This is a genomic window from Stenotrophomonas sp. YJH_SMC_14-1 (genome assembly GCF_059372275.1).
Window position 1 is genome coordinate 1 of the sequence record NZ_JCAFVK010000006.1, and the last position, 114098, is coordinate 114098.

Annotated in this window: 96 protein-coding genes (1 of these 96 running past the window's edge); 56 read left to right on the top strand and 40 right to left on the bottom strand. The window is 66.6% G+C overall.

Annotated elements, in window-relative coordinates; genetic code table 11:
* The first annotated feature begins 514 nt into the window (after window positions 1-514).
* Window positions 515-1702, top strand: a complete 1188-nt coding sequence (locus tag AC5P9P_RS14300; RefSeq protein WP_184013950.1) for a benzoate/H(+) symporter BenE family transporter — start codon at window positions 515-517, stop codon at window positions 1700-1702.
* 6 nt (window positions 1703-1708) lie between these two features.
* Here AC5P9P_RS14300 and AC5P9P_RS14305 read toward each other — a convergent pair whose 3' ends face one another.
* From AC5P9P_RS14305 to egtB, 5 genes are all read right to left on the bottom strand, one after another.
* Window positions 1709-2482, bottom strand: coding sequence for a DUF2628 domain-containing protein (locus tag AC5P9P_RS14305; protein WP_005411683.1), 774 nt, complete (start codon window positions 2480-2482; stop codon window positions 1709-1711).
* 50 nt (window positions 2483-2532) lie between these two features.
* Window positions 2533-3399, bottom strand: a complete 867-nt coding sequence (locus tag AC5P9P_RS14310; RefSeq protein WP_049403457.1) for a D-hexose-6-phosphate mutarotase — start codon at window positions 3397-3399, stop codon at window positions 2533-2535.
* A 40-nt stretch (window positions 3400-3439) separates the two neighbouring features.
* Entirely contained in the window at window positions 3440-4708 is a 1269-nt protein-coding gene (locus tag AC5P9P_RS14315) for a lytic murein transglycosylase (protein WP_111188347.1), read from the bottom strand.
* A gap of 84 nt (window positions 4709-4792) precedes the next feature.
* Complete coding sequence (egtD, locus tag AC5P9P_RS14320) at window positions 4793-5767, bottom strand: L-histidine N(alpha)-methyltransferase (RefSeq protein WP_111188348.1); 975 nt, start codon at window positions 5765-5767, stop codon at window positions 4793-4795.
* Window positions 5764-7035 carry an ergothioneine biosynthesis protein EgtB gene (gene egtB / locus AC5P9P_RS14325; protein WP_049403455.1) on the bottom strand — a complete coding sequence of 424 codons (1272 nt, stop codon included), beginning with the start codon at window positions 7033-7035 and terminating at the stop codon, window positions 5764-5766. Before egtB ends, egtD begins: the two co-directional genes overlap by 4 nt.
* A 150-nt stretch (window positions 7036-7185) precedes the next feature.
* Between egtB and AC5P9P_RS14330 the strand changes: the two genes are divergently transcribed.
* On the top strand, window positions 7186-8466 hold the full coding sequence (locus AC5P9P_RS14330) for a GGDEF domain-containing protein (protein ID WP_049403454.1): 1281 nt from the start codon (window positions 7186-7188) through the stop codon (window positions 8464-8466).
* 3 nt (window positions 8467-8469) lie between these two features.
* Here AC5P9P_RS14330 and AC5P9P_RS14335 read toward each other — a convergent pair whose 3' ends face one another.
* On the bottom strand, window positions 8470-8862 hold the full coding sequence (locus AC5P9P_RS14335) for a YchJ family protein (protein WP_049403453.1): 393 nt from the start codon (window positions 8860-8862) through the stop codon (window positions 8470-8472).
* Between the two features lie 102 nt (window positions 8863-8964).
* Here AC5P9P_RS14335 and AC5P9P_RS14340 point away from each other — a divergent pair, with 102 nt between their 5' ends.
* Window positions 8965-9744, top strand: a complete 780-nt coding sequence (locus tag AC5P9P_RS14340) for a sulfite exporter TauE/SafE family protein (RefSeq protein ID WP_005411690.1) — start codon at window positions 8965-8967, stop codon at window positions 9742-9744.
* Window positions 9745-9896: 152 nt separating this feature from the next.
* Here the strand turns inward: AC5P9P_RS14340 and AC5P9P_RS14345 are convergent, their stop codons facing one another.
* The 4 genes from AC5P9P_RS14345 to folE form a co-directional block, all read right to left on the bottom strand.
* Window positions 9897-13277 carry an ATP-binding protein gene (locus tag AC5P9P_RS14345; protein ID WP_049403452.1) on the bottom strand — a complete coding sequence of 1127 codons (3381 nt, stop codon included), beginning with the start codon at window positions 13275-13277 and terminating at the stop codon, window positions 9897-9899.
* Window positions 13278-13293: 16 nt separating this feature from the next.
* The gene (locus AC5P9P_RS14350; RefSeq protein WP_005411692.1) at window positions 13294-13995 is read right to left on the bottom strand and encodes a DUF4194 domain-containing protein; all 702 of its coding nucleotides are present in this window, start codon (window positions 13993-13995) and stop codon (window positions 13294-13296) included.
* Window positions 13982-15451, bottom strand: coding sequence for a DUF3375 domain-containing protein (locus tag AC5P9P_RS14355; protein WP_005411693.1), 1470 nt, complete (start codon window positions 15449-15451; stop codon window positions 13982-13984). The genes AC5P9P_RS14350 and AC5P9P_RS14355 overlap by 14 nt, the downstream gene beginning before the upstream one ends.
* 112 nt (window positions 15452-15563) lie before the next feature.
* Window positions 15564-16175 (bottom strand): GTP cyclohydrolase I FolE, encoded by a 612-nt coding sequence (gene folE, locus AC5P9P_RS14360; protein ID WP_004141296.1) that lies wholly within the window; start codon window positions 16173-16175, stop codon window positions 15564-15566.
* A gap of 686 nt (window positions 16176-16861) precedes the next feature.
* Between folE and AC5P9P_RS14365 the strand changes: the two genes are divergently transcribed.
* The 6 genes from AC5P9P_RS14365 to AC5P9P_RS14390 all read left to right on the top strand — a co-directional run bounded on the left by AC5P9P_RS14365 (window position 16862) and on the right by AC5P9P_RS14390 (window position 22552).
* Window positions 16862-17317 (top strand): MarR family winged helix-turn-helix transcriptional regulator, encoded by a 456-nt coding sequence (locus AC5P9P_RS14365; protein ID WP_012481667.1) that lies wholly within the window; start codon window positions 16862-16864, stop codon window positions 17315-17317.
* Window positions 17318-17426: 109 nt separating this feature from the next.
* Window positions 17427-17636, top strand: coding sequence for a DUF1656 domain-containing protein (locus AC5P9P_RS14370; protein ID WP_010487502.1), 210 nt, complete (start codon window positions 17427-17429; stop codon window positions 17634-17636).
* Window positions 17633-18550 carry an efflux RND transporter periplasmic adaptor subunit gene (locus tag AC5P9P_RS14375; RefSeq protein WP_005411697.1) on the top strand — a complete coding sequence of 306 codons (918 nt, stop codon included), beginning with the start codon at window positions 17633-17635 and terminating at the stop codon, window positions 18548-18550. Before AC5P9P_RS14370 ends, AC5P9P_RS14375 begins: the two co-directional genes overlap by 4 nt.
* Window positions 18547-20016 carry an efflux transporter outer membrane subunit gene (locus tag AC5P9P_RS14380; RefSeq protein WP_049433286.1) on the top strand — a complete coding sequence of 490 codons (1470 nt, stop codon included), beginning with the start codon at window positions 18547-18549 and terminating at the stop codon, window positions 20014-20016. Before AC5P9P_RS14375 ends, AC5P9P_RS14380 begins: the two co-directional genes overlap by 4 nt.
* A 3-nt stretch (window positions 20017-20019) precedes the next feature.
* Window positions 20020-22059, top strand: a complete 2040-nt coding sequence (locus AC5P9P_RS14385; RefSeq protein ID WP_164208909.1) for an FUSC family protein — start codon at window positions 20020-20022, stop codon at window positions 22057-22059.
* A gap of 94 nt (window positions 22060-22153) precedes the next feature.
* Complete coding sequence (locus AC5P9P_RS14390; protein WP_049433284.1) at window positions 22154-22552, top strand: hypothetical protein; 399 nt, start codon at window positions 22154-22156, stop codon at window positions 22550-22552.
* A 463-nt stretch (window positions 22553-23015) separates the two neighbouring features.
* Here the strand turns inward: AC5P9P_RS14390 and recD are convergent, their stop codons facing one another.
* The 3 genes from recD to recC are packed head-to-tail and all read right to left on the bottom strand — an operon-like array spanning window position 23016 to window position 31917.
* The gene (gene recD, locus AC5P9P_RS14395; RefSeq protein ID WP_495232880.1) at window positions 23016-24896 is read right to left on the bottom strand and encodes an exodeoxyribonuclease V subunit alpha; all 1881 of its coding nucleotides are present in this window, start codon (window positions 24894-24896) and stop codon (window positions 23016-23018) included.
* Window positions 24893-28573: an exodeoxyribonuclease V subunit beta gene (gene recB / locus AC5P9P_RS14400; RefSeq protein WP_495232881.1), complete on the bottom strand. Its 3681-nt coding sequence runs from the start codon at window positions 28571-28573 to the stop codon at window positions 24893-24895. The genes recD and recB overlap by 4 nt, the downstream gene beginning before the upstream one ends.
* Entirely contained in the window at window positions 28570-31917 is a 3348-nt protein-coding gene (gene recC / locus AC5P9P_RS14405; protein ID WP_495232882.1) for an exodeoxyribonuclease V subunit gamma, read from the bottom strand. The genes recB and recC overlap by 4 nt, the downstream gene beginning before the upstream one ends.
* A gap of 189 nt (window positions 31918-32106) precedes the next feature.
* Here recC and AC5P9P_RS14410 point away from each other — a divergent pair, with 189 nt between their 5' ends.
* The 6 genes from AC5P9P_RS14410 to AC5P9P_RS14435 are packed head-to-tail and all read left to right on the top strand — an operon-like array spanning window position 32107 to window position 36206.
* Window positions 32107-32895, top strand: coding sequence for an ABC transporter ATP-binding protein (locus AC5P9P_RS14410; RefSeq protein ID WP_049432486.1), 789 nt, complete (start codon window positions 32107-32109; stop codon window positions 32893-32895).
* On the top strand, window positions 32895-33644 hold the full coding sequence (locus AC5P9P_RS14415; RefSeq protein ID WP_005414955.1) for an MlaE family lipid ABC transporter permease subunit: 750 nt from the start codon (window positions 32895-32897) through the stop codon (window positions 33642-33644). The genes AC5P9P_RS14410 and AC5P9P_RS14415 overlap by 1 nt, the downstream gene beginning before the upstream one ends.
* A 59-nt stretch (window positions 33645-33703) precedes the next feature.
* Window positions 33704-34228 (top strand): outer membrane lipid asymmetry maintenance protein MlaD, encoded by a 525-nt coding sequence (gene mlaD / locus AC5P9P_RS14420; RefSeq protein WP_005411706.1) that lies wholly within the window; start codon window positions 33704-33706, stop codon window positions 34226-34228.
* A complete protein-coding gene (locus AC5P9P_RS14425) occupies window positions 34225-34887 on the top strand; it encodes an MlaC/ttg2D family ABC transporter substrate-binding protein (protein ID WP_049417748.1) in 663 nt (220 codons plus the stop codon). Before mlaD ends, AC5P9P_RS14425 begins: the two co-directional genes overlap by 4 nt.
* Window positions 34877-35188 (top strand): STAS domain-containing protein, encoded by a 312-nt coding sequence (locus AC5P9P_RS14430; protein ID WP_005414956.1) that lies wholly within the window; start codon window positions 34877-34879, stop codon window positions 35186-35188. The genes AC5P9P_RS14425 and AC5P9P_RS14430 overlap by 11 nt, the downstream gene beginning before the upstream one ends.
* 1 nt (window position 35189) lies before the next feature.
* Complete coding sequence (locus AC5P9P_RS14435; protein ID WP_005414957.1) at window positions 35190-36206, top strand: MlaA family lipoprotein; 1017 nt, start codon at window positions 35190-35192, stop codon at window positions 36204-36206.
* Between the two features lie 106 nt (window positions 36207-36312).
* On the opposite strand, the gene AC5P9P_RS14440 is transcribed toward AC5P9P_RS14435, so the two are convergent.
* From AC5P9P_RS14440 to AC5P9P_RS14450, 3 genes are all read right to left on the bottom strand, one after another.
* Entirely contained in the window at window positions 36313-36858 is a 546-nt protein-coding gene (locus AC5P9P_RS14440; RefSeq protein WP_005411710.1) for a glutathione peroxidase, read from the bottom strand.
* A gap of 138 nt (window positions 36859-36996) precedes the next feature.
* Window positions 36997-37395 carry a hypothetical protein gene (locus AC5P9P_RS14445; RefSeq protein WP_495232883.1) on the bottom strand — a complete coding sequence of 133 codons (399 nt, stop codon included), beginning with the start codon at window positions 37393-37395 and terminating at the stop codon, window positions 36997-36999.
* Between the two features lie 71 nt (window positions 37396-37466).
* A complete protein-coding gene (locus AC5P9P_RS14450) occupies window positions 37467-39017 on the bottom strand; it encodes a DNA recombination protein RmuC (RefSeq protein WP_049432474.1) in 1551 nt (516 codons plus the stop codon).
* Window positions 39018-39062: 45 nt separating this feature from the next.
* Between AC5P9P_RS14450 and AC5P9P_RS14455 the strand changes: the two genes are divergently transcribed.
* The gene (locus AC5P9P_RS14455) at window positions 39063-39668 is read left to right on the top strand and encodes a glutathione S-transferase family protein (protein WP_049432471.1); all 606 of its coding nucleotides are present in this window, start codon (window positions 39063-39065) and stop codon (window positions 39666-39668) included.
* Between the two features lie 80 nt (window positions 39669-39748).
* On the opposite strand, the gene AC5P9P_RS14460 is transcribed toward AC5P9P_RS14455, so the two are convergent.
* Entirely contained in the window at window positions 39749-40756 is a 1008-nt protein-coding gene (locus AC5P9P_RS14460; protein ID WP_049426874.1) for a zinc-binding alcohol dehydrogenase family protein, read from the bottom strand.
* Window positions 40757-40847: 91 nt separating this feature from the next.
* On the opposite strand from AC5P9P_RS14460, the gene AC5P9P_RS14465 reads away from it, so the two are divergent.
* From AC5P9P_RS14465 to AC5P9P_RS14475, 3 genes are read left to right on the top strand one after another with little or no spacing between them, the layout of a single operon-like run.
* Complete coding sequence (locus tag AC5P9P_RS14465; protein ID WP_049402899.1) at window positions 40848-41819, top strand: LysR family transcriptional regulator; 972 nt, start codon at window positions 40848-40850, stop codon at window positions 41817-41819.
* A 14-nt stretch (window positions 41820-41833) separates the two neighbouring features.
* Window positions 41834-42463: a leucine efflux protein LeuE gene (gene leuE, locus AC5P9P_RS14470; RefSeq protein ID WP_495232884.1), complete on the top strand. Its 630-nt coding sequence runs from the start codon at window positions 41834-41836 to the stop codon at window positions 42461-42463.
* Window positions 42460-42894, top strand: a complete 435-nt coding sequence (locus AC5P9P_RS14475; RefSeq protein ID WP_495232885.1) for a hypothetical protein — start codon at window positions 42460-42462, stop codon at window positions 42892-42894. Before leuE ends, AC5P9P_RS14475 begins: the two co-directional genes overlap by 4 nt.
* Window positions 42895-42917: 23 nt before the next feature.
* Here AC5P9P_RS14475 and AC5P9P_RS14480 read toward each other — a convergent pair whose 3' ends face one another.
* Window positions 42918-43820 carry a LysR family transcriptional regulator gene (locus AC5P9P_RS14480; RefSeq protein ID WP_495232886.1) on the bottom strand — a complete coding sequence of 301 codons (903 nt, stop codon included), beginning with the start codon at window positions 43818-43820 and terminating at the stop codon, window positions 42918-42920.
* A gap of 123 nt (window positions 43821-43943) precedes the next feature.
* On the opposite strand from AC5P9P_RS14480, the gene AC5P9P_RS14485 reads away from it, so the two are divergent.
* The gene (locus AC5P9P_RS14485) at window positions 43944-44939 is read left to right on the top strand and encodes an aldo/keto reductase (protein WP_049402903.1); all 996 of its coding nucleotides are present in this window, start codon (window positions 43944-43946) and stop codon (window positions 44937-44939) included.
* Window positions 44940-45114: 175 nt separating this feature from the next.
* A complete protein-coding gene (locus tag AC5P9P_RS14490; protein ID WP_005411719.1) occupies window positions 45115-46542 on the top strand; it encodes an amino acid permease in 1428 nt (475 codons plus the stop codon).
* A gap of 48 nt (window positions 46543-46590) precedes the next feature.
* On the opposite strand, the gene AC5P9P_RS14495 is transcribed toward AC5P9P_RS14490, so the two are convergent.
* Window positions 46591-47832 (bottom strand): dipeptidase, encoded by a 1242-nt coding sequence (locus AC5P9P_RS14495; RefSeq protein ID WP_033833558.1) that lies wholly within the window; start codon window positions 47830-47832, stop codon window positions 46591-46593.
* Between the two features lie 210 nt (window positions 47833-48042).
* Window positions 48043-49212, bottom strand: a complete 1170-nt coding sequence (locus tag AC5P9P_RS14500) for a class I SAM-dependent rRNA methyltransferase (RefSeq protein ID WP_495232887.1) — start codon at window positions 49210-49212, stop codon at window positions 48043-48045.
* A gap of 350 nt (window positions 49213-49562) precedes the next feature.
* Between AC5P9P_RS14500 and AC5P9P_RS14505 the strand changes: the two genes are divergently transcribed.
* Both AC5P9P_RS14505 and AC5P9P_RS14510 read left to right on the top strand, forming a co-directional pair.
* Window positions 49563-50525 (top strand): TerC family protein, encoded by a 963-nt coding sequence (locus AC5P9P_RS14505; RefSeq protein WP_010487446.1) that lies wholly within the window; start codon window positions 49563-49565, stop codon window positions 50523-50525.
* A gap of 114 nt (window positions 50526-50639) precedes the next feature.
* Window positions 50640-51410 carry a rhomboid family intramembrane serine protease gene (locus AC5P9P_RS14510; RefSeq protein ID WP_184013939.1) on the top strand — a complete coding sequence of 257 codons (771 nt, stop codon included), beginning with the start codon at window positions 50640-50642 and terminating at the stop codon, window positions 51408-51410.
* 158 nt (window positions 51411-51568) lie between these two features.
* Here AC5P9P_RS14510 and AC5P9P_RS14515 read toward each other — a convergent pair whose 3' ends face one another.
* Complete coding sequence (locus AC5P9P_RS14515) at window positions 51569-52675, bottom strand: glycerophosphodiester phosphodiesterase (RefSeq protein WP_049453517.1); 1107 nt, start codon at window positions 52673-52675, stop codon at window positions 51569-51571.
* 194 nt (window positions 52676-52869) lie between these two features.
* On the opposite strand from AC5P9P_RS14515, the gene AC5P9P_RS14520 reads away from it, so the two are divergent.
* Window positions 52870-53964, top strand: coding sequence for a beta family protein (locus tag AC5P9P_RS14520; protein WP_239501115.1), 1095 nt, complete (start codon window positions 52870-52872; stop codon window positions 53962-53964).
* Here AC5P9P_RS14520 and AC5P9P_RS14525 read toward each other — a convergent pair.
* The 6 genes from AC5P9P_RS14525 to rpmH all read right to left on the bottom strand — a co-directional run bounded on the left by AC5P9P_RS14525 (window position 53912) and on the right by rpmH (window position 61147).
* Window positions 53912-54499 carry a sce7726 family protein gene (locus AC5P9P_RS14525; RefSeq protein WP_080264262.1) on the bottom strand — a complete coding sequence of 196 codons (588 nt, stop codon included), beginning with the start codon at window positions 54497-54499 and terminating at the stop codon, window positions 53912-53914. The two genes, AC5P9P_RS14520 and AC5P9P_RS14525, sit on opposite strands and share 53 nt — an antisense overlap.
* Window positions 54500-54605: 106 nt before the next feature.
* Complete coding sequence (gene mnmE / locus AC5P9P_RS14530) at window positions 54606-55955, bottom strand: tRNA uridine-5-carboxymethylaminomethyl(34) synthesis GTPase MnmE (protein WP_024958544.1); 1350 nt, start codon at window positions 55953-55955, stop codon at window positions 54606-54608.
* A gap of 3 nt (window positions 55956-55958) precedes the next feature.
* Window positions 55959-58625 carry a polysaccharide deacetylase family protein gene (locus AC5P9P_RS14535; RefSeq protein ID WP_495232888.1) on the bottom strand — a complete coding sequence of 889 codons (2667 nt, stop codon included), beginning with the start codon at window positions 58623-58625 and terminating at the stop codon, window positions 55959-55961.
* 163 nt (window positions 58626-58788) lie between these two features.
* Window positions 58789-60507, bottom strand: a complete 1719-nt coding sequence (gene yidC, locus AC5P9P_RS14540) for a membrane protein insertase YidC (RefSeq protein WP_111173401.1) — start codon at window positions 60505-60507, stop codon at window positions 58789-58791.
* Window positions 60507-61001 carry a ribonuclease P protein component gene (gene rnpA / locus AC5P9P_RS14545; RefSeq protein WP_005411728.1) on the bottom strand — a complete coding sequence of 165 codons (495 nt, stop codon included), beginning with the start codon at window positions 60999-61001 and terminating at the stop codon, window positions 60507-60509. The genes yidC and rnpA overlap by 1 nt, the downstream gene beginning before the upstream one ends.
* A gap of 5 nt (window positions 61002-61006) precedes the next feature.
* The gene (gene rpmH / locus AC5P9P_RS14550) at window positions 61007-61147 is read right to left on the bottom strand and encodes a 50S ribosomal protein L34 (protein WP_005411729.1); all 141 of its coding nucleotides are present in this window, start codon (window positions 61145-61147) and stop codon (window positions 61007-61009) included.
* A 255-nt stretch (window positions 61148-61402) separates the two neighbouring features.
* On the opposite strand from rpmH, the gene dnaA reads away from it, so the two are divergent.
* The 19 genes from dnaA (at window position 61403) to AC5P9P_RS14645 (ending at window position 85769) form a co-directional block, all read left to right on the top strand.
* A complete protein-coding gene (gene dnaA, locus AC5P9P_RS14555) occupies window positions 61403-62734 on the top strand; it encodes a chromosomal replication initiator protein DnaA (protein ID WP_495232889.1) in 1332 nt (443 codons plus the stop codon).
* 275 nt (window positions 62735-63009) lie between these two features.
* Window positions 63010-64110, top strand: a complete 1101-nt coding sequence (gene dnaN / locus AC5P9P_RS14560; RefSeq protein ID WP_005411731.1) for a DNA polymerase III subunit beta — start codon at window positions 63010-63012, stop codon at window positions 64108-64110.
* Window positions 64111-65105: 995 nt separating this feature from the next.
* A complete protein-coding gene (gene recF, locus AC5P9P_RS14565) occupies window positions 65106-66200 on the top strand; it encodes a DNA replication/repair protein RecF (RefSeq protein ID WP_012478628.1) in 1095 nt (364 codons plus the stop codon).
* 112 nt (window positions 66201-66312) lie between these two features.
* Window positions 66313-68772: a DNA topoisomerase (ATP-hydrolyzing) subunit B gene (gene gyrB / locus AC5P9P_RS14570; protein WP_005411733.1), complete on the top strand. Its 2460-nt coding sequence runs from the start codon at window positions 66313-66315 to the stop codon at window positions 68770-68772.
* A 67-nt stretch (window positions 68773-68839) separates the two neighbouring features.
* Complete coding sequence (locus tag AC5P9P_RS14575) at window positions 68840-69685, top strand: CPBP family intramembrane glutamic endopeptidase (protein ID WP_005411734.1); 846 nt, start codon at window positions 68840-68842, stop codon at window positions 69683-69685.
* Window positions 69686-69756: 71 nt separating this feature from the next.
* Window positions 69757-70563 carry a M48 family metallopeptidase gene (locus tag AC5P9P_RS14580; protein ID WP_005411735.1) on the top strand — a complete coding sequence of 269 codons (807 nt, stop codon included), beginning with the start codon at window positions 69757-69759 and terminating at the stop codon, window positions 70561-70563.
* 132 nt (window positions 70564-70695) lie between these two features.
* Window positions 70696-71883 (top strand): tetratricopeptide repeat protein, encoded by a 1188-nt coding sequence (locus AC5P9P_RS14585; RefSeq protein WP_005411736.1) that lies wholly within the window; start codon window positions 70696-70698, stop codon window positions 71881-71883.
* 143 nt (window positions 71884-72026) lie between these two features.
* Window positions 72027-72695 (top strand): energy transducer TonB, encoded by a 669-nt coding sequence (locus AC5P9P_RS14590; protein ID WP_495232890.1) that lies wholly within the window; start codon window positions 72027-72029, stop codon window positions 72693-72695.
* A 94-nt stretch (window positions 72696-72789) separates the two neighbouring features.
* The gene (gene exbB, locus AC5P9P_RS14595; protein ID WP_005411738.1) at window positions 72790-73551 is read left to right on the top strand and encodes a TonB-system energizer ExbB; all 762 of its coding nucleotides are present in this window, start codon (window positions 72790-72792) and stop codon (window positions 73549-73551) included.
* A gap of 62 nt (window positions 73552-73613) precedes the next feature.
* A complete protein-coding gene (locus AC5P9P_RS14600; RefSeq protein WP_005411739.1) occupies window positions 73614-74039 on the top strand; it encodes an ExbD/TolR family protein in 426 nt (141 codons plus the stop codon).
* 3 nt (window positions 74040-74042) lie between these two features.
* Entirely contained in the window at window positions 74043-74456 is a 414-nt protein-coding gene (locus AC5P9P_RS14605; protein ID WP_005411740.1) for an ExbD/TolR family protein, read from the top strand.
* 102 nt (window positions 74457-74558) lie between these two features.
* Entirely contained in the window at window positions 74559-76019 is a 1461-nt protein-coding gene (gene cls, locus AC5P9P_RS14610) for a cardiolipin synthase (protein WP_495232891.1), read from the top strand.
* A gap of 40 nt (window positions 76020-76059) precedes the next feature.
* Window positions 76060-76329, top strand: a complete 270-nt coding sequence (locus tag AC5P9P_RS14615; protein ID WP_049402918.1) for a hypothetical protein — start codon at window positions 76060-76062, stop codon at window positions 76327-76329.
* A gap of 9 nt (window positions 76330-76338) precedes the next feature.
* The gene (locus AC5P9P_RS14620; protein ID WP_005411743.1) at window positions 76339-77082 is read left to right on the top strand and encodes a pyridoxine 5'-phosphate synthase; all 744 of its coding nucleotides are present in this window, start codon (window positions 76339-76341) and stop codon (window positions 77080-77082) included.
* 144 nt (window positions 77083-77226) lie between these two features.
* The gene (locus AC5P9P_RS14625) at window positions 77227-78318 is read left to right on the top strand and encodes a PA0069 family radical SAM protein (protein WP_111188695.1); all 1092 of its coding nucleotides are present in this window, start codon (window positions 77227-77229) and stop codon (window positions 78316-78318) included.
* 192 nt (window positions 78319-78510) lie between these two features.
* On the top strand, window positions 78511-81726 hold the full coding sequence (locus AC5P9P_RS14630) for a DUF6531 domain-containing protein (RefSeq protein ID WP_495232892.1): 3216 nt from the start codon (window positions 78511-78513) through the stop codon (window positions 81724-81726).
* 15 nt (window positions 81727-81741) lie between these two features.
* Window positions 81742-83973: an RHS repeat-associated core domain-containing protein gene (locus tag AC5P9P_RS14635; RefSeq protein WP_049432440.1), complete on the top strand. Its 2232-nt coding sequence runs from the start codon at window positions 81742-81744 to the stop codon at window positions 83971-83973.
* A 1038-nt stretch (window positions 83974-85011) separates the two neighbouring features.
* Window positions 85012-85302: a hypothetical protein gene (locus AC5P9P_RS14640; RefSeq protein ID WP_049432437.1), complete on the top strand. Its 291-nt coding sequence runs from the start codon at window positions 85012-85014 to the stop codon at window positions 85300-85302.
* Window positions 85299-85769: a hypothetical protein gene (locus AC5P9P_RS14645; protein ID WP_239501114.1), complete on the top strand. Its 471-nt coding sequence runs from the start codon at window positions 85299-85301 to the stop codon at window positions 85767-85769. Before AC5P9P_RS14640 ends, AC5P9P_RS14645 begins: the two co-directional genes overlap by 4 nt.
* 62 nt (window positions 85770-85831) lie before the next feature.
* Here the strand turns inward: AC5P9P_RS14645 and AC5P9P_RS14650 are convergent, their stop codons facing one another.
* The 3 genes from AC5P9P_RS14650 to AC5P9P_RS14660 form a co-directional block, all read right to left on the bottom strand.
* Window positions 85832-86542 (bottom strand): 2OG-Fe(II) oxygenase, encoded by a 711-nt coding sequence (locus AC5P9P_RS14650; protein WP_049432435.1) that lies wholly within the window; start codon window positions 86540-86542, stop codon window positions 85832-85834.
* A gap of 108 nt (window positions 86543-86650) precedes the next feature.
* A complete protein-coding gene (locus AC5P9P_RS14655) occupies window positions 86651-87667 on the bottom strand; it encodes a class 1 fructose-bisphosphatase (RefSeq protein WP_495232893.1) in 1017 nt (338 codons plus the stop codon).
* Window positions 87668-88009: 342 nt separating this feature from the next.
* The gene (locus AC5P9P_RS14660; protein WP_033833522.1) at window positions 88010-89212 is read right to left on the bottom strand and encodes an amino acid aminotransferase; all 1203 of its coding nucleotides are present in this window, start codon (window positions 89210-89212) and stop codon (window positions 88010-88012) included.
* A gap of 171 nt (window positions 89213-89383) precedes the next feature.
* On the opposite strand from AC5P9P_RS14660, the gene AC5P9P_RS14665 reads away from it, so the two are divergent.
* Window positions 89384-91477, top strand: a complete 2094-nt coding sequence (locus AC5P9P_RS14665) for a TonB-dependent receptor family protein (RefSeq protein WP_033833523.1) — start codon at window positions 89384-89386, stop codon at window positions 91475-91477.
* Window positions 91478-91557: 80 nt separating this feature from the next.
* Here the strand turns inward: AC5P9P_RS14665 and AC5P9P_RS14670 are convergent, their stop codons facing one another.
* Window positions 91558-91902, bottom strand: a complete 345-nt coding sequence (locus tag AC5P9P_RS14670) for a hypothetical protein (protein WP_033833524.1) — start codon at window positions 91900-91902, stop codon at window positions 91558-91560.
* A 148-nt stretch (window positions 91903-92050) separates the two neighbouring features.
* On the opposite strand from AC5P9P_RS14670, the gene AC5P9P_RS14675 reads away from it, so the two are divergent.
* The 3 genes from AC5P9P_RS14675 to ligD all read left to right on the top strand — a co-directional run bounded on the left by AC5P9P_RS14675 (window position 92051) and on the right by ligD (window position 96024).
* Window positions 92051-92449, top strand: coding sequence for a hypothetical protein (locus AC5P9P_RS14675; RefSeq protein ID WP_014035432.1), 399 nt, complete (start codon window positions 92051-92053; stop codon window positions 92447-92449).
* A 164-nt stretch (window positions 92450-92613) separates the two neighbouring features.
* The gene (gene ku, locus AC5P9P_RS14680; RefSeq protein ID WP_005411774.1) at window positions 92614-93534 is read left to right on the top strand and encodes a non-homologous end joining protein Ku; all 921 of its coding nucleotides are present in this window, start codon (window positions 92614-92616) and stop codon (window positions 93532-93534) included.
* A gap of 3 nt (window positions 93535-93537) precedes the next feature.
* Window positions 93538-96024, top strand: coding sequence for a DNA ligase D (gene ligD / locus AC5P9P_RS14685; RefSeq protein WP_111109091.1), 2487 nt, complete (start codon window positions 93538-93540; stop codon window positions 96022-96024).
* Window positions 96025-96095: 71 nt separating this feature from the next.
* On the opposite strand, the gene AC5P9P_RS14690 is transcribed toward ligD, so the two are convergent.
* The 4 genes from AC5P9P_RS14690 to AC5P9P_RS14705 form a co-directional block, all read right to left on the bottom strand.
* Window positions 96096-96488, bottom strand: coding sequence for a hypothetical protein (locus AC5P9P_RS14690; RefSeq protein ID WP_049402959.1), 393 nt, complete (start codon window positions 96486-96488; stop codon window positions 96096-96098).
* Window positions 96489-96615: 127 nt separating this feature from the next.
* On the bottom strand, window positions 96616-97644 hold the full coding sequence (adhP, locus tag AC5P9P_RS14695; RefSeq protein WP_049402961.1) for an alcohol dehydrogenase AdhP: 1029 nt from the start codon (window positions 97642-97644) through the stop codon (window positions 96616-96618).
* A 96-nt stretch (window positions 97645-97740) separates the two neighbouring features.
* Entirely contained in the window at window positions 97741-98379 is a 639-nt protein-coding gene (eda, locus tag AC5P9P_RS14700; RefSeq protein WP_049402962.1) for a bifunctional 4-hydroxy-2-oxoglutarate aldolase/2-dehydro-3-deoxy-phosphogluconate aldolase, read from the bottom strand.
* 113 nt (window positions 98380-98492) lie between these two features.
* The gene (locus AC5P9P_RS14705) at window positions 98493-99083 is read right to left on the bottom strand and encodes a cysteine dioxygenase family protein (RefSeq protein WP_005411799.1); all 591 of its coding nucleotides are present in this window, start codon (window positions 99081-99083) and stop codon (window positions 98493-98495) included.
* Between the two features lie 238 nt (window positions 99084-99321).
* Between AC5P9P_RS14705 and AC5P9P_RS14710 the strand changes: the two genes are divergently transcribed.
* Complete coding sequence (locus AC5P9P_RS14710; RefSeq protein ID WP_049402964.1) at window positions 99322-100377, top strand: LacI family DNA-binding transcriptional regulator; 1056 nt, start codon at window positions 99322-99324, stop codon at window positions 100375-100377.
* Window positions 100378-100487: 110 nt separating this feature from the next.
* Here the strand turns inward: AC5P9P_RS14710 and phhA are convergent, their stop codons facing one another.
* Complete coding sequence (phhA, locus tag AC5P9P_RS14715) at window positions 100488-101381, bottom strand: phenylalanine 4-monooxygenase (protein WP_049402965.1); 894 nt, start codon at window positions 101379-101381, stop codon at window positions 100488-100490.
* 125 nt (window positions 101382-101506) lie between these two features.
* Between phhA and AC5P9P_RS14720 the strand changes: the two genes are divergently transcribed.
* Both AC5P9P_RS14720 and AC5P9P_RS14725 read left to right on the top strand, forming a co-directional pair.
* Window positions 101507-101992, top strand: a complete 486-nt coding sequence (locus AC5P9P_RS14720) for an Lrp/AsnC family transcriptional regulator (protein ID WP_005411782.1) — start codon at window positions 101507-101509, stop codon at window positions 101990-101992.
* A gap of 147 nt (window positions 101993-102139) precedes the next feature.
* The gene (locus AC5P9P_RS14725; protein ID WP_005411783.1) at window positions 102140-102883 is read left to right on the top strand and encodes a hypothetical protein; all 744 of its coding nucleotides are present in this window, start codon (window positions 102140-102142) and stop codon (window positions 102881-102883) included.
* 46 nt (window positions 102884-102929) lie between these two features.
* Here AC5P9P_RS14725 and AC5P9P_RS14730 read toward each other — a convergent pair whose 3' ends face one another.
* Window positions 102930-103922, bottom strand: a complete 993-nt coding sequence (locus tag AC5P9P_RS14730) for a patatin-like phospholipase family protein (protein WP_005411784.1) — start codon at window positions 103920-103922, stop codon at window positions 102930-102932.
* A gap of 184 nt (window positions 103923-104106) precedes the next feature.
* Entirely contained in the window at window positions 104107-105123 is a 1017-nt protein-coding gene (locus AC5P9P_RS14735; RefSeq protein ID WP_005407480.1) for a TIGR00266 family protein, read from the bottom strand.
* Between the two features lie 158 nt (window positions 105124-105281).
* Here AC5P9P_RS14735 and AC5P9P_RS14740 point away from each other — a divergent pair, with 158 nt between their 5' ends.
* Window positions 105282-107552: a TonB-dependent receptor gene (locus AC5P9P_RS14740; protein ID WP_049402969.1), complete on the top strand. Its 2271-nt coding sequence runs from the start codon at window positions 105282-105284 to the stop codon at window positions 107550-107552.
* 112 nt (window positions 107553-107664) lie between these two features.
* Here AC5P9P_RS14740 and AC5P9P_RS14745 read toward each other — a convergent pair whose 3' ends face one another.
* Window positions 107665-108504 (bottom strand): acid phosphatase, encoded by an 840-nt coding sequence (locus tag AC5P9P_RS14745; RefSeq protein WP_033833533.1) that lies wholly within the window; start codon window positions 108502-108504, stop codon window positions 107665-107667.
* 262 nt (window positions 108505-108766) lie between these two features.
* Between AC5P9P_RS14745 and AC5P9P_RS14750 the strand changes: the two genes are divergently transcribed.
* Together AC5P9P_RS14750 and AC5P9P_RS14755 are read left to right on the top strand one after the other, a co-directional pair.
* Window positions 108767-109645 carry a lipase family protein gene (locus AC5P9P_RS14750; protein WP_033833534.1) on the top strand — a complete coding sequence of 293 codons (879 nt, stop codon included), beginning with the start codon at window positions 108767-108769 and terminating at the stop codon, window positions 109643-109645.
* 11 nt (window positions 109646-109656) lie between these two features.
* On the top strand, window positions 109657-110859 hold the full coding sequence (locus AC5P9P_RS14755; protein ID WP_033833535.1) for a DUF4785 domain-containing protein: 1203 nt from the start codon (window positions 109657-109659) through the stop codon (window positions 110857-110859).
* A 232-nt stretch (window positions 110860-111091) separates the two neighbouring features.
* On the opposite strand, the gene AC5P9P_RS14760 is transcribed toward AC5P9P_RS14755, so the two are convergent.
* The gene (locus AC5P9P_RS14760; RefSeq protein ID WP_033833536.1) at window positions 111092-111913 is read right to left on the bottom strand and encodes an ABC transporter ATP-binding protein; all 822 of its coding nucleotides are present in this window, start codon (window positions 111911-111913) and stop codon (window positions 111092-111094) included.
* A 151-nt stretch (window positions 111914-112064) separates the two neighbouring features.
* On the opposite strand from AC5P9P_RS14760, the gene AC5P9P_RS14765 reads away from it, so the two are divergent.
* The 3 genes in view from AC5P9P_RS14765 to mutM are tightly spaced (at most 19 nt apart) and all read left to right on the top strand, a layout consistent with a single transcriptional unit that may run on beyond the window.
* Complete coding sequence (locus AC5P9P_RS14765) at window positions 112065-113267, top strand: DesA family fatty acid desaturase (RefSeq protein ID WP_495232894.1); 1203 nt, start codon at window positions 112065-112067, stop codon at window positions 113265-113267.
* On the top strand, window positions 113264-113596 hold the full coding sequence (locus tag AC5P9P_RS14770) for an EF-hand domain-containing protein (RefSeq protein WP_033833538.1): 333 nt from the start codon (window positions 113264-113266) through the stop codon (window positions 113594-113596). Before AC5P9P_RS14765 ends, AC5P9P_RS14770 begins: the two co-directional genes overlap by 4 nt.
* A gap of 19 nt (window positions 113597-113615) precedes the next feature.
* Window positions 113616-114098, top strand: partial view of a bifunctional DNA-formamidopyrimidine glycosylase/DNA-(apurinic or apyrimidinic site) lyase gene (mutM, locus tag AC5P9P_RS14775; protein WP_005407488.1) — the 5' portion only. 330 nt of this gene lie beyond the right edge of the window; only the first 483 of its 813 coding nucleotides appear in the window; its start codon is at window positions 113616-113618; the stop codon falls past the right edge of the window.

Consider the following 114098-nt stretch of genomic DNA (forward strand, 5'->3'; position numbering starts at 1 on the left):
CAGGCGCCTTCACAAGATACCTGCGCATACTTTCAAAGATCGAGGGAAGTGGCCTCAGCGCCGTTCCCGTGTGCTGCGAAGTTTCCTTCGTAGCGAGCCGCCCATTATAGCCGGCTTTTCCGCTTCGTCAACACCTTTTTTTCAAGGCCGTCTCACCGGGGTGGACGTTGTTGCCGATGCTGCTTCGGCGTTGGACCCGAAGGCCTTTCGTCGTTGCGAGCCGCCTATTATGCCGGACTTTTCGAGTCCGTCAACACCTTCGTTCGATCATCTCGTTCGTCGGTGGTGGCATTGCTGTCTGCGTGCCGTTTCCGAAGAGGCGGTGCGCTGCAGCAAGGGAGCGAATTCTAGAGATCCTGCAGATTTCGTCAAGCATTTTTTTGCAGGGTGATGACAGAACCAAGGCAACGTCACGCATGGCATACGCTCGAAGATCACTGTGGCGTTGACCGCGCGTTGCGCGGTCAACGCCACAAGGGCTATCAATGCACGGATGCACAGTGGAGAGACGGCAATGAACATGCAGGTGCGGCAAGCGTGGTGGCGCGAGCTTTCAGTACCGGCCCTCGTTGCCGGCTTCATTACTGTGCTGGTCGGCTTCGCCAGTTCGGCCGTCATCGTGTTCCAGGCTGCACAAGCTGTCGGTGCCAACCAGGCGCAGATCGCTTCATGGATGTGGGCACTGGGACTGGGCATGGGTGTCACCTGCATCGGGCTGTCACTGCGCTATCGGGTACCGGTGGTGACCGCATGGTCGACACCGGGCGCGGCGATGCTGGTGGTCGGTGCCGGCGGCGCATCTCTTTCCGAGGCCACCGGCGCATTCCTGCTCGCTGCGGTTCTGGGCATGCTGGCTGGCTTCTCCGGCATCTTCGCCCGGTTGATGCAACGGGTGCCGATGGCGCTGGCCGCCGGCATGCTGGCCGGGGTGCTGCTGCGCTTCGGTCTGGACGTGTTCGTGGCCATGAACACCCAACTGGTACTGGCGCTGGCCATGTTCGCCACGTGGCTGACCGGACGCCGCCTGTTCCCGCGCTATGCGGTCATCGCCACCCTGCTGGTCGGCATCGCGGTTGCGGCCAGCCGTGGCCTGCTGCACGCACAGCAGGTGCAGCTGCAACTGGCGGTACCGCAATGGGTGACCCCATCCCTGTCCTGGACCGCGGTGGCCGGCATCGCCCTGCCCCTGTTCGTGGTCACCATGGCCTCGCAGAACATTCCGGGCGTGGCGGTGATGCGGGCATCCGGCTACGACGCCCCGGTGTCGCCGCTGATCGGCTGGATCGGTGTGGTCAATACACTACTGGCGCCGTTCGGTGCGTACGCGCTGAACCTGGCGGCAATCACCGCCGCGATCTGCATGGGCCGCGATGCCCATGAGGACCCGGCACGACGCTATACCGCCGCCATGGCGGCAGGTGCCTTCTACATCGTCATCGGACTGTTCGGTGCCACCGTGGCCGCACTGTTCGCTGCCTTCCCCAAGGAGCTGGTGGCCTGCGTGGCCGGTATCGCGCTGTTCGGCACCATCGCCAACAGCCTGGCCAGTGCGCTGGCGGTAGAGCGGGACCGCGAGGCGGCACTGGTCACCTTCCTGGTCACCGCCTCGGGCGTCTCACTGGCCGGCATCGGCTCGGCGTTCTGGGGCCTGGTGGCCGGTGCGCTGTGCCTGCTGGTGCTGCGGCCCCGTCAGGACCGCTGACCCACCCTACCCGGCCAATGCTGCGCCGACGATGCTCAGCGCCACCGCGATGACGATGGCGATCAGTGTGGCGACCACGCTGGTGCCGCCACGCGCGGTCAGCTCGCTGCGCAGCCGTGCATCATCGTCGCCGGTGACGGCACGGGCCTGGGCGATCAGGCGCTGGCAGTGCGCCAGGTACCAGCTGTTGCCAAAGATGCCGGTGGTGATGCTCAGCGCGAAGGTGATGACCAGCGACAGGCCATCCGGCACATCCAGCCAGGTCTCCACCACGCTGATCAGCAGCAGCAGGCCAGCCCACATCGCCGCCAGGCGGTACATCCTGCGGTACATCATCCAGATCAGGCCGAGCAGGAAGGCCGGCCAATGCCAGGTGCCACTGCCCGTCGCAACGCCCTGATCCAGCCGCCAGCGCTGGCGATAGATCGGGAAGTTGCCGCCGACCACGCTGGCGTACAAGGCCATCTCGCCCTCCAGCCCGGCAGCCGCAGCCCTGTCCGGTGCAGCGGCCGGCGCACGATAGGGATCGGACGGATCGCCGACATCCGGCGCGATGCCCTCAACCGCAGGGGCTGCGTCGATATCCAGGGCCGGAGCCACCTCGACGGGGGTGGAAGCCTGCTCCAGTTCCGCCAACGGCCGCCATGAGGGCATGCCTTCGCACCAGAGCAGGGTGCGCGCCGTAACCGTCCCTTCCTGCTGCAGCTGGCGAAGACCGGCCAGATCCACCGGCCCACTGCTCTGCCTGCCATTGGCGTACCACCATTGTGCTTCCTGCATGTTTTCCGTCCTTGCTACCTGCATCGACAAACTGAAATCGTTGTCCGCGCCTACAGCGCGGTACTGCCCAGGGTCTGCACCAGCTGATGGCGCGCACCCGGCGCAAGCGTAATCTGCTCCGGGCCTGCGTTGGCCACTTCCAGGCATACGTAATCGCGCCAGCCCTCGCCGACATCGGCCATCCTGGCTGCCGCCTCGGCGCCCGGATTCCAGACCACCAGCGTCTGGCTGCCTTCGCTGCGGATCTCGATCCGCCGCTGCAGTACGGGATCATGCAGCACGTAGTGGCCCCCGGCACTGGTATAGATGCGATCGCTGCGACCGGGATCACGCGGATCGCGCAATGACCACGGTCCCTGTTGCAGGCGCAGCTGCGCATAGTCCTCGTACTTGTCCAGGTACTGCAGGCCGTCAAGGCCCTCGACCTCGACCCGCTTGGCATCGCCCACCCGGAAATAGCTGTGCAGGGCCTGGGTGAAGGTCACCGGCGAGGTTCCGGTGTTCTCGGTGACCAGCTGCTGGCGCAGCTGGCGGCCAATGCGCAACTGCATCTGCAGGCGCAGGCCGCGATCGGCGCTGGGCGCAGGCGCCAACTGCAGCTCGACCTCGCCATCATCGCGCTGGCTGGCCTGCAGAAGCTCCCAGCGCGCGGTACGTACCAGGCCATGCGCCGGTACATCGGCGCTCTGGCCCTGGCGACCGAACCACGGCCAGCACACCGGGACGCCACCGCGGATGGGCGTGGGCAGCTCGGCGCGCGTGGGCGAAAGCCACAGCAGATCGGGCTGCCCATCAGGAACGAACGACAGCAGCTGGCCGCCGAACACGCTGACGACCGCCGTGGCGTTGGCGGTTCGCACCTGCCAGGCCTCCAGGCCGTGATACAGGCCGGTGCTGATGTCCGGATTCGACTGCATGCGATGACGCTCCTTGAAGACCGCGGCGATGATGTCGCGGTCAACGTGCCGCCGGCAAGGCTTTCTGCCCAGCGGGTGCGATGGCGGCCGCCTCTTCCTGCAGCGTGCGCAGGATGCGCTGGCCTGCGCGGCCGTCCACCTCGCTCCAGCCCAGGCGCTGCTGCTCGGCCTGGATCGCGCGGCGCGTGGCGGTACCGATCATGCCGTCGGCGGCACCGATATCGTGGCCGCGGGCCAGCAGCAGGGTCTGCAGCTGGCGGCGCTCATCGCGGCCCAGGCCCGGGTCATCGGTCGGCCAGGCGGTGGCCAACCCGTTGCCGCCACGCAATTGGTCAGCCAGCGTCGCGATCGCCAGCGCATAGCTTTCGGCGGCGTTGTAGCTGTAGATCGCGTCGTAGTTGCGGAACACCAGCAATGCCGGGCCCTTGTTGCCGGCCGGCAGCAGCAGCGCCGCGCGCGCATCCGCCGGCAGATTGGCCGGAGCCAACACGCTGCCATCCAGCGCAGTCACGCCCTGCGCACGCCAGTCGGCCAGGGCGCGACGCTGGGTGCGGCCGGCCTGGCTGGCGTGGAAGCCCGCAGGAACGCGGACTTCCACGCCCCACGGCTCGCCGCTGCGCCAGCCGGCGCGCTTGAGGTAGTTGGCGGTGGACGCCAGCGCATCGGGAATGCTGCCGACCAGATCGCGGCGGCCATCGCCATCACCGTCCACGGCGATGCGCGCATAGGTGCTGGGCATGAACTGCGTATGCCCGAAGGCACCGGCCCAGGAGCCGGTGAGCCCCTGGGCCTGCAGGTCGCCGCGGTCGATCAGCTTGAGCAGCGCCAGCAGTTCACCGCGGAAGAAGGGTTGGCGACGGCCGGCGCAGGACAGCGTGGCCAATGACTGCAGCAGCGGGCGCTTGCCGAACACGCGGCCGTAGTCGCTCTCCACGCCCCAGACCGCGACGATGGTGGCCGGATCGACGCCGTACTGCGCCGACACGCGATCGAGCAGGTCGCGGTGCTGCTGCAGCAGGGCGCGGCCATCAGCCACGCGCGGGCGATCGACCAGCGCGGCCAGGTAGTCCCAGATCGGCGTGGTGAATTCGGGCTGTGCATCGAGCAGGTCGAGCACGCTGGGGTCCGGGGTGAGGCCGGCGGTGATCGCGTTGAAACGGTCGGGACTGATGCCTTGTGTCGCAGCGGTGGCCTGCAGGCCCGACAGGCAGCGGCTGAACGCCGGATCGATGTCGCCGGCAGGCGCGGCGGGCGCTGTCGGCGCCGAGGCAAGAGCGGCCGCCAGGCCGAGCGTGGTCAGAATGGGCATGGCGTCCTCCGTGTTGCCGTTGCACGGCCATCTTAGGGGTAGCGGTGCTGCTGAACCTGAAGCGGTACCGGCTGGCCGTCCGCCCTAGATGGCACGCAACAGGCGCAGGCCATAGGCCGGGCCTTCAGCATCCCAGCGCTGCATGACCTGCAGGCCAGCCGGCTGCAGCAACGCTTCGAAGCTCTCGTCGGTGTACTTGTGGCTGTATTCGACGCGGATCGGTTCGTCGGCCTCGAGATGGAAGGTCCGGCCATCCAGATGGACGTCCTGTGCCCGCTGGCTGACCAGATCGGTCTCGATGCGCAGCCGCGCGACGCTGTAGCGGGCACGATGACGGAAGCCCTGCAGATCGAAGTCGCTGCCGACCTCGCGGTTGAGGCGGGCCAGCAGGTTCAGGGTGAATGCGGCGGTGACGCCCTGCGCATCGTTGTAGGCCGCCTCGATCAGCGCCGGGTCCTTGTGCAGGTCGATGCCGACCAGGGCCAGGCCATCACGCCCCATGGTCTGGCGCATCGCGCGCAGCAGCGCGACCGCGTCCTCGCCTTCAAAGTTGCCCAGCGTGGAACCGGGGAAGAACAGCAGCCGTCGCGCGGGTTCGCGTTCGGGCATGGGTACGGCGACGGGACGGGTAAAGTCGGCACAGACCGGCAGCATCTCCACCTCGGGCAGCGCCGGGGCCAGGTGGTCGATGCTGGACAGCAGCGCGGCACGCGAGATTTCAATGGGCGTGTAGGCCACCGGGTCGTGCAGGGCGGCCAGCAGCAACGCGGTCTTGCGGCCACTGCCGCTGCCCAGTTCCACCACGTGCAGGTGCGGCCCGACGCTTCGGGCGATGTCCGGCAGTACCCGTGAAAGCAGGGCCAGCTCGGTGCGCGTGGGGTAGTACTCGGGGGTCTGCGTGATCTGCTCGAACAGGCGCGAGCCGCGCGCATCGTAGAAGTACTTGGACGGCAGCTGGCGCGGCGTGCGCGACAACCCGGCCACCACGTCGGTGAGGATCTGCTGGCGGCCGGGGGTGAGATCGGTCAGCGCCTGCAGTGCGTCGTGCACCGTACTCATGCGAGGTCCCTGGCCAGGCGCAGCCCGGAGAACTGCCAACGCGCCGGGGGCATGAAGAAGTTGCGGTAGCTGGCACGCACGTGGCCACGCGGCGTGGCGCAGCTGCCACCGCGCAACACCCATTGCCCGCACATGAACTTGCCGTTGTATTCACCGAGGTTGCCGGCGAAAGGGCGGAAGCCCGGGTAGGCGCCATACGCGCTGTGGGTCCATTCCCATACATCGCCGAACAGCTGACGCAGTCCACTGCCCCCTGCAGCCTGCGGGTGCAGCCGATCGTCATCGGCAAAATGACCGCGAGGCGGCAGCGTTGCGGCGGCAGCCTCCCACTCGAACTCGCTGGGCAGGCGCGCACCGGCCCAGCGGGCGCAGGCATCGGCCTCGTAGTAGCTGAGGTGGCAGACCGGCGCATGCGGATCCAGTTCGCGCCAACCGCCCAGGGTGTACTCGCGCTGCAGGGCGTCATCCCAGTACAGCGGGTGCTGCCAGCTCTCGGCTTCGCGCAGCGCCCAGCCTTCGCTGAGCCACCAGCGCGGTTCGCGGTAGCCGCCGGCGTCGATGAAGGCGCGGTACTCGGCATTGCTGACGGGACGCTCGGCCAGTGCGTGCGCGGGGAGCAGCACGCGATGCGCCGGCGATTCGTTGTCGTAGGCGAAGGCGGTGTGCTGCGGCCAGGCTGCGGCGCCGATGGTGACGATGCGCTCGGGCGACTCGATCCAGCCCTGCGCACTGGCAGCGCTGGTTGCAGGCTGCAGGTCCTCGCGGTAGGCCGGCTGCAACGGATTGCACCAGAACGCGTGCTTGATGTCGGTGAGCAGCAGTTCCTGGTGCTGCTGCTCGTGCTGCAGGCCCAACTGCAGGTGCTGCAGTGCCTGCTCATCAAGGTCGCCTGCCGCCAGCCGCGATTGCACCTGTGCATCGACCTGCTGGCGGTAGTCGCGCACCTGCTGCAGCGATGGCCGCGACAGCAGCCCACGCTGCGGCCGGGCGTGCGCCGGGCCGAGGCTCTTGTAGTAGCTGTTGAACAGGTAGTCCCAGGCAGGGTCATGCGCCGGTGCAGGTGGGAAGCCGGCCAGCACGAAGCGTTCGAAGAACCAGGTGGTGTGGGCCAGGTGCCATTTGCTCGGGCTGGCATCGGCCATGCTCTGCAGCATGGCATCTTCGGCGCTGAGGGGGGCTGCCAGGTGCATGCTGCGGTTCCGCACACATGCGTACTGGCGGGCGAGATCGCGCTGCGGGGCAGCGACGGCGGTGGCTACGCTGTCCATCCGGGCAGCATCTGCGCAACAGGGTGAGTGCGATGTCATCGTTCGACGTCAACGCGTTCACATGCGTGACCATCCCGCATTCAAGAAGCCGGTGCGAACGCCGCTAACGGCAATGCTGCGGCCGCGTCGTCACCGCGCTGGAATTCCTGCTTGCCCCTGCATCCGCTCCGCCAGCCTGCGCATTACCTGTTCGTGCTGCCCGCCGTGCTGGTTGCCGTGGTGCTGTGGGCAGCACTGGGCAACGAAGACGTTGCCAGCCCGGCCCAACGCATCCTGCCCTGGCTGCTGGCCTGCCTCGGCGCCGGCCTTGCCCTGCTCTACCACCAGGTGCGTACGCTCTGCCTGCTGCTGGTGGTGGCGGTCATGTTCGCGCTGCTGCACCAGGACGTGGGCGGCTACCTGCACAGCGGCCATGTCACGGCGCTGACACCGCTGCGCTTCCATGCCATTTCGGCCTGGTTGCCCTTGCTGTTCGCGGGCCTGGCATTGTGGCCCGAGCGCGGCCGCCGCCGTCGCGACCTGCTGCTGCGAGGTGTTGCCAGTGGCGCCGCGCTGGTGATCTTCCTGCTGCTGGCCACGCAGCAACCCCGGGGCATGCACGATCTGCTGTCCAACCGCCACTGGAGCTGGATTCCGGCCGACTGGAACGCGCTGGCACAGCTGCCAGCGCTGCTGTTCCTTCTGGCAACCGCCGCGCTGGGCTGGCAGGCCTGGCGGCATCCGCGCCCGTTGCACACGGCGATGCTGCTGGCCCTGCTGTGCCTGTGGTGGATGCTGCCACGGGTGTTCCTGCAGCCGGTGCTGCTGCCGGCACTGGCCAGTGCGGCCCTGCTGCTGATGCTGGGCGCGATGATGCAGGAGTCCTTCCATATGGCCTTCCGCGATGAGCTGACCGGCCTGCCGGGGCGCCGCGCCTTCAATGAGACCCTGCAGCGGGCGCGCGGCACCTACAGCATCGCGATGGTGGACGTGGACCACTTCAAGTCGTTCAACGACACCCACGGCCACGACACCGGCGACGATGTGCTGCGCCTGGTGGCCTCGCGCCTGGGCCGGGTGGGCGATGGTGGCCGGGCGTTCCGCTATGGCGGCGAGGAGTTCGCGGTGGTGTTCCTGGATCGTCCCGCAGCGGCCTGCGTGGATGCAGTCGAGGCGCTGCGGCAGACCATCGAGGACACCCGCATGCAGCTGCGCGACCGGAGCACACGCAGCCGCGACGATGAAACGGGGCGCCGGCAGCGCGGACGCGGCGGAAGCGGGCAGACGGTGCAGGTGACGGTGAGCATCGGGCTGGCAGACAGCCGCGTGGATGAGCGGCCAGCGGCAGTGATCAAGGCCGCCGACCAAGCGCTGTACGCAGCCAAGGACGGTGGCCGCAACCAGGTCCGCGCGCATGCCGGCCAGCGCGTGCTGGCGGCACGCGGCGGCTGAGGTTCACACTGCGTCGAGGTAGTACCAGCGGCCGTCGACGCGCAGGAAGCGGCTGTGCTCGGCCATCTTCACCGCGCTGCCGCCGCCCACGCGGTAGCGGGCGGTGAAGCGCACTTCGGCGCTGTCGGCGCCGGTGACGATGTGCTCGTGCACGGTCAGGCCCAGCCAATGCGTACGCTGGCCGGGCGCATCATCCAGCGACAACTCGGCCGGGCGGGTATCCGGATGCCAGCTCTGGCGCAGATAGTCCGCCAGCGCCCGCACATAGGCGCTGTAACGCGATCGCATCAGGCGCTCGGCATCGGGGGCGGCCTCACCGGCATGGAAACGGCCACAGCAGGCGGCGTACTCGGCGGGAAGGCCGCAGGGGCAGGGATCGGTGGGTTTTCGGCTCATGCGGACATTGTCGCCGGGTTGTGCGGATGGATCCACGCGGGGCACCGGTCGACCAGTGCATGACAGGCGTATGCTGTCGCGCCCCCATATCGATTGATCGCCGTGCTGGAACTGGTTCCCCCTGAGTTGTGGTGGCTGGTGGTCATCGCCTTCATCGCCGGGCTGGTCGATGCCGCCGTCGGTGGTGGTGGGCTGGTGCAGCTGCCTGGCCTGTTCACGGTGCTGCCGCAGCAGACGCCGGCGATGCTGTTTGGCACCAACAAGTTCAGTTCGATGTTCGGTACCGGTGCGGCCGCCTGGCGCTATGCGCGCAACGTGCGCTTCCCGTGGAAGCCGGTGTTGTTCGCGGCCGGCACGGCCTTCATCTTCTCCTTCGCCGGCGCCACCGCGGTAAGCCTGCTGCCCAAAGACGCGGTGCGCCCACTGGTGCTGGTGCTGCTGGTCGCGATGCTGGCCTACACGCTGTGGAAGAAGGACTTCGGCGCGTTGCACCGGCCACAGGAGATCGGCCGCCGTGAACTGGTGATCGCGCTGGCGATCGGTGCGGCGATCGGCTTCTACGATGGCTTCTTCGGGCCGGGCACCGGCAGCTTCCTGATCTTCCTGTTCGTGCGCTTCTTCGGGCTGGATTTCCTGCGCGCCTCGGCGGCGTCGAAGGTGGTGAACCTGGCGACGAATGTGGCGGCGATCTCGTTCTTCGTGCCGACCGGCAACATCCTGTGGCTGTTCGCGCTGCCGATGGCGGCGGCCAACATCATCGGTTCGGTGGTGGGCACGCGCCTGGCGCTGAAGGGCGGCACGCCGTTCATCCGCAAGCTGTTCGTGGGGCTGGTGGTGGTGCTGATCGCGCGGATGGCGTGGGATACGTTCCGCGCTGCGTGAACGCGGTTGCCGGCCAGCGGCCGGCACTACCGGGTCATGAACCCCGCCCATGGGTAGTGCCGGCCGCTGGCCGGCATCCCCATCCGATCGGGTCATGAACCCCGCCCATGTGGTGCCGGCCGCTGACCGGCATTCCCCTTCAATCGGCCAGGTCAGGCCTCGGCTTCTTCCGGTTCGTTGGCCTGCTGGCGGCTGCGCTCGGGCAGCTTCAGGCGCTTGCCTTCCTCGTCATACTCGATCAGCAGCACGCCGGAATCGTGGCGACCGCTGATTTCGACGAAGCAGGCGCCGCCGATGAACGGTTCCAGCGTCATCACCGACTTCAGCGGGGTGGCAACCACCATCTGGAAGCCGAAGTTGTCGAAGATGTTCATTGCCAGTGCGGTGAACTCGTTGTCGGCCTTGTCGAAGGCTTCGTCGAGCACCACTGCGGCGTAGCTGGGCAGCTGGCTGTCAGCACCGCCGAGCTGGTAGCGCAGTGCCGCGGCCAGGCAGGTGGTGGCCAGTTTCTGGCGCTGGCCACCGGACTTGCCGGCGCCGCTGCGGTAGATCTCGACCTGCTGGCGCGTTTCCGCATCCAGCTCGACGCCGATGAACTCCACGTGCATGCGCACGTCCAGCACCAGCTCCCGCCAACGCTTGTCCTCGCCCTCCTGCGAGCCCAGGCGGTTGACCAGCTGGCGCAGCACGGTGAACTGCGATTCGGCCAGCTCGCGCTGCTCGGTCTGCTGCTGCGACAGCACTTCGCGCAGCTGCAGGTGGAACTCGCCGACTTCCGGCAGGCGGCGGTCGCTCAGCTCGATGGTCAGCAGCGTACCGCGGTTGAACGGCACCTGTTCCAGGCTGGCGTTCACTTCATCCAGGCGCTGGCCGATCGACTTGCGGGCTTCGGCGCTGTGGCGCTGCAGGGCCAGCAGGTTGTTCTTGCTCTGGTTCTGCAGCAGATCGAAGAAGCGCTCTTCGTGCTGCGGCAGGCCATCGCGCTCCAGTCGTTCGAGGCGTGCGAGGAAGTCCTCGGCCGAGGCCACGGACACGGTGAAGTCGCCCGATTCCTCCGGCCATTGCTGGATGAAGCGACGGAAGCAGCCGATCAGCTGGTTCTCGATGCGGTTGAGGTCCTGTTGCGAGGACGACAGCTGCTCGTTCAGCGCGTTGCTGACCTGGCGCATGTGCGCTTCCAGCGTTTCCAGGCTGAGCGGACCCTGCTCCTGCAGGCGCTCGGCAAGGCCGGCTTCCTGCTCCTGGGCCAGGCTCGGCAGCACCAGCGCACGGCTCTGCTGGCGCGCGCGGTCCAGGCGATCGCGTTCCTTGACCAGCTGCCCGCGCTCGACGCGGACGTCTTCATAGGTGCGGCGGGCCTGCTCGATGTCGGCGCGCACGGCGTCGATCTGCCTGGCCAGCTTGGCGAGGTCGGCATTGCCTTCGCGCAGGTCGCGCAGCGTGGCCTCGATGTCGCTCAGGCGCTGCTGCGGGGCGGCGATGTCGATCTCGTTCCAGCTGATGCTGACCAGCTCGTGGCAGGCCAGGCGGCGTTCGTTGTCGCGGTCACGCTGTCCACGCAGGCGCGCGATGTCGGTCTCGCAGCTGGCGATGCGCTTGGCCAGTTCCTGAGCTTCGCGCTCGAAGGCGCCCACCTTGTCGTGGTTGTTGAAACCAAGGATCCAGCGACGGCGGTCGCCCACCGCACTGCGGTCATCCTTCTCGAAACGGTCGCCCGGATGCTTGACCTGGCCTTCGCGGGTGATGCCGCGGTCGACGTTGCGCAGCTGCTTGGCGTCCACGCACTCGTAGTCGAATCGCTTGCCGAGCTCGCGGCGCAGCCAGCTTTCGAACACGTGTTCGCGCAGTTCCAGCTTGTGCAGCAGCGACTTCGCCGACGGCTCACGGGCGAACGCATCATCGTTGCGGCGCACGCGGTAGTAGGTGAAGCGCATGCCCAGGTGGGTACGGTTCACCCACTCGGCGACGTCGTTGTAATGCTTGTCGTCGACCAGCAGCGACAGCGCGAAGCCACCCAGCACGCGCTCGATGGCACCCTGCCAGCCCTGCTCTTCCGAGCGGACCTGGATCAGTTCACCGACGAACGGCAGCGCCGCTTCAGCGATGCCGGTTTCCTCGGCCAGGCGCGCGCGCAGCTTCTGCATCGGCGCCGGGATGTTGGAGGGCGTGCGCTGCATCGCTTCGAGTTCCGCACGGACTTCGCCGAAGCGGCGCTCGTCATCGCGCTTGCCACCCAGGCGATCGCTGATCGCATCGTCCAGCGCCGAAGAGGCGCGCTGGCGGTCCTGCAGCTCGTTCTGTGCGCGCTCGACCAGTTCGGCGAAGCCGTGTGCGTCGTCCGGCAGTTCGGCCCCCAGCTGCTGCGCGGCCAGGCTTGCCTGCTCGCGCTTGGCCTGGCGGCGGTCGCGCTCGGCTTCGGCGCGGCCCTGCTCGCGTTCCAGTTCTTCGATGCGCTCACCGCCCTGCTGGCGGCGCTGCAGTTCCAGTTCGGCCAGGCGCTCGGTGTGATTGTCCAGTGCGGCACGGCGCTGGGCTTCTTCGCCGAGCAGGCCACGGTCACGCACGTCCATCTCGCGCAGGCGCGCTTCGATCAGCGCCTGGCGGCGGCTTTCACGGAAGCTGTCGACGCCGAGCTTGAGGGCTTCGTCGTCGCCGCGCCGGCGGTGCATTTCCTTCAGGTCGTTGTAGTAGGCGCGTGCCGGCAGCAGGGTCTCCACCTGGCGGCGGGCGGTGACCACCGCCTGGTGCGCGCCATCGAGCTCGGCGAAGTCGCTGACCAGGCGCTCGGCGGCGTCGAAGGTCTTCGGCGTGTCGAGCATGAAGTCGCGCAGGAAGACGTTGAGGTCGCCCAGGTTCTTCGCCGACTGCGTCTTGTGCAGCAGGCGCAGCGCCATCTCGTTGTCGATGCCGAGCAGGTCGCGGAAGCGCTCGGCGTAGCCGGAGAAGGTGTCGAAGTGGTGCAGGTCGGACAGCTTCTGCTTGAGCTTGCGCAGGTCCAGGTCGAACCCACCAAGATCCTTGGCGATGTCGAACGGGCGCTCGGCAATCATGTAGTGCTTGCGCACGTCACCGGCCGAGGTGCCGTTGCCGGAGATCCACAGCAGGCGCACCAGGCTGACCACGCGGCCATCGCCGGCGCGGTATTCCAGCACCAGTGCGGTCCAGGTGGCGCCCTTGCGCAGGTACTGGGTGGCGATTTCGCCGGTGCCGCTGTCCTGCTGGTCAGCCCACGCGCCACGCACGTAGGACACCAGGTTGCGGTCGCGGCCACTGCGCTCGGCTTCACGCGCAGCAGCGTTGAAGTCGACGATGGCCGGCGGCGTCAGCAGCGCGGACATGGCATCGAGCAGTGTCGACTTGCCCGAGCCGGAACGTCCGACGAACAGGAAGCCGCGCTCGGCGATCGGTACTTCGGTCAGGCCGTTGAAGGTGCCCCAGTTGTGCACCTGCAGGCGGCGCATGCGGAACTGCTGCAGGCGCGGGTCCGGCAGGCCTTCGTTGAACAGGGCGGGAGTGTGCTTGGAGATAGCCATGCGATGGTCGGGTCTCTCAGGCCTCGGCGGCCGGGGTTTCGCGCAGCTGGCGGTAGACCGCCGAGAGCTGGGACACGTCTTCGGCGGAGAACAGCAGCTTCAGCGCCGGCGAGACTTCGTGGCGGTCTTCCTGGCCGCTGAGGCGGGTCAGGATGTGGTTGTCCTTCATCTTCTGCACCGCCGAGGCGACGCGGCGGTTGAAGCCGGCGCGGTCGGTGGACAGGTTCTTTTCGTAGATGGCCAGTGCTTCGGCCATTTCGGCATCGGCGACCACCGCGCGGTTGCCGCGCGCATCGGCTTCGGCCAGCTGCTGGCGCAGGTACAGCAACAGCACCGAGTCGATGAAGGTCAGCGGCGAGGTGCGCAGCAGCACCGGCGCGTCGACGTCTTCGGTATCGGCCTGGCGGGTGAACGCCACGCCGCTGTCACGGTCGAGCACCAGTTCCAGGAACAGGTCCGCCAGCGACGAGCGGATGGCCGCTTCGCTGCGGATCAGTGCCGGCCACAGCTTGGCGTGGCGCAGCTGGTCGATGCTGGGGCCGATCAGCAGCTGGCACAGCGCGCGGCGCGCATCCAGCGGCAGGCGCCCGGTGTCGCCGAGGTAATAGACGTCGTTGCCACGGCGGGGCTGCGCCACGGCCGCCACCGGTTCGGCCTCGTAGGCGTCTTCCGCCACGTCGGCCTGCGCTGCGTCGATGGGATCTTCATGCCAGCTCATGGCGTCTCTCCTGGGTGAACCAAACCAGCGGGATGCGGGCGCGACGGACCTGGCCGTCGCCACCACGCCATTGCGCAAGCTCCTGCTCGCCGGCGACCACGTTGCCGAAGCGCGTGCCCAGCGACAGATAGCCGATGACGCTGCCAAGACCCTGCGGCGCCTCGCGCTGCGACAGGGCCTGGGCGATGCTGAGCCGCGGCTGTGCGTCGAGCAGGTCGTGCAGGTCGCGGCGCAGGGTGCGGAAGTCGATTTCGGACGAAGCGACCAGGTCGCCGACGCTCTCCAGGCTGATCGCGGCCGCGTCGTTGTACTCGACATTGCCGTCGACCTGGGCGCTGCGCGGATCATGCAGCTTCCACTGCGACCACGAGCGCAGGCGGCTGGTGGTCAGCTGCAGGTCGCGGCCGATGCCGCGTTGTGCGGGGAATTCGTCGCGCAGGGCCAGCGCTTCGGACTGCGCCTGCTTCAACAACTGGTTGAGGCGGCGCTGTTCCAGGTAGCCACGGCTCTGCACGAAGCCGCGCAGGCTGCGCGCGAAGTTCTGCAGGACGTCGTGTACCTGGCCACCGCGCTCGAGCATGGTGCTGGTGAAGCTGCGCAGGAAGTTGCGTTCGTTGCGGTCCAGGCGGCGGGCGAAGCCGCGCGCCAGCACCGCTTCCAGCGCGGCATCGAGCTGGGCACTCTGTTCGGCGTCGTTGAGCAGGCGCCAGAAGGCCTGGAAACTGCGCCCGGCGTCACTTTCGCCAATGACATCCACACCTTCGAACAGCTGCGACAGCACATCGCCGCGCTCGCCCTCGTCGTCGATGATGCGTTCGCGGAAATCGCGGTTGAGCTGCTCGAAGTCATCGCGCACGCGGCGGAAGTCCTCGGTCAGCTCGTCGGCCAGGCCGATGATCTGGCGGGTGCGTTCCAGCGCGCGCTTGCCGTCCAGCGCAACCACGCGGCCGGTACCGACCCGGGCGATTTCGGCATCGATGCGGTCGCGCTCGTCGTGCAGCGCGGACAGGCGCGCATCGGGATCGGCTTCGGTCTGCGCAGCCAGCGCCGAGAGCTGTTCAATGACCAGCGCCAGGCGGCTTTCGGTGGCGGCCACGCGGGCCTGCTCGAGGCCGTCGGCGAAGCGGATCGCCTGCAGTGCCGCGGTCGCCAGCTCGTACTGCTCCTGGTCGGCGCCTTCGGGCAGACGGCGTTCCAGCCAGCCCTGGGCCAGCCAGTGCGCGATGTAGGCCTGCGCGGTGCGCGGCAGCTCGCGCGAGAGTTCATCGCCGGCCAGCTGGTCCAGCGCGCGCTGCAGTCGCTCGTTCAGTACCGAGGACGGCAACGTGCGCTCGCCGTCCATCAGCAGGCCCTGCAGCAGGCCGATGATTTCCGGAGCGTGGTCGGCGGCAAGCAGCTTCCACTGGGGCTGTTCGCGCAGGTGGCGATAACGGGCAATGCGTTCGCGATGCTTCATGCAGCGAAAGAAGTCTGTAGGGCTGACAGGGACAAACCGCCATGCACAGCTGCCGCGTGGACAGCCGTGGGCATGCCGGCCTGCAGGAGCCGGCGTGGTGCGGGCAAGCGGCTCAGCGCTTGCCGCCCACTTCGATGAAGCGCAGGAACTCGGCGCGGGTGCGCGCGTCGTCGCGGAAGCTGCCCAGCATCTTGGAGGTGACCATGCTGACGCCGCGCTTGTGGATGCCGCGGGTGGTCATGCACTCGTGGGCGCCTTCGACGACCACGCCGACGCCGATCGGCTGCAGCACATCCTGGATACACTGGGCGATCTGCGCGGTCATCTTCTCCTGCACCTGGAAACGGCGGGCGTAGGCTTCGACGACACGGGCCAGCTTGCTGATGCCCACCACCTTGCCGGCCGGCAGGTAGCCGACGTGCACGCGGCCGATGATCGGGGCCATGTGGTGCTCGCAGTGGCTTTCGTACTCGATGTCGCGCAGGACGATCAGCTCGTCGTAGCCGGCCACTTCCTCGAAGGTCCGCTCCATGTAGGCGCGCGGGTCGTCGCGGTAACCGCTGAACCAGTCGCCATAGGCTTCGGCGACACGGCGGGGGGTATCCAGCAGGCCTTCACGGGACGGGTCCTCACCGGCCCAGCGCAGCAGGGTGCGCACGGCATCCTCGGCCTGGTCCTGGGTCACGTCGCCCTGCGGGGCGGCCTTTTCGTTGTTCTTGCTCATTGCGTACAGCGTCCCGAACGGGGGGCGAGCATCGTACCCGACCGGGGGGTGGGTCGTCCTGTTGGTCGGGTTCATCGGGGGTCTGGCGGCGCCTGCCTGTTACGGGTCTGGATGGGGAAGGGCGGCAGGGCAGGACACGCCGTAAACCCATCCATGGGGGCTCGGTCGGCGCATCCATGCGCCTCACGGTCCTGCCCTGCCGCCCTTCCCCATCCCTGACAGTTTCCCGCGGGCGCGGCCGGACCGCCCGAAAGCGGGGGCAAAAGCGGGGGTTCATGGCTTCGGAAGCGGCGCGCCGCTGCTGTGGTGTTTTGTGCTTTGGTGGGTGCGGACCGTTGGTCCGCACTGCTTCTGCGCTTGCTTCTAAGAGCCAACCCACCGCGCTCGCGGGGGGATGGGAAGGCAGCGGGGGCCGGGCGGGGCAGGACCGTCCGCGGCATGGATGCCGCGGCCGAGCCCCCAAGGGTGAGGGCGCTTGCTTGCGAGGCATGCCTCGCAAGCGCCCGAACGCCCAGCCGCCAGCGGCTGGGCCGGACCCCGGAGGGGGGTTCACGGCGTGTCCTGCACCGTCCGGCGCCCGCTGCCCCACCCGACACCAGGCAGGCGCAACGCTTTCCTCACTACACCCACCCATTCAGAAAAACCTATTGATAGGAATGAAATTAGTAGTATCCTATCTATCTCTTATGGACCGCCCCCTCGACGAGCGCACCGTGCTGCAGATGCAGCTCAGCTCCGGCCTGCTGTACGCAGGGCGGCAGTGGCAGCGCCTGGCCGACAGCCGGCTCGGCAGCTACGGCATCTCCACCGCCTGCACCATGCCGCTGCTGATGATCGGCCGCTCCGGCGGTGGCATCCGTCAGGTGGCGCTGGCGCAGCAGCTGGGCATGGAAGGACCCTCCCTGGTGCGCCTGCTGGACAAGTTGTGCGCCAGCGACCTGGTCCGCCGCGAAAGCGACGCCAGCGACCGCCGCGCCAACCTGCTGTGGCTGACCGATGCGGGCCATGCGCTGGTCAGCGAGCTGGAAGACCAGTTGATCGGCCTGCGCCAGGACGTGTTCGGCGAGCTTTCCATGGATGAACTGCACGCCGTGCTGAAGGCATGGCGCCTGCTGGCCGAGGCCGCCGACCGCATCACGTAAGACCGCTGCCCCCGAACACCGCCGCTGCCGTGCACACGCCAGCGGCTTTTGCCCGTTGCCGTTTTTTCGTTGTTCCTCCCCTCCCCCCACCTCGCCCCCGCCCCTACCGATGCCCGGTGAATTCAGTCTCCACGGAGTATTCGTCCCGACCCTGCTCGGGTTGATGTTGTTGGCCTACCTGGTCAACAGCGGCCTGCACGCGCTGCTGCAGCGTGCCGGCGCCTATCGCCACGTATGGCACCCGGCGCTGTTCAACCTGGCCCTGTACGGGATCGTGCTTGGCCTGCTGTTCCACCTCCTGCGTTGGATGCAATCGTGAACAAGATCGTGAAGAAGACCCTGCCGGTGCTGCTCACCAGCGCAGCCGTGATCATCGCCCTGCTGGTGCTGCGCCAGCTGTGGGTCTATTACATGGATGAGCCATGGACCCGCGATGCCCATGTCGGTGCCGACGTGGTGCAGGTGGCGCCGGACGTGTCCGGGCTGGTGGAAACGGTGCAGGTGGCCGACAACCAGGCGGTGAAGAAGGGTGACCTGCTGTTCGTGGTCGATCGCGCCCGCTACCGCATCGCGCTGGAGCAGGCCCGCGCCAACCTGGCCGAGCGCCAGGCATCGGTGGCGCAGCTGCGCCGCGAGATCGGCCGTGACCGCAGCCTGCAGGACCTGGTCGCCGCCGAGGACGCCGAAGTGCGCCGCGCCAAGTTGCAGGCCGCACAGGCGGCGCTGGCCACCGCACAGGCGGCGGTCGACCTGGCCGAGCTCAACCTGGGCCGCACCGAGGTGCGCGCGCCGGCCGATGGCCGGGTCAACGACCGCACCCTGCGCGTAGGCGACTACGTGGTGGCCGGCAAGCCGGTGCTGGCGCTGCTGGATACCGGCTCGTTCCGCATCGATGGCTACTTCGAGGAAACCCGCCTGCGCGGCGTGGCCCCGGGGCAGAGCGTGGACATCCGCCTGATGGGCGAGTCGGCCCCGCTGCGTGGCCACGTGGAAAGCATCGCCGCCGGCATCGAGGACCGCTACCGCAGCAACGGCAGCACCCTGCTGCCGAACGTGACCCCGGCCTTCGACTGGGTGCGGCTGGCACAGCGCATTCCGGTGCGCATCGCCATCGACGAAGTACCCAAGGGCGTGGAACTGATCGCCGGCCGTACCGCCACGGTGACCGTGGACACCGGCCGCCATCCGCACAACGACAAGGCCGGCACTGCGCCGACACAGGCGGGCCTGTGAACGCCGCCCTGCCCCGTCTCGGTCTGATCGTTGCGCTGGCCAGCCTGGCCGCCTGCAGGACCGTCGGCCCGGATTACGCCCTGCCGGAAGGCTCGGCGTTCAAGCGCCCGGAGGCCAATGCGGCCTTCATCGATACGCAGAACCCGCAGATTGCCGCCAACCAGGCGCTGCCCGACCGCTGGTGGTCGCTGTACAACGACCCGGTGCTGGACGGCCTGATCACCCAGGCGCTGCGTGACAACGTGGAACTGAAAGCCGCCGATGCACACCTGCGTCGTGCCGCGGCGGTGTACGAACAGGCGCTGGACGCCGGTGGCTTCGAGTACGAGGCCGAGGCCGGCGTCAGCCGCGCGCAGCTGTCGGCCGAATCGTTCCTGCAGGAGCACGAGCTGCCAGTGATCAACCTGGCCGATGGCAAGTTCGCGGTCAGCTACCAGTTCGACCTGTTCGGCAAGCTCAAGCGCGGCGCCGAGGCAGCGCGTGCCGACGAGCAGTCGGTTGCTGCGGCGCGCGACCTGGCCCAGGTCAGCGTGGTCGCGCAGGTCGCCGACAGCTACCTGGAAATCTGCCACGCCAACCACGAACTGCACGTGGCCGAGCATTCGCTGCAGCTGCAGCAGCGCAGCCGCACGGTCACCGAGCGCCTGATCGCGGCCGGCCGCGGCACGCCGCCGGAACTGGCCCGCGCCAATGCGCAGGTGGCACTGCTGGAGGCGGCACTGCCGCCGCTACGCGCGCAGCGTTCGGCGGCCGCCTATTCGCTGGCCGCGCTGCTTGGGAAAACCCCGGGCCAGCTGCCAGCCGGCGTGATCGACTGTGCGCACGCCCCCGGCCTGGCGCAGCCGCTGCCGGTCGGTGATGGCCGGGCGCTGCTGCAGCGCCGCCCGGACGTGCGCCAGGCCGAGCGCAAGCTGGCCTCGGCCACGGCGCGGATTGGGGTCGCCACCGCCGAGCTGTACCCGGACATCCGCCTGGGTGCCTCGGTGGGTGCCGCCGGCCTGCTGGAAGACTTCGGCACGCCGATGACCCAGCAGTGGTCGATCGGCCCGCTGATCTCGTGGACGCTGCCGTCGTCCGGCACGCACGCACGCATCCACGCCGCCGAGGCGGGTGCCGATGCCGCGCTGGCCGAGTTCGACCACACCGTGCTGCAGGCGCTGCGCGAGACCCAGACCGCGCTGGACCGCTATGCGCAGGACCTGCGCCGGCTGCAGTCGCTGCGCATCGCGCAGGAGCAGGCCGCACTGGCCGCCGGGCAGAACCGCCGGCTGTACCAGGGTGGCCGTACGCCGTACCTGTCCAGCCTGGATGCCGACCGCAGCCTGGCCACCAGCGACGCCACCCTGGCCGCCGCCGAAGCGCAGGTCTCGCGCGACCAGATCCATCTGTTCCTGGTGCTGGGTGGCGGCTGGCAGGCATCGGTTGCCCCGCCCGCGCCGTCCACCGCACAGGCCTCGGCGAAGTAAGCCATGAACGCGCTGACCGATCGCCAGGCCTGGCTGTTCTCGATCAAGACCTACCTGGCCGCGGTGGCCGCGCTGTACATCGCCATGGCCGGCAACCTGTCGCGCCCGTACTGGGCGATGGGCACGGTGTACATCGTCAGCCAGCCGCTGCTGGGCCCAACCCGCGCCAAGGGCGTGTACCGCATCGTTGGCACCCTGGTGGCCGGCCTGGCTACCCTGCTGGTGCTGCCGGCGCTGGTGGAAACGCCGCTGGTGCTGAGCGCGGCGATGTCGATCTGGCTGGCCGGGTGCCTGTTCATGGCCCTGCTCAATCGAGGGCCGCGCGGCTACGCGTTCCTGCTGGCCGGTTACACGACGGCCTTCATCGGCTTCCCGGCCGTGACCTCGCCGGAAACCATCTTCGACACCGTGGTGGCCCGCAGCGAGGAGATCATCCTCGGCACGGTAGTGGCGGTGCTGTTTGCTTCGCTGCTGTTCCCGGCCTCGGTACGCCCGATGCTGCGCGCCCGCATCGGCAACTGGATGGAGGATGCGGCGCAGTGGTGCCGGCAGATCCTCGAACGCGGCCGCGCACACGCGCCGCGCAACCGGCTCGCCGCCGACCTGGTGCAGTTCGAGGCGCTGATCGAGTTCCTGCGCCGCGACGACCCGCGCCATGCCGGTTCGGCAGTGTCGATGGAGCGGCTGCGCGAGCGCATGCTGCTGCTGTTGCCGGTGCTGTCCTCGATTGCCGACCGCCTGAGTGCGCTGCGCAGCGACGGCCAGGCCCTGCCGGAAGGCCTGCCGGCGCTGGTCGACGACATCCATGACTGGCTGGACGGGCCCACCAACGCCAGCGAGTACGCGCGCCTGCGCGCGCGCATCAGTGCATTGAAGCCGCAGGTGGACCGCGACCTGCAGCACCTGCAGCTGGCCAGCCTGCTGCTGCGCCTGGAGGAACTGGTGGACCTGTGGCAGGACTGCCGCACCCTGCAGCACGCGATCGACCAGGGCACTGCGCCGCTGGACCGTGCGCACTACCGCATCCGCACCGAACGCGTGGCCGCCGACAAGCACGTCGACTATGGCATGGCGCTGTTCTCCGCGCTCAGTGCCGGCGCGGCGCTGATGAGCTACTGCGTGCTGTGGATCGCGCTGGGGTGGGAAGGCGGCGGCAACGGCGCGATGATGGCCGCGGTGACCGCCGCATTTTTCGCCGCGCAGGACGATCCGGCACCGAGCATGGTGTCGTTCCTGGTGTGGGCGATGGTCGCCTCGGTGGTGGCCGGCGTGTACCTGTTCGGCGTGTTCCCGGCCGTGCACGACTTCGGCCTGCTGGCGCTGGTGCTGGCGGTGGCGTTCCTGCCGCTGGGGCTGATGCTGCACCACCCCAAGAGCGCGCTGTTCGCGCTGCCGCTGACGGTCAACCTGGCCGCGCTGCTGAGCCTGCAGAACACCTACAGCGCCAACATCCAGACCTTCCTCAACTCGTCCATCGCGATGTTCATCGGCATTGGCTTTGCGGTGGTGATGACCCGCCTGTTCCGTTCGGTGGGCGCCGAGTGGACCGCGCGCCGGCTGGTGCGGCAGGGCTGGACCACGCTGGCCGAAGCCGCCGAAGGGCGCGGCCAGCAGGACCGCCAGCGCTTCGCCGCGCGCATGCTTGACCTGCTCGGCCTGCTCGCGCCGCGTCTGGCGGCGACGCCGGAAGGCAGCGACATCGCCTCGGTGGACATGCTCAATGAAGCACGCATCGGCCTGAACATCCTGCAGCTGCGCCGCGCCCGGCTGGAACTGCCCGAGCGCAGCCGCGAGGCGGTCGAGCACATTCTGGAAGAGGTCGCCGTGCACTACCGACGGCAGATCGCCGCGCACAAGCCGATTGTGGCGGCCGACGCGTTGCGCGAGCGGCTGGATACTTCGCTGGCCCGGGTCGGTAGCGTGGCCGCCTGCAAGGCCCGCGATGAAGCCCTGATGGGCCTGATCGGCCTGCGCTTCGCGCTGTTCCCGGAGGCGAAGGCGCTGGCGCCGGGCCTGGCCATGAGTGCAGCCGAACAGCTCTAGCGCGATACCCTGTGCAGCCACAGACCCCGTTGCCGGGGTCGGATCCTTCGCCCCGGGCGAAGGCTCTGACCCCTGCTCTGCACAGGAAGCTCCAATGAGTTACGACATGATGGTGTTCGAGACCAGCGCCGCGCCACGTGAGGCGGCGGCCTTCATCGCCTGGTTCGAGAAGCAGACGCAGTGGAACGAGCGCCACGAGTACGACGACCCGGCCGTCAGCAGCCCGGCGCTGCAGGCGTGGTTCGCGGAGATGGCGCGGGAATTCCCGCCGTTGAACGGCCCGCTGAGCAACGACGATGACGACCGTGCCGAGGTGACCGAGTACAGCATCGGCCGCGAGGTGATCTACGGCGCGTTTGCCTATTCGGTGGCCGAGCGCGCGCACGGCCGCGTGCAGGACCTGGCCGAGAAGCACGGCGTGGGCTTCTTCGATGTGAGTGCCAATGAAGCGGCGATCGTGTTCCCGGATGGGCTGGTGTTGATCGCGGAATGACGGGGGCGGCAGGGCTGCGCCCTGCACCTGCCGAGGCAACGTCAACGTCAAAAGCGGGTATTCCTTGGGATGGCGGGGTAGATCCGGTTGAGGGGGACGCCGTCAACCCATCCATGGGGGCTTGGTCGCGGCTTGCTCGTGTGCGCTGTCCTGCGCACACGGCAAGACCGGGGTTGGGCGTCCTGCCCAACCCGCCCGAGGCATGCCTCGGGCCCATGCCGCTCACACCCCCTCAACCGGACCCACCCCGCCTTCGACAGTTTCCTGCGATCTGCCGGCACGGCGTTCTGCTCTGGTGGGTGTCGACCTTGGTCGACACGGTAGATCCACGGCATGCGTGGATGAACGTCGGAATGATCGAAGTACGCTGTTGTAAAGTCGAGCCATGCTCGACTGCTTCTGCCTGGCGATCAGGTGAAGGGGTCAGAGCCCGTTCCCGATGGGAACGGGATCCGACCCCGATTCAGAACAACTGGCCCTGCACCGTGGGCTGTTCGACGCGCGGCGGTGTTTCGGCCACCTCCTCCGCACCCAGCCGCCAGGCCAGGCCACCCAACCGGCTGGCGTGGCGTTTCAATGCAGCCTGCAGCACATCAGCGCTGCCCGCCACATGCAGTACCTGGCGGGCGCGGGTCAGGCCGGTGTAGACCAGCTCGCGCGACAGCACGCGGCTGTCCTGGCGTGGCAGCTGCAACCACACTTCATCGAACTCCGAGCCCTGTGCCTTGTGCACGGTCATCGCAAAGGCGCTTTCGTGCGCGGGCAGTGCGGCCGGGTGGAAGGCGCGCGGCTGGTCGACGCTGTCGCCGGGGAACCAGGCCACCATCGCGCCACTGCCATCGCGCAGGCAGATGCCGATATCGCCGTTGAACAGGCGGTGCCGGTAGCTGTTCTCGGTCACCAGCAGCAGGCGGCCCTGGAAGTAGCCCGGGGTGTTGCCGGCCAGCAGCTGTTCGATGCGGCTGTTGAGCCCGCGCGCACCCTGCGGGCCTTCGCGCAGCGCGGTCAGCACGCGCAGGCGCCCGGCCTGCTGCAGGGCAAGCGCCGGATCGGCCGCGTCGGCCAGTGCACGCCAGCGGCCCAGCAGGTGCTCGCGCTGGCCGCGCAATGGATCGGCCTCGCCTTCGTGGAAATGCACGCCTGCCAGCGACCCACCGCGCAGCAGCTGCAATGCGGTGCTGCTGTCGCCTTCGCGCACGGCATGCGCCAGTGGTGCCAGGTCCAGCGCATCGCTTTGCCGGTAACCACGTTGCAGCTGCACGCGGCGGCCGGCGAAGGCGCGCGGCGTGGCCTGCGGCTGCAACGTGGCCGGTGCCAACAGACCCTGCAGTGCCTGCGCATCATCGGCGCGGGTGCCGATGCCATCACCGCTGGCGCGCAGGATCGCGCTGAGCACATCACCGGCTTCGACCGAGGGCAACTGATCGGGGTCGCCAAGCAGGATCAGCCGCGTGCCGCTGGCGATCGCATCGACCAGCTTGGCCATCATCGGCAGATCGATCATCGAGGCTTCGTCGACCACCACCACGTCCACCGGCAGCGGGTTGTCGGCGTGGTGGCGGAAGCGCGGCGAATCCGGGATCACGCCGAGCAGGCGATGCAGGGTGGTGCCGGTACTGGGCAGTGCCGCGCATAGCGCCGGGTCCACGCCGTTCTCCTGCAGGCGCTGCACGGCCAGACGCAGGCTCTCGGCCATGCGCTCGGCGGCGCGTCCGGTAGGCGCGGCCAGCGCCACTTCGGGCAGCGGCTGGCCGGCGTGCAGGGCCTGCGCCGCCAGCAGCAGCAACAGGCGCGCGATGGTGGTGGTCTTGCCGGTGCCGGGGCCGCCAGTCACCAGCGCCAGCGGATGGCGCAGGGTCACGCCGGCGGCACGGGCCTGGTGATCTTCGCTGCCCGATGCCTGCGGGAACAGCTGCGCGAACAACGGTGCCAGCGCCGCCATGTCCGGTGCCGGCAGCGGATGCCGGCCGATGCGCTGCAGCCCGGCGGCCAACTGCCGTTCGTACTCGCGGTAGCGGCGCAGGTAGAGCAGGCCGTTCTCCAGCACCAGCGGCGCATCCTCGGCGATGGCGTCGGCCTGCTCGGGTATAGCCACCCAAGGCGATGCGCGCAGTTGTGCCAGCCAGTCCTGCGAGGCGGGCCACTCGGGCACCCCTTCCAGCAGGCGCTGCGGCTGCGCCGGATCGAAGCCGGCGTGGCCCTGCGCCACCGCCAGCGAGGCCAGCGCCGCCGCCAGCGCCACGCTCTCCGGCGTGTCGCCGCGCAGCCGCATCAGGCTGGTCGCCAACGCGTGGTCGAGGGTGCGCAGCAGGCCCTTCTGGTGCAGTTCCTTCAGCAGGCTCATGCGCCGGCCCCACGGGCACGTGCGGCCAGTTCGGCCTGGGCCTGTTCGCCACCGGCGAACAACGCATCCAGTGCATCCACCAGCGCCAGCGGGAAACGGTCCACATGCACGCCGTTGTCGGTGCCATCGAGGCCGCGGCAGAACAGGTAGCGGATGCCGCCCATGTCACGCTCGTAGTCGTAGGCCGCGCCCAGGCGGAAGCGCAGCCAGCGATGCAGGGCCACGGTATAGATCAGCGCCTGCAGGTCGTACTCGCTGTGGCGCATGGCGATGGCCAGCAGGTCCTGGCTGTAGCCGGGCAGACGATTGGATTTGTAGTCGAGCACGTACCAGCGTCCGTCGCGCACGTAGGTCAGGTCGATCATGCCGGTCATCAGCCCTTCCAGGCGGCGGCGCTGGCCGAAGCCTCGACGACCACTGGAAACACCGTGGGCATGCAGCACCTGCAGCAGCGCCGGCACCGTGGTCGGCTCGATGGCGAAATGGAAGTCGATTTCCGCGCGCCGCTCGCCTTCGCCCAGGCTGTAAAGGGCGCCGCCTTCGGGCAGCGGCACGGTGAGCGTGTGGCCGACCAGCGGCACCAGCACGGCCACGCCATCGTCCAGGTCGACGTCGGCATAGCCTTCGTCATGCAGCGCCTTGCGTAGCACCTCGGCCTGTCCCTCGGGCGCTTCCCGGCCCGGCTGCCAGTCACCCCAGGCAGCGAAGTCGACGTTCTCCATCGCCTCGTGCAGCACGTTGCCGAAGCGGCTGCCCATGAAGCGCGGGTCGATCGGCGCGCTGTCTTCGACGACGGCGGTGGGTTCGGGCAGCGCCGGTTCCAGCGGCAGTTCCGGGCCGGCCGGTTCATCGGCGGCCGGTGCCGGCAGCTCGGTGGCGGCGGCTTCAATATCACTGCCAGCGCCCGCATCGGCATGCGCCAGCTGGGTGAAGCTGTAGACCCACCAGTCATGCGGCACGCGCCGGGTCAGTGCACGTACCGCCGGCAGGTCACCTTCCACTTCGGCCGCCAGCTGCGGCAGCGCGGCCGGTGCCTCGCTGTCATCAATATGCACATCGGCATGCGCGCGCAGCGCCTGCAGGTCACCCAGCAGTGGCGCCAGACGCGTCCTGCCGAGCCCGGCCAGATCACCCACGGCGATCCACAGCGCATGCTCGGCGCGGGTCAGTCCTACATAGAGCAGGCGCGCATCCTCGGCACGCTGCTCGCGCTCACGCTGCGCGTTGGCCGCTTCCCAGGCCTCGTCCTTGTCCAGCTTCCAGTGCAGCTGGCGCTGGCCCCCAAAGTGCACGGTGCAGTGCGAGGCGGTGTTCGGCGCGCCGCCGTCGATGCCGACGAAGGGCAGGAACACCAGCGGATACTCCAGGCCCTTGCTCTTGTGCAGGGTGATGATCTGCACGCGGCGCGCATCCGACTCCAGGCGCAGGAGCTGCTGCTCGTCATCCTGGTCGGCACTGGCCATCTGCCCCTGCAGCCAGTCCAGCAGGCCATGCATGCCCAGCGCCTGCGCCGAGGCCTCCTGCAGCAGTTCACCCAGCTGCAGGTAATTGGTCAGGCGGCGCTCGCCATCGATCAGCGCCAGCAGGCGTTCACCCTGTGCGGCACAGACATCGGCAATCACTGCGAACGGTCCCCCGCGCTGCCAGCGCTCGCGCCAATGCAGCAGCTGTGCCTGGAACCCGCGTTGCAGGTCACCTTCGCGTTCCATTGCCGCGATCGCGCTGGCCCGCTGGCCAAGCAGCACGGTGGCCAGCGCTGCACGCAGGCGGCCTTCGTCGGCCGGTTGCAGCAGTGCCAGCAGCAGCGCACGAAGGTCGCGGGCTTCAGCAGTGGCGAACAGGCTCTGCTTGCCGGCCGCCACCGCGGGAATGCCGACCGCGGCCAGCGCACGCTGTACCAGGGTGGCCTCGCGATGCGAGCGCACCAGCACCGCGATATCACCGGGCTGCACCGGTCGCCCACGCAACACGGCATTGCCCGCGCGCGCATCGACCAGGATCTGGTGAATCGCGGCGACGCAGGCCTGGGTCGCCGCATCGCGCGAGGCATCGGCGCCCATCGCCTTGTCACCGCCACTGCGCAGCACGCGCAGGGTGAGTGCCTTGGCGGCCTGGCCGGCGCGCAGGTAGTCCGCATCGCTGCGCACGCCACCGGGCCGCACCGGCTCGAACCGGATGTCGCGTTCGAGGAAGGCGTCTTCGCCACCGTTGTCGTACAGCGCCTGCAACGCGCGCAACACAGACGGTCGCGAGCGGAAGTTCTGGTCCAGCACCGGCGCCTGCTGCGCCACCTGCTTGGCCTTCAGGTAGGTGTGGATGTCGCCACCGCGGAAACCGTAGATCGCCTGCTTGGGGTCGCCGATCAGGAACAGCGCCGGCGTCAGGCCGAGTTCGCGCACCTCCGGCGAATCGCCGAACACGGTGTGGAAGATGCCCCACTGGCGATCGTCGGTGTCCTGGAACTCATCGACCAGCGCGATGCGGTACTGCGCACGCAGTTGCCTGACCAGCGTCAGCCGCTGCGGGCCTTCCAGGGCGAGCGCTACGCCATCAATCAGATCGTCGTAGGTCTGTACCCGGCGCGTACGCTTCAGCGCCTGCAGGCGCTGCGTGGCTTCGGCGCGAAGCGTGTGCAGGAAATCCAGCGCGGTGCCACGCAGCCAGGCATCGCGTTCGGCCAGCAGCGCAACATAGCGCGCCAACGGCGCCTGCAATGGCGACGACGGCGTGCGATCAGGGAATTTCTTGTTGGTCTTGTCGGACAGCACCTCCGGCAGCAGTGCCGGCAGGCGATCGCTGGCCAGCAGCTCGCGCGGGTCGGCGCGCTCGGCCCAGGCCAGCAGCTGCCGGCCCAGCGGGTGCAGCCAGCCCATCTTGTATGACACGCCGTTGAGCCACTTGTTGTCGACGGCATCGCAGAGGTCGATGAAGAACTGCTCGCCATGCTCGCGCACGCTTGCGGACAGGGCTTCCGCCGCGCTCTGCAATGCCGGGCGTGGATCGGCCAGCGCCGCCGGCCGCGGCAGCGGATGCAGCGGCGGCGTGCCCAGCAGCGCGCGCAGATCGGCGGCCAGCGCGTCGGGGCTCGACCACAGCCAGGTCAGCGGCTCCAGCGTGGCCGGGTCGTTGGCATGCACGCGCCACAGATCGGCCGCGAGCTCCTCCAGCAGTTCACGGTCGCTGGCCAGCAGTTCCGGCGGATCAAAGGTGTGGCCGCTTTCCAGCGCATGCTCGCGCAGCACGCGGGTACAGAAACCATGAATGGTGAAGATGGACGCCAGGTCGATCTCGTCTGCGGCCACCTGCAGGCGGCGTTTCAGTGCGGCGGCGCTCTCGGTGCCGCCCCGCAGATGGCGCTGCAGCACGTCACGCGTCAATCGTACCTCCGGTGCTTCACCGTCGGCCGCTTCCAGGTCGACCAGGCGCGCGGCCAGCGCCAGCCGCTCGCGGATGCGCTTGCGCAGTTCCTGGGTGGCGGCATCGGTGAAGGTCACCGCCAGGATCTGGCCGATGCGCAGGCCCTGCTCCACCACCAGGCGGGTGAACAACGTGGCCAGGGTGAAGGTCTTGCCGGTGCCGGCGCTGGCTTCGATCAGCCGGATGCCCTCCAGCGGCAGCGCCAGATAGGGATCGCGGCTGGGGGATTCGAGGCCGTCTTCGGCGATGGCGGTGTTCATGCGTTGCCCTCCTGGCGTGCTTCGGTGCCGAGAGCGCGGCCTTCGCGCACCGCGCTGAAGACCAGCTGGCTGTTGCGCAGCAGGTCAGCGTAGCCGGCATCGGTAGCGAACGGGTCGGCACCCCGCAGCAGCAGCTGCCAGGCGTCGCTGCTGGATTCACCCCAGCTGCGGTCGCTGCCGTGCCACTGCTTCCAGCCTTCGCTGCGCTGCTTTTCTGCTGGCGCGTTGTACAGCACCCAGCCGGTGTACGGGGCAAAGCGCAGCGGCTCGCGCAGGCCACGCTGGCGCAGCTGCAGCAGCGCACGCAGCGCCGCACGTGCAGCGGGAACGCTCAGTGTCGGCAGTACATGCGGGCCGGGACCGGCGTCGCCGCCGTCATGGAACTGCACAAGCGGCAGCGCGTCGCCCGCCGCGTTCGCCAGCAGCCAGTCCAGGCCGTGGCGGATCACTGCATTGCCATTGAGCGTGCCGGCACGCAGGCGCACCAGCCCTTCGGGATGCCGATCGGCCACGCGGCCATGCAGGCGCACGCCATCGATGTCCACTTCGTAGCGACGGCTTTCCAGTGGTTCGCCCTGCATCCAGCCCAGCAGCGCACTGGCATATGGGCGTGTTTTCAACTGCTCCACCTCGAACTGACGCTCGCCCAATGGACCCGACGGCAGCAGGCCACGCGCGCGCAGGCGTGGGTACAACGGCTCGGTATCGCCGCTGAGCGTGGCGCGCACTACCGCCGCCTGCACGCTGCGCTTTTCCGGCCCGCGCGAGGACAGCACCAGCGGTTCCAGGTCATCCACCTCCTCGACCTCGTCGGCCAGGCGCAGGCCCAGCGACTGAGCGAGGAATTGTCCGGCCGGGTCGCACAGGAAGCGGCGCAGAGTATCGAGCGCGACCTCCCCCTCCACCGCGTCGTCGAGCGGCGGCGGCAACGGTGCATCGAACCACGGCTGCAGGCCGCCGCGCTGGCCGGTGAGGCGACCGGCGGCCGGATGCCACTGGCGGCGATAGCTGAAGCGACGCGGATCGCCATCACCGAACGCCGCCGGTGAGAACGGCTGCAGGGCGTGGCGCACGGTGAAGTCGCGGACCGCCGCAGGCGGATCGAGGTGATACGCGGCGGCGGCATCGATCAGTTCACTGACCAGCACCGACGGCTCGCGCACGCTGCCATCGCGCGGATCGGCGCCGAGATAGCTGAGATAGAACACCTCCTGCGCGGCGGCGAACAGCTGCAGGAACAGGAAGCGGTCATCCTCGCGGGTGGAGCGGTCGCCCGGACGGCGGCGCGGCGTATCCAGCTCGGCGGTGAGCTGGTTGAGACCGGCAGCGGGGTCACGGCGCGGGAAATCGCCATCATTGAGGCCGAGCACGCAGATCACCCGGAACGGCAGCAGGCGCATCGGCACCATGCGGCCGAAACTGATGCCACCGGTCAGCAGCGGTGCGCGCGTATCGGCCTCGCCCAGCGCGCCGGCGAAGTGCGCGCGCACCACCTCCGGCGGCACGCCTTCCTCGAAGCCGGCCTTGGCGGCATCTTCGGCGAACTGGTTGAGCAGCTTGCGCAGGCGCTCCAGCGCGCGCTGGCTGTTGGGGGAACTGGGCGCGGTGGGCAGCAGTGCATCCAGCAGCGACAGCAGGCGTTGCCGCCACTGCGCCGGGGTCAGCAGCTCGCCCAGTCGGCGCTGGTAGATGGCCAGCACGCGCAGCAGGCGCAGCAGCCGGTCCAGCGCGTCCAGCGCGCCGCCTTCCAGTTCGATCCACGGCGCCACGCCGGCCAGGTCGGCCTCGCTGCCGGTGGCGTGGCCGAGTACCAGGCGATCCAGCGCGAACTGCCAGGTGTAGGCGTCGTCGGCCGGTGCCTGGTGCTGGTTGCGGTGTTTCGCATCCAGGCCCCAGCGTGCACCGGCCTGTTGCAGCCAGCCATGCAGGCGGTCGAAGTCCACCGCTTCCAGCCCGGCCGCCTCGGCCAGCGGCGCGCTGGCCAGCAGGTCCAGCACTTCGTTCAAGCCAAAGCGCGAGACCGGCAGGCCCAGCAGGTGCACGAACACATCGGCCAACGGCTCGCCGGCCAGCGGACTGCTGTCGGCCAGCGCATACGGAATGTGTTCCTCCTCGCCGCCGCGACCGCCGAACACCGCTTCCAGGTACGGCACATAGGGATCGATGTCCGGCGCCAGCACCGCGATCTCGCGCGCCTGCAGCGGCGGGTCGAAGCGCGGGTCCTGCAGCAGGCTGCGCAGCTGGTCGTGCAGCACCTGCAGCTCGCGCAGGCGGGTATGGCAGGCATGCACCTGCAGGCTGGGGTCGTCGCTGCGCAGGCCGTCGCGCAGCTCGCCCGAGGGCAGCGCGCGGCGGTGGAACAGGTCACGCTGCAGGCGATGCAGCAGGCTGTCGGACAGGCCACCTTCGTCCAGGGTCGGGCGGGTGTCCTCCTCCGGATCGGAATAGGCAGCGATTTCGCCGGCCGGATGCACCACCTCGTAACTGCCCAGCACCGCCATGAAGTCGCGCCCGGCCGCACCCCAGGCTTCCAGCAGGCGGTTCTCGCCGGCCGCTTCGCCGAAGGGGTCCGGTGCGCCGCTGCGCAGGCGCTCGGCCAGCGTCTGCAGGTCGCCCCAGTACGACTGCACCGGGGTAGGCATATAGAAATGCAGCTCGCCCACCCGCGCCTGGGTGGCCATCACCCGCAGCACGTCGGGCGAGATGTTGAGCGTTGCGAACGCAGACATGCGCGGTGGCAAGCCCTTCGGCAGCGGTTGGCCGGCACCTTCGAAACGGTCCAGGTATTCCTGGATGCGGCGCGCGCGGTAGTCGTGGCCCTGGGTGATGGTGCGCCACAGGATCGCCTGCGGGTCGGCAGGATCGGCACCGGCTGCCCAGCGCAGCAGCCAGTCACGGCGCCACGCCTGGTACTTTTCAAATACCGAGGCCAGCTCGCCGGCCAGCGCCCAGGGTTTCAATGCGTCACCGCCGGCAAGATAGGACTGCAGCGCACGCATCGGTGGCTGCGCCAGCAATGTCGGGTCGCGCAGGGCCTGGTACAGCTTCCAGTGCAGACCGGCCGCGTCCAGATCGTCCTGCTCGCCGCTGACGTTGGCCTTCAGCGCGCGGGCCACGAACTCGCCCGGGGTGAGGAATTCGAGGTTGGCGGCGACACCGAATTCGGCGGCCAGTGTCGCTTGCAGCCAGCGGCGCATCGCCACCTGCGGGATCAACACCACTTCCGGCGCCAGCAACGGCTGGCCTGGCACCGGCGCACGCACGTTGCGCGCCAGCAGCGCGGCCAGCACGTCCAGCGAGTTGGAATGGTAGAGGCGGAAATCGCTGCCTGGGTCACTCATCATGCACAGTGTGCAGGACGGCAGGCAGTATTCAATGGTCGGCCCATCGACGGTACGGATTGTTCCGGGCTGCCGGCCGATTGTCCCGGCCTGCGCCACGCCCTGCCGTGCAACAATACTGGACCGTCCAGTCTGCTTATGTTCAGCCGGCTGGCCCGATCCTTCGATGTCTAAAAAACGTTAATGGTGCCCATGTCGGCTTCCACCTCCAGTCTGGTGCAGTTGTCCAACGTCCGCATCGACCGGAGCGGACGCACGATCCTGCGTGACGTGTCGCTGCAGGTGCCGCAGGGCAGCATCACCGCCGTGCTCGGCCCCTCCGGCAGCGGCAAGTCGACCCTGCTGGCGGCGCTGACCGGCGAACTGCGACCGGTGGCCGGCGACGTTACCCTGTTCGGCAAGCCGATCCCGCATGACAGCAGCGCGCTGCTGGAGATGCGCAGGAGCGTGGGCGTGCTGCTGCAGGGCAATGGTCTGCTGACCGACCTCACCGTGGCCGAGAACGTCGCCCTGCCGCTGCGTACGCATACCCGCCTGCCGGCCGCCGTGCTGCGCCGGCTGGTGGAGATGAAGCTGCATGCGGTGGGCCTGCTGGCCGCCGCCGACGCCTGGCCGCGCGAGCTGTCTGGCGGTATGGCGCGCCGTGTGGCGCTGGCCCGTGCGCTGGCGCTGGACCCGCCGCTGATGATCTACGACGAGCCGCTGACCGGGCTGGACCCGATCGCCTCCGGGGTGATCATGAGCCTGATCCAGCGCCTCAACCACAGCCTGGGCCTGACCAGCATCATCGTCAGCCACCACGTGCACGAGACTCTGCCGATCTGCGACCAGGTGATCGCCATCGCCAATGGCGGCGTCGTGTTCCAGGGGACGCCCGAGGCACTGCAGTCCAGCCAGGATCCGCTGCTGCGGCAGTTCCTGCATGGCCAGCCGGATGGCCCGATTCCGTTCGATGCCGCGCCACGCGCGAGGGTTGCCTGATGCCGTTCGTCCAAGCCACCCGCTCGCTGGGCCGCGCCGGGCTGTTCTCGCTGACCGTGCTGCGCGGTTCCCTGCCGACCCGTGATTTCCTGGCCGAGCTGACCCGCGAGATCTACAAGATCGGCGCGCGCTCGCTGCCGATCATCGCCGTCGGTGGCGCCTTCGTCGGCCTGGTGCTGACCCTGCAGGGCTACCGCACGCTGACCACCTTCGGCGCGGCCGACGCGTTGTCGACCCTGCTTGGCCTGTCGCTGTACCGCGAGCTGGCGCCGGTGCTGACCGCGCTGCTGTTCATCGGCCGCGCCGGCAGTTCGATCGCCGCCGAGCTGGGCCTGATGCGCGCCACCGACCAGATCAAGGCGCTGGAGCTGATGGCGATCGACCCGGTGGCCAAGGCCGTGGCGCCACGCTTCTGGGCGGCGGTGCTGACCGTGCCGCTGCTGACCGGCATCTTCTGCTCGCTGGCGATCAGTGCCAGCTACTTCGAGGCCGTGCACGTGCTGGGCCTGGACAATGGCGTGTTCTGGTCGGCGCTGCGCAACAGCGTCGATTTCTGGGATGACTTCGGCGTGGCGATGCTGAAGTCGGCGATCTTCGGCGGCACCGCCGCGCTGGTCGCCGCCTATGTTGGTTTCCATGCCGAGCCGACCATCGAAGGCACGTCGGTGGCGACCACCCGTGCAGTGGTCAACGCTTCGCTGCTGGTGCTGATGTTCAACTTCGTTCTGTCGGCAATGTTGTTCACCTAACCCCTCCACCGGCGGTGCGCAGGCGCGCGCGGCCACCACGACTCGATCAGGTAATCCACATGGCCATCCGCGGTCCCAGACTCGAATTCTCCGTCGGCGCTTTCCTGCTGCTGGCCCTGGCCTCGCTGATGGTGCTGGCGGTGGCCTCGACCAACCAGCGCTGGAGCTGGGGCAGCCAGGGCTACGAGCTGAAGGCGCGCTTCTCCCAGGTCGGCCAGCTGCGCAAGCAGGCGCCGGTGAAGATCGGCGGCGTCACCGTCGGCCAGGTCGCCTCCATCGACCTGGACCCGGTGAAGTTCGAATCGATCGTGACCCTGCGCATGGACAGCAAGGTCAAGGACCTGCCGGCGGACACCTCGGCCGGCATCTTCACCAGTGGTTTGCTCGGCGAGAGCTATATCGGTCTGCAGCCGGGCGGTGATCCGGACGTGCTGAAGGCCGGCGACGAAATTGTCTTCACCCAGCCGGCGGTTGACCTGATCCAGCTGGTCGGCAAGTACATGTTCAGTGGCGGCGCCGGTGGCGGCGCTGCTCAGAAGCCCAACGATGGCGCGCAGGCGCCTGCAACGGAACCGCAACCATGAAGATGAAACTGATCCCGGCCCTGCTCGCCTCGGCGCTGCTGGTAGCTACTCCGTTCCTCGCCCAGGCCCAGGCCGCCGCCCCCGCCGCTGCCGCGGCGCAGGGCCAGGCCGGCAAGGTGGTGATCGATGCCAGCACGCGCATCCTCACCACCCTGCAGCAGCGAAGGAGCGAATTCGGCAGCAACCCGGCCAGCCTGCGCAACTACATCGACAGCGAACTGAACCGCACCTTCGACCGCGACTATGCCGCGCGCCTGGTGCTGGGCCCGCACGCCCGTGGTGCCTCGGATGCCGACATCAAGCTGTTCGCCGATGCCATGGCCGACAGCCTCATGCAGCGCTACGGTTCGACCCTGCTCAACATCCAGGGCAAGCCGAGCTTCCGCCTGAAGGGTGAAAGCCCGCTGCCGGGCAACCGCGGCGTGCGCGTGAGCACCGAGCTGGTGCGTGCCGGCAGCGAGCCGACCCCGGTCGAGTACTGGATGCGCAACGTGAACGGCCAGTGGAAGATCTTCGACGTCAACATCGAAGGCATCTCCTACGTGCAGACGTTCCGCAACCAGTTCGACACCCCGCTGCGCCAGAAGGGCATCAAGCAGGTGGCCAGCGAGCTGCACAGCGGCAGCATGCAGGCCGGGCCCGCGGGCAATGGCAAGTAACGCACTGGCGCTGCTGGAAGGCGACACCCTGCGCCTGCGCGGGGTGCTCGACCGCGCTGCGGTGATCGCGCTATGGCCGCAGCTGCAGGCCCTGCCGGCAAAGCTGGCACGGCTGGATCTGGCTGAGGTCGAACGCGTGGACAGCGCCGGCCTGGCCCTGCTGGCCGAGCTGGCGGCACGTGCGCGCAAGGCCGGCCATCCGCTGGTGATCACCGGCGCGCCGGCTGGCTACAACGAACTGAGCGCGGCCTACCGGCTGTCGCCCAACCTGGATTTCAACGCTACTTCTGCTGCGAGCTGACATGAACGTCGTGCGCACTCTCCCCCTGATCGTCCTGGCCACCGCCCTCACGGCCTGTGCCGGCAAGCCCGCGCGCAGCGATGCACCGGCAGCCAGCACCGTGGTCCCGGCCAGTTCTTCCACCTCGCCCGCCGTCGCGGCCACCGATGCCGGCACGGCTGACGCTGCTCCGGTCGCGCCGGTGGCCAATCCGCCGGCTGCTGCCGCATCGTCGCCGGCTGCGCCCACCGACAGCGGCGACGGCAGCGCGGCGAAGACCTCAGCCGCCACCGCGCCCGGTGGCGATGACGACTTCGATGCCCTCTATGGCGGTGCCGGCAACACCACCAACGCAGCGGCCTACGATCCGTGGGAACCATTCAACCGCAAGGTGCACAAGTTCAACAACGCGGTCGACCGCGGCGTCGCGCGTCCGCTGGCAACCGCCTATACCCACGTGGTGCCGCGCTTCGCCCGCACCGGCGTCAGCAACTTCTTCAGCAACCTGCGCGCGCCGGTGACCATCACCAACCAGCTGCTGCAGGGCCGCGGTGCCGATGCATGGGACAGCCTCGGCCGCTTCCTGATGAACAGCACGCTGGGCATCGGTGGCCTGTTCGATCCGGCCAGCAAGGCGATGGTACCGCGCCGCAATGAGGACTTCGGCCAGACCCTGGGTGCCTGGGGCTGGCGTCGTTCGCGCTACGTGGAACTGCCGTTCTTCGGCCCGCGTACCGTGCGCGACGTGTTCGGCCTGGCCGGCGACATTCCGCTGTCGCCGATCCGCCGTATCGAAGAGGACAAGGTCCGCATCGGCCTGCAGGGCCTGCAGCTGGTCGATACCCGCGCGCAGCTGCTGGCGATCGACGACCTGCGTGACACTGCCGTGGACGAGTACTCGCTGGTGCGCGATGCATGGATGCAGCGTCGCAACTACCAGATCGAGAACGATCTGCGCAGCAAGCGCGAGCGTGGCCACGACGACGCCAATTCGCCGATCCCGGTCGATGCGATGCCGATGCCGCAGTGGACGCACTGAGTCCTTTCAGCGACGCATGAAAAACCCCGCCTCGGCGGGGTTTTTCTTTGGCGCCGTGGGTGGGGTCGGAGCCCTTTCCCGTGGAAAGGGATCCGACCCCGGCCGATCAGGCAGCCAGCGCGGCTTCGATGGCTTCGCGCAGGCGCGCGTCGTCAGCCGCCACGTCCGGGGCGAAGCGGGCGATGACCTTGCCGTCGCGGCCGACCAGGAACTTCTCGAAGTTCCACAGCACCGCCGGCGCTGCGTGGATCGGAATCTCCTTGCTGGCCAGGCGCTCGCGCAGCGGGCCTTCGCCGATCGACTGCGGCTGCGCAGCGGTCAGCTGCTGGTACAGCGGGTGGGTGTCGTCACCGGCCACGCTGATCTTGGAGAACATCGGGAAACTGACATCGTAGGTGAGCTGGCAGAACTGCTGGATCTCCGCTTCGCTGCCCGGCTCCTGGCCGAGGAAGTTGTTGGCCGGGAAGCCCAGCACTTCCAGGCCCTGTGCGTGCTTTTCCGCATACAGCGCCTGCAGGCCTTCGTACTGCGGGGTCAAGCCGCACTTGGAGGCGACGTTGACCAGCAGCAGTACCTTGCCCTGGTAGTCGGCAAGCGAGGACGGCTGGCCGTCGATGGTGGTGAGGGAAATGTCCTGGATCGAAGTGCTCACGCGGGGGCTCCGGCAACAGCGGGGGAATGGCCCACCAGCATAGCGCCGCGCGATGTCGGTCGTGCCGGCCGCTGGCCGGCAATCGTGCGATCGTTCGCAAGGGTTCATGGGGCTGCCGGCCAGCGGCCGGCACTACGATCAGTCCACGCAGATCATGCCCTGCGCCTTGCCCTCATCAATGCGCTGGCGGCAGCCGAAGTTCTGGCGGGCATCGCGCTGGCAGGTGCCGGTGGCGGCACTGCCGGCGGCCACCTCTGCTCCGGCCAGGCACTGGCCCGTGCAGTCGCTCTTGCGGCTGCAGGCCTTGCCGGCATCGGCATAGGGAATCACGCACTGCTCGCGCTGCAGGCGGCCGAGCCGCTGCAGCGTGCCGCCAGCGGCCTGGCAGTCCACATCGCGCGCTTCGCGGTAGGCCTCGGCCGCTTCGGGGCTGGTGGCTGCGGCAGGTGCCGCCGCCGGATTGGCAGCCGGCGGTGCGCTGCTGCAGGCGGCAAGCAGCGCGGTCAGGATGAGACTGGTGCAGAGGCGCAGGCGCATGGCGTTACCTGATCCAGTAGGACAGGCCGCCAGCATACGCATCGACCATGCAGGCGGCGTGTCGACGTAGCTCAGGCTTCGTCGCCTTCGTCGCCTTCGTCCTCGGCCGTGGCATCAGCATCGGCCAGGCCGCCCAGCAGGGATTGCGCCTGCTCTGACGCCAGCGACTCCACGCCGCGCAGGCGCCGTTCGATGGTGCGCGTCTTGCGGCTGGCTTCGCCGATGCTGCGGCCGACCGTGGTGATCTGCTTCTCGGCCTTCTCGAGAATGCCGGCGAACTTGCCGAACTCGCTCTTCACCGCACCCAGCAGGCTCCACACCTCGCTGGAACGCTGCTCGATGGCCAGCGTGCGGAAGCCCATCTGCAGGCTGTTGAGCAGCGCGGTGACCGTGGTCGGTCCAGCCACCACCACGCGGTGCTCGCGCTGCAACAGGTCGACCAGGCCCGGGCGCCGGATCACTTCGGCATACAGGCCTTCGGTGGGCAGGAACATCACCGCGAAGTCGGTGGTGTGCGGCGGCGCGATGTACTTGTCGCAGATCGACTTGGCCTGCACGCGCACCGCGCGTTCAAGCTGGATGCCCTGCAAGCGCACGCCCTCGGCGTCACCCTGTTCCTGCGCGTCGAGCAGGCGCTCGTAGTCCTCGCGCGGGAACTTGGAGTCGATCGGCAGCCACACCGGCGTGTCGTCACTGCTGCGGCCCGGCAGGCGCACCGCGATATCGACCATCTCGCCACTGTCCGGGCGTACCTTCACTGCCCGCGCGTACTGTTCCTGGGTGAGCGTCTGTTCGAGGATGTTCTCCAGCTGTACTTCGCCCCAGCTGCCACGGTTCTTGACGTTGGTCAGCACACGCTTGAGATCGCCAACGCCGGTGGCCAGCTGCTGCATCTCGCCAAGACCGCGCTGCACCTGTTCCAGGCGCTCGGAAACCAGCTTGAAGGAGTTGCCCAAGCGTGTTTCCAGCGTCGACTGCAGCTTTTCGTCCACGGTGTGGCGCATCTGCTCCAGCTTCTGCGCATTGTCGTTCTGCAGCGCGCGCAGCTGCTCTTCCAGCGTGGCGCGCATCTCGGCGATGCGCTGTTCGTTGCGCTGGGTCAGTTCCTGCAGGCGCAGGCCAAGGCTTTCGGTCAGGCGCTGCTGCGACTGCGCACCTTCCTCACGACCCTTGCGCGCATCGTCCACCAGGGTCTGGCGCAGCGCGCCCAGCTGGGTGTCGGTACGCCCGGTGAGTTCCTGCAGCTGCTGGCCGAAGGCGTGGATGCGCGCTTCCTGCTGCTGGCCGAAGGTTTCCAGCTGGCCGCGCAGTTCCTGCAGGCGCTGCCCCATGAGTGCGGCGCCACGCTGCTGGCTCTCCGCCGCCTCGGCACGCGCCTTGCGGGCGTCCTCGCCCAGCGCCTCGCGCAGCAGGTCCAGGCGCTGGTCGGTGCGGGTGGACAGATCGGTCAGCGCGCGGGCAAAGCCATCGAGCTGTTCGCGCAGCTCGCTGCGCCCGGCGCGCGCCTCCTCACGCACCGCCTGTTCGAGGCGGTCGTGCGGCGGGCGGCGCAGCAGGGCGACAAGCTGCAGGATGAGCACGGCCAATAGAAGGCCGCCAATGAGCAGATATTCGGTTTGCATGGGGCAAGTGTAGGCTGGCGGAGTCTCAGCTGCTGCGCCAGGACCATGCTCGCTCTGTACGGAAAGCCCACCTCCATCAACGTGCGCAAGGTGCTGTGGCTGTGCGCGGGGCTGGATCTGCCCCCGCGCCACGAGCCTGCGCCACCCGCGGACCTGCTGGCCGCACTGAATCCGAACCGGCAGGTACCGGTCCTGCGCGATGGCGACTTCGTGCTGTGGGAATCCAACAGCATCTGCCGCTACCTGGCCGCCCGCGCCGGCCGTGACGACCTGCTGCCCGCAGCAGCGCAGGCCCGGGCCCGGGTGGAGCAGTGGATGGACTGGCAGTCCAGCGACCTCAACAGCGCCTGGCGCCATGTGTTCATGGCGCGCGTGCGCCAGCATCCGGACTACCCGGACGATGCCCGCGCCGAGGCCAGCCTGGCGCAGTGGAACCGGTTGATGGGGGTGCTTGATGCACAGCTGGCCGCTTCCGACGGCTATGTGGCGGGCGACACCTTTACCCTCGCCGATATCGTGCTGGGGCTGTCGACCCAGCGCTGGCGCAGCACGCCCGGCCACAAGCCCGCGCTGCCACACCTCGCGGCGTGGTTCGAACGCCTGCGCCAGCAGCCCGGTTTCGCCGAACACGTCGACAATGGCGTGGCCTGAGGCAGGGGTCAGATCCCTTTCCCAACGGGAAGGGGATCTGACCCCACGAGCGGCTCCCAAGGGCGCGGGAACAACCAGCGTTACCAGCCTTCCAGCACGATCTTGCCCTTGGCGCGGTGACTCTCCAGCAGCGCATGCGCGCGCCGCAGGTTGGCCGCGTCGATGCGCCCGAAATGCTCGCCCAGGGTGGTCTGCAGCACGCCGGCATCGATCAGCTCGGCCACCCGGTTCAGCAGGTCGTGCTGGCGCTGCATGTCCGCGGTCTTGTACAGCGGGCGGGTGAACATCGACTCCCAGTGCAGTGACAGTGCCTTGCGCTTGAGCGCCATCACGTCCACTTGGCCCGGATCGTCGATCAGGCCGAACTGGCCCTGCGGCGCCAGCAGCTCCACGATCTGCGCGTAGTGCTGGTCGGAGTGGGTCAGGCTGGCCACGTGCTGCACCTCGCTGATGCCCAGCCGTGCCAGTCCCTCGGCCAGCGGCAGGCTGTGGTCGATCACGTGGTGCGCGCCCATCGCATACACCCAGTCCTGGGTGTCCGGGCGCGATGCGGTGCCGATCACCGTCAGTTTCGTCAGCTTCCGCGCCAGCTGCACCAGGATCGAACCGACACCGCCGGCCGCACCGATCACCAGCAGGGTCTGGCCTTCGCCACCGCCCTCGGGGATGCGCAGGCGGTCGAACAGCAGCTCCCAGGCGGTGATTGCAGTCAGTGGCAGCGCGGCGGCGGCGGCATCATCGAGGCTGGCCGGCTTGCGGCCGACGCTGCGCTCGTCCACCAGCTGGTACTCGGCATTGCTGCCCGGGCGGTCGATCACGCCGGCGTAGTAGACCGCGTCGCCAGGCTGGAACAGGGTGACTTCGCTGCCCACCGCGTCGACGACGCCGACCGCATCCCAGCCCAGCACGCGCGGGCCGTCGGTGGCCACGCCGCGGCGGACTTTGGTGTCGACCGGGTTCACCGCCACCGCGCGCACCGCCACCCGCAGGTCGCGTGGGCCGGGCTGCGGCAGTTCCAGTTCGATATCGATCAGGGCCCGGGTGTCGTCGATCGGCAGGCCGGCGTGGGTGTAGGCAATGGCGCGCATGGCAGCGGTCCAGTGGGGAAGGAGTGCACAGGTTGCGCCGCGCACGGTCGCTCAGAAAGGCGCAGAATCGGGCAGCACTTTCACTCCGGCAATGAAGATGATCCGCTTCGACGACCTGCAGTTGTTCGTCCGCACGGCCGCACTGGGCAGCTTCTCGCAGGCGGCCCGCGAGGCCGATCTGTTACCCGGCCAGGTCGCTGCTGCCGTGGCGCGGCTGGAACGCGAACTGGACCTGCGCCTGTTCGTACGTACCACCCGCAGCCTGCGCCTGACCGGCGAGGGCGCGCTGTACCTGCCGTATGCGCAGGAGGTACTGGCTACCCTGCGCGAAGGGCGGGCCCGCGTACAGGGCGAGGACGCCGAACTGCATGGCACGCTGCAGCTGTCGGCACCGTCGGACTTTGGTCGCAACCTGCTGCTGCCGTGGCTGACCGCGTTCCGAGCCGCGCATCCACGGCTGCGCCTGCACCTGCGGCTGTCCGATGAAGTGGCCGACGTGTTCCGCGACCCGGTCGACGTGGCGATCCGCATCGGCCACTTCGACGACGCCAGCTACGTCGCCCTGCCCCTGCTCGAAGGCAACCGTCGTGTGCTCGCGGCGTCGCCCGATTACCTGCAGCGACGGGGCACGCCGGTGCGCCTGGACGAACTGCGCGAGCACGATTGCCTGGTCTACCAGCTCAGTGGCCGTGCCTACGATCGCTGGTCGTTCGAGGTCGACGGGCGCCGCACCGTGATCCCGGTGCGCGGCCCGCTGGTCTGCGACGACGCCGACGTGGTGCGGCGCTGGGCGGTGGCCGGCGAAGGCATCACCTACAAGTCCTGGCTGGACCTGCGCGAGGACGTGCTGGCCGGGCGCCTGCAGCTGCTGCTCGACGGTGTTGGCAGCAGCATTCCGTTGCAGCTGGTATGCCCGCACCGCAAGCAGTTCTCGCCCGCGGTACGGCAACTGCACGCGCAGCTGCGCCAGCACCTGCAACCGCTGCTGTCTGGCATGCCAGATGGACTTCCCCGCCCCCTGTCGCCCACCCCGGTGCTGGCCGACAATGGCGGCCCCCCGTAAGAGAGAACACCGCCATGCCGTGGATGGGCATCCAGGACCTGTGGACGTTTCTGGTCGCCGTGCTGGTGTTTCTCGCCCTGCCTGGCCCCGGCACCTTCACCCTGCTGACCGCCACCGGCCGGGGCGGCGTGCGCGGCGGCTACACCGCACTGGCCGGCCTGCTGGTCGGTGACCAGATCCTGATGTGGCTGGCGCTGGCCGGTGTGGCCGCACTGCTGAAGGCCAATCCCTTGGTCTTCCACGCTGTGCAGTACCTGGGTGCGGCCTACCTGGTATGGGTGGGCATCAGCCTGCTGCGCACGCCGAAGCACGAGGGCGGTGATGCTGGTCCGATCCGCATGCAGCCGGGCCGCTACTTCCAGCAGGCGATCCTGGTCAGCCTGCTCAACCCGAAGGCGATCCTGTTCTACATGGCCTTCCTGCCGCTGTTCATCGATCCGAAGGCGCACCAGGGCATCGCGACCTTCGCGGCCCTGGCCGGCATCATCCTGGTGGTCAGCATCGCCTACTGCTCGATGCTGATCGGCGTGGGCAACCTGGCCCGCCGCCGGTTGATCCAGCATCCGCGCATCAGCGATGCGCTGCGCCGGGTGGCCGGCCTGTTCCTGATCGGGTTCGGCATCCGGTTGGGGCTGAACGGATGATCCGGCGCGCGCTGGTGCTGGTGTTCATCGGGCTTCTGGCCGACACCGCAGCGGCCAGCGTGCAGGACCATCGCTGCCTGACGGGCGGTCGCAACGACGGCATCCACCTGCTGTGGCGCTGGCTGGACGATGGCAGCGCCGACGTGCAGTACGCCGGGCAGCGCGGCCGCCTGCAGCTGCAACGGGTGTCGCAGGAAACGACGGTGCTGGACGAAGACCGCCCGTACCAGTTCGACAGCGTCTGGGAAGAACGCATCGATGGGCGCCTCAACGGCCGCTACCTGCTGAGCACGCAGGGCGCGCTGGTGCTGGACCTGAGCTACGAACGCGCCCGTGATGGCCGTCGCACCACCTTCCACGATGACGGCAAGGCGTGGCAGGAGGATGGCTGCCATTGGCCGGGAGGCGTAGCGGCGCGCGTGGTCGATTGAAGCATGCCAACCAAGGTTGGCATCTACCGGTCGTGCATCTCCGCGCGCAGGTGGTCGATGAACACCCGCAGCTTGGGCGCCATCTGCTCACGCGCGGGGTAGTACAGGTGGAAGCCGGGGAATGGCGGCTGCCAGTCCTGCAGCACGCTCTGCAGTCGCCCAGCGTTGATGTCGTCGGCCATCAACGAGGCGAAGCCCTGGGCCATGCCCAGACCCGCCAGCACGGCACCATGGGCGACGCCGGCATCGTTGAACACCAGCCGCCCGCTCACTTGCACGTCCAGGTCGTGGCCTTCGCGGCTGAACTCCCAGGGCATCAGCCGGCCGTTGGCCAGCCGGTGCACGATGCAGGCGTGGCCCTGCAGGTCATGCGGGGTCTGCGGCACGCCATGGCGTTCGAAATAGGCCGGCGTGGCCACCACCACCTGCCGCTCGGGTGGCCCGACCGGCACCGCGATCATGCCCTGTGCGAGTGATTCGCCGAGGCGGATGCCGGCATCGAAGCCCTCGGCCACCAGATCGGTCAGCGCCGGGTCGACGCGCAGTTCCACCTGCACCTGCGGGTAACGCGCAAGAAAATCGGGCAGCCGCGGCAGGACCATGCGATCGGCGACGATGCGCGGCAGGGTCACACGCAGTCGCCCGGCAGGCACCGAGCGCGCGCTGTCCAGTTCGGCAAAGGCCTGGTCGATCTGGTCCAGGCCGCCGCGCACGCGTTGCAGGAAACGCGCGCCGTGTTCGGTCAGGCTGACCCGCCGCGTGGTCCGCTGCAGCAGGCGCACGCCCATCCGCGCTTCCAGCGCGCGCACGCTCTGCGACAGCGCCGAGGTCGACACGCCCAGGGCATCGGCGGCGCGGGTAAAGCTGGCATGCTCGGCCACGTGGACGAAGGCGACCACAGCGGTGAGGGGGACGGCGGCATCCATTGTGAAGCCAGCCTTCAAGGTAAGTCCGGTGATCGGCAGTTTATCCACATGATGGCGTGGAGGATGCTGTGCCCCTCGCCGCTGCCCCTCCAGGCGTGGCGCCCTTGCCCTAAGGAGATCCGCATGAAGACCCGTACTCTCGGCCCTGCCGGCCCCACCGTGTCCGCCCTTGGACTGGGCTGCATGGGCATGAGCGCCTACTACGGCGGCCGTGGCAGTGACGATGACGGCATTGCCGTCATCCGGCACGCGCTGGACCGTGGCGTGAGCCTGCTCGACACCGCCGATGTGTATGGCCCGCACACCAACGAGGTGCTGGTCGGCCGCGCGATCGCCGGCCGCCGCGACCAGGTGTTCCTGGCCAGCAAGTTCGGCATCGGCCTGGACCCGGCTGACCCGAAGGCGCGGCAGGTCAACGGCCATCCGGACTATGTGCAGGCCGCCTGCGAGGCCAGCCTGCGCCGGCTGGGCGTGGACCACATCGACCTCTACTACCAGCACCGCGTCGACCCCAGCGTGCCGATCGAGGACACCGTCGGTGCGATGGCACGTCTGGTGGAACAGGGCAAGGTGCGCTGGCTGGGCCTGTCCGAGGCCTCGGCGGCCACCCTCCGCCGCGCCCATGCGGTGCACCCGATCACCGCGGTGCAGAGCGAGTACTCGCTGTGGTCGCGCGAGCCGGAGCAGAACGCGGTGCTGGCCACCACGGAGGAACTGGGCATCGGCTTCGTGCCGTATTCGCCGCTGGGCCGTGGCTTCCTGACCGGCGCCATCCGCAGCCCGGATGACTTCGACACCGACGATTACCGGCGCACCTCGCCCCGCTTCGAAGGCGAAAACTTCCAGCGCAACCTGGCACTGGTGGATACCGTGCAGGCGCTGGCCGCCGAGCGTGGCATCGCCGCCTCGCAGCTGGCGCTGGCCTGGGTGCTGTCGCGCGGCGAGCACATCGTGCCCATCCCGGGCACGACGCGGCGGGCACGGCTGGACGAGAACCTCGCTGCGCTGCAGGTGGAACTGGACACGGCCACGCTGGACGCACTGGACGCGGCCTTCCCGCTGCATGCCGCGGCCGGTGACCGCTACTCGGTCAGCGGCATGGCCAACATCGAGTCGTAGCAGCGGCCGGGACGGACGCACACCGGTGGCTACCGCCGGATTGTGCCGATTCCGGCAGCCTGGCCGGGGCGCAGCGCGCGCCCGGCCATGCATGACCCCGGTCAGTGGTAATGCTGCGCTGCGTTCGGTCACACTCGGGAACTTGTCGTTCTTAGTCACCCCTTCCGAGGCCTGCATGTCCCTGTTCCGGCGCAAGTCCCTAGATTCCGTCACCGTCCACGAAGCCGGCAGGCGCCTGATCCCGACGCTCAGCTGGCCGCACCTGATCGCGCTGGGCATCGGCGCCATCGTCGGTACCGGCATCTACACGCTGATCGGCGTGGGTGCCAACCTGGCCGGCCCGGCCGTGCTGATCTCCTTCGCGATTGCCGGTGCGGTCTGCGCCTGCGCGGCACTGTCCTACGCCGAACTGTCGACGATGATGCCGGCCGCCGGCAGTGCCTACACCTACAGCTACAGTGCGCTGGGCGAGGTGTTCGCCTGGGTGGTGGGCTGGAGCCTGATCCTGGAGTACTCGCTGGTGGTGAGTACGGTGGCGGTGGGCTGGTCAGGCTACTTCGTCGGCTTCCTCGAATGGGTCCATACCCAGTTCGGCTGGAATGTGCACCTGCCGGCCTGGCTGGCCGCCGGCCCGCACGTGGAAGGCGGCATGATCAACCTGCCGGCGATCATCATCACCTGGCTGGTGGCCGGCATGCTGATGGCCGGCACCAAGGAAAGCGCCACGCTCAACGCCATCCTGGTGGTGTTCAAGCTGATCGCGCTGGCCATCTTCGTCGCCGTGGCCCTGCCCGCCTTCGACAGCGCCAACCTGCAGCCGTTCATGCCGTATGGTTTCGCCAAGTCGATGGGCCCCGACGGCGTCGAGCACGGCGTGATGGCGGCGGCAGCCATCATCTTCTTCGCCTTCTACGGCTTCGATGCGATCTCCACCGCCGCCGAGGAGACCAAGAACCCGGGCCGCGACCTGTCGATCGGCATCATCGGTTCGATGATCGGCTGCACCATCGTCTACGTGCTGGTGGCGCTGGCGGCCGTCGGTGCGATGAGCTACGCGGTGTTCGGCCACAGCGCCGAGCCGCTGGCGCTGATCATGCGCCAGCTGGGCCATCCGACCGCGGCAATGGTGATCGGCGTGATCGCGATCATCGCCCTGCCGACGGTGCTGCTGGCCTTCCTGTACGGCCAGAGCCGCATCTTCTTTGTGATGAGCCGCGATGGCCTGCTGCCGCGTGGCCTGTCCAAGGTCAACGCACGCACCGGCACGCCGGTGGCGACCACGCTGTTCACCGCAGTGGTGGTGTCGGCGCTGGCCGGTGTGGCGCGCCTGGACGAGATTGCCGCGCTGGCCAACGCCGGTACCCTGGCCGCGTTCACCGCCGTCGGCATCTGCCTGGTGGTGCTGCGCCTGCGCGAGCCGAACCGCGAGCGCACGTTCCGCACGCCGCTGGCCTTCGTGGTCGGCCCGCTGGCCGCGCTGGGCTGCATCTACCTGTTCCTCAGCCTGCCGCACACCACCCAGCTGTATTTCCTGCTGTGGAACGTGGCCGGCCTGGTGCTGTACTTCCTGTACAGCCGTCGCCACGCGCTGATCGCGAAATAACCGGATCGCCGGTAGTGCCGGCCAGCGGCCGGCACTACCGCAGGGCGGTCAACCGCCCTGCTTTGCCGCGTAGTCCTGCGCCTGGCGCATCACCCGCAGCAGGTTGCCGCCCCAGATGCCGGCAATCTGCTGCTCGGTGTAACCCTTGCGCAGCAGCCACGCGGTGATCTTCGGCAGCTGGCTGACATCGGGCAGGTCGCTCAGGCCACCGCCGCCATCCCAGTCCAGGCCGATGCCCACGTGCTCGGGGCCGACCACCTTGAGGATGTGCTCGAAGTGGGCGAAGAAGTCGTCGAGGCTGGCATGGCGCACCGGGTGCTCGTGGTCCAGCGCCTGTTCGGCCTTCAGCAGGGCAACACCCTGCTCGATGCCCATGCCTTCCCAGCCACCCAACTGCTTGCTCAGCGCTTCCTCGGCCTGCTTGCGCTCGGGTGTCTTCGCCGTGTCGATCAGGTAGCCGCCATAGGCGTTCACCTGGATCACGCCGCCGGCCTTGGCCAGCTTGCGCAGGCGCGGGTCATCAAGATTGCGCGGGTGGTCGTAGACCGCCTTGGCTGAGCTGTGCGACAGCACGAAGGGCACCGGCATCATTGCCAGCAGGTCATCGAACACCGCGTCGGACGCATGCGACTGGTCGATCACGATGCCCAGCTTCACCGCCTGCTGCACCAGGCCCTTGCCGGCCGGGCTCAGGCCTTTCCATTCCGCTCCCTTGGGGTCGGTGGCCGAATCGGCGAACTCGTTGTTGGCGAAGTGCACGGTACTGAGCAGGCGCAGGCCGGCACGGTGGTAGAACGAGAGCAGGCTGGGGTCTTCCACCAGCGGGCTGGCGTTTTCCATGCTGATGTAGACCACGCGCTTGCCGGCGGCCTTGATGCGTGCCGCGTCATCGGCGGTCAATGCCAGCGCGAAACGCTCGGGATTGGCGGCCAGCATTTCGCGGATCTCCAGCAGCCGCTGCAGGCCATGGTCACGCTCGGCGAGGTGCGCGGCTGGGCTGCGGTCGCCCTGATCGGTGTAGATCGCCCAGAAGCCGCCGTCCAGCGCGCCCTCGACCATGCGCGGGTAGTCCACTTGCGAGAGTGCGTTGCGGTCGTGGCGCTGCTCGATGTCGAAGCCGGTCCGGCCGAAATTGGCCGGCGTATCCAGGTGGCTGTCGAGCGTGACCAGGCGCTGCTGCAGGGCCTTGGCGCGGGCCAGTTCCTGTGCGCTGAACTCGATGGCATGAGCCGACAGCGGCGCACACAGCGCCAGGGCAAGCACGACGGACAGGTGGCGCAACGATGGCATGGGCTCTCACCGGCAATGGGAAGAGCCCGACCATAGCGCTGCGGCCGGCAGATTTGTAGAGTCGGGCTCACGCTCGGCTGCCAGGCACCGCGAGTCGAGCATGAATCGTATTCACGGCCCAGCGGCCAGCTTCCCGCGCATTGCGATGCGTTCGAAAAAATGGCGCCCCCAGGATCAGGTGGCTCGGCTCGCCTCTACATCGTCCCGCGGTCAGTCGACCACGCGGCAGAACACGGCCTTCAGGTAACGCGATTCCTGCACGTGGGCCATGAACGGATGGTCCGGACCCGCACCAGCGACCTTCAGGATCTGGATCGTGCGGCCGGAGAAATAGGCCGCGCGGCGCAGCATGTCGAGGAACTGGTCCTCGGCCACCAGGCCGGTGCAGGAGAACGTGGCGAACAGGCCGCCCGGCTTGACCACGCCCAGCGCCAGCTTGTTCATGTCCAGGTACTTCTTCAGCGCGGTGATGACCTGGTCGCGGTCGCGGGTCATCTTCGCCGGATCCAGGATCACCACGTCGTACTGCTCGCCGCGGTTGGCGGCGTCGCGCAGCCACGGGAAGATGTCGGACTGGATGAACTTCGGGCGCACGTTGTTCAGGCGCGAATTGCCCTTGGCGATCTGGATGACGTCCTCATCGATGTCGATGCCGACCACTTCCGAAGCGCCACGCGCAGCGGCATACACGGCGAAACCGCCGGTGTTGCAGCACAGGTCCAGCACGCTCTTGCCTTCCACCTGCTGGCTCAGCCACTCGCGGTTCTCGCGCTGGTCGGCGAAGAAACCGGTCTTGTGCGCGCCGGCCGGGTCGGCGCGGAACTTGATGCCGTACTCGGTGATCACCGACGCCTCGGTGGTGGTGTTGCCGTGGAAGTCGAAGCTCTCCTGCTTCTGCACGTGTTCGTCGGCGAAGCTGTGGTAACGGCAGCCCGGGAACTGCTCGCGCAGGGCGTCGTAGATCCATTCGCGGTGGCGGAACATGCCGGCGGCGAAGAACTCGACCACCACCAGGTCGCCGTAGCGATCCACCACCAGGCCGGACAGGCCGTCGCCTTCGCTGTGCACCACGCGCCAGGCGTCGGAGACCGCGTCGAGCTTCAGCACCTCACGGCGCAGCGACACCGCCTGGGCGATCTTGCGCGAGAACCAGCCGGCATCCACCGGCACGTTCTGATCGGTTTCAAGGATGCGCACGGCAATGCGCGAGTGCCCGTTGTAGAACCCGCGGCCAATGAACTCGCCATCGATGCCGACCACGTCGACGATGGAACCGGGCTTGGGCCGGACGGTCGGCTTCTCGACCAGTTTCTGGAAGATCCACGGGTGGCTGGAACGCCACGCATTCTTGAGGCGGACAATCGGAAGGGGGGTATTCATCCACCCATTGTAAACCGGGCGCCGGGGTCGGATCCTCGCAGGGGCTCTGACCCCGGTGTGGCGACGATGGGGTCGGAGCCCCTTTGGGGATCCGACCCCTGGCCTCCCCCCCATTTGACGGCGGCGGGGCCAGACGGCAGAATCGGCGCCAGAAGGGGAGTAGCTCCCAGACGTTGTCGCCGTCATTTCGAGCCCGCAGGCTCCGGTGCAACGGCAGTTCCAGCCGACTGGAACTGCGAGCGAGACCTTCGCCGTACTGGCGAAGCTCTGTCCCTGGATCCCCCTCCCGATCCTCCGTTGCAGATCCTCGCCGTCCGGCCTGGCATTCATCTTTCCAACGGACATTCCCAATGCAGACGATCGGTAACGTGTGGTTGTGGGGCGGCTTCGCAGCGGTGGTGGTCATCGCCCTGCTGGTCGACCTCGTGTTGATGCGCCATGGTGGACCGCACAAGGTCACCTTCAAGGAGGCCCTGTGGTGGTCCATCGGCTGGGTCGCGCTGGCCCTGCTGTTCAATGCGGGCCTCTGGTACTACCTGAATGAGACCGCCGGCCAGGTGGTGGCCAACAAGGTCGGCCTCGAATTCCTGACCGGCTACCTGGTCGAGAAGGCGCTGGCGGTCGACAACATCTTTGTGTTCCTGATGATCATGAGCTACTTCGCGGTGCCGGAGGAGCAGCGCCAGAAGGTGCTGATCATCGGCATCCTGGGTGCGATCGTGCTGCGTACGATCATGATCTTCGCCGGCAGCGTGCTGATCAGCCAGTTCCATTGGCTGCTCTACGTGTTCGGCGCCTTCCTGCTGTTCACGGGCTGGAAGATGTGGTTCGCCGCCGGCCAGGAGCCGGACCTGGAGACCAATCCCGCCCTGCGCTGGATGCGCAAGCACCTGCGCCTGCTGCCGGACTATGCCGGCAACGCACTGAGCGTGAAGCGCGACGGCGTGCGCTGGTTCACCCCGCTGTTCGCGGTGCTGATCCTGATCGCGGTCACCGACGTGATCTTCGCCGTGGACAGCATCCCGGCGATTTTCGCGATCACCACCGACCCGTTCATCGTGCTCACCTCCAACGTGTTCGCGGTGCTGGGCCTGCGCGCGATGTTCTTCCTGCTGGCCGGCATGGCCGACCGCTTCCACCTGCTGCCGTACGGGCTGGCACTGGTGCTGGGCTTCATCGGCATCAAGATGATGATCATCGACCTGTTCAAGATCCCGACCCCGGTCTCGCTGGGCGTGGTGGCGGTGATCATCGCCGCCACCGTGGTGCTCAGCTTGAAGTACCCGCCGAAGGAGGGCGAAGGCCAGGCCTGAGCCTGAACGGCTGAACGGCTGAACGGCGCGGCCGGTGGGATTGTCCCGCCGGCCGTATCCACTTTCCCGCCGCGGTGGCCTTGGTTTCGCGCCAGTCACCGCCATTGCTGAGGTATGGACAACAACGCGCCCCTGCCTGCCGGCGACGTACCGGCCCCCCGCAATGACCGCTCGCGCATCCTGAGGGCGTTCAATGTCAACCTGGCCGCCGTGCTGGTGCTGGTGGCCGTGTTCGCCCTGCAGGGCACCTTCGACTGGCGGCTTTGGGCCGTGGCGCCACTGGAAGCGAAGGGACTGCTCGGCCTGATCGGCGGCCCGATGCTGCATGCCTCGGTCGAGCACATCGTCGCCAACAGCATCGCCATCCTGATCCTCGGCACCCTGGCAGGCAGCGTCTATCCGAAGGCCACCGTGCGCGCCCTGCCCCTGCTGTGGCTGGGTTCGGGCCTCGGTGCATGGATGCTGGGCAACCCCGGCAGCGTGCATTTGGGCGCCAGTGGCGTGACCCACGGCCTGATGTTCCTGCTGGCCAGCCTGGGCCTGCTGCGGCGCGACCGTGCGGCAATCGCCACCGGCCTGATCGGCATGCTGTTCTACGGCGGCATGCTGATGACCATCCTGCCACACGCCGATGGCGTGTCCTGGCAGTCGCACATGGGCGGTGCCTTCGCCGGCATCATCGCCGCGCTGCTGTTCCGCAACGCCGACCCGCTGCCACCTCGCCAGCGCTACAGCTGGGAAGACGAAGAGGACGAGATCGAACCGCTGGCCGACGACGAACTGGAGCCGCCGGCGCCAAAGCGCGTGCCGGTGCTGTGGCAGCCCCGCGAAGGCCAGGACTACGTGGTGATCCCGTTCCGCCGCCCGGACGAGCCGCGCGGTTGAAAATGCCCCGGTAGTGCCGGCCGCTGGCCGGCACCCTCATGATCCGGTAGTGGCCGACCTTGGTCGGCGCGGTTGTTGTGTGCCAACCAAGGTTGGCACCTACCACAGCACACCGGCACCCCGGGTAGCGCCGGGCCATGCCCGACGGCGTTGATCGCTCAGTTACCCGCCGCGCCCATGCCATCCACCGCCTGCCGGCCCAGTGCCGGGTCATCGGTGAAGAACGCATCGATGCCGGTGGCCAGATAGGCACGCATCTCGGCAATCGAACCCTCGGCATTGCGCGCGTTGTCGGCGCCCTTGCGCAGGTTGCTGGCCTGGAAGTGGTTCTCCGGACGGAAGGTGTACGGAATCACCATCAGGCCCACTGCATGTGCGTCCTGTACCAGCGTGGTCGGAGTGCTCAGCGCGCCCTTGGCGTCCAGCGGAATGATCGAGCGCAGTTCCGGGCCGATGCTGTCGGCGTAGCTGGCGATGTCCTTCAGTCCTGCCGGGGTCATCATCTGCGCGTAGGTCAGCTTTCCACCGGCCTTGGCGATGTCGGCCGGCTGGGTGTCGCCCTTCCACAGCAGTTGCAGCAGGCGGATGTTGCTGCCGCGCGGGATCTTGCCGCGCAGGTAGCGCAGGTTGGCGGTCTCGAACGACTGGATGGTGACCGGGCCGACGTTGGTATAGGCATTGCCACGCAGCGCGGTCAGGAGCTTGTCTTCCATCGGCAGGCCGATCGACTGGAAGTAGGTCGGGTGCTTGATCTCCGGCACCAGGCCGATGCCACGGTTGGCACGCCCGGCCTGCTGGACAAGGAATGCGAGGATCTCGTCCAGGCTGGCGATGCGGAACTGGCCGTCATAGGCGGTGCTGCGCAGTTCCGGCAGGCGCTCGCGCGCGTACAGGGTCTTCAGCTCGGCCAAGGTGAAGTCTTCGGTGAACCAGCCGTCCACCTTCTGCCCGTCGATGACCTTGCTGGTGCGGCGGCTGGCGAATTCGGGATGCGAGGCCACATCAGTGGTGCCGCTGATCTCGTTCTCGTGGCGGGCCACCATCACTCCGTCCCTGGTCATCACCAGGTCCGGCTCGATGTAGTCGGCGCCATCGGCGATCGCTTGCGCATAGGCGGCCAGGGTGTGCTCGGGCAGCAATGCGCTCGCCCCGCGATGGCCATAGACCGACACCTTGTGCGCGGCCGGGGTGGAGGATTCAGCACTCATGGCCACCGATGGTGCCACGGCCAGCGACAACAGCAACGCACAACCCCACGACTTCACTGCGACTTCCCCAATCGGTATGTGATGGGCGTCAGTATGCGGCGGCAATGTGACAGGTGGGGGACCTGGGGTCGGATCCCCGCAGGGGCTCCGACCTGAGCGCTCCCCCCATTCTTCAAACAATTCTGATTGAAGCGCTGCACGGCCCGCGACTAGCCTCGGATGACCAACAGCGAAGTTGTCAGGGGCAGATCATGAAACAACTGATGTACATGCCGATTCTCAAATGGCGACAGGGAGAGTATCTCGCGGTGGGTCGTACCAGCGAAGGAGTCAAGGATGGGATCTATCCCCTGTTCGAGATCCCGATCGAGCAGTGGGACTTCGAGAACGATGCACCGGCCAAGTCACTCGATGACCACCTGAAGAACGTAGGCAGGCGTCTGAGCAGTAACTGGAAGGCGCGGCGCTGCCTGTTCGATTCGCCCTATCTTGCCGGTGACGACACCATGGCGGACGGCCAGCACCATCTGGAGCGGATCTTCCACCTCACTCGCACCGCAGGATGCCAGGCCATTCCCGTGACCGGCATTGACCGGCATGTCGACTACCAGCAGGCGGTGGCACGCATCGTCGCCCGCGATGATCGTGGCTGCGGATTACGGCTGGTGCCGGATGATCTTGAAGGAGGGCACCTGGCCCGGATCTCAGGGTTGCTGAAACTGTTGGGCGTGGTATCAGGTCAGGTGGACCTGATCCTCGACAGCTCGACCGATGTCGCCGACTCGCCCACGCTGCAGGCATCGACCTGGCAGGCATGGATTGCGGCCGTTCCGGATCTGGCCGACTGGAGATCGATCACCCTCGTGGGTGGTAGTTTCCCTGCCAGCCTAAGCCCCTCTTCAAGCTATCGCCCACATGGCGATGTGAACCGCCGGGAATGGCGCGCGTACACGCGGCTAGCCCGCATGCACACTGAACGAATGCCGTGGTTTGGTGACTATGGCTGCGCTTCTCCACAGACGGAATTGATGGATCCTCGCCTGTTCGACCCCAACGCCAAGATCAAGTACACGATCGATGATCAGTGGCGGATCGTTGTAGGTACCCAGATCAAGCGCAACGGCCGCGACCAGTACCGTGATCTGTGCCGGCACCTGGTCTCCGATCTGCCGGTGGTCTTCATGGGGCGCGGCTACAGCTGGGGCGATGCGTACATCGAAGACTGCGCAAACAGTGTCACCAGTACCGGGGGAAGCTCGACCTGGCCAACGGTGGCGACCAACCACCATATGACTAAGGTTGTTCGCGACCTCGCCAGTCTGACCGGCGCTTCAACTGTTCCCTGACCAGCGCACGGATTTCCGCAAGACTGTAGAGCTCCGACAGACGTTCACATAGCGCTGCGCGGTTGCCGCGCAGCGCTGATTTTTCAGGCGTCCGCCTGCCGATCAGAGCAGAAATTTCATCGCGCCAGAGCAGTGCTGCGACGGCCGTCGCGCTCACTGATGGATTGAGTTTTGCAGGCCGCACTAGTTCTAGCCTCACTGCGTTGCGCGCTCCACGTGATGCCAGCCTGACCCCCCACCAAGCAGGCAACGTATCCAGGGCATGGTCCAAATGGCGCTTGCCCACCACGATCGTCGCCTTGTCGAGGACATCGGAGTAGAACTGCTGCTGCAATGGAAGTCTCCGCAGGGTGTCTACATCACTCTTGATCTCGTAGCCGTGCAGATGGCCATTGATGACACAGACATCGACCCGGCAGGCGCCGCGCGCAAGCCCCATTTCCTCCACCACAAGCGTGTTCGGATTTGCGACATGCTCAGCAATGACCTTGCCCAGCAGAGCTGATCGCACGTCACTGTCGGTTATCGGGTTCATGGCGGGAATGATATCAAGGTGGTGTCGCGCACAGGATTGAAACCCCCAGCCGTCAGTCATGAGTAAGCGAGGCGGTCAGAGCCCCTTCGGGAATCTGACCTCGGATCTACTTCCCGATGCAGAAACTGGAGAAGATCCTTCCAAGCAGGTCATCGGCACTCATCTGCCCGGTGATCTCGCCCAGCGCGTCATGCGCCAGCCGCAGTTCCTCGGCGGCCAGTTCCAGGTGCTCATGCGCCAGCTCGCCATCGGCGCGCTGCGCGTGCTCCTGCGCACGCTCGATTGCGTCCACATGCCGCGTGCGCGCGGAGAACTCGCCATCCACCTGCTCCCCTGCCCCGGCCGAAGCAATCGAACGCAGACGCGCATGCAGATCGTCGAGCCCGGCGCCGGTGGCGGCCGAAACGAACACCCGGTCCGGATCGTCCAGCGACGGCAACGCCTCCAGCAGGTCCGACTTGTTGTGGATGTAGACCTTGTGCGGCACCGCCGCCACGGCCTCGCCCAGCGCCGCTTCGCCAGCCGCCGGATCGCGCGCATCCAGCACGATCAGCGCCAGATCGGTGCGCTCGATTTCCACATGGGCGCGGCGCATGCCTTCGCGTTCGATGGCGTCACCGCCGTCGCGCAGGCCGGCGGTGTCGACCAGGGTCAGCTCCAGACCGTCCAGGCGGATGGTCTCGCGCAGGGTGTCGCGGGTGGTACCGGCGATGTCGGTGACGATGGCGCGTTCGCTGCCGGCCAGCGCGTTGAGCAGTGAACTCTTGCCGGCGTTCGGCGGACCGATCAGCACCGCGTGCAGGCCATCGCGCAGGCGACGGCCGCGTTCGGCATCGCGGCGCAGCAGGGCCAGATCGCTGCGCGCCTGTTCCAGCCCACGCCGCACCTGCGCGCCACCGAGCGTATCCAGCGGTTCGTCGGCAAAATCGATGGCCGCTTCCACGTGGATGCGCAGCAGCACCAGCTGCTCGACCACGGCGTCGATGCGGCGCGAGAACACGCCATCCAGCGAACGGCGTGCCGCGCGCGCGGCGCGGTTGTCGCCCGCGGCGATCAGGTCGGCGATGGCCTCGGCCTGGGCCAGGTCGAGCTTGCCGTTGAGGAATGCCCGTTCACTGAACTCACCCGGCCGCGCCTGGCGCGCGCCGAGCGCGATGCAGCGCGCGACCAGCTGCTGCAGCAGCACCGGGCTGCCATGGCCCTGCAGTTCCACCACTTCCTCGCCGGTGAAGCTGTTCGGTGCCGGGAACCACAGCACGATGCCATCGTCGATGACCTCGCCGTCGGCATCACGCAGGCGCGCGTAGTGCGCGTGGCGCGGACGCAGTGCAGGTGCGCCCAGTGCATTGGCGATGGCCGCAGCACGCGGGCCGGACAGGCGCAGCAGGCCGACACCGCCGGCACCAGGGGCGCTGGCGATGGCGACGATGGTGTCGGTGCGGATCGCGTCGTTCATGGCTCAGAGCTTCTCCAGCTGTGCGCGCGCCTGGGCCGCGCTACTGCCCTGCGGCTGCAAGGCCAGGTAGGTGGTGTAGGCCTGCTTGGCCTTGGCCTTGTCGCCGGCGTTGAAGTAGGCATCACCCAGGTTGAGATAGGCCACTGCACGCGAGGGGTCGATCTTCAGCGTGTTCTCCAGCCAGCGCGCCGCTTCGGCATAGCGCTGCTGGCGGTAGTAGACGAAGCCGAGGTTGTTGGCGGCCTGGGCGAAGTCCGGACGCAGCTTCAGTGCCTCGGTGAACTGCGCCACCGCCTCGTCGTACTGCTTCTCGCGGTACAGCTGCAGGCCGCGGTCATTGGCCTGCTGCGCGCGCTGGCGATCCGACGCCGGGCCCGCAGTGGGCACCACCAGCTTGGCCTTGCCGCCCTGCAGGTCGGCCACCGTCACCGGCGCCTGGCTGCCCTTGGCTTCGCTGGCGGCTTCAACCTTGTTGTTCAGTGCGATCGCATCGGCGGTCAACTGGCGCGTATCGGCATTGAGGAACTCCTGGCTGTCCGGCACCTGGAACACGAACTCGCCGCCCTGCGAACCGGGCAGGCTGCCGAAGGCCGGGGTCTGGTGTGAAACGGCTGAGACGGCCGGCGCAACGTAGGCGGCCAGTTCGGTACCGGTGATCAGCCCATCGCCGTTGAGGTCGCCCTTGCCGGCCAATGCCTGCAGCAGCACCCAGGTGAACACCGAGTGGCCGTTCGGACCGGCGTCGGCCACCTGCTGGTCGGCACCGCCGGCGGTCAGCATCTGCCGCGCGCTGCGCCGCGCGTTCTCGCGCAGGAACGACGACGACGATGGACCGCCACGGGTCAGGCCCAGGCCGCTGTAGCAGGCATCCATCACGAACATCACGTGCTTGGCCTGCATGCTCTCGGCGATGTTCTGGATGTCGGTCATCGCGATGGCGTCGGTAGCGAATTCCTTCGGGTCCGAATCGACCGGGATGATGTAGCCGAGGTCACGCCCTGAGGCGAGCTGGCGGGTCGCGCCATGGCCGGCGAAGAACACGAACACGCGATCGTTCTTGCCAGTGCGGTCATCGGCCAGGCGGTCGTGGAAGGCAGCCAGGATGTTGTTGCGCGTGGCCTGCTCGTTCTTCAGCACGATCACCTGCGTGGACGGGAAGCCGAACTGCCCGGTCAGGGTATCGGCCACCGCCTGCGCATCGTGGCTGGCGTACTCCAGCTTCGGCCACTTGGCGTAGTTGTCGATGCCGACCACGATTGCCCAAGACTTCTCGTAGCCGGTGGTGATGGTGGCGGTATCGCCCTTGCGCGCACGGGCCACGGTGAAGTCGCGGCCGTTCCAGCCAGCGAACTGGTAGCCATCGGCGATCAGCCGGTCGAGGATCTGCGGCAGCGCCTTCACCGCACGATCGTGAATGTCGTGGAACAGGATGATGCCGCGCTGTTCCTTGTTCACCTGGTCGAGTACGCGCTGCACGATCGACTCCGGCACCGGGTCGGCCCAGTCCATCGAGTCGATGTTCCACATGATCGACTTCAGCCCGGCTTCGTTGAGCAGCTGCAGGCCTTCGGCATTGCGTGCGCCATAGGGGAAGCGGAACAGCGGCGCGCGCTTGCTGTCGACATCCTTCAGCAGCGTGTCGGTGTCCAGCACCTGCTGGCGCAGCGCGTCACCGGTGGTGCGCGACAGCTGGGCGTGGGTCAGGCTGTGATTGCCGACCGCATAGCCCTCTTCCATCAGGTTGCGGCTGATCCTGGCCATCGGGCCGAGGCTGACCTTGCCGTCGGCCTCGACCTTGCCCAGGTTGCGGCCCACTTCGAAGAACACGCCCGGCACGTCGTAGCGCTTGAGGATGGCCACCACTTCATCGGTATAGGCCTTGTGCGGGCCATCGTCGAAGGTGAGCACAACGGTCTTGGCCGGCAGGTCGCGGCCGAAGATCTCGCGGTCGCTGTCCTTCATCGACATCGGGTACGGCTCGATCACGCCGTAGTCGCGCAGGATCGCTTCGCGGCTGTAGTCCTTGTGCAGGTGGGCGATGTAGTCGTCCCACTTCTCACGCTTCAGTTCGATGGCGCGGGTGCGCTCGAAGCGGCTGAAGATGCGGGTCAGTTCCTGGTTGTAGTTGCGCTCGATCTCATCAAGCGCCTCCAGGTCCTCACCGATGCGCTGGTGCAGCTTCACCGCCGGCAGCGACGAATCGGTGCCGACCCGTTCATGCAGGTCACGCAGCACTTCGCGGAAGGCCAGGCGGTCGGCGTCGAACAGTTCCGGCGCCGACTCGATGTAGTCCAGCACGGTGCCGAGGGTGGCGAAGCGCTGCGGACTGGAGCCGCGCAGCAGCGTGTCGAACTGCGCGGCGATGGCCGTGCGCTGTTCCAGGCCATCGTGGAACAGCTGCTGGCCCACGCGCGTGGAGGTACCGCGGTCGGCAGCCGACTGCTGTTCCTCGTCGGCCAGCAGCACGATGATGCGGCGGTAGCCGTCGAGCTGCTTCTGCAGCGCGGCCAGCAACGGTGCAGCGGCGGGATCGGCGGCGGCCGCGGCCTGCGCGCTGGGCTGGGTGACCGTGGTCGCCGGCGCCTTCGCGTCCTTGTCGCCACAGCCGGCAACGACCAGGGTCAACAACAGCGACGGCAGGAACAGGCGGAACGACGACGCACGCTGCATGGTGGACTCGAAGGTGGGAGGAACGGTGTGCCGGCGATTCTAACGCCGCATGCGAAAAGCCCGCCTTGCGGCGGGCTTCTCATCGACCGGGGCGGTAGTAGAGTCGACTGTTAGTCGACTGCTCTACTGCCAGTCGACCAACAGTCGACTCTACAGGTCGGGATTACTTCTTTTTGACCGGGGCCGGCGCGGTGGTGGCCGGGACCGGCTCGCCGCCATGGCGCTTGGTCATCCACCACTGCTGCAGCAGGCCCAGGCCGCCGTTGACCACCCAGTACAGGACCAGGCCGGACGGCATGAAGGCCATCATGACGCCGAACACCAGCGGCATGAACTGCATCATCTTCTGCTGCATCGGGTCCATGCCCGGTGCCGGGGTCAGCTTCTGGGTGAACCACATCACTGCCACGTTGATGACCGGCAGGATGAAGTACGGGTCGCGTGCGGTCAGGTCCTGGATCCAGCCGAACCAGGGCGCCTGGCGCAGTTCGACCGATTCCACCAGCACCCAGTACAGGGCGAAGAAGATCGGCATCTGGATGAGGATCGGCAGGCAGCCCCCCATCGGATTGATCTTTTCCTTCTTGTACAGCTCCATCATCGCGGTCTGGAACTTCTGGCGGTCATCGCCATAGCGTTCCTTCAGCTGCGCGATGCGCGGCTGGAAACGACGCATCTTGGCGCCGCTCTTGTACTGGGTCGCCGACAGCGGGTACAGCACCAGCTTCAGCAGCACCACCAGGCCGACGATCGCCCAGCCCCAGTTGCCGACCAGCTTGTGCACCTGGTTCAGCACCCAGAACAGGCCCTGGCCGATCACCGCCATCATCGAGAAGCGGCTGTAGTCGACCACGCGGTCCAGGCCCGGCACGTCTTCCTTGGCGATCAGGTTGACCAGCTTCGGGCCGACCCACAGGCGGGCTTCGGTGCTGGTGGACTGGCCCGGGGCCACGGTGAAGGCCGGGCCACGCGCTTCGATCAGGTCACGACCAGCCACCTGCGACAGCACGTAGTGTGCGGTCTGGTCCTTCTGCGGGATCCAGGCGGTGAAGAAGTGGTGCTGCAGCATCGCCAGCCAGCCGCCGGTGATGTTCTGGTTCAGCGTGCCGTCTTCCAGGTAGTCCTTGAACGCACGACGCTGGTACTTCTTGTCGTTGTCGTACCAGGTGGCACCGTTGAAGCTGAAGGAATCGGGGTTGGTCATGCTCCGCGACAGGATGGTCGGGGTGCGGTCCAGGGTGCGGTAGACATAGCCGTTCCACGGCGCGGCGCCAGCGTTGCTGACTTCGTCCTTGAAGCGCACGGCGTACTCGTTGCGCGAGACGGTCAGGGTGCGCTTGATGGTCACGCCGCTGTCGGCGGTCCACACGAACGGGATCTGCAGCTCGTTCTGGCCCTTGGCCAGCACGAAGTCCTTGGTGTCCCCCACCAGCTTGAAGCCGTCAGCGCCGGGGACCGGGGTGTTCTTGTCTTCGCTGGCCCAGCCACTGATCGCGCTGTACGGGTGCGCGGGGTCTTCGGTCAGCAGGCGGACCGGCGGGCTGCCTTCGTCCTTGGTCTGCGGGAACTGCAGCAGCTCGGCATCGAGCACGCGGCCGCCGTCGAGCACCAGGCGCAGCACGTCGGTGGTGACGGTCACGCGCTGGCTGGCCGGGGTAGCGCTGGCCTGGGCCTGTGCAGCGGCCGCCTGGCCGGGGGCGCCCGGCACCTGGGCGCTGGGGATGGCGCCGGGGTTCGCGCCCGGAACACTCTGTGCGGCTGCCGGGGCCGACGTCGTGGTTGGTGCCGGGGTCGGAGCAGCCTTTTCACGGCTCCACTCCATCCACAGCAGCACGGCCACCATCAGCCAGGCAAAAACGAGGAATACGCGGGTCTGGTTCATCAGCGGACAGGCTCGGCGGGGCCGGGACGCGATGCCGGCTCGGTCAAAGAAGGAGTTGCGATGCCATCAGGCGGCGGCATTGTGCCGTCCACGCCCGGCGTGGGCAATGCACGCAGGCGACGCAGCAGGCGCAGGAAGGCCTGGCGGATCTCGTCGTTGCTGGCGGAACGCGCAGCACTACGAGCCACGACGACAAAGTCGCCTGGCTGGATGTCGGTACGTGTCTGACGCAGGATGTCGCGCAGGACGCGCTTGATCCGGTTACGCCCGACGGCGTTCGGATCAACCTTGCGGGAAACCGCCAGACCCAGCCTGGCCGGCCGGTCAGCCGGCAGCCAGTGCAGGGTCATCAGCGGATCGGACACACGGCGGGCGCCGTTGAAGACCGTTGAGTATTCGGCACGCGTGCGAACCCGCGCAGAGCGAGGGAATCGCTTGCGCGGGTCTGCAGTATTCACTGTCGAAGGGATTGCGTCTGCCGCGGGGTGCGGCATGGCAATCAGGCGCTCAGGACTTTGCGGCCCTTGGCGCGGCGACGCGACAGGATCTTGCGGCCGTCAGCGGTCTTCATACGGGCACGGAAGCCGTGGTCGCGCTTACGCTTGAGGTTGCTGGGCTGGTAGGTGCGCTTCGTGGCCATTGGGGGCCTCTCGTATGAATGGGACGGAAAGAACCGGAAATTCTAGAGAGGTACCCTGCCCCAAGTCAACCCCTGGCAGCTACGCGAATTCACCGGGCTGTGCAATAGCTGTGGATGTTTTTGTGAATAAGTAGGGGACAAGCATTCCGAAGGCGGGCGCTCGGTGGTAGTCTGAGCCATCCATTTCCCCCCTTTCAGGCCTGTGTTTGGGCGCCTTGTCGCGTCCATGCCCCGGCCACCGGACGATTATTGCTGATGGATGCTTGGTCCCGTAGTCTCGAGCGCCTCGAAGCGGAGTTCCCGCCGGAAGACGTTCATACCTGGCTGAAGCCACTGCAGGCCGATCTGCGCGTGGACAGCCTGGTGCTGTATGCACCGAATGCCTTCATCGTCGACCAGGTCCGCGAGCTGTACCTGGCCCGGATCCGCGAACTGCTGGCGCACTTCGCCGGTTTCAGCGACGTTTTTCTTGAAATCGGCTCGCGCCCGCGCCCTGTCGAGGCGCAGAACGCGCCGGTTTCCACGCCGTCGGCGCATGTGTCCAGCGAACCGCAGGTGCCGTTCGCCGGCAACCTGGACAACCACTACACGTTCGCCAACTTCGTCGAAGGCCGCAGCAACCAGCTGGGCCTGGCCGCCGCCTTCCAGGCGGCGCAGAAGCCGGGCGACCGCGCGCACAACCCGCTGCTGCTGTACGGGGGCACCGGCCTGGGCAAGACCCACCTGATGTTCGCCGCCGGCAACGCCATGCGCCAGGCCAATCCGGGCGCGAAGGTGCTGTACCTGCGTTCGGAACAGTTCTTCAGCGCAATGATCCGGGCCCTGCAGGAAAAGACCATGGATCAGTTCAAGCGCCAGTTCCAGCAGGTGGACGCGCTGCTGATCGATGACATCCAGTTCTTCGCCGGCAAGGACCGCACCCAGGAAGAGTTCTTCCACACCTTCAACGCGTTGTTCGATGGCAAGCAGCAGATCATCCTGACCTGCGACCGCTATCCGCGCGAAGTCGAGGGCCTGGAAGCGCGCCTGAAGTCGCGGCTTGCCTGGGGCCTGTCGGTCGCGATCGAACCGCCGGACTTCGAGACCCGCGCCGCGATCGTGCTGGCCAAGGCACGCGAACGCGGTGCCGAGATTCCCGATGATGTTGCGTTCCTGATCGCCAAGAAGATGCGCTCCAACGTGCGCGACCTCGAAGGCGCGCTCAATACCCTGACCGCCCGCGCCAATTTCACCGGCCGCCCGATCACCACCGAGTTCGCCCAGGAAACCCTGCGCGACCTGCTGCGCGCCCAGCAGCAGGCGATCAGCATTCCCAACATCCAGAAAACCGTTGCCGACTACTACGGCCTGCAGATCAAGGATCTGCTGTCGAAGCGTCGGACCCGCTCGCTGGCACGCCCGCGCCAGGTCGCCATGGCCCTGACCAAGGAACTGACCGAGCACAGCCTGCCCGAGATCGGCGATGCCTTTGCCGGTCGCGATCACACCACGGTGCTGCATGCCTGCCGCCAGATCCGGACCCTGATGGAAACCGACGGCAAGCTCCGCGAGGACTGGGACAAGCTGATCCGGAAGCTGAGCGAATGATGCACGGATGCCGATGAGGCGTCATCGCACAAAACGGTGCAGAATCCGGTAGCAAGCGCGGGACACGTTGTGGATAAAAATGGCGTTTGAAATCGCGTCGGTTTTATCCACAGCTTTCCCCACCCTCTGGGGGTCGGTAATACAGAGGGTTTCGATGCCTGGAATCCTTTTATTTACAAAGACTTAGCGTTGTTTTCCAGCGATTCTGTCTCTACCAGCACCACCAAGCTTTTGATTTATTCCACATTTTTTAAAGCATAGGGGCACGGAACCACATGCGTTTCACACTGCAGCGCGAAGCCTTTCTCAAGCCGTTGGCACAGGTCGTCAACGTGGTCGAACGCCGCCAGACCCTTCCGGTTCTGGCCAATTTCCTGGTCCAGGTGCAGAACGGCCAGCTGTCGCTGACCGGTACCGACCTGGAAGTGGAGATGGTGTCGCGGATCGCGGTTGAAGATGCCCAGGACGGCGAAACCACCATTCCCGCCCGCAAGCTGTTCGAGATCATCCGCGCCCTGCCCGACGGCAGCCGGATTACCGTCTCGCAGACCGGTGACAAGATCACCGTGCAGGCCGGCCGCAGCCGCTTCACCCTTGCCACCCTGCCCTCCAACGACTTCCCGTCGGTGGACGAAGTGGAAGCTACCGAGCGCGTGGCCATCGGCGAAGCAACCCTGAAGGAACTGATCGAGCGCACTGCGTTCGCGATGGCCCAGCAGGACGTGCGCTACTACCTCAACGGCCTGCTGTTCGACCTGCGCGGCGATGCGCTGCGCACGGTCGCCACCGACGGCCATCGCCTGGCCCTGTGTGAAACCGATCTGGCCAAGCCCAGCGGTTCCAAGCGCCAGATCATCGTGCCGCGCAAGGGCGTGACCGAACTGCAGCGCCTGCTGGAGAGCGGCGATCGCGAGATCGAACTGGAAGTCGGCCGCAGCCACGTGCGCGTCAAGCGCGACGATGTCACCTTCACCTCGAAGCTGATCGACGGTCGTTTCCCGGATTACGAAGCGGTGATTCCGATCGGTGCCGACCGCGAAGTGAAGGTGGATCGTGAAGCACTGCGTGCCTCGCTGCAGCGCGCCGCGATCCTGTCCAATGAGAAGTACCGCGGCATCCGCGTGGAAGTCTCGCCGGGCAACCTGAAGATCAGCGCGCACAATCCGGAACAGGAAGAAGCCCAGGAAGAGATCGAAGCCGACACCACGGTCAGTGATCTGGCCATTGGCTTCAACGTGAACTACCTGCTGGACGCCCTCTCCGCGCTGCGCGATGAGGAGGTCATCATCCAGCTGCGCGACTCCAACTCTTCTGCGCTGGTTCGTGAATCCAGCAGCGAGAAGTCGCGCCACGTGGTGATGCCGCTGCGTCTCTGACAGCAACCTGTTCCACGTGGAACCGAAGGACGCCCGGGATCTCCCCGGGCGTTTTTTTTTGCAGGTTCCACGTGGAGCATCGGGGATCGCGGAATCTCCGGGTCTGGTCGAATGTCTTGCTCGAGATTGCTGCTTGCCGATTGTTCTTGGTTGCCCCTCCGATGCAATCGGCCCTGCGCGGTAGGAATCCAGATTGCTGACCTGGGCGCTGCCCAGCCAACTTTGATCGAGTACGCAGTTCCAGGTCTTCAGCCTGATTGCAGGTGACCCGATCTGGTCGGATGGATGAAGCGGATCGCATCCCCTATCGCAGTGGTTGCTTCATCCGCAGACGTCACTGTCCACAGGCCTGATTGGGGCCGGATCAAAGCTGGCCTAGCTTCTAAATCTGGGTATAAATCTAAAGCATGGTGGTGACGGTAGGCCCAGATTTCGTGGAAAAATGCATTATCCAATTGATTTTCAAGAGATTTATGCAGCTGAAACACCCTGTATAGAGGCCCCTCAGGCTGGGGGGGAACCTGTGGATAGTTTCGCAGGTCGGGCAAAATGGCTTTTTTATCCACAGTTTGCCCATACCTTGTGTATAAGTCATACAGGCCCGCTGTGGACAGCGTGAAACGAATGGGCTGAATTCTTTGAAATCTGTGGAACCCTCCACGGCGTCGCATCGTAGATTTCAAGAAATCCGCGCGGTGTTCGCGCAACCCACCGTCGGGGGCACCTGGCGATGCTCGCGGAATGAGGCTGAAATCGCTGAAATCTGAAGACCTGTCCCCTGCGCCGCCACTCAGAATTCAAGAATTCCAGGGCATATCCAGACCCAGGCGAACCCAGGTGAGGGAGCGCCACCACGTGGAACACGCGTAGGGTTGCCAGGCGGAGGCTTCAGCACAGTGGCGATGTCTGGCGCGCCACGGCTGGCTTGACCGATGCAGTAAGCTGATGGATTCCCTGCCCCACTACCGCCTCGTGCGGATGGTCTTTCGCGCCCCATGCTTATCCGCCGCCTCGCCCTGCACCAACTGCGTCGCTTCAGTGCGGTGGACCTGTCGCCCCAGCCTGGATTGAACCTGCTGACCGGAGACAACGGTGCCGGCAAGACCAGCGTGCTCGAAGCCCTGCACCTGATGGCCTACGGGCGCAGCTTCCGTGGCCGGGTGCGCGACGGTCTGGTGCGCCAGGGCCAGGAAGCGCTGGAAATCTTCGTGGAATGGGACGAACAGCGTGCCGATCACCCGCCCCACCGCCGAAAAGCCGGGCTGCGCCACAGTGGCCAGGATTGGAAGGGGCGATTGGACGGCGAGGATGTCGCGCAGCTGGGCAATCTCTGCGCAGCGCTGGCCGTGGTGACGTTCGAGCCGGGGAGCCATGCACTGGTCAGTGGGGGGGGCGAACCCCGGCGGCGTTTCCTCGATTGGGGTTTGTTCCACGTGGAACCGGATTTTCTCTCCCTGTGGCGCCGCTATTCCCGGGCGCTGAAGCAGCGCAATGCTCTGCTCAAGCAGGGCGGGCCGTCGCGGATGCTCGATACCTGGGATCACGAGCTGGCCGAGGCCGGGGAACCGCTGACCAGCCGCCGTCAGCACTACCTGGAGCGTCTGCAGCAGCGCACGGTGGCCTTGGCCGCCAGCCTGGCTCCGCAACTCGGCATCCAGGGGCTGGAACTGAGCCCCGGTTGGCGGCGGCATGAGCTTCCCTTGGCCGATGCCCTGCTTCTGGCCCGGGAACGCGACCGGCAGGCCGGCTATACCTCGGTCGGCCCACACCGGGCAGACTGGAGTGTGGATTTCCACAGCATTCCGGGGCGTGATGCGCTGTCCCGTGGCCAGGCCAAGCTGACGGCATTGGCCTGCCTGCTGGCGCAGGCCGAGGACTATGCAGAACAGCGCGGCGAATGGCCTGTGATCGCGCTGGACGATCTGGCCTCGGAGCTGGATCGCACCCATCAGGCGCGGGTGCTGGAGCGCCTGCTCAATGGGCCGGCACAGATCTTCATCACCGCTACCGAAACCCCGGCGGCACTGCTGGACCTGACCCACATCGCCCGGTTCCACGTGGAACATGCACAGATCGTGGCTGTGCCATAGTGGGCACACCAGGGCCGCTCGACCCCGGCTGGTATAATTCGGGTTGGAATCCTTTCATTCTCGGCACATCGCTCCAAGCGGTGGCCGACCTGCGGAGCCTACGGCAAGCGCAATGAGCGACGAACAGAACACCCCGGCAAACAACGGCAATTACGACGCCAACAGCATTACCGCCCTGGAAGGCCTGGAGGCTGTCCGCAAGCGTCCCGGCATGTACATCGGTGACGTGCATGACGGCACCGGTCTGCACCACATGGTGTTCGAGGTCGTCGACAACTCGATCGACGAAGCGCTGGCCGGCCACGCCGACCACGTTGCGGTGACGATCCACGCCGACGGTTCGGTCTCGGTGTCCGACAACGGCCGTGGTATCCCGACTGGCAAGCACGAGCAGATGAGTGCCAAGCTCGGTCGCGAAGTGTCTGCAGCCGAAGTCGTCATGACCGTCCTGCACGCAGGCGGCAAGTTCGACGACAACAGCTACAAGGTTTCGGGCGGCCTGCATGGCGTCGGCGTCAGCGTGGTCAACGCGCTGTCGCAGAAGCTGCTGGTGGACGTGTTCCAGAACGGCTTCCACTACCAGCAGGAATTCAGCAACGGCGCCGCAGTGACCGCGCTGGCCAAGCTGGAAACCACCACCAAGCGCGGCACTACCGTGCGCTTCTGGCCGTCCACCGTCGCCTTCCACGACAACGTGGAGTTCCACTACGACATCCTGGCCCGCCGCCTGCGCGAACTGTCGTTCCTGAACTCCGGCGTCAAGATCGTCCTTGCCGACGAGCGTGGCGACGGCCGTCGCGATGACTTCCACTACGAGGGTGGCATCCGCAGCTTCGTGGAGCATCTGGCCCAGCTGAAGACGCCGCTGCACCCGAACGTCATTTCAGTCACCGGCGAGCACAACGGCATCGTCGTGGATGTGGCGCTGCAGTGGACCGACTCCTATCAGGAGACGATGTACTGCTTCACCAACAACATTCCGCAGAAGGACGGCGGTACCCACCTGGCCGGTTTCCGCGGTGCGCTGACCCGTGTGCTCAACAACTACATCGAGCAGAACGGCATCGCCAAGCAGGCCAAGATCAACCTGACCGGCGACGACATGCGAGAAGGCATGATCGCGGTGCTGTCGGTGAAGGTTCCGGACCCGAGCTTCTCCAGCCAGACCAAGGAAAAGCTGGTCAGCTCCGACGTGCGTCCGGCGGTGGAAAACGCCTTCGGTGCGCGCCTGGAAGAGTTCCTGCAGGAGAACCCGAACGAAGCCAAGGCGATCGCCGGCAAGATCGTCGACGCCGCGCGCGCACGTGAAGCGGCGCGAAAGGCCCGCGACCTGACCCGCCGCAAGGGCGCGCTGGATATCGCCGGCCTGCCGGGCAAGCTGGCAGACTGCCAGGAAAAGGATCCAGCGCTGTCCGAACTGTTCATCGTCGAGGGTGACTCGGCAGGTGGCTCGGCCAAGCAGGGCCGCAACCGCAAGAACCAAGCGGTGCTGCCGCTGCGCGGCAAGATCCTCAACGTGGAACGCGCGCGCTTCGACCGCATGCTGTCCTCCGACCAGGTCGGCACGCTGATCACGGCGCTGGGCACCGGCATCGGCCGTGACGAGTACAACCCGGACAAGCTGCGTTACCACAAGATCATCATCATGACCGACGCCGACGTCGACGGCGCCCACATCCGCACCCTGCTGCTGACGTTCTTCTACCGTCAGATGCCGGAGCTGATCGAGCGCGGTTACGTCTACATCGGCCTGCCGCCGCTGTACAAGATCAAGCAGGGCAAGCAGGAGCTGTACCTGAAGGACGACCCGGCGCTGGACAGCTACCTGGCCAGCAGCGCGGTGGAAAACGCTGCGCTGGTGCCGGCCACCGGCGAGCCCGGCATCGAAGGCCTTGCGCTGGAAAAGCTGCTGCTGGCCTACGCGGCCGCGCTGGATTCGATCGAGCGCAACGCACATCGCTACGACCGCAACCTGCTTGAAGCGCTGGTCGATTTCGTGCCGATGGACCTGGAAAGCCTGCGCGCTGCCGGCGAAGGCGAGGGCCTGGATGCACTGGCCAAGCGCCTCAACCAGGGCAGCCTGGGCAGCCCGCGTTTCACGCTGGAACTGCAGGAAGCCAACGACGAGCGCCCGGCCGCTGTGCTGGTGACCCGTCGCCACATGGGCGAACAGCACATCCAGGTGCTGCCGATGTCGGCCTTCGAAAGCGGCGAACTGCGCGCGATCCACCAGGCATCGAAGCTGCTGCACGGTCTGGTCCGCGAAGGCGCGACCATTTCCCGCGGTGCCAAGTCGATCGAAGTCGACAGCTTTGCCAAGGCACAGAACTGGCTGCTCGAGGAGGCCAAGCGAGGCCGCCAGATCCAGCGATTCAAGGGTCTGGGTGAAATGAATCCGGAGCAGCTGTGGGACACCACGGTGAACCCGGAAACCCGCCGACTGCTGCAGGTGCGTATCGAGGACGCTGTCGCAGCCGACCAGATCTTCAGCACCCTGATGGGCGATGTCGTCGAACCGCGTCGCGATTTCATCGAAGACAACGCGCTGAAGGTCGCAAACCTGGATATCTGACACAATCGGGACACGGCCGGCGCGCGGGGAGGCGCGCCGGCCTTCGACTCTTGAACACAGGTACCTGATGTCAGCATCCGCCCCGGTCTCCGCTCCGCCCCCGGTTCCGCCGGCTTCTGCCGCGCCGCGTGCCGTTTCGCCGTTGGCGGGGTTCTTCATCGACCTGGGCATCGCCGCTGTCACCCTGTTCGGCCTGAGCCTGGTCAGCGGCCTGCTGTGGGGCCTGTACCGTGGCGTGGTGGTTGGTTACGCGAACGCGCAGGCTGGCGCTGGCGCACCCGACGCCAGTTCGGTCGCGGCGTCACTGGGCCAGCCCGGCGCGCTTGCGCAGATTCTCATGGCACTGTTCGCCACCGGTGGCGCCGCGTTGCTGCTGTACTTCTGGCGACGGCCGGCCAACGCCGCCGAGCGCCACGCCTCGCGCCAGGCGCTGCGCCGCCCCTCCACCTGGGGCTGGACCCTGCTGGTGGCGACCCTGATCGTGCTCGGCAGCAACGGCATCGCCTTCCTGGCCAAGCAGTTCGGCGTCGAGCCGGTCCCCACCAATCTGGCGCTGATGCAGAGCGCGATCGCACGTTTCCCGCTGTTCCTGGTGCTGTTCGCGGTGGTCCTGGCGCCGGCCTACGAGGAACTGCTGTTCCGCCGCGTGCTGTTTGGCCGCCTGTGGCAGGCCGGGCGGCCAGGGTTGGGCGTGGTACTGAGCAGCCTCGCATTTGCCCTGATCCATGAGATCCCTGGCACCAGTGCCAATGGCCCGGCCGAAATCGCACAGCTGTGGCTGGTCTATGGTGGCATGGGGGCCGCGTTCTGCTGGCTCTACCGGCGCACCGGCACGTTGTGGGCGGCGATCACCGCCCATGCGCTGAACAATGCGGTCGCCCTTGCCGCGATGGTGTTCCTGGGGTCAACGTAACGCCGCGTCCGCTTGACGAAAGATTAAGCCGCTACGCTACACACTCCGCATATGAACACGGGGGAGTTTCCATGAAACAACTGCTGCTGGCCCTTGTCATCACTACCCTGGTCAGCGCCTGCGCGACCACCACCTCCCCTACCGGTCGCCGGCAGATGGTGGGCGGCGTCTCGCAGGCGCAGCTGGACCAGCTCGGCGCACAGGCGTTCGCCGAAACCAAGCAGAAGGAAAAGATCAGCACCGACGGCCGCCAGAACGGTTACGTGCAGTGCGTGGTCAACGCCCTGGTCGCGCAGCTGCCAGCTCAATACCGTGGCGTACGGTGGGAGACGGCGGTATTCGTCGACAAGGAGCCCAACGCCTTCGCCCTGCCCGGCGGCAAGGTCGGCGTGAACACCGGCATCTTCACCGTGGCCAAGAACCAGGATCAGCTCGCTGCCGTGATCGGCCATGAAATCGGCCATGTCATCGCCCGCCACCACGAAGAGCGCATCACCCGCCAGATGGGCGCACAGACCGGGCTGGCCGTGCTCGGCGCGCTGGCTGGCGCAGCCTACGGCGAAGGTGCTGCCAGCACCGTCAACCAGCTCGGCGGCATGGGCGCGCAGACCGCCTTCCTGCTGCCGGGCTCGCGGACGCAGGAAAGCGAGGCTGACGTGATCGGCCAGCGGCTGATGGCCCAGGCCGGATTCAATCCGGCGCAGGCGGTCGACCTGTGGCAGAACATGATGGCCGCCAGCGGCGGTCGCAGCCCGCAATGGCTGTCCACCCACCCGGATCCGGCCAACCGGATCCAGGAACTGCGACGTGATGCCCCGGGCCTGACGCCGGTCTATCAGCAGGCGCAGGCGGCCGGGCTACGGCCAAAGTGCGGATGAGTGCGCAGTTCTATGCTGTATTGCAGCACATAAAACGATTTCTCACGCCATCTGTTTCTGATACGTTTGGCGGCTCAGATTTTTCTGACAGTCCGACTTTGCCGCTAACCGGCGGTTCGATCGAGGTGAACGATGATTTTCCGTAACCACAAAGCTGTGCTTTCCGTCCTCGTCGCGACCGCCCTGACCGGCGCCGTGGTCACCGATGCCTTCGCGCAGTCCTCGCGTTCCTCCGAGCGCGGCAACCGTGGCGGCAAGCAGGCCAAGGCCGAGGCGCTGTACCCGAACGCGACCCGCCAGGAGCCGACGGTCAAGGCTTCGGCCAAGATGGGCAGCAAGCTGCAGAAAATGATCGACAGCTACAACAAGGAAAAGTTCCCGGAAACCCGCACCCAGGCCGACGCCATCCTGGCTGACAGCGCCGCGAACGAGTACGACAAGTCGCTGGCCGCGCAGCTGGCCTCGCAGGCTGCCTACCAGACCGATGACGCCCCGGCTGCCATCGCCTACCTGAAGCAGGTCCTGCAGTTCAACGGCCTGGACAACAACGGCCACTTCCAGTCGATGCTGATGCTGGGCCAGTTGCAGCTGCAGGAAGACCAGACTGCCGAAGGCCTGGCAACCCTCGACAAGTACTTCGCCGAGAGCAAGTCGACCAAGCCGGAAGAACTGATCGCCAAGGGCCAGGCGCTGTACCAGCTGGAGCGCTACCAGGAAGCGATCCCGGTGCTGAAGCAGGCCATCGCCGGTTCCGCCGAACCGAAGGACAACTGGAACCAGCTGCTGATGGCGGCCCTGTCCGAAGCCGGCCAGTCCGGCGAAGCGGTCAAGGAAGCCGAGGCGCTGGCCGCCAAGAACCCGAACGACAAGAAGGCCCAGCTGAACCTGGCCAGCATGTACATGCAGGCCGACCAGATGGACAAGGCGGCCGCGGTGATGGACAAGCTGCGCAGCAGCGGCCAGCTCACCGAAGAGCGCGAGTACAAGCAGCTGTACTCCATCTATGCCAACACCGACAAAAAGGAAAAGGACGTCATCGCGGTCATCAACGAAGGGTTGCAGAAGGGCATCCTGAAGCCGGACTACCAGGTTTACCTGGCGCTGGCCCAGTCCTACTACTACTCCGACCAGGTGCCGCAGGCGATCGATGCGTGGCAGAAGGCTGCCCCGCTGTCCAAGGACGGTGAGACCTACCTGAACCTGGCACGCGTCCTGCATGCCGAAGGTCGCATCCCGGAGGCCAAGCAGGCCGCCCAGCAGGCGCTGGCGAAGGGTGTGAAGAACCAGGCTGATGCCAAGAAAATCATCAACCTGAAGTAAGTAGGAATAACGCCTGAATGCCTGCCCAGTTGATGCGCAGGCGCTCAGGATTGGTATAAGCTTGGAGGTTCCTGCGGTGTCATGCACCGCTGATCAGGGATTCCGCCCCCGGCATCCCGGCCCCACTATTGAGCTCTTGGCGCATGACGGAACAACTAGTCGTTCACCGGTACGAACAACCCGATGACAAGGGGCTGAGCTGGCCTCGCATCGTCGGCATCGCGTTTGTAATTGCCCTGCATCTGGCCGCCTTCATGATGCTCCTCATTCCCGCCGTGGCTCCCAAGGCCGTGGCTGAGAAGGAGCGCAACGTCATGGTGACCATCGTCGATGCGCCGCCGCCGCCGCCCCCGCCGCCGCCGCCGCCGCCGCCGACCGATACTCCGCCGCCGCCGGTGAAGAATCTGTCGCCGCCGAAGCCGTCGCCGGTCCCGCCGCCGCCGCAGGCGCCGGTCGTGGACGTGCCGGAGCCGCGCCCGAGCGATATCGTCACCCCGCCGTCGCCCCCCGCGCCGCCGGCACCTGCGACATCGATCGAGGCCAGCGTGGACATCTCGTCGAAGGCCATGAATCCGCCGCGCTACCCGCCGGCCGCCTTCCGCGCGGGTATCCAGGGCGAAGTGATCCTGATCATTGATGTCGATGCCAACGGCAACGTCACCAATGTCACGGTGGAAAAGTCCAGCCGTAACCGCGACCTGGACCGTGCCGCGATGGAAGCGGCTCGCAAGTGGCGCTTCAACGCCGCTGAATCTGGCGGTAAGAAGACGGCAGGTCGCGTTCGCGTCCCGGTCAACTTTGCGCTGAACTGATGCGCCCGGGTGGCCGCTTGGCCACCCCTGCTCCCGGTTCGATTGTTTAGCTTAGCTACACCCTTTATCACCACACACAACAAAGGTAAGCGTCATGCTGCAGGAAATTTTCATCGCCGCTGCTGCCGGGGGCAATCCGTCCAACGCCCTGTCGCAGATGGGCTTCGAGCACCTGATCCACGAAATGACCACCAAGCCGGGTGATTTCGCGGTTTCCTGGGTCGTGCTGCTGACCCTGATCGCCATGTCGGCCATGTCCTGGTACTGGACCGTCATCAACATCTTCCGTGCGACCCGCCTGAAGAGCGCTGCTGATCGCGTCGTCAGCCTGTTCTGGGATACCCCGAACGCGCAGGACGCCATCCGTGCCATGGAAGAGCAGCCGGCTTCGGAGCCGTTCTCGAAGATCGCCCTGGACGCTGCCCAGGCTGCTGCGCACCACCAGCGCGCTGAAGGCGGCGCCACCGGCGGCGTGGGTGAGAACCTGAGCCGTTCGGAGTTCGTCGACCGCGCCCTGCGTCAGGCCGTCACCCGCGAAAGCAACAAGCTGCAGTCGGGCATGACCCTGCTGGCCACCGTCGGCGCGACCGCTCCGTTCGTCGGTCTGCTGGGTACCGTGTGGGGCATCTACGGCGCCCTGATCAAGATCGGTGCCACCGGCTCCGCTTCGATCGACGCCGTTGCCGGCCCGGTGGGTGAAGCGCTGATCATGACCGCGATCGGTCTGTTCGTCGCGATCCCGGCCGTGTTCGCCTTCAACTTCTTCAGCAAGATCAACAGCGCGACCATCAGCAAGTTCGATACCTTCGCGCACGACCTGCACGACTTCTTCGCCACCGGCTCGCGCGTCCGCTAATTGCGGCGCGCGTCACCCAGCGACGAACGTAAGTAGTCACCAAGATCTAGACGGAGCCCGTTATGGCTTTCAGTAGTGGTAACAGCGGCGGCCCCATGGCCGACATCAACGTTACGCCCCTCGTGGACGTGATGCTGGTGCTGCTGATCATCTTCATCATCACGGCGCCCCTGATGTCCCACAAGGTCAAGGTGGATCTGCCGGAAGCCAACCTGATCCAGAAGCCGGAAGACGCTGAAAAGCGTTCCGGACCGATCACCCTGGCAGTCAAGGAAGACGGCTCGATCTACTGGAACGACGAAGAAATCAACAAGCAGACTCTCGAGTCGCGCTTGGCGACCGCCGCCCAGCAGACCCCGCAGCCGCCGCTGAACCTGCGTGGTGACCGCACCACCAAGATGCGCGTCATCAACGACCTGACCAAGGTCGCGCAGGAGCAGGGCATGCTGGACGTCGGCTTCGTCGCGACCAAAGAAAAGGGGCAATAAGCCATGGCATTCAGTAGTGGTGGTGGCAAGGGCCCCATGGCAGACATCAACGTCACGCCCCTCGTGGACGTGATGCTGGTTCTGCTGATCATCTTCATCGTGACCGCGCCGATCATGACGTACCCGATCGCCGTCGACCTGCCGCAGCGCGTGCTCAACCCACCGCCGCAGCTGGTCGAACCGCCGCCGCCGATCGAACTGAAGATCGACGCCAGCAACCAGGTCTCGTGGAACAACAGCCCGATCAATACCAGCGAGCTGCAGCAGCGGATGGAGCAGGAGGTCCAGCGTGACCCGACCAACCAGCCGGAACTGCGCATCGACGCCAGCCCGGATTCCGAGTACGACGTGATGGCCAAGGTTCTGGCCGCCGCGAAGAATGCTCAGATGAAGAAGATCGGTTTTGTGCAGCAGTAATCGCTACACCGCAACACAACAGTCATGACGCGACTGCAGACGCCCCTGGAGACAGGGGCGTTTTTTTTTATGCCTGCCGGGCTGGACCGCTATGATCGGCGGATGCTCGCCCTCTTCGACTCCCTGCGTCATTGGCTCGACGGCATCGCCCACCTTGGCTCGATCCTGGCGGTGGCCTACCTGCTGTATCTGTTCGCGCTGGCGGGCTGGATCATGCTGCAGAAGCGTGAGCCGGTCGCCACGTTGAGCTGGATCCTGTCGTTGGCGCTGCTGCCCTACCTCGGCTTGTTCATCTACTACCTGCTGGGCCCGCAGAAGGTGAAGCGGCAACGGCTGCGCCGCGGACGCGCACGTTCGGGCATGGAGCACTACAGCGATGTCTGCCCACCGGATGCCGACTGCACCGAGCTGGCCAAGATCGCGCAGGCCACCACGGGCCTGGCGCCGAGCAGCGCGACCGAAGTGACCTGGCTGGTGGATGGTGCCGCTACCTATGCCGCTCTGTTGGAAGCGGTGGCGCAGGCTCGCGATCACGTGCACCTGGAGTACTACATCTTCAATCCGGACCATGCCGGCACCGCCCTGCGCGACGCCCTGGTCGAGCGCGCACGTGCCGGTGTGCAGGTGCGCCTGCTGCTGGATGCGGTGGGCTCATCCGCCCTGCCCCGCCGTTTCCTGCAGCCCCTGCTCGACGCCGGCGGTGAAGCGATCTGGTTCCACCCACGGCAGCTGCTGAAACCGTTCAAGCGCCCGTGGCTGAACCTGCGTACGCACCGCAAGCTGGTGATCGTCGATGGCCGGCTGGCCTTCACCGGTGGCATCAATATCACCGACGATGAAGACGAGAGCCGCAAGCCGAACGCCTACCGCGACCTGCACATGCGCATCCGCGGCCACGTCGTGCGCAGCCTGCAGCTGGTGTTCGCCGAGGACTGGCTCTACGCCAGTGGCCAGGAACCCTCGCGGATGGATATCGCCCGCTTGTGGCCGGCCGATATGCCGCTGCGCGGGGATGGCGAAATCAACGCGCAGGTATTGGTGTCCGGCCCGGATTCGGGCTGGGAGACGATCCACCGGCTGCACGTCGCCGCCATCCAGGAAGCGCACGAGCGGGTGTGGCTGGTGACGCCCTATTTCGTGCCAGGCGAAGCGGCGCGGATGGCGCTGACCTCGGCGGCACTGGGGGGACTGGACGTACGCCTGCTGGTGCCGAAGATGAGCGACTCCTGGTTTGTCACCCAGGCCGCGCGCTCCTATTTCGACGAACTGCTGCACGCCGGGGTGAAGATCTACGAGTACGGCCCGCGCATGCTGCATACCAAGGCTTTCATCGCCGACGACGATGTCTGCATCGTCGGCAGCGCCAACTTCGACCACCGCAGCTTCCGGCTGAACTTCGAGCTGTCGATGATGATCAGCGACCGTGACCGCGTCGCCGCCCTGGCCGGGCTGCTGCAGGCAGAGTTCGACCGCGCCACCCGCGTGCACGACCAGGCCGGCCGCTCGCTGTGGCTGCACCGCCTGCCAGAGGCCTTCGCCCGGCTGGCCTCGCCGCTGCTCTGACGCAGCGCTACACTGCGGCGATCATCCGGGGAGCCCGACTATGTACTGGTTGTACCTGCTGCTGGCGCTGGGCTGTTTCGCCATCGCCCTGAAGACCCCCAGCGCCGCATTGATGACCCTGTGCCTGCTGGCCGCCCTCGCCTTCCTGCTGGCCTGGGTGCGCGGTCGCTATGTGGCCCGCTTCGGCGACCTTCAGCGGGACCCTGCCACCCTTGTCGATGCCGAGGAACTGCGCCGCCTGCGCGAGCAGGCCCAGGCCCGCCGCAATGACGACGCCAACGACCACGATCCGTCCCCTCTTTCCAAGTAGTTCCGTTCCATGACCCAGCTCAGCGTCAACGTCAACAAGATCGCCGTCCTGCGCAATTCGCGCGGCGGCGCCGAACCGGACGTGGTGCGTGCCGCCCAGGCCTGCCTGGATGCCGGTGCGCATGGCATCACCGTGCACCCGCGGCCGGACCGCCGCCATATCACCGCCGAGGACGTGCTGGCGCTGTCCACGCTGACCCGCGCGCGTGGTGTCGAGTTCAACATTGAAGGCAACCCGTTCGCGCCGCCGCGCGAGGGCTACCCAGGCCTGCTGCCGCTGTGCGCGCAGACCCGCCCGGCGCAGGCGACGCTGGTGCCGGATGGTGATGGACAGATCACCTCCGACCATGGCTTCGACTTCGAGCGGGATGCCGAGCGGCTGCGACCACTGGTCGCCGAACTGAAGGCGATGGGCTGCCGGGTCAGCCTGTTCGTCGATGCTGGCAACCCACTGCTGGAGCAAGCGGCCGAAGTCGGTGCAGATCGTGTCGAGCTGTATACCGGCCCCTACGCCGAAGCACACGCGGCCGGCGACGCTGCGGCAATGTTGGAACTGTTCGCCACTGCGGCGCGGCGGGCGCAGGCGGTGGGCCTGGGCGTCAACGCCGGGCACGACCTGTCGCAGGATAACCTGCGCGATTTCCTGGCCCACGTGCCGGACGTGCTGGAGGTGTCGATCGGCCATGCGCTGATCGGCGAGGCGCTGTATGACGGGCTGGATGCAACCGTGCGCGGGTACTTGGCGCTGCTTTGATGTATTGCAGCCGAGCGTAGGCTCGGCTCTACAGAAGGTATCCGTATCCACTGTAGAGCCGAGCCCACGCTCGGCTCAGACTTGCCCTGAACCCTTCAGGCAGCCGTCGCAGCCATTGAGACGGCTGCGGCGTAACCTGCCGCAATGGGTATCGCGATCAAGGGCCGAGGTTCCACGTCCCACCTTGCCGGGCGCTTTGAAAGCACCGTCAGCGAGGCGGTGGACGACGGCTGGGCCGTGGACGAGAGCGAAGAATTCCTCGCCCCGCGCCTGCGCACGGAAGTACGCGCCGAGACCGCACGCAGCATCATCAGCCGCAACACCTCACCGGACGTCGGCTTCAGCCAGTCGGTGAATCCGTACCGCGGTTGTGAGCATGGGTGCTCCTACTGCTTCGCGCGCCCCTCGCATGCCTATCTGAACCTGTCGCCGGGCCTGGATTTCGAGACCAAGCTGTTCGCCAAGACCAATGCGCCGCAGCTGCTGCGCAAGGAACTGTCGAAGCCGGGCTATGTGCCACAGCCGATCGCGCTGGGCATCAACACCGATGCGTACCAGCCGATCGAGCGCAAGTTCAAGCTGACCCGCCAGCTGATCGAAGTGATGCTGGAAACCAAGCATCCGTTTTCGTTGATCACCAAGAACGCGCTGGTCGAGCGCGATATCGATCTGCTCGCACCGCTGGCGGCGGAGAACCTGGTCAGCGTGCACTTCTCGGTGACCTCGCTGGATCCGCATCTCTCCGCGAAACTGGAACCACGCGCGTCCGCACCCCATGCACGGCTGCGCGCGATGAAGCGCCTGCATGAAGCGGGCATTCCGGTGGGAGTGATGGTGGCGCCGGTGATTCCGTGGATCAACGACAGCGAACTGGAAGCTGTGCTGGAGGCCGCACATGATGCCGGCGCCAGCACAGCCGGTTACGTGCTGCTGCGCCTGCCGCTTGAAGTGGCGCCGCTGTTCCGCGACTGGCTGGACACCCATCATCCCGATCGCGCCGCGCATGTGATGAGTACCATCCAGCAGCTGCGCGGCGGCAAGGACTACGACAGCCAGTTCGGCACCCGCATGCGTGGCCAGGGCGTGTATGCCGATCTGTTGAACAACCGCTTCAAGCTGGCGCGAAAGCGTCTCGGTTTCAATGTGCAGAACAGCCATTGGCCGAAGCTGGATTGCAGCCGGTTCCAGAAGCCGCTGCCGCCGAAGAAGGATTCGCCACAGGGTTCGCTCTTCTGAGGTGTGTACATCTGCTGGCGTATGCACCAGCGATTCGTCGCGCTGTGCTGTGCCCAGCTCATTGATGGGCAATGCACGAGAAACATTACGTGCCTCCATTGCACCGTTGCAGCGTGCCGTCATACACTCGTTACAAACATGAATTCCCGATGACTGAATGAGTCGGTCTCGGATGAGGAGCTAGGCAAGCGCATGATGCACGTTGCAACACGGAACACCTTGCAGTCCCGACTTCTTCTTCTGCCGCTGCTTTCCCTGCCGATGACATTGGCAACCGCGGCAAACACCCTCGAAACCGTTCAAGTCACCGCCACGCTCCCCGTTGGAGGTGGCGGTGCAGGCGGTTTTGGATTTGGCGGCGGCAGTGGTGTCCACCTGTCCGAGTCACAGATGGACAATGGCGGTGGCGGCGGTGCAATTCCGACCGAAACGGCGAAGGAACAGCCGACCGATGACAAGGAGAAGGACTGCAATGGCCGCAAGGGCAATCCTGTCGTGCTCTACAGCGGCAACAAGGTCGAGCCGGAACTCGATTTCGCCAGCCAGGGCGAAATGGGCCTGTTCCTGCAGCGGAACTACAATCATTACTGGAGCGCGACCGGCCTGTTCGGCAATCACTGGCTGAGCAACTTCGACTATTCGCTCGCGTTCACCGATGCAAACCAGCTGGCGTGGGTACAACGGCCCGACGGTCGCCGCATCAAGTATCTCAAGGATCCAGCCAGCGGCCGCTGGTACGAGGACAAGGCCCAGCCCATCGCGTATCTCGCCGCGAACGGAGACGGCACGTTCACGCTTCGAAACGAAAACAACGGGACGGAAATCTACAACGCCGAGGGCTACATCACCCGGCTCAGCAATGAGCAAGGTGTGAGCTGGACGTTCTCCTATACCGATCACTACCTGCAGAAGGTCACCCACTCCTCGGGACGCAGTATCAGCTTTGGCTGGACCAATGGACAGGTCTCCCAGGTGACCGACCCGGCCGGCAACATCTACCGCTACACCTATACCCCCAACGTGTTCGGGAATGGGCGTGGTCGGCTCGCCAGCACGACATTGCCAAGCGCTCCTGCAACGACGATCAGCTACCACTACGAAGACGGCCGCTTCCCGGGTGCCCTGACCGGCAAGTCCTTGGACGGCGTGCGCTATTCCACGTTTGCCTACGACGCGGAGCGGCGCGCCATCAGCACCGAGCACAATGGCGGCATCGAACGATTCCGCTTCAGCTACGCCGTGCGCAGCACCGAACCGGTGCTTCCGCCCCCCGCCCCCGCTCGACCGGGCGGTGTCCGCGCCGACGAAGAGCGTGGATGGTGCGAGCAGCGCCCCGGAGGCTCACGCATCTGCTACCAGCCGCGCTCGCTGCCTGTCGATTCGCTGCCGATGGAGAGCGCTCTCGGCATGACCGCCGCCGCTGCGCCGAGCCTTACGCGGCCCGTCGATATCGATGTCACTGTGATCAACCCTCTTGGCCGCAGCACCACCTACACGTTCAAGGACGGAAAGATGGTGTCGACCAAGGGTGATCCGTCGCCGAACTGCCCTGCCAGCTACAAGGAGCAGAGCTACGACGCCAATGGGTACCCTGATCTGGTCCATGATTTCCAGGACAATCTGACCAACTTCGACTACAGCGCACAGGGCTACCTGCTGAAGCGGGTGGAAGCGGTCGGCAGCACGGCCGAACGTACGACGTTGCAGGAGTGGGATACCGCGCGTAACCGGCTGCTCAAGACCACGGTGGTGGGTGATCTTGAAGTCGCCTACACCTATGACGATCGCGGAAACGTAGCCAGCGTGACTGAGCGCAATCTGACGGCACGTGGGGTGCCCAGCCAGACGCGGGTAACCCGCACCACCTATAGCTATCACGCCAATGGATTGAAGGCCTCGATCAAGATCGATGGCCCGCTTCCGCAGGATGACGTCACCTCGACCTTCAACAACCAGGGCGATCTGACCAGCACCACCAACGCTCTCGGTCATACGATCAGCTATTCCAACTTCAACGGCTTGGGATTGCCGGGACGTATCGTCAATGCGAACGGTGGTGTGCGGGAGCTGACGTATGACGGTCGTGGCCGCGTTGTGTCCGACAGAACCAGCTCGGGAACCGGCTGGGCGACCACAGCCATTGGCTACACCTCCGCAGGCGACATCGCCTCGCTCACCCAGCCCGATGGCGTGACGGTACGCTACGGCTACGATGCAGGACGCCGCCTGACGCATGAAGTCCGCTCGCTGGGAGACGGTACGTGGGCGTGGACCCGTCATAGCTACAACAACGCTTCCAATCGCACGCGTACCGAGGTTTCACAGACCGACTATCCGATCGATACGGCAGTTAAGGGAATGATTGACGAAATCACCCATGACGGGCAGTGGAACTGGTTCGCTCGAGGCTGGGCCTGCTCCACCGGATCGGCCGGATCCATCCAGGTGGATGGCTACGCCGAAGGCAACGTCTACCTGGGAAGCACCCAGGCAAACCTCGCCAGCGAGCCAGGGGTTGCTGCCGCCTGCCAAGCCTCAGGCAATGGCTACAGATACCAGCTGCCGATATCGCTGGCCCAGAGGCAGCAGCTGGGTGGCCGCAAGTTCTCCATCTACGGTGTATCTCCGAAGGGAGCACAGCACAACCAAGCGCTGGGCAACTCCGGCAACTTCGCCATTCCAACGGCAACGATCATCGGAGACGTCGCAGGGGTTACGAACGACGCGAACTGGAACTTCTCCGTACAAGGATGGGCATGCTCCGTGGGCGTCAACGCGGCCACCACCGTACACATCTATGCGGGAGGGCCGGCAGGCGCTGGTACGTATCTTGGGAGCGTTACCGGCACGCTGGTTCCGAACGATGACGTAAAGGCCGCATGCCAATCGCAAGGGGCGTATTGGTTTGGCTTCACGTTGGACTCCAATATGCGCAACGCACATGGCGGAAAGCCCATCTACGTCCACGGCATCTCGCACTCGGGCCAGGCTCATCTGCTGCTCAATCGCTCGGGTACGTTCACAGTTCCCGCGGTAGTGCGCAACGCCGAAGTCGTTGGCGCGTCGGCCTATCCGTACCAGATCTTCAATGGCGGCTCCTCAACATTGATCTTCGAGTTCCGCAACACAAGCAATGTGGTCTGGAATCCAGGCGATACCTACCTCGCGTTCGGCCTCAATCAGCCCAACGAAAACATCGCACTCTCCGCGCCGGTGCCACCCGGTGGCGTGGCCAGGTTCAGCCGCAGCGTTGGGCCGAATAATCCGGGCAGCGGGAATCGAACGTTCTCGTACGTGGCGAGAATGGCGTCCGGCGGCGTTGCCTGGGGCGCTGAAGCAAAGGTCTTCCTGTCGGTTGAGAACAACAAGGGAAGCTGTGGTCGCATCACCTGCGAACGGCCTCGGTAACAAAGGACTGTCCATATGTCAGCACTGACGCTTGCCCTGATCGGGCTGAACGCTGTTGTCTCCGTCAACACATACGAGTACGACGAACTGGGCCGTGTGATCGTCGAGCGCGGCAACGGCGTACAGAATGTGCGCTATGCCTATGACGCGGAGGGACGCGTCACCCAGGTCACCGATTCGCAGAATCGGGTTACCCGGATGAGCTACGACGCTCGCGGTCGCTTGATCCAATCAATCGATGCTGCTGGAGGGAAGACGCAGATTGCGTACGATCATGCAGATCGTCCAATCCGAGTGAGCGATCCCCGCAATCTGGTCACCACCTATGAGTTTGATGGCTTCGGCCAGATGTGGAAGCAGGTGAGCCCGGATACGGGAACGACACAGCACCAGTACGACGCCGCAGGTCTACGGACATCGACGACCAGAGCGGATGGAAGCGTTGTTTCCTTCGACTATGACGGCCTGGGTCGCATGACCTCTGCGAGTGCGGAGGACCGGACGTTGGGCTACAGCTACGACTGGTGTGGCAATGGTAAAGGACTGTTGTGCGGCACCTCGGGGCCGGGAACAGCAACACATTTTGCCTACACCGCGAATGGATCGCTGCAGATACGCCGCGACTTCACAGATCTGTCTGGTCAGAAGACGGATTACAGTACGACGTATGGCTACGACGGCATCAATCGCCTGAGTGAGATCACCTATCCCAATGGTGACAAGGCAACCTACTCCTATGGTTCCCACGGAAAACCAAGCGCGTTGGTGGCAACCGTAGACGGCACGCAGCGTTCGATCATTTCCCAGGCAAGCTGGAAGGCCACGGGAGCGCGCGGGTGGCTGGCTTATGGCAATGGCCTCGGCCGGGGCTATAACCACGATCCGGAGGGACGGCTGACGGCAATGTCGGTCTGGGGACCCAACAGCAGCAAGGTCAGCTATTGGGACTACCAGTACAGTGGTGATGGAGAAATCACCGCCATCGTCGACGCTGTCGACCCGAGCATGACGCAGCTGATCGGTTACGACTCACTGAGCCGACTGACCCAGCTGACTCGGTTTGGCGTCACCAACAATCTTTCCTACGACGCCGGCGGCAATCACGACCGCTATCAGGCCGGCAATCAGTTGACCCAGTACAGCATCGACCCTGGGAGCAACCGGGTGCTGAACTACACCAACCAGGACGGTAGCCGCCAGTATCAGTACGACGCATTGGGAAATCGTATCAGCGAGACTGCGGGCAGCCGGATCAGCACCTTCGAATACGACGCCTTCAATCGCATGAGCCGCAGCAACATCGGGGGCACCGCGACCGACTACGTGTTGAATGCGCAGGGGCAGCGTGTTGCGAAGATCAACCAGAACACCAACAGTCACTACTGGTACGCCGGTCAGAACCAGCTCATGACCGAACTGAACAATGGCGTGTGGACCAACTACTTCTGGTTCGAAGGCGAACTGGTGGGGCTGGCCCGCAGCGGGCAGCACAATTACGTGCATACCGATCATTTGGGACGCCCGGAGTTCGTCACCAGCCCAAGCCAGCAGACCGTCTGGAAGGCGTACAACTACGCCTATGGACGCAGCGTCCAGAAGGATGAGATTGGCGGGTTGAACATTGGCTTCCCGGGCCAGTACTACGACGCGGAAAGCGGCCTCTGGTACAACGGCTTCCGCGACTATGACGCGAGTATTGGCCGGTACGTGCAGAGTGATCCGATTGGATTGGCAGGGGGAACCAACACCTACGCATATGTTGGTGGCAATCCCATGAGCAATGTCGATCCTCTGGGGCTTATCGCATATGCATGCACCAAATCAGGAAATAATGTTGGCATCGCTTTGCCAATCAATTTCCAGAATGGAAGCAATGCTCAGGCGGCTGCGATGGCCAGTGCAATCGAAAAGGCATGGACTGGGAGATTCGGGAAATACCAGGTCACGACGGTTGTCATGCAAATGGACAAGTACGATCCTGTCAGAACCAATGCCGTGTCGATTCGCCAGGGCGATCATGAGTCTTGGGTAAATCGGGTGTGGATGAATGAGGGCGTATGGTATCTGCCTGGACAGTGGGGCGCAGCCACCTTCGCTCATGAAGCAGGGCATCTGATGGGATTGCCTGACTACGGAACCGGAATCATGGGCAGGGTGATTAACATGAACTCCGTCAATGAAAAAAACATAGAAGACGTATTAAAGGCGGGCAATGAGGCAATTATCAAAGGGTGTGGGTGCAAATAGGACGGCCATACTGTGCAGTTTAGTCGCTTATATGATGCTGGGCTGCCACGCTAAGGAGCTGGCCCCCATAAGTAAGCGATTCAACGTATGCGCAGAGGCTCAATCTGGCATGCGCTTTCAATCCGACGCTCCTGGGCCTGACTTTGAAACCGGGGTGTTCGTAGACGGTAAGCGCCGTATTGACGTACTGATTGGTGGACATCCCGGCTTCACAATCGGCGAGCGCCGCCGTGGAGAGTACGCCAAAGGCGAGTTCACGCTGGTTGCAGTGCACGATGGACCAGAAGGTCAGAGTGCGCTGTTCGCGATGGCAACTGGACAGCCCCAGGGGCCACTTTTTGTTCGCCTAACGACGAATGGCAGTGCGCAAAGGCCCAACGAGTTCAGAGATGGATTTATTAGGAAGTGCCGGTCAGATGGGAACAATCAACATTAGGCGCTGCCAATTCCCCATATCTCAATACAGAGTGGAGCACAGCATCAGGCTACTGAGGGAGTAGCCATGCCGTGCCGGAGACGAATGCGGGCTGGGACGATGTGTCCTCGATTCGAAAGGCTGCTTCGAATCGAGGACACATCATTCGATCTACAGTGCACATGTCGATGCAAGGAAATCTTCGTCGAGAAGGCCAAGTGTATGGCAAGGCTGGGTCTCCAATCCCTGGCTATCCCTTGTCTCTCCCAATAGTCGGGTGAATCAGTCTACGCCCAGCGACTTTTCCGCGCTCTGGACATGTTGAGGTTGGAAATCAAATTCCTGAGGTTTCATTTACGGCTGGACGAAGCTGAATTTTCCTCCAGAAGCGAGGGCGCAAGGTGTGGCTCCCGTCCAAGGATCTCTCAGCAGGAGCATTGTTTCCATGGATCGGTCGGCTGTGGATGAGGCCAGCGTAAGAGAGCTGATTTCGATGTTTCGACTCCATGGAATAGACATGCGCAAGTTGCGCGAGCTAGAGACGAAAGAGTTCAGCATCATGGATGCGAAGCATATCCGCCTACTGGTTCAAGTCGGTGTTTCCGGATCCATGAGCGCATGAAATGAAGATCATCTACTGGCTGGGCATCGCGTTCCTGTGGATGCTCCCATTGAACTTTCTTCTACTGACGGCAGCTAAATTGCTGTCAGCGGATCCGCTAGGCAGCGAAGAGCTGGTCGGCCTCGGCACTGCCGTATTTGGTGGGGCAGCGGGAGGGATCCTGTATCGCCGTCGTCCTCGCAAGCGCCCAGCTCCGTCGAGCATCAATGATCCGGTGCTCGGGGCAAAGACGACTGAAGCCTTGCGGGATTCAAGTAGCGACGAACAACGACAGTCGGGGAATGGGCCTTGAAAAAGGTACCGTTGCGCCATCTGCTCCTGTGCACTGTCATTGCGGCCTTGATAGGCGGTACCTATCTTTCAATGTTTGGATCCATCGGAGGTGGCGATTGGACCGGAGAGCCAACAGAAGCAGAACTGCGCGCTGCTACCGAGACCTTTGAACTCCCTTCAGGCGGCCATCCCACGAACGTTAAGTTCTTACCGAAGGTCACGTTCCTGGGGGCCGTCTTCGACGCCGAACTCGAATCTGATCCAGAGCAGATCGCCGCTTTCTTCATCAAACAAGCCGCAGAGAAGCGGTGGCGACTGCAGAAAGACAAACGGCAGCGCCATTACAGATTGATGGTCTTCTGCGAGGATCGCCTGGCGCGCTCGGTAGAGCTGACGACAAGAGGCAGTACGGTGAAGCTCTATGGAGGAACCTACTGGGACTCGGACAGGGGCGGCGACTACTACTGCTCTCCTGAGGCCCGGTAAACCACCGACGGCATAACGAACTTGCCTGGATATCGGCCCCAATCGGGAGGAGTACGATGACCTCACCCTCCTCCAAACAACTTCTGCGCGCTCTGGAACAGGATCCAACTCGTCGCGATGAACTTGTCGCCACCCTGCGGCCTGTTGCCACGATGGGTATGCGTAAACGCCGTCGGCGCAATCAGCAGGCTGCCGGTGCGTGGTGCGATCTTCCGCCCCTGGAACAGGAACTCGGTCTCGCCCTCTTCGAATTCCTCGTTGAGGTACAGCGTCCACAGCACGTGCCGGTGCAGGGTCTCGGCCTGCGCATCCTTGGGGTACAGCTCGCAGTGCCAGTACGGATAACCGCCCTCGCCCGCCGCATACCACTGCAGGTTGATGGCGCCCGGGCGCAGGCAGGTGCGGGCCAGGTCGGCCAGCTGCTGCTGCGGCATGTCAGGGAAGTCCTCGGCAGACAGGCGTCGCGGTTGGCCCTTGCTGTCCTGGATCTGCAACATCAGCGGCGCGATCAACGCCTGTGGATAACGGCGTAGATAAGTCAGCAGGCCGGTGAACACCGCGTGCTGCAGCTGATGGTCCACATCCTGCCAGCCATCAAGGCCGCTGATGCGCAGATCCTTGCTGTGCTTGAGTTCCGGGAACACGCCACTGCCCACGGCACCGGGCTGCAGGCCACGCGCCGCCCGCATGCGCTCGACGATCGCCGCGCAGACCTCGCTGGGGACCGCGTTGTGGATGACCTCGATGAAATCGACCGGGCCCTGCTCGTGCATGCGTGCATTCCTTAGGCGGCAACGGCTTGATGGTGCCGTTTGCCGCCCTCGGTGTCACCCCACGGTCATGTCATCGATCTGCCATGACCGTCGTCAGGCAACCGCCAATCAGCCCTGCGCGTCGTCGTGCGCGTGGTGGTAGCGCACGGCTTCGGCCACTTCCTCGCGCGAACCCAGGAACACCGGCACGCGCTGGTGCAGCTGGTCGGGCTGGATGTCGAGGATGCGCTCGCGGCCGGTCCAGGCGGCGCCGCCGGCCTGTTCGACCAGCAGGCCCATCGGATTGGCCTCGTACATCAGGCGCAGCTTGCCGGCCTTGGTCGGATCCTTCTTGTCCCACGGGTAGATGAAGATGCCGCCGCGGGTCAGGATGCGATGCACGTCGGCCACCATGCTGGCGATCCAGCGCATGTTGAAGTTCTTGCCGCGCGCGCCTTCCTTGCCGGCCAGCAGGTCACTGACGTAGGCCTGCATCGGGGCTTCCCAGTGGCGCTGGTTGGACATGTTGATGGCGAATTCCTGGGTGGCCGCCGGAATCTGCATGTTCTCGGTGGTCAGTACGAACTCGCCCTTCTCGCGGTCCAGGGTGAAAGCGTGGGTACCGTGGCCGACGGTCAGCACCAGCTGGGTGCTGGGCCCATAGATGCAGTAGCCGGCGGCGATCTGCTTGCTGCCCGGCTGCAGGAACGCGTCATCGCCCGGCAGCTCCACGTTGGTCGGGCAGCGCAGCACCGAGAAGATGGTGCCGACCGAGACGTTGACGTCGATGTTGGAGCTGCCATCGAGGGGATCGAACAGCAGCAGGAAATCACCGCGCGGGTAGATGTCCGGTACCGGCTGGCTGTGGTCCATTTCCTCCGAGGCGCAGGCCGCGAGGTGGCCACCCCAGGCATTGGCTTCGAGCAGAATCTCGTTGCTGATGACGTCCAGTTTCTTCTGCGCTTCGCCCTGCACGTTGCCGGTACCGGCGTCGCCGAGCACGCCACCGAGGGCGCCCTTGCTGACGGCGATGGAGATGCTGGTGCAGGCGCGGGCGACGACCGCGATCAGCTGGCGCAGGTCGGCATTGATGCGGCCGGCGTGCTGTTCCTGGATCAGGAAGCGGGTCAACGAAGTACGGGACATGGTCGGGCAGGTCTCGGCAGCGGGAAAACGCCTATTGTCGCCCTTCCGGCCAGCGCGTGCGTGAGCGCGGGGAGTCGTAATCGTTTCCAGATGCGTTGCGCTCGTGGCGCCCTCTCTTCATGTAGGTGCAGCGAGAGGGGCACCGTGGCCAGGACACGCCGTAAACCCATCCCTGGGGGCTCGATCGGCGCATCCATGCGCCTCACGGTCCTGGCCACGGTGCCCCTCTCACTGCGCTTCCTGGTTCGCCGCGAGCGCGGTGGGAATGGCAATGACAAGAGCAAGAGCAAAAAACAAAGGCGCCTTTCGGCGCCTTTGTCTTCAAGCCACTGGAGCGTTGCTTCAGCCCTTGGCGACGGTGGCCACGGCCTTGGCGACGTACTCCAGGTTGTTCTGGTTCAGCGCGGCCACGCAGATGCGGCCGGTGCCGACGGCGTAGATGCCGAACTCGTCGCGCAGACGCTCGACCTGCTCGCGGCTCAGGCCGGAGTAGGAGAACATGCCGGCCTGTTCGTTGATGAAACCGAACTGCGGCGCGCCAGCGGCAGCCAGCTTCTCGACCAGGCCCTGGCGCAGGGCGTGGATGCGCTCGCGCATCTCGGTCAGCTCCTGCTCCCACATCGCACGCAGTTCCGGGTTGGTCAGCACGCCGGCCACCAGCGCGGCACCGTGGGTGGACGGGCTGGAGTAGATGGTGCGGATGACGCGCTTGACCTGCGACTGCACCGCCTTGGCGTCAGCGGCGGTCGGTGCCACCATCGAAAGCGCACCCACGCGCTCGCCGTACAGCGAGAACGACTTGGAGTACGAGTTGGCGACGATGAAGCTGTCGATGCCGGCTTCGGCGATGATGCGCACGGCGGCGCCGTCCTGCTCGATGCCCTTGTCGAAGCCCTGGTAGGCCATGTCGATGAAGGGGAACAGCTGCTTGTCCTTCAGCAGCTGCGCGACCTGCTTCCACTGGGTGACCGTGAGGTCGGCACCGGTAGGGTTGTGGCAGCAGGCATGCAGCAGCACCACGGTGCCGGCGTCCAGCTTGCCCAGGTCGGCCAGCATGCCGTCGAAATCGACGCCATGGGTGGCCGGGTCGAAGTAGGTGTAATCCAGCACGTCGAAACCGGCGGCGCTGAACACCGCACGGTGGTTTTCCCAGCTCGGGTTGCTCAGCGCAACGGTGGCGTGCGGCAGCAGCTTCTTCAGCACGTCGGCGCCGACGCGCAGCGCACCGCTGCCGCCGACGGTCTGTGCGGTAGTGACGCGGCCGGCGGCCAGCAGCGGCGAGTCCTTGCCGAACACCAGCTCACGCGTGGCCTGCGTGTACGCCGGCAGGCCATCGATCGGCAGGTAGCCGCGCGGTTTGGCCTCGGCGGCGAGCTGCTGCTCGATCTGCTTGACGGCGCGCAGCAGCGGAATGCGGCCGCTCTCGTCGTAGTAGATGCCCACACCCAGGTTGACCTTGGTCGGGCGGCTGTCGGCGTTGTACGCCTCGGTCAGGCCCAAGATCGGGTCGCCTGGGACCAGTTCCACGTTTGCAAAGAAGGACACGGCGGTACTCGTTCGGTAGACGGAAAGGGGGAGGAAGTGCGCTACGCGGTCCGCGGCTTTTCGGCCGGAAACAGCCCATCGTAACAAAGCCTGCCGGGGCTGGCCGCCGCCATCGTCATCTGCGGCCCCGTACCATGGCGTGCGTTGCCGCCCGATCCATCAACCTGAATCATGAATCCCGCCGCACGACGCCGTTGCCTGCCGCTGTCCGCCCTGCTGCTGTCGCCCTGGACGGCCGTGGCCGAGCCTGCGCCCACCGCCCTGCCTGCGGTGCAGGTACAGGCCGCCCGGGTGCCGGGCATCGATCCGTTCGCGCTGCCGGCCAGCCAGGACACGGTCTGGATCGACGCCAGCCGCGCGGGCACCGGCGCGCAGCTGTCTGAGGCCTTGGCCGGAGTCCCCGGACTGCTGGCACGTGACCGGCAGAACTTCGCCCAGGACACGCAGCTGTCGATTCGTGGCTTCGGCGCACGCTCGACCTTTGGCGTGCGCGGGGTGCGGGTGCTGATCGACGGGGTGCCGGCGACCATGCCGGACGGCCAGGGTCAGCTGTCGCATGCCAGCCTGTTGGGCGCCGAGCGCATCGAGGTGCTGCGCGGGCCGTTCTCGGCGTTGTACGGCAATTCCTCCGGCGGCGTGCTGCAGGTCTGGAGCGCGCAGGGCCAGGCCGCTGACCCGTGGCGGTTGCGCGTGAATGCCGGCGCCGACAACACGCTCAGTGTCGGTGCGCAGCTGAAGGGTGCCGGTCAAGTGCTGGACTACAACATCGCCGCCAATCACTTCCGCACCGATGGCTGGCGGGACCATAGCCGCGCGCGCCGTGAATCGCTCAACGCACGCATCGGTGGAGAGCTGGGCGGTGGGCGGTTGGAGCTGCTGCTCAATGCGCTTGACGCCCCCGGTGCGCAGGATCCGCTGGGCTTGACCCGTGCCCAGGTGGCGGCTGATCCGCGCCAGGCCACGGCAGTCGCGCACCAGTACAACACCCGCAAAACCGTGCGCCAGCAGCAGGCCGGCCTGCGCTGGACCCGTGAAACGGGAGCGCAGCGCTGGCAATTGATGGGCTATGCCGGCCAGCGCGCGGTACGCCAGTACCTGCCGATTCCGCCGGCACCCCAGACCAACAGCCCGCTGCATGCCGGCGGCGTGATCGATCTGCAGGGCGGCTATGGCGGGCTGGACGCGCGCTGGGGCTGGCACGGTGATCTGGCCGGGCGACCGCTGGACCTGGTAGCCGGGCTCAGCGCCGACCGCCAGCGCCAGCACCGCACCGGCTTCGAGAACTTCATCGGCAGCGCCCTGGGCGTGCGTGGGCGGCTGCGTCGTGACCAGATCGACGTCGTGCAGAACGTGGATCAGTTCGCCCAGGCCTGGTGGCAATGGAGCCCGCGTTGGTCGCTGCTGGCCGGGCTGCGCCACAGCGCCGTGCGATTCGAATCGAATGACCGCTACATCGTCGGCGCCAACCCCGACGACAGTGGCCACCGCCGCTACCAGGCGATCACGCCGGTGGCAGGCGTCAGCTTCGAGGCCAGCCCGCAGTGGCGGCTGCACGCGGCCGTGGGGCGTGGTTTCGAGACCCCCACCTTCAACGAACTGGGCTATCGCGCCGACGGCCAAGCCGGGCTGGCACTGGATCTGGCCGCCGCGCGCAGCCGCTCCATCGAGGTTGGCAGCAAGTGGCACGCACAGGATGGCAACCAAATCGATATCAGCCTGTTCCGTGTAGATACCGACGATGAGCTGGCCGTTGCCAGCAATATCGGCGGACGCAGCACCTACCGCGACATTGGCCGCACCCGCCGCCAGGGGCTGGAGCTGCAGTACCGACAGCCGCTGGCCGAGCAACTGGAACTGCAGCTGGCGTGGACCTGGCTGCAGGCGCAGGTGCGCTCGCCGTACCTGACCTCGAACACCCTGGTCGCTGCAGGCAGCCGTCTGCCCGGCGTGCCGCGCCAGCAGGCCTTCGCCCGGCTGCAGTGGAGCCCTGCCGATTGGCAGTGGGCGCTGGAGGCAATGGCCAGCAGCGATACCGTGGTCAATGACGTGGCCACCGAGCGCGCGCCGGGCTACGCCCTGCTGCACCTGGAAGCCGGCCGTCGATGGACGCTGCCGGGCGGCGAGCTGCGCGCCTTCGCCCGGCTGGAGAACGTGCTGGACCAGGCCTACATCGGCTCGGTGATCGTCAATGACGGCAATGGTCGCTTCTACGAGCCGGGACCGGGACGGCGAGCCAACGTCGGCCTGCAATGGTCGTGGCGCTGAAAGGGGTAGTGCCGGCCGCTGGCCGGCATTGCGCCGTGCACGACGTCAGGAGGTTGCCGGCCAGCGGCCGGCAGTACCCGTCAATCGGGGGCCTTGGCCGGCACGAACGGCGAGGTTGGATCGCTGGCCGGGAAGGTTTCCTCCAGCGCCTCGTCCTGGTTGTCGCTGGCGCGCTGCTTGCGCTCGCGGCGCTTGAGCGGGCTCTCCTGGCCACCGCGATGGCGGTCGCCGCCATCCTTGCGGTCCTGGGCCGCCTGTTCAGCCTCGTGCTTCACCGGCAGGTGTTCGTCGCCCTGCGCAGCATCGAAGAACGGCGCACCGGTGCCGCGGTAGTCGGCGTTGTCGGCATCGCGCTTGCCGCGCTGTTCACCGGGAATGGGCGGGTGGTTTTCCCGCAGCGGGTCTCGGGAGGTCTCTCGGCTCATGGTCTGGCTACCTGCGCTCGGGGGGCTCCTACTACACCGCCGGCAAGGTAAAGCTGCCGCGAACCTGGCGTCATGAACATCTCGCTCACCCCCCGGTAACGGCACCGCGCGTATTCCTGCCCACCCGCCCCCGCTGCAGGAGCCGGCCATGCCCCGTCTTGAACGACCCGCACCGTCCGTGTTCAACGCCCTGCTCGATCCGCTCGGCCAGCGCACCGCACAGCGCCGTACGCGTCGCCATGAAGACCCCCAGGCGGTGGCGCAGGACTACCTGCAGTACATGCTCAGCGACTACGAGGAGCGCCGCGGGCAGAGCCACCGGAACTGGCGCGACCTGTGTCCGGTGTATGCCTTCGCGTTGACCACGCATGCCGCGGATTGGCCACGCGGTGATGCCGCCGATACCTGCGAGGAACTGGCCGAGCACTGGGAACAGATGCGCGGGCAGTCACGGTTGGGCTGGTCGCAGGCGCGGCCGGTGGTGGAGGACGCCTGGCGCGCGCTGGACCATATTCCGGCGGCGGCGGTGAGGCCGTTGCTGCAGTAGTGCCGGCCGCTGGCCGGCAACCCCAGGAAACTTCAGGCCGCGAGCTCTGCCGGCCAGCGGCCCGCACTACCGCATCTGCGTAGAACCCACGTGCACGGTATCGACACGGGTGGTTTACACCGCCCATCCGAAGCTGGATGCCCTGCCCCGCCAAAGGTACGCCCATGGCCCGCCCGATCTGGACCGGCACGCTGTCGTTTGGCCTGCTCAACGTGCCGGTGTCGCTGATGTCCGGCGAACGCAAGGTCGACCTGCAGTTCCGCATGCTCGATTCCCGCGACCGCAAGCCGATCCGTTTCGAACGGGTCAACGCCGACACTGGCGAGGAAGTGCCCTGGAAGGACATCGTCAAAGCCTATGAGTACGACAAGGGCAGTTATGTCGTGCTGGAGGAAGGTGATATCCGCTCGGCTGCGCCGGAAAGCCACGAAGCGGTGGAGGTGGAATCATTCGTGGATGCGGCGCAGATCGACCCGCGCTATTACGAGAAACCGTATCTGCTGGTGCCCGGCAAGAAGGCCGAGAAGGGCTACGTGCTGCTGCGCGAAACGTTGCGCAGCACCGGCAAGGTGGGCATCGCGCGGGTGGTGGTGCGTACGCGCGAGTACTTGTGTGCGGTGATGCCGCATGAGGACGCGCTGGTGCTGATGATCCTGCGCTATCCGCAGGAACTGGTGGATCCCGAGGACTACAAGCTGCCCACCGGCAAGCTGTCCGACTATCGCATCACCAGCAAGGAAACGGCGATGGCCGAGCAGTTGATCGAGTCGATGGCCGGCGATTGGGATCCGTCGCAGTACCACGATGAATTCCGCGAGCGCCTGCAGCAGGTGTTGAACAAGCGCATCAAGTCCAAGGGCGGCACCACGCGGGTGGACGATGAGCCGGCACCGCGCGAGGACGCCAGTACCAATGTGGTCGACTTCATGGCGCTGCTGCAGAAGAGCCTGGATGCGAACAAGCGAACGCCAGCGAAGAAGGCCGCAACGCGCAAAGCAGCCGCCAAGTCGCCAGTGAAGAAGGCCGCAAAGAAGACAACGAAGAAGGCTGCAAAGAAGACCGCACCCCGACGCAAGGCGGGGTGAGCCATGTCGTTGCACCAGTATCGGCGCAAACGCCGGCTTGGCGGTGGCGCCGGGCAGACAACGGAGCCCGACGACACGCCCGCACCGGGCGACCCGAAGCGGCGGCCGACCTTTGTCATCCAGCTGCACCATGCCAGCTCGCGTCACTATGACTTCCGCCTGGAAATGGACGGCGTACTGAAGAGCTGGGCGGTGCCCAAGGGGCCTTCCCTGCGCGTCGGTGAAAAGCGGCTGGCCGTGGAAGTGGAAGACCATCCGTTGTCCTACGCCGGTTTCGAGGGAGACATTCCTGAAGGTCACTATGGTGCGGGCCACGTGGAAGTCTTCGATCACGGCACCTGGGCCTGTGAAGGCGATCCACTGCAGGCACTGGCGGCGGGCAAGATCGACTTCGTGCTGCATGGACAACGCCTGGCCGGTGGCTGGAAGCTGGTGCGGACCGCGATGAAGGGACGCCAGGTGCAGTGGCTGTTGATCAAGCGCGGTGACGGGGAAGCGCGCGACGCGGAGGCGGATGACCTGCTGACGGCACCGATGCCGAAACGAACACCTGCGGCGAAGAAGCGTTCCGCGGACAAGACGGCGCGAGCTGCACCCGTCGCACGCACGACCACACGCAAGGCCGATGTGCGCTGGCATGCACGCGCGCTGCAACTGCACGGCGCACGTGACGCACCCTACCCGCATGCATTCAAACCGCAGTTGACCGATCATCGCGACAGTGCGCCGGACGGCGACCGCTGGCTTCACGAGATCAAGTGGGATGGCTATCGCCTGCTGGCTGATCTGCACAATGGCGAGGTCAAGCTGCGCTCCCGCAATGGTCTGGATTGGACCGGTGATTTTCCCGAAGTGGTGCAGGCCGTGCAGGCGCTGCCGGTGCGCGATGCACGCCTGGACGGCGAACTGGTGGTGCTGGACAAGGAAGGACGCAGTGACTTCGCAGCGTTGCAGCGGGTGATCGACGGCAGTTCGAAGCAACCGCTGCGCTACATCGTGTTCGATCTTCCGGGCGTGGCTGGAGCGGATATCAGTCGTGCGCCGTTGCTGGAGCGCAAAGCACTCCTGAAAGAGCTCATTGGGCCCGCGCCTGGCACCCTGGCCTTCAGCGAGCACGTGATCGACCATGGCCCGCAGGTGTTCGTTGCCAGTGGCAAGGCCGGATTCGAAGGCATCGTCAGCAAGCAGGTGGATGCCCCGTACGTCAATACCCGCGCGCGCAGCTGGGTGAAGGTGAAGCACGAAGACACCGACGAGTTCCTGATCGTCGGCTACACGGCACCCAAGGGTTCACGGGTGGGGTTCGGCTCGCTGCTGCTGGCGACGCCGGACAAGGGCGGCTTGCGCTATGTGGGCCGCGTTGGCACCGGTTTCGACGACCAAAGCCTGCGCGCGCTGCTCAAGGCACTGCAGCCATTGGCGGTGAAGACGCCCGTGCTGCAGCTGCCGGCGCATGTGCCGTTCCGCGCTGCCAGCGTACGCTGGGTGAAGCCGGTGGCGGTTGCCGAGGTGGCCTTCCGTGGCTGGGGCAAGGAAGGCCTGCTGCGCCAGGCCAGTTTCAAGCGACTGCGCAGCGACAAGCAGAAGGAGGACCTGGGAATGAGCACCGCAGATGCCGAAACCGGAGGCGAGGTCGAGATCACTCATCCGGAGCGGGTGGTGTTTCCAAGGCAGAAACTGCGCAAGGGTGACGTGGCCGACTACTACCAGCGCATGGCGCGCTGGATCCTGCCCGAAATCGCCGGACGTCCACTGTCACTGCTGCGCTGCCCGGAGGGCGTGGGCAAGGCCTGCTTCTTCCAGAAGCACCATGGCCCCGGCCTGGGGGACGCGGTACATGCGGTACCCCTGCAGCAGAAGAGCGGCCGCGAGGACTACGTCTACGTCGACGATGCGCGGGGCCTGCTGCAGCTGGTGCAGATGAACACGCTGGAGCTGCATCCGTGGGGCGCGACCGTGGCCGATCCCGAGCATCCAGACCGCCTCGTGTTCGATCTCGATCCCGGCGAAGGGGTGAACTGGGCACAGGTGAAGGCCGCTGCGCGCGATGTCCGTGACCGCCTGCAGCAGGTGGGCCTGCAGAGCTTCGTGCGGCTGTCCGGTGGCAAAGGCGTGCACGTGGTGGTGCCGCTCCAGCCCAAGGCCGGATGGGACGAGACGAAGGCGTTCTGCGAGGCGTTCGCGCAGGCAATGGCGCTGGAGCAGCCTGATCGCTACGTGGCGACGATGAGCAAGGCCAAGCGCAGCGGCGTGATCTTCATTGACTGGCTGCGCAACACACGCGGTGCGACCAGCGTGTGTTCGTGGTCGCTGCGCGCGCGCGATGCTGCCGGCGTGGCGGTGCCGCTGCGCTGGGAAGAGCTTGCACGCGTCAGTGCGGCCGACGCGTTTCCGATGGCCAAGGCACTGGCGCGCGCGAAGCGGCTGAAGGGTGACCCATGGCAGGGCATCGCGCGGTTGAAGCAGACGCTGCCGTCGCTGAAGCGGTAGTGCCGGGCGCTGGCCGGCAACTGCAGGATGGCCGAGGTTGCCGGCCAGCGGCCGGCACTACCTGCATACGTTCAGCGCGGATCCCGCGAGGGGCGGCGGCCGAACCACCAGCCCACCAGCAGCTGCAGCGGCAGCGATGCCAACAGCGAAATGACGAACCAGAGCGGGAAATCCGCGCCTGCGGTCCACATCGCGTATCCGCAGCCCAGTGCGATCAGCGACCAGATCGAGAAGCCGTGCGAACGCGGCCAGCAGGGCGCGTAGTAGGTGGCGAAGGCGATGCCTGCGATGCCGCCGAGCACGCTGAAGGCCAGATCCCAGCCCAGCTGCATGCTGTTGTTGTCCGGTGACAGGCCCAGCAGCGGCGGCAGCCAGCTGGCGACGCTGCTGACCAGGGCAAGCGACAGCACGCCGCCGATCAGGGCGACGATGGACAGGAACAGGGTCTTGAGCAGGCCAGGCATGCGCGCATTGTACGGCTGCCACGGAGTGCCCGGGTTGCCGGCCAGCGGCCGGCACTACCGATGGATCGGCATGGCCGCCGTGCCCGTGGGAGAGGGGTACGGAGCAGCGGCGGCCATGCACAGGCGGTCAGGCGGCGAAGTCGATCACCACGCGGCCTTCGATGGTGCCCGCGTGCATCCGCGCGAACACATCGTTGATGTTTTCCAGGCGGTCGGTGCTGACCGTGGCCGCGACCTTGCCTTCGGCGGCGAACTGCAGCGATTCCTGCAGATCCAGCCGGGTGCCGACGATCGAGCCGCGTACGGTGATGCCGTTGAGCACCATGCCGAAGATGTCCAGCGGGAAATTGCCCGGCGGCAGGCCGTTGAGCGACACGGTGCCGCCACGGCGGACCATGCCCAGCGCCTGCTCGAATGCCTTCGGTGAAACCGCGGTGACCAGGGCGCCGTGCGCGCCGCCGATTTCCTTCTTCAGGAACGTGGCCGGATCGGTGGTGCGTGCGTTGACGGTGACCTGCGCACCGAGCTGCCGCGCCAGCGCCAGCTTGCTGTCGTCCACGTCCACCGCGGCCACGTTCAAGCCCATCGCGCGGGCGTACTGCACCGCCATGTGGCCCAGGCCGCCGATGCCGGAGATCGCCACCCAGTCACCGGGCTTGGTGTCGGTGACCTTCAGGCCCTTGTAGACGGTCACGCCGGCGCACAGCACCGGCGCGATCTCGACGAAGCCCACTTCCTTCGGAAGCAGGCCGACATAGTTGGCATCGGCCAGTGCGTACTCGGCGAAGCCGCCGTTGACCGAGTAGCCGGTATTGCGCTGCGTTTCGCACAGCGTTTCCCAGCCGCCCAGGCAGTGTTCGCAATGGCCACACGCCGAGTACAACCAGGGGATGCCGACCCTGTCGCCTTCCTTGACGTGCCCTACCCCGCCTCCCACGGCCACGACGTGCCCCACGCCCTCGTGGCCGGGGATGAATGGCGGGTTCGGTTTCACCGGCCAGTCGCCCTCGGCGGCGTGCAGGTCGGTGTGGCAGACGCCACAGGCCTCGATCCTGACCAGCACCTCGCCCGCCCCCGGGCGCGGTACCGAGACTTCCTCGATGACCAGTGGCTTGCCGAACTCGCGTACGACGGCGGCCTTCATGGTGGATTGCATGTTCGGATCTCCGCAGTGCGCTTGCCCACAGAATGACGCCGGCTCGAGGCCGGCGCTTTGATCACGATCAAACCTTTGGAGATTCGTGCAGCGTGTTCAGCTGGCCAGCACCGATGCCTCGCGCGCCAGGCGCTCGATCGCCTCCCAGTCACGGGTCTGCAGCAGCGCCGGGGTGGTCAGCCACGAACCGCCCACGCACAGCACATTGGGCAGGTGCAGGAACTGCGGCGCGGTCTGCGCGCTGATGCCGCCGGTCGGGCAGAAGCGCACGTCGGCGAACGGGCCGTGCCAGGCCGCCAGCAGCGCGGCACCGCCGGCCTGCACGGCCGGGAAGAACTTGAAGGTGTCCTTGCCGTGTTCCAGGCCCAGGATCAGGTCCGAGGCGGTGGCGGCACCGGGCAGGTATGGCAGGTCGGCATCGCGTGCGGCGGCATACAGGGCCGGTGTAGCCCCGGGCGACACCGCGAAGCGCGCGCCGGCCTGCTTCGCCGCCTGCATCTGTGCGGCATTGAGCACGGTACCGGCGCCGATCACCGCATCCGGCACGGCCTCGACCATCGCCTTGATGGCGTCCAGCGCCTGCGGCGTGCGCAGGGTCACCTCGATCACCGGCAGGCCACCGCGGAACAGTGCCTGGGCTACCTCGACGGCTTCATTCACGTCTTCGGGGGTGTACACCGGAATCACCGGTGCCAGCTTCAACAGCGCGCGCAGGCGCGGATCAGCGCTGGACATGGTCTTGCTCCTTGCCCGATGGGGCATCGCGGATCGCCGCCGGGTCCGGCAGCGCAGCGGCGCATGATGCCATGCACGCTGCGAAGGTGCTGGTATTCTGCCCTGCGGCGGATTCAGACTGCGTCGGCCTGCAGTGCCTGGATGCGGCGCTGGTACCAGTCACCCCCAAGCGGGTCGAACACCGCCGAACGTTCCATCGGCGCTTCGTATACATGCACCGAAATGGCCAGGGCTTCATCGCTGGCATTGCGCAGGGTGTGGTATTCGTGAGGTGGAATGAGGCTGCCGGCGCTGCCGCAGCCGCCGCGCAGCGCGGCGTGGCGTCGGAAGCGCCAGCGTTCGCCGGCGCATTCCAGCAGTTCGTAACGGGTGATCTCCAGTTCCCCCAACCACACGCCCTCCACACACCACATGGCATCGTGGTCGTGCAGCGGCGTGCCCTGCCCTGGGCCCCAGCTCATGGCAATCACGCTGTAGCCGTGTTCCTGGCTGTGGTACAGCGGGCGTCGCGCGTAATGATCACTGACCGGACGGTGCACGCATTCGGGTAGCTCGATGCGGCTGTCCGCGATGGCTTCCTGCAGCGCCAGCTGCAGGTCGGCGGTGATGCGCCCGGCATCACCGGAGGTCATCGCCGCGTCGACTGCGGCGATCAACCGGTCGCGGCCACGGAACGCCGGAAACGGAGAGGTCTGCAGGTCCATGCCCCGACTGTAGCGGAGCATGGTTAAGGGAATGTTGGTGTTCGCGCGCGTCGCACCCGCATTCGTGGCAAGCACGCGTGAAAAACGGTTCAGATGCAAACGCAGTAGAGCGATCACAATGGAACCTCACGCGGTGGAACGTGTCGAACACGGTCTGTGCCGCTCCAGCTGCGACATTCCGCAACTTCGCGCCCGACGGGCGCAAGGCTAGAATTCTCCGACTTACCTGGTTCTATACATGTCAGTGCGAAATATGAGCGATGCCGCGTTACCGGCATCGAAAGGCAAGGCTGCCACGATCAACGACATCGCACGACTGTCGGGAGTTTCCAAGAAAACGGTTTCAAGAATCATCAACAACTCGCCGCTGGTGCGCAAAGACACCCGCGACAAGGTCGAGGCGTTGATGCGCGAGGTCGGTTACGTGCCCGACCCCCTGGCGCGCGGACTCGCGTTCCGCCGCTCCTTCCTGATCGGGCTGGTGTACGACGACCCCGGCGCCCAATGCATTGTCGACCTGCAGCACGGCGCGCTTGAAGCGCTGCGCGGCACCGGCTATGAGCTGGTGGTGCATCCCTGCGACAGCCAGGACCCGGAGTGCGCGCAGGGCGTGCGCCGCTTCGTGCAGCAGCAGAAGCTGCATGGGGTGATCCTCGGCCCGCGTGCATCCGAATCGGTTGCACTCGCGCAGATGCTGGACGACATCGACTGCCGCTACGTGCGGATCAACGCGCATGCGTCGGAAGAAGACGTGCAGGCGGTGGTCACCCACGATCGCGATGGCGCGGCAGCAGCAGCGGGCTACCTGCTGTCGCTCGGCCACCGCGACATCGCGGTGATCGCCGGACCGGGTGACCGGCGCGCGGCGCGTGAGCGTACCCATGGCTTCCTTGACCGGTTGGCCCAGGTGGGGCTGACCTTGCCGGGCGAGCGCGTGCTGGAAGCGGGCGACACCTTCGAATCCGGCGTGCATGCCGCCGAACGGTTGCTGCTGGGGGAACGCCGCCCCAGTGCGATCTTCGCCGGCAACGACGAGATGGCGGCCGGTGTCTACCAGGTCGCGCTGCGTGCGGGTATTGCCGTGCCACAGCAGCTGTCGGTCGTCAGCTACGACGACAGCCCGCTGGCCTCGCGGCTGTGGCCGCCGCTGACCTCGGTGCGCCGCCACGTGTCGGACATCGGCCGCATGGCCGCAGCGATGCTGGTGCAGGCCGACGTACCGGAGGCGCCGGCTGTGGCCAGCGTGCATCCGCAGCTGATGGTGCGCGGTTCCTGCCGGGCCGTGGACGCCTGACTGCCCTGCCCTCGCCTGCGCCGCTGCAATGGCGCAGGCAGACAACAACGAAAACGGCGCATCCAGGTGCGCCGTTTTCCTTTCAATGCGAAGCGCTGTACGCCGTGCGCTTACACGTCGCCGCCGTCGGCCCAGCCATCACCGGTGCCCTTCTGGAACACGCGGTCATCGCCCTGCACGTCACCGGCCGGCAGATGCGCCTGGCTGGCCAGTGCCGCGTAGATCGGGGTGAAGTCCGGCGACGTCGCCTGCATCAGCTGTTCGAAGCTGTCGATGACGAAGTAGGTCTTCTGGAAAGTGTCGATGCGGTACTTCGTGCGCATGATCCGCTGCAGGTCGAAGCCGATGCGGTTGGGCGCGGCCGATTCCAGCGAGTACAGCGACTCGCCCTTCGACGACACGATGCCGGCGCCGTAGATGCGCAGGCCTTCGGGCGTATCGATCAGGCCGAACTCCACCGTGTACCAGTACAGGCGGGTCAGGTTCTGCAGTGCATCCGGGCCGATCGCGTGGGCTTTGACGCCGCCACGGCCGTACGCCTCCATGTAGTCGGCGAACACCGGGTTCATCAGCAGCGGCACATGGCCGAACAGATCGTGGAACAGGTCCGGCTCGGCGATGTAATCAATCTGGTCCGGGCGACGGATCCACCAGGTCACCGGAAAACGGCGATTGGCCAGGTGGTCGAAGAAATCCAGTTCCGGCAGCAGGCCTTCAACGCCGACCAGGGTCCAGCCGGTGGCGGCGCCGAGTACTTCATTGAGCTGGTCGAAGCGCGGAATCATGTGCGCGCTCATGCCCATCTCGTCCTGTGCATCCAGGAACTCCTGGCAGGCGCGGCCGACCAGCAGCTCGCGCTGGCGCTGGTACAGCGTGCTCCAGGTGGCGTGGTCGTCGGCGGTATAGGTGTCCCACGGCTGCTCGACGAGCGCGGTGGTGTACACCGGCACGTAGCCCTTGTCGGTCTGCTGGTGTTCGACGCGGCGGGGCTGGGCGAGGTCCATGGGGCACTCCTTGACGGGATGCCTACGATGCTAGGGCAGAGCACGCGCAACAGGGTTGCAAAAGTTGCGCCCGTTGGCCCTGTTGGCGCAATATCCTTGCGTACTCACCATGTTGCGGGGCAACAATGGCCGGAGAAGTCCAGTTTGATCGCACGGATATACGCCTGCTGGCTGAAATCCAGCGGGATGGGCGCGCCACCAACGCCGAACTGGCGGCGCGGGTGAATCTTTCGCCTTCGGCTTGCCTGCGGCGGTTGCAGCGGCTGGAAAGCGAGGGTGTGATCGTCGGCTATGGCGCGCGGCTGGAGCCGCGGCAGCTGCGGCTGGGCCTGCAGGCCTTCGTGCGCGTACAGCTGGAAAAGCACGACCAGGCCGCCATCGGCCACTTCGTGGACAGCGTGCAAGCGTGGGACGAGGTGGTGGCCTGCCATGCGCTGACCGGCGACATGGACTACCTGCTGCACGTCTACGTGCGCGACCTGGAGCACTTCTCTCGCTTCCTGCTGGACCGGTTGCTCAACGCCGGTGGCGTGGCCGATGCCAATTCCAGCTTCGTGCTGCGCACGGTGAAGGGTTTCCAGGCACTGCCGCTTTCGCAGCTGGAGTCGTGATCATCCGGCGGATGTGGGAGAGCGTGACTTGCTTTGCATCCTGGGCGACGCAAGGCATTTTCCTACGGCGAGACGGATGAACCTCTGACAGAGTGACGCAATCAGCCTTCCTAGACTCACTGGACAACCCTGTCCGGAGAGATCGACATGAAAGTCTGCCTTGCTCCAGTCATTGCCCTGCTTGTCGCTGGCCTGATGCCGGCCGCTGCGGGTGCTTCCCCCCAGATCGCCAACGCCCAACCTCTGGCGCTGAGTTGCGGTACCACTGAATTCGTCGGCATGACCAGCAACTCGTCGACGCTGGCCAAGCGCCAGTGCAATGGTAGCTATGTCTATGGAATCGGCGTCTCGGTCAATGAAGCGGTGGAGAACCTCAACGGCTTCATGGCGGTGCTGCAGGCCGGCGTGAGCTGCAGCGCGGATGCCAGCAGCATCGTCAGTGGTGCCTACGGCAAGGGTGTTTTCGCCCAGTTTGTCTGCAATGGCTGGTCGATCGCCGGCGTGGGCAACTCACCCACCACCGCGGCGCGCAACTCGCTGGCCATCGCGACGGAAATGGCGGCCACGGGTACCCATTGCGCAGCGCCGCTGCAGGGTTCGTACTATCCGGAATCCTGGGGGTTCCGTTTCCGCTACGACTGCGGCAACACGCAGACCCTGAAGAGCTGGTCCATCAGTGGGCTCGGTGCCAGCATCGATGACGCCAACGTCATCGCCATGCGACTGATGCGTTACTCCACAGCGGCAGGCCAGAGCTGCAACTTCGAGAAGGCCGAAATCAATGGCGTCATTCTGCACGCCACGCTGGTCTGCAACGGCTCGTACATCCATGGCTACGGCAGCTCGGTGACGGCCGCAGCCAACGACGCACTGGCCCAGATCGGCGCCTGACCCGTCGTGAGGCCCCTGGGGGTGACCCGCATGGAGCGGGTTGCCCTCAGCACTTGTCCTTGCGGCCCATCAGCTTGCCCAGGCGCGAGGCTTCCTCGCACTTGGGGGCAGCCACCGGCGCCGGTGCAGCGGCCGCAGCACGCGCACGCTGTAGCTGCTGGATCCTGGCGCGGATCTGCGGCATCGCGGCCATCGCGGCCTTTTCGCCTTCCAGGATCGCCGTGCCGCGCTGGCTGAAATCGGCAGCGCCGATGTCCAGCACCTTCGGCCGGATGACGATGTCGGCGCGTGCCAGTTCCTGTTCGCCCAGGCGCTGGCCCATGATCGAGATGGACTGGTTGACGATGCCCAGCATGTCGGTCGGCGCCTTGCCGCTGGCCTTGCTGGAGATGTCCACGGCGATCACGAAGTCGGCGCCGAGCTGGCGCGCGGCATCCACCGGCACCGGGCTGACCACGCCGCCATCGATGTAGTTGCGACCACCGATCTTCACCGGTTCGAACACGCCGGGAATGCTGCTCGACGCACGCACCGCCTGGCCGACGTTGCCGCGCACGAAGATCGCGCGCTCGCCGGTTTCCAGCTGGGTGGCGACGGCGGCGAACGGCTTCTTCAGGCGTTCGGCCGGACGGTTGGCAACCTGTTCGTTGACGTAGTCCTGCAGCTTCTGGCCCTGCACCAGGCCACCGGAGAACAGCCGCACGTCGCGGATGCTGGCTTCATCCAGCGCCACCGCCTTGCTCTGCATCTGGAACGCGTCCATGCCGCTGGCGTACAGCGCGCCGACCACGCTGCCGGCACTGGTGCCGGACACCACCGCGGGCTCGAAGCCATTGGCTTCCAGCATCTTGATCACGCCGATGTGGGCAAAGCCCTTGGCCGCGCCACCGCCGAGGGCGATACCGATCTTCACCGGCTTGGCCTGTGGCACCACGGTCGGCGCCGGCGGCGGCGTAGGGCGGACCGGATCGCCACCGCAGCCGGCCAGCAGGCCGATCAGGGCGACGGACAGCAGCATGCGGGGGCGGAACAGGCTCATCGGCAGTGCGCTCGCGGCGCCGGATTCAGGAAAGGGCGCCAGCATACCGAAGCTGTGGCGGGGCGGGCAGGGTGGGAAATATCGCCCATTCATAAAGGTAGTGCCGGCCGCTGGCCGGCAACCATAGGGAAACTGGCAACGGTCCATGGGGTTGCCGGCCAGCGGCCGGCACGACCGGAGGCGGTCAGAAGCGGTTGTCGCCGTCCAGCATCCGGCCCAGGCCGCCCAGTACCGAACCCTCGCCGCGGTTCTGGCCACCGCCCTGCGGCGCGGCCATCCACATGCGGCCGGCCAGGCGCGAGAACGGCAGCGACTGCAGCCAGACCTTGCCTGGGCCGGTCAGCGTGGCCAGGAACACGCCCTCGCCGCCGAACAGCATGCTCTTGATGCCCGCAACACGGCGCACGTCCATGTCCACGGTCGGGTGGTAGGCCACCACGCAGCCGGTATCCACGTCCAGGCGCTCGCCGGCAGCCAGCTCGCGTTCCACCACGCAGCCGCCGGCGTGGATGAACACCCAGCCGTCGCCTTCCAGCTTCTGCATGATGAAACCCTCACCACCGAACAGGCCGGTCATGATCTTGCGCTGGAACTGCACGCCGATCTGCACGCCGCGCGCACCGGCCAGGAAGCTGTCCTTCTGGCAGATCAGGCGGCCGCCGTGTTGGTCCAGTTTCATTGCCAGCACCGTGCCCGGGTAGGGCGCGGCGAAGGCGACCTTGCCCTTGCCGTGCCCGCTCTGCGTGTAGACGGTGGCGAACAGGCTCTCGCCGGTCAGCACGCGCTTGCCGGCGGCCATCACCTTGCCCATGAAGCCGCCGCCCTGGTCGCCGTTGGCGGCGCCGAACACCGTGTCCATCTGTACCGTGGCGTCCTTGAACATCAATGCACCGGCCTCGGCGATGGCGCTCTCGCCGGGGTCGAGCTCGATCTCCACGAACTGCATTTCATGGCCGACGATGCGGAACTCGATGTCGTCGGCGCGGCCGCTGGCGCCGACGGGGACCGGCGGTGGGGTGTTGGGCATGCCCGGGGCCACCGCCTGCAGCTCGGCCACCTCGGCGATCGGTGTCCACCCGCTCATGCCCTGGCACCAGGCCAGCGCGCGCGGATTGGCCTGCGCGTAGCGGCGCGCGGCCTCGTCATCAAGCGGGCCGATGCGCTCGGCCTGGGCGGAGGCATGGAAGTACCACTGGGTCATGGCGGCGGGTCCGTCGCGTTGGAAACCCCGAGTCTAGCGAGCGCCCGGGGGCTCCGGCGACGGGGCCATGAACGGCGGGCATTTGCGGCGTAGGTGCTGTATTGCAACAATTATCTGGTAGCGCCGTTTTACCACCCCTCCAAACACAGCCTACCGCCATGTCCCCGACCCGTACTTCCCGTGGCCGCCTTCCGGTCGCGCGCCCCCTCGTTGCCGCTCTTTCCGCCCTGCTGCCGCTGGTAGCAGCCGCTCAGGAAACCCCCGCCGCCAAGGATCCGGTTGCCCTCGATGCCCTGCAGGTGACCGCGCAGCGCCGCGTCGAGAACGCCAAGGACGTACCGGTCGCACTGAGCGCGATCCAGGGCGAGAAGCTGGATGTGCTCGGCTCGGCCGGCGATGACATCCGCTTCCTGGCCGCGCGCGTGCCCAGCCTCAACATCGAGTCGTCCTACGGCCGTGCCTTCCCGCGCTTCTACATCCGCGGCCTGGGCAACACCGATTTCGACCTCAATGCTTCGCAGCCGGTGTCGCTGGTGTATGACGACGTGGTGCAGGAAAGCCCGCTGCTGAAGGGCTTCCCGCTGTTCGACCTGGCCAACGTGGAAGTGCTGCGTGGCCCGCAGGGCACGCTGTTCGGCCGCAACACCCCGGCCGGCGTGGTCAAGTTCGATTCGGCGCGACCGTCGCAGGATGCCGACGGCTACGTGCGCGTGGGCTACGGCAGCTACAACAGCTGGAACGTGCAGGGCGCCTACGGCGGCCCGCTGACCGACCGCTGGTCGGCACGTGTCTCGGCGATCTACCAGCGCCGCGATGACTGGGTCGACAACACCCGCGCCGGTGCCCCCAACAGTGGCTTCGAAGGCTATGACGAAGCCGCCGGCCGCGTGCAGTTCCTGTACGAAGGCGACGACTTCGAAGCGCTGTTCAACCTGCACAAGCGCAAGCTCAACGGCACCGCGCGCCTGTTCCGCGCCAACATCATCCAGAAGGGCGGCAATTCGCTGGTCGAGAACTTCGACCGCGACAAGGTGGCCAACGACGGCGTCAACTTCTCCGACCTGGAAACCTGGGGCGGCAGCGCGCGCCTGCAGTGGAACCTCGGCTCGGTGACCCTGCACTCGATCACCGGCTACGAGACCGCCGAATCGCTCAACCGCGGTGACATCGACGGCGGCTACGGTGCGGCCTTCCTCGGTGCCGGCAACTACGGTCCGGGCCTGATTCCGTTCTCGTCGGAGTCGGCCGACGGCCTGCCGCACCACCGGCAGTGGACGCAGGAAGTGCGCATCGAGTCCAACGAATGGGGCCGCTTCGACTGGCAGGCCGGCGTCTTCTACTTCGATGAAGACGTGACCATCAACAACTTCAACTACGACTCGCTGACCCCGGGCAACCCGCAGACCGGCCACGTGGTGCAGAACCAGCGCAACAAGGCGTGGGCGGTGTTCGCTTCGGGCGACTTCGATGTCACCGATCGCTTCAAGCTGCGCGCCGGCGTGCGCTACACCCAGGACAAGAAGGACTTCAGCGCCAGCGTGCTGCAGGCCGTTCCGTTCGGCACCCCGGTCAGCGGCCCGTACCTGGCCAACACCGACGTCAACGACGTCAGCTGGGATGTCAGCGGCGTCTACAAGCTGACCGACGACATCAACGCCTACGCCCGCGTGGCCAAGGGCTTCCGCGCACCGTCGATCCAGGGCCGCCTGGCCTTCGCGCCGGGCCTGTCGCAGGCCGACTCGGAGAAGGTCATCTCGTATGAAGCCGGCATCAAGGCCGACCTGTTCGAGCGCCGCGCGCGCGTGGGCCTGAGCGTGTTCCGCTACAACGTCGATGGTCAGCAGCTGATCGCGGTGGGTGGCAGCAACAACACCGCCACCCTGCTCAACGCCGACAAGACCATCGGCCAGGGCGTGGAACTGGACCTGGAAGCCTACCTGGCCGACAACGTCCTGCTGACCTTTGGCAGCAGCTACAACGACACCGAGATCAAGGACAAGGATCTGGCGGTGGCGATCTGCGGCGGTGGCTGCACCATCAACGACCCGACCACGGTGATCAACGGCCAGACCTATGCGCTGGTGAACGGCAACCCGCTGCCGCAGGCACCGAAGTGGATCCACAACGCGACCCTGCGCGTGGGCTTCCCGCTCAGCGATGGCAGCGAGCTGTACGCCTACACGGACTGGGCCTACCGCAGCGCGGTGAACTTCTTCATCTACGAGTCGCCGGAATTCCGCGGCCGTAGTTCGCTGGAAGGCGGCCTGCGCCTGGGCTACAACTGGGATTACGGCCAGTACGACGTGGCCGTGTTCGGCCGCAACCTGACCAACCAGACCCGCGTGGTCGGTGCGATCGACTTCAACAACCTGACCGGCTTCCTCAACGAGCCGCGTACCTGGGGCGTGGAGTTCACCGCGAAGTTCTGATGCGGTGGCTGCGTTGATGCAATGAAGAAGGGCCGGCCCAATGCCGGCCCTTCTTCCTTACGCCCATTGGTAGTGCCGGCCGCTGGCCGGCAACGAGTGATCCGGCGCGCGCTTACAGCGCGCTCTGCGGGCGCACCTTCAACACCGCGTTCTCGGTAGTGCAATCGCGGCTGGAGTGCAGGCCGGCCTTGCGTGCGGCGGCGATTTCCTTGCGTGCGGCCAGCAGGTCCTTGTTGAACGCGGCGTTGTCGTGCAGGCGGGCCACCGCGGCGGCGCCCATGAAGCGGCCTTCGAGGATGTCGCTCTGCCAGTGCACGTTGCAGACCAGGCGGCTCTCGCCGTAGTTGCGGCCACGGGCCTGGATGGCATCGGCGCGGTCCGGCGCGATCTCGGACAGGATCAGTGCCCAGGCCCAACCGATCGAGGTGTGGCCGGACGGGTAGGAACCGTTCTTGCGCAGGCCTTCCTCGTCCTTCGGCGAGCAGGTCGGTTCACCGTTGACCATGAACGGGCGCGGGCGCTGGTAGTGGTTCTTGGCCGCCTTGGTCGCCGCACTGGCGTCGATCCGGCTGCGCTCCAGCAGGCGATACAGCGCCGGGGTCTTCACCGCGTCGACGTCGATGTCGGCGGCGCAGGAGAAGTGGTTGGCGCCTTCGGGGAAGCCGAGCTCCGCATCGACGCCGGCCTGGGCGAAGCGCGGGCTGCCACGCAGCGCGCGGGCTTCACGGCTGACCTGCTCGTCCAGGGCGAGCGCGGCCGAACCGGCCACCGGTGGTGCCGGTACCAGGTCGAGGCTGGCCGGAACCGCGCTCTGGTCCAGATAGCCCACCGCCTTGGTGGTGATGTTGGCTTCGACGGCGGTCGGCTTGGTGGCGGTGGCGGCACAACCGGCCAGGGCCGCGACGACGGCAAGGCCGAGCAGCGGGCGGGCAGGGTGGGAAATCAGCGACATGGACAGGCTCCGGGAGAGAAAACAACGCGCCATGATCGCAGCCCCCATACGACACTGCAGTGGCCATCGGTCATACGGCCAGACCCGGCATGGTCATTGTCGCGATATGAAAAGCGTCATCGTTTGACGTCAGTCTCCTGATTCCGGGCGCAGCGCACGGACTTTCACGCCGCTGCACCGCGAGCATCGGCACAACGGCAAGCGCCAGGGCCGTCCAGTTCCAGCCGGGTCGGGGGGATCCGAAGACAGAGGGAGAGAAGCGATGCGCAGCACCGCAACAGGAAGTACCGTCCTGGCCCTGCTCCTCGGGCTTGCAACAGCGCCGGCGCAGGCCGCCGACGTGGTCGGCGTGGCCTTCGTGCATGGCACCGGCGCGCAGACCAACGCCACCCAGGACTACTGGCAGCCGGCGATCATCGACACCGTGCGCCAGGGCCTGCCGAACAGCAGCAACTACGTCGTCATCAACTGTGACTTCACCCAGTACATGTGGAAACCGGAAGCGGCCGGTTGCCTGGCCAACCAGCTGACCGGCTTCATCGACAGCCGTGGCATCACCCAGCTGGTGGTGATCACCCATTCCAACGGCGGCAATGTGGTGCGCTGGATCCTGTCCAACCCGACCTACGACAGCCGCTATCCGAAGATCATCCGCACGGTGCGCAAGGTCACCGCGCTGGCACCTTCCTCGGCGGGTACGCCGTTGGCCGATGCGGTGCTCAACGGCAACACCTTCGAAACCTCGCTGGGCTGGCTGCTGGGCTACAAGAACGACGCGGTGCGCCAGCAGCAGGTGGCGAGCATGGCCACCTACAACGCGCAGAACCTGTATGGCACGGCCGGTCGCCCAGCGCTGCCCAAGCCGTTCCGCGCGGTGGTCGGCAGCGACGTGGAATCGGCGGTGTGGGACAGCAACAGTTACTGCGGCGGCTATGCCGCCAACGTCGGCCTGGAGTTCACCCAGAACTGGCTGTCGTCCTGCTCCGATGGCTTCCTGGAGTGCAGCAGCCAGAAGGCCGCCGGCACCACCTGGTTCACCGACAAGGCGCGTACCCAGGGCGCAGAACCGCTCAGCCACAACCAGAGCCGCCGCGAGTGCTTCGGCCTGGGCACCCTGCTGCGCAACGACCTGACCCAGTGAGGGAGACGACCATGACGATTCAATCCACCCTGCTGGCCGGCGCCGTGCTGGCAGTACTGTCCCTTTCCGCAGCGCAGGCCGCGCAGCCGCTGCAGGCCGCCCGCGCGGGCGATCAGGTGCCTGCGGCACTGGTGGCCGCGCCGTTGCCGGCCGATGACAGCGAACGCGCGCCGCTGTCCTTCGCCTGGGCCTTGGACCCGGCGCAATCGCTGCAGGCGGCTACGCCGTATGCCTCGGTCAGCCGCAGCTACTGGCAGCAGGTCGATGGCGCGCAGCTGCAACGCGGCCTGGAGTTGCCGCTGACGGCGCCCGACGCGGTGATCCAGCTGAGCCCGGCCGAAGGCGCGCGGGCAGTGCCGGCGAATGCGTTGCAAGTGCGCGACCCGGCGGGCCGCAGCAGCGTGGCCCGCAGTGTCGACGCGCGCGCGCTGCAGCAGGCCGGCATGCCGGTGAGGGATGGCAGCAGCATGCTGCGCACCGGCGCGACCAGTGCCGCCGGTGCGTATACGCTGCAGAGCGCACAGGCACAGGGCCGCTACGTGGTGCAGGTGCTGGAGCCGAACAGCCCGCTGCGGCTGGAAGTGCAGGCCAACCAGGCGCAGGTGCTGGCCGGTGGCAACGTGCAGTTGCAGGCACGCCTGCTGGAAGACGGCGCCACCACCGCGCAGCTGGCCTCGCGTCGTGGCGGCCTGGGCGGTGAAGCCCTGCTGGTCGCGCCCGATGGCCGCAGCTGGCCGCAGCGGTTGCTGCGCACCACCGATGGTGCCCTGCGTGCGCAGGTGCGGATTCCGGCTGATGTCGGCAACGTGCAGGGGCTGTGGGAACTGCAGGTGTTCGCCCAGGCCGATGGTGTGCTGCGCGATGGCAAGGTGGCCTTCGCGGTGGCACGGCCGACCGCACGCTTCAGTGGCCAGGCGGCACCGGACCCGGCCAGCCGCCAGGTAGCGCTGCCGCTGCAGGTGGCAGCCGCCGGTCGTTACGAGGCGCGTGGCACGTTGTATGCCACTGGCCGCGATGGCCAGCTGAAGCCGGTGGCGCAGGCGCACGCGGCCGCGTGGTTCGACGGTCCGGGCGCGGGCCAGCTGGTGCTGCCGTTCGACCAGGCCGCGTTGCCGGCTGGGTTCGGTGCGCCGTACGAGCTGCGCGACCTGCAGCTGCAGGATCAGAGCCGGATGGCACCGATCGAGTCACGCGCGCTGGCGTTGAGGTTCTGAGCAAGGCGGTGGCGGGCCGGAACATCCGGCCCGCTGCACCGGCATGGCGACGGAATGGCATCGCGACGGGAATGGCGTGACGGCGGGAATGACATCACGACGGGAATGACATCACGACGGGAATGACATCACGACGGGGTAGAGTCGGTCTCCCAGGCCTGTCGGTTTTCGAGGCCGCAGGTTTCCGAGCCCGCCGGTTTCCAGGCCCCTTGTTTCCCCCGAGGGCTCCGCCTCACCCCGCGTACGCGGTCAGCCGGCCTTCCTGCTCGCACACGGTGATCGCGCCACCGAACACCGCCGACAGCGGCGCGCTGCGCAGCAGTTCGGCGCGGGTGCCATCAGCCAGCACACGGCCGTCGCGCAGCAGCACCACGCGTTCGATCTCGGGAATGATCTCTTCGATGTGGTGGGTCACCAGCACCAGGGTGATGCCCTGCTGGGCGAGCACCCGCATGGTCGCCACCAGCTGTTCGCGGGCGACCAGGTCCAGCCCGGTGGATGGCTCGTCCAGCAGCAGCGCCTGCGGCCGGTTGACCAGCGCGCGGGCGATCAGTACCCGGCGGGTTTCGCCCGCCGACAGCTCGGCATAGGCGCGTTCGCGCAGGGACAGGGCGCCGGTCATCGCCAGGGTCTCGCCGACGCGCGTGCGCATGTCGGCGGTCACTTCGCGGAAGGCCGGCACCACGTAGCTGGCGAAGAAGCCGGACAGCACCGCCTGTTCCACGGTCAGCCCGGGCATGTCGGCCAGGTTGCTGCTGAGGTCGCCGGTGACGATGCCCAGCTGCGAACGCAGCCGGTCCACCTGCCAGCGGTTCTGGCCCAGCACCTTCACCGCCACCGAGCCGTCTCCCTGTGCAAGGGGATACAGTTCGCGGGTGATCAGCTTGATGAAGGTCGACTTGCCGCAACCGTTGGGGCCGAGCAGGGCGGTGTGCTGGCCCTGCGCAATGCGCAGGCTGAGCCCGTGCAGCACCTTCACCTGGCCGCGCACCACGGTGGCGCGGTCCAGTTCGATCAAGGGGGGCAGCTCCGCCAGGGGCGGGGCGGCGGTCATGGTGCTGGCGCGTGGATCAAGGCTCGACAACTCAGGTCCCCAACTGTGAACGGTGCCACGGATGACGGTGGCAATCACCGCCGCAGGGATGCAGTTTGCAACGCAAGCGCCCATCATGTCTGCCACCGCCGCGTCGATCCGGAGAGCCGTCATGCCTGATGCCCTGATGTCCCTGTTGACCGGTGGTGTGCTCGGCCTGGGCTGGTGGGCCATGCTGGCGGTGCTGCTGGTCTTCACCCAGATCACCATCTTCTCGGTGACCCTGTACCTGCACCGGAGCCAGGCCCATCGCGGCGTCGATTTCCACCCGGCGCTGGCCCACGTGTTCCGTTTCTGGCTGTGGCTGACCACCTCGATGATCACCCGCGAGTGGGTGGCCATCCACCGCAAGCACCACGCCAAGGTGGAGACCGAGGACGATCCGCACAGTCCGGTCACCCGCGGCATCGGTACGGTGTTCTGGCACGGCGTGGAGCTGTACCGCGAAGCCCGCGGCCAGCGCGCGGACATCGAGCAGTACGGGCGCGGCACCCCGGATGATGCGATCGAGCGCCGCCTGTATACCCCGCATGCCACGCTGGGGCCGGTGCTGCTGTTCGCGATCAATACCGTGTTGTTTGGCCTGCCTGGCGTGGCCCTGTGGGCGATCCAGATGGCATGGATCCCGTTCTGGGCGGCCGGTGTGGTCAATGGCCTGGGCCACTGGTGGGGCTACCGCAACTATGAGTCCGCCGATACCTCCACCAATCTCACGCCGTGGGGGTTCTGGATCGGTGGCGAGGAGCTGCACAACAATCACCATGCCTTCCCCAGCTCGGCGCGCTTCGCGATGCGGCGCTGGGAATTCGACATCGGCTGGAGTGCGATCCGCCTGCTGCAGGCGCTGCGCCTGGCCAAGGTGCTTCGCGTTGCACCGGCCATGGACGTACGCCCGAACATCGCCGTGCCCGATGCCGAAACCCTGAAGGCGCTGCTCTCGCACCGCTTCCAGGCGATGACCGACTACCAGCGCAACGTGTTCATGCCGGCCCTGCGCGAGGAAGCCGCCCACGCTGGCGCCAAGCTGCGGCGCCTGCTGCCGCGCCGGCTGCGCCGTGGCCTGGTCAACGACGGTCGCTGGCTGAAGCCGGACAGTCGCGCCCAGCTCAGCGCATGGGTGGCACAGCGCCCGCGCATCCACACCCTGGTCGAGTACCGCGCGCGGTTGGCGGCGCTGCTCGAGGCCCGCGGCCACGATGCCGCCGAGCGCCTGCACCAGCTGCAGGCCTGGTGCCGCGAGGCCGAGGAAAGCGGAATCGCGGCGCTGCAGGCCTACGCTGCGCGATTGAAGGGCTACAGCCTGGTGGGCGCGTGAGGGCAGGGTATGGGCTTGTGTTGGCCGCGCTGCTGCCAGGCGCGGCGCTGGCCCAGGTCACCGATACCGCCAGCTACCTGCAGCGGATGGACAGCGATGGCGACGGCAAGGTCAGCGAAGCCGAGTACGTGCAGTGGATGCTGTATGCCTTCGACCGCATGGACCGCAATGGTGATGGCGTGCTGAGCGCTGACGAGCTGCCCGGCGGCGAGGGCAGGGCGATCCGCCGCGAGAAGCAGCGGCAGGTGATCGTGCAGCGCTTCCATAAGCAGGATGCCAACGGCGATGGCTACCTGGATGCGCGAGAGCTGGCGGCGCCGCCACGCTGAGCGGGCGTAGAATCGGTTCATGCCTGAACTGCCCGAAGTCGAAACCACCCGCCGCGGCCTGGCGCCGCACCTGCAGGGGCGCCGCGTGCATGGCGTGATCCTGCGCCGCGCCGACCTGCGCTGGCCGATTCCGCCGGAAGTGGCCGAGCTGCTGCCGGGGCAGCGCATCGAGGACATCCGCCGTCGCGCCAAGTACCTGCTGCTGGACACCGCCATCGGCAGCGCCGTGCTGCACCTGGGCATGTCCGGCAGCCTGCGTGTGCTGCCCGGCGATACCCCGCTGCGCGCGCACGACCATGTGGATATCAGCCTGGACAACGGCCGCCTGTTGCGCTTCAACGACCCGCGCCGCTTCGGCAGCCTGCTGTGGCAGCCGGCCGGCGAAGTCCACCCGCTGCTGCAGGGGCTAGGCCCGGAGCCGCTGGACGATGCCTTCGACGGGGACTACCTGTTCGCCCGCAGCCGTGGCCGCAGCGCGCCGGTGAAGACCTTCCTGATGGAC

What these genes read in the sequence shown, in the direction of transcription:
- AC5P9P_RS14450 (WP_049432474.1), bottom strand. Translation starts at nt 39,017, where the DNA reads ATGCAAACCGAATATCTGCTCATTGGCGGCCTTCTATTGGCCGTGCTC.
- AC5P9P_RS14735 (WP_005407480.1), bottom strand. Translation starts at nt 105,123, where the DNA reads ATGACCCAGTGGTACTTCCATGCCTCCGCCCAGGCCGAGCGCATCGGC.
- AC5P9P_RS14390 (WP_049433284.1), top strand. Translation starts at nt 22,154, where the DNA reads ATGAGTTACGACATGATGGTGTTCGAGACCAGCGCCGCGCCACGTGAG.
- AC5P9P_RS14730 (WP_005411784.1), bottom strand. Translation starts at nt 103,922, where the DNA reads ATGAGCCTGTTCCGCCCCCGCATGCTGCTGTCCGTCGCCCTGATCGGC.
- AC5P9P_RS14590 (WP_495232890.1), top strand. Translation starts at nt 72,027, where the DNA reads ATGACGGAACAACTAGTCGTTCACCGGTACGAACAACCCGATGACAAG.
- ligD (WP_111109091.1), top strand. Translation starts at nt 93,538, where the DNA reads ATGTCGTTGCACCAGTATCGGCGCAAACGCCGGCTTGGCGGTGGCGCC.
- recC (WP_495232882.1), bottom strand. Translation starts at nt 31,917, where the DNA reads ATGATGAGTGACCCAGGCAGCGATTTCCGCCTCTACCATTCCAACTCG.
- AC5P9P_RS14665 (WP_033833523.1), top strand. Translation starts at nt 89,384, where the DNA reads ATGAATCCCGCCGCACGACGCCGTTGCCTGCCGCTGTCCGCCCTGCTG.
- AC5P9P_RS14640 (WP_049432437.1), top strand. Translation starts at nt 85,012, where the DNA reads ATGAAGATCATCTACTGGCTGGGCATCGCGTTCCTGTGGATGCTCCCA.
- leuE (WP_495232884.1), top strand. Translation starts at nt 41,834, where the DNA reads ATGCCGTGGATGGGCATCCAGGACCTGTGGACGTTTCTGGTCGCCGTG.
- AC5P9P_RS14435 (WP_005414957.1), top strand. Translation starts at nt 35,190, where the DNA reads ATGAACGTCGTGCGCACTCTCCCCCTGATCGTCCTGGCCACCGCCCTC.
- dnaA (WP_495232889.1), top strand. Translation starts at nt 61,403, where the DNA reads ATGGATGCTTGGTCCCGTAGTCTCGAGCGCCTCGAAGCGGAGTTCCCG.
- AC5P9P_RS14575 (WP_005411734.1), top strand. Translation starts at nt 68,840, where the DNA reads ATGTCAGCATCCGCCCCGGTCTCCGCTCCGCCCCCGGTTCCGCCGGCT.
- AC5P9P_RS14455 (WP_049432471.1), top strand. Translation starts at nt 39,063, where the DNA reads ATGCTCGCTCTGTACGGAAAGCCCACCTCCATCAACGTGCGCAAGGTG.
- AC5P9P_RS14725 (WP_005411783.1), top strand. Translation starts at nt 102,140, where the DNA reads ATGAAAGTCTGCCTTGCTCCAGTCATTGCCCTGCTTGTCGCTGGCCTG.
- AC5P9P_RS14580 (WP_005411735.1), top strand. Translation starts at nt 69,757, where the DNA reads ATGAAACAACTGCTGCTGGCCCTTGTCATCACTACCCTGGTCAGCGCC.
- AC5P9P_RS14670 (WP_033833524.1), bottom strand. Translation starts at nt 91,902, where the DNA reads ATGAGCCGAGAGACCTCCCGAGACCCGCTGCGGGAAAACCACCCGCCC.
- gyrB (WP_005411733.1), top strand. Translation starts at nt 66,313, where the DNA reads ATGAGCGACGAACAGAACACCCCGGCAAACAACGGCAATTACGACGCC.
- AC5P9P_RS14475 (WP_495232885.1), top strand. Translation starts at nt 42,460, where the DNA reads ATGATCCGGCGCGCGCTGGTGCTGGTGTTCATCGGGCTTCTGGCCGAC.
- dnaN (WP_005411731.1), top strand. Translation starts at nt 63,010, where the DNA reads ATGCGTTTCACACTGCAGCGCGAAGCCTTTCTCAAGCCGTTGGCACAG.
- AC5P9P_RS14365 (WP_012481667.1), top strand. Translation starts at nt 16,862, where the DNA reads ATGGACCGCCCCCTCGACGAGCGCACCGTGCTGCAGATGCAGCTCAGC.
- AC5P9P_RS14315 (WP_111188347.1), bottom strand. Translation starts at nt 4,708, where the DNA reads ATGCCCATTCTGACCACGCTCGGCCTGGCGGCCGCTCTTGCCTCGGCG.
- AC5P9P_RS14430 (WP_005414956.1), top strand. Translation starts at nt 34,877, where the DNA reads ATGGCAAGTAACGCACTGGCGCTGCTGGAAGGCGACACCCTGCGCCTG.
- AC5P9P_RS14705 (WP_005411799.1), bottom strand. Translation starts at nt 99,083, where the DNA reads ATGGACCTGCAGACCTCTCCGTTTCCGGCGTTCCGTGGCCGCGACCGG.
- adhP (WP_049402961.1), bottom strand. Translation starts at nt 97,644, where the DNA reads ATGCAATCCACCATGAAGGCCGCCGTCGTACGCGAGTTCGGCAAGCCA.
- AC5P9P_RS14345 (WP_049403452.1), bottom strand. Translation starts at nt 13,277, where the DNA reads ATGGCTATCTCCAAGCACACTCCCGCCCTGTTCAACGAAGGCCTGCCG.
- AC5P9P_RS14755 (WP_033833535.1), top strand. Translation starts at nt 109,657, where the DNA reads ATGACGATTCAATCCACCCTGCTGGCCGGCGCCGTGCTGGCAGTACTG.
- AC5P9P_RS14675 (WP_014035432.1), top strand. Translation starts at nt 92,051, where the DNA reads ATGCCCCGTCTTGAACGACCCGCACCGTCCGTGTTCAACGCCCTGCTC.
- egtB (WP_049403455.1), bottom strand. Translation starts at nt 7,035, where the DNA reads ATGGACAGCGTAGCCACCGCCGTCGCTGCCCCGCAGCGCGATCTCGCC.
- AC5P9P_RS14335 (WP_049403453.1), bottom strand. Translation starts at nt 8,862, where the DNA reads ATGAGCCGAAAACCCACCGATCCCTGCCCCTGCGGCCTTCCCGCCGAG.
- AC5P9P_RS14745 (WP_033833533.1), bottom strand. Translation starts at nt 108,504, where the DNA reads ATGTCGCTGATTTCCCACCCTGCCCGCCCGCTGCTCGGCCTTGCCGTC.
- AC5P9P_RS14760 (WP_033833536.1), bottom strand. Translation starts at nt 111,913, where the DNA reads ATGACCGCCGCCCCGCCCCTGGCGGAGCTGCCCCCCTTGATCGAACTG.
- ku (WP_005411774.1), top strand. Translation starts at nt 92,614, where the DNA reads ATGGCCCGCCCGATCTGGACCGGCACGCTGTCGTTTGGCCTGCTCAAC.
- AC5P9P_RS14750 (WP_033833534.1), top strand. Translation starts at nt 108,767, where the DNA reads ATGCGCAGCACCGCAACAGGAAGTACCGTCCTGGCCCTGCTCCTCGGG.
- AC5P9P_RS14710 (WP_049402964.1), top strand. Translation starts at nt 99,322, where the DNA reads ATGTCAGTGCGAAATATGAGCGATGCCGCGTTACCGGCATCGAAAGGC.
- AC5P9P_RS14765 (WP_495232894.1), top strand. Translation starts at nt 112,065, where the DNA reads ATGCCTGATGCCCTGATGTCCCTGTTGACCGGTGGTGTGCTCGGCCTG.
- mlaD (WP_005411706.1), top strand. Translation starts at nt 33,704, where the DNA reads ATGGCCATCCGCGGTCCCAGACTCGAATTCTCCGTCGGCGCTTTCCTG.
- AC5P9P_RS14490 (WP_005411719.1), top strand. Translation starts at nt 45,115, where the DNA reads ATGTCCCTGTTCCGGCGCAAGTCCCTAGATTCCGTCACCGTCCACGAA.
- AC5P9P_RS14370 (WP_010487502.1), top strand. Translation starts at nt 17,427, where the DNA reads ATGCCCGGTGAATTCAGTCTCCACGGAGTATTCGTCCCGACCCTGCTC.
- mnmE (WP_024958544.1), bottom strand. Translation starts at nt 55,955, where the DNA reads ATGAACGACGCGATCCGCACCGACACCATCGTCGCCATCGCCAGCGCC.
- egtD (WP_111188348.1), bottom strand. Translation starts at nt 5,767, where the DNA reads ATGAGTACGGTGCACGACGCACTGCAGGCGCTGACCGATCTCACCCCC.
- AC5P9P_RS14495 (WP_033833558.1), bottom strand. Translation starts at nt 47,832, where the DNA reads ATGCCATCGTTGCGCCACCTGTCCGTCGTGCTTGCCCTGGCGCTGTGT.
- AC5P9P_RS14600 (WP_005411739.1), top strand. Translation starts at nt 73,614, where the DNA reads ATGGCTTTCAGTAGTGGTAACAGCGGCGGCCCCATGGCCGACATCAAC.
- AC5P9P_RS14485 (WP_049402903.1), top strand. Translation starts at nt 43,944, where the DNA reads ATGAAGACCCGTACTCTCGGCCCTGCCGGCCCCACCGTGTCCGCCCTT.
- AC5P9P_RS14500 (WP_495232887.1), bottom strand. Translation starts at nt 49,212, where the DNA reads ATGAATACCCCCCTTCCGATTGTCCGCCTCAAGAATGCGTGGCGTTCC.
- AC5P9P_RS14690 (WP_049402959.1), bottom strand. Translation starts at nt 96,488, where the DNA reads ATGCCTGGCCTGCTCAAGACCCTGTTCCTGTCCATCGTCGCCCTGATC.
- AC5P9P_RS14525 (WP_080264262.1), bottom strand. Translation starts at nt 54,499, where the DNA reads ATGAACCCGATAACCGACAGTGACGTGCGATCAGCTCTGCTGGGCAAG.
- AC5P9P_RS14465 (WP_049402899.1), top strand. Translation starts at nt 40,848, where the DNA reads ATGAAGATGATCCGCTTCGACGACCTGCAGTTGTTCGTCCGCACGGCC.
- AC5P9P_RS14350 (WP_005411692.1), bottom strand. Translation starts at nt 13,995, where the DNA reads ATGAGCTGGCATGAAGATCCCATCGACGCAGCGCAGGCCGACGTGGCG.
- AC5P9P_RS14460 (WP_049426874.1), bottom strand. Translation starts at nt 40,756, where the DNA reads ATGCGCGCCATTGCCTACACCCACGCCGGCCTGCCGATCGACGACACC.
- yidC (WP_111173401.1), bottom strand. Translation starts at nt 60,507, where the DNA reads ATGAACCAGACCCGCGTATTCCTCGTTTTTGCCTGGCTGATGGTGGCC.
- recB (WP_495232881.1), bottom strand. Translation starts at nt 28,573, where the DNA reads ATGAACACCGCCATCGCCGAAGACGGCCTCGAATCCCCCAGCCGCGAT.
- AC5P9P_RS14300 (WP_184013950.1), top strand. Translation starts at nt 515, where the DNA reads ATGAACATGCAGGTGCGGCAAGCGTGGTGGCGCGAGCTTTCAGTACCG.
- AC5P9P_RS14520 (WP_239501115.1), top strand. Translation starts at nt 52,870, where the DNA reads ATGAAACAACTGATGTACATGCCGATTCTCAAATGGCGACAGGGAGAG.
- rnpA (WP_005411728.1), bottom strand. Translation starts at nt 61,001, where the DNA reads ATGCCGCACCCCGCGGCAGACGCAATCCCTTCGACAGTGAATACTGCA.
- AC5P9P_RS14620 (WP_005411743.1), top strand. Translation starts at nt 76,339, where the DNA reads ATGACCCAGCTCAGCGTCAACGTCAACAAGATCGCCGTCCTGCGCAAT.
- AC5P9P_RS14630 (WP_495232892.1), top strand. Translation starts at nt 78,511, where the DNA reads ATGATGCACGTTGCAACACGGAACACCTTGCAGTCCCGACTTCTTCTT.
- recD (WP_495232880.1), bottom strand. Translation starts at nt 24,896, where the DNA reads ATGAGCCTGCTGAAGGAACTGCACCAGAAGGGCCTGCTGCGCACCCTC.
- AC5P9P_RS14425 (WP_049417748.1), top strand. Translation starts at nt 34,225, where the DNA reads ATGAAGATGAAACTGATCCCGGCCCTGCTCGCCTCGGCGCTGCTGGTA.
- AC5P9P_RS14310 (WP_049403457.1), bottom strand. Translation starts at nt 3,399, where the DNA reads ATGCAGTCGAATCCGGACATCAGCACCGGCCTGTATCACGGCCTGGAG.
- cls (WP_495232891.1), top strand. Translation starts at nt 74,559, where the DNA reads ATGCTCGCCCTCTTCGACTCCCTGCGTCATTGGCTCGACGGCATCGCC.
- AC5P9P_RS14650 (WP_049432435.1), bottom strand. Translation starts at nt 86,542, where the DNA reads ATGCACGAGCAGGGCCCGGTCGATTTCATCGAGGTCATCCACAACGCG.
- AC5P9P_RS14355 (WP_005411693.1), bottom strand. Translation starts at nt 15,451, where the DNA reads ATGAAGCATCGCGAACGCATTGCCCGTTATCGCCACCTGCGCGAACAG.
- AC5P9P_RS14445 (WP_495232883.1), bottom strand. Translation starts at nt 37,395, where the DNA reads ATGCGCCTGCGCCTCTGCACCAGTCTCATCCTGACCGCGCTGCTTGCC.
- AC5P9P_RS14505 (WP_010487446.1), top strand. Translation starts at nt 49,563, where the DNA reads ATGCAGACGATCGGTAACGTGTGGTTGTGGGGCGGCTTCGCAGCGGTG.
- AC5P9P_RS14305 (WP_005411683.1), bottom strand. Translation starts at nt 2,482, where the DNA reads ATGCAGGAAGCACAATGGTGGTACGCCAATGGCAGGCAGAGCAGTGGG.
- AC5P9P_RS14605 (WP_005411740.1), top strand. Translation starts at nt 74,043, where the DNA reads ATGGCATTCAGTAGTGGTGGTGGCAAGGGCCCCATGGCAGACATCAAC.
- AC5P9P_RS14385 (WP_164208909.1), top strand. Translation starts at nt 20,020, where the DNA reads ATGAACGCGCTGACCGATCGCCAGGCCTGGCTGTTCTCGATCAAGACC.
- AC5P9P_RS14740 (WP_049402969.1), top strand. Translation starts at nt 105,282, where the DNA reads ATGTCCCCGACCCGTACTTCCCGTGGCCGCCTTCCGGTCGCGCGCCCC.
- rpmH (WP_005411729.1), bottom strand. Translation starts at nt 61,147, where the DNA reads ATGGCCACGAAGCGCACCTACCAGCCCAGCAACCTCAAGCGTAAGCGC.
- eda (WP_049402962.1), bottom strand. Translation starts at nt 98,379, where the DNA reads ATGTCCAGCGCTGATCCGCGCCTGCGCGCGCTGTTGAAGCTGGCACCG.
- AC5P9P_RS14415 (WP_005414955.1), top strand. Translation starts at nt 32,895, where the DNA reads ATGCCGTTCGTCCAAGCCACCCGCTCGCTGGGCCGCGCCGGGCTGTTC.
- AC5P9P_RS14655 (WP_495232893.1), bottom strand. Translation starts at nt 87,667, where the DNA reads ATGTCCCGTACTTCGTTGACCCGCTTCCTGATCCAGGAACAGCACGCC.
- AC5P9P_RS14535 (WP_495232888.1), bottom strand. Translation starts at nt 58,625, where the DNA reads ATGCAGCGTGCGTCGTCGTTCCGCCTGTTCCTGCCGTCGCTGTTGTTG.
- exbB (WP_005411738.1), top strand. Translation starts at nt 72,790, where the DNA reads ATGCTGCAGGAAATTTTCATCGCCGCTGCTGCCGGGGGCAATCCGTCC.
- AC5P9P_RS14615 (WP_049402918.1), top strand. Translation starts at nt 76,060, where the DNA reads ATGTACTGGTTGTACCTGCTGCTGGCGCTGGGCTGTTTCGCCATCGCC.
- AC5P9P_RS14585 (WP_005411736.1), top strand. Translation starts at nt 70,696, where the DNA reads ATGATTTTCCGTAACCACAAAGCTGTGCTTTCCGTCCTCGTCGCGACC.
- AC5P9P_RS14635 (WP_049432440.1), top strand. Translation starts at nt 81,742, where the DNA reads ATGTCAGCACTGACGCTTGCCCTGATCGGGCTGAACGCTGTTGTCTCC.
- phhA (WP_049402965.1), bottom strand. Translation starts at nt 101,381, where the DNA reads ATGGACCTCGCCCAGCCCCGCCGCGTCGAACACCAGCAGACCGACAAG.
- AC5P9P_RS14410 (WP_049432486.1), top strand. Translation starts at nt 32,107, where the DNA reads ATGTCGGCTTCCACCTCCAGTCTGGTGCAGTTGTCCAACGTCCGCATC.
- AC5P9P_RS14510 (WP_184013939.1), top strand. Translation starts at nt 50,640, where the DNA reads ATGGACAACAACGCGCCCCTGCCTGCCGGCGACGTACCGGCCCCCCGC.
- AC5P9P_RS14720 (WP_005411782.1), top strand. Translation starts at nt 101,507, where the DNA reads ATGGCCGGAGAAGTCCAGTTTGATCGCACGGATATACGCCTGCTGGCT.
- folE (WP_004141296.1), bottom strand. Translation starts at nt 16,175, where the DNA reads ATGAGCAAGAACAACGAAAAGGCCGCCCCGCAGGGCGACGTGACCCAG.
- AC5P9P_RS14625 (WP_111188695.1), top strand. Translation starts at nt 77,227, where the DNA reads ATGGGTATCGCGATCAAGGGCCGAGGTTCCACGTCCCACCTTGCCGGG.
- AC5P9P_RS14480 (WP_495232886.1), bottom strand. Translation starts at nt 43,820, where the DNA reads ATGGATGCCGCCGTCCCCCTCACCGCTGTGGTCGCCTTCGTCCACGTG.
- recF (WP_012478628.1), top strand. Translation starts at nt 65,106, where the DNA reads ATGCTTATCCGCCGCCTCGCCCTGCACCAACTGCGTCGCTTCAGTGCG.